The 111,769-nt window shown below is 70.9% G+C and carries 108 protein-coding genes, 3 tRNA genes and 2 pseudogenes (1 of these 113 cut by a window edge); 46 read left to right on the forward strand and 67 right to left on the reverse strand.

Annotated features, from left to right (window positions below; genetic code table 11):
* Nucleotides 1-5 precede the first annotated feature (5 nt).
* Both I2501_RS30295 and I2501_RS30300 read left to right on the forward strand, forming a co-directional pair.
* Nucleotides 6-79: transfer RNA gene (locus I2501_RS30295), tRNA-Lys, on the forward strand.
* A 244-nt stretch (nt 80-323) separates the two neighbouring features.
* The gene (locus tag I2501_RS30300) at nt 324-1,190 is read left to right on the forward strand and encodes a putative protein N(5)-glutamine methyltransferase (protein ID WP_196197507.1); all 867 of its coding nucleotides are present in this window, start codon (nt 324-326) and stop codon (nt 1,188-1,190) included.
* Nucleotides 1,191-1,347: 157 nt separating this feature from the next.
* Here the strand turns inward: I2501_RS30300 and I2501_RS30305 are convergent, their stop codons facing one another.
* Nucleotides 1,348-2,595, reverse strand: coding sequence for an MFS transporter (locus I2501_RS30305; protein WP_196197508.1), 1,248 nt, complete (start codon nt 2,593-2,595; stop codon nt 1,348-1,350).
* 414 nt (nt 2,596-3,009) lie between these two features.
* Between I2501_RS30305 and I2501_RS30310 the strand changes: the two genes are divergently transcribed.
* The 6 genes from I2501_RS30310 (at nt 3,010) to I2501_RS30335 (ending at nt 10,919) form a co-directional block, all read left to right on the forward strand.
* Nucleotides 3,010-3,804, forward strand: a complete 795-nt coding sequence (locus I2501_RS30310) for a VOC family protein (RefSeq protein ID WP_196197509.1) — start codon at nt 3,010-3,012, stop codon at nt 3,802-3,804.
* 44 nt (nt 3,805-3,848) lie between these two features.
* Nucleotides 3,849-4,274, forward strand: coding sequence for an OsmC family protein (locus tag I2501_RS30315; protein WP_196197510.1), 426 nt, complete (start codon nt 3,849-3,851; stop codon nt 4,272-4,274).
* A 280-nt stretch (nt 4,275-4,554) separates the two neighbouring features.
* Nucleotides 4,555-6,417, forward strand: coding sequence for a putative bifunctional diguanylate cyclase/phosphodiesterase (locus I2501_RS30320; RefSeq protein ID WP_196197511.1), 1,863 nt, complete (start codon nt 4,555-4,557; stop codon nt 6,415-6,417).
* Nucleotides 6,418-6,514: 97 nt separating this feature from the next.
* Nucleotides 6,515-7,906: a glycoside hydrolase family 26 protein gene (locus tag I2501_RS30325; protein WP_236047554.1), complete on the forward strand. Its 1,392-nt coding sequence runs from the start codon at nt 6,515-6,517 to the stop codon at nt 7,904-7,906.
* Between the two features lie 436 nt (nt 7,907-8,342).
* Complete coding sequence (locus I2501_RS30330; RefSeq protein WP_196197512.1) at nt 8,343-10,079, forward strand: cholesterol oxidase substrate-binding domain-containing protein; 1,737 nt, start codon at nt 8,343-8,345, stop codon at nt 10,077-10,079.
* A gap of 48 nt (nt 10,080-10,127) precedes the next feature.
* Nucleotides 10,128-10,919: a crotonase/enoyl-CoA hydratase family protein gene (locus I2501_RS30335; protein WP_328806753.1), complete on the forward strand. Its 792-nt coding sequence runs from the start codon at nt 10,128-10,130 to the stop codon at nt 10,917-10,919.
* A 51-nt stretch (nt 10,920-10,970) separates the two neighbouring features.
* Here I2501_RS30335 and I2501_RS30340 read toward each other — a convergent pair whose 3' ends face one another.
* From I2501_RS30340 to I2501_RS30350, 3 genes are all read right to left on the reverse strand, one after another.
* A complete protein-coding gene (locus I2501_RS30340) occupies nt 10,971-11,474 on the reverse strand; it encodes a GNAT family N-acetyltransferase (protein ID WP_196197513.1) in 504 nt (167 codons plus the stop codon).
* Nucleotides 11,475-11,532: 58 nt separating this feature from the next.
* Nucleotides 11,533-12,156 (reverse strand): FMN reductase, encoded by a 624-nt coding sequence (locus I2501_RS30345; protein WP_196197514.1) that lies wholly within the window; start codon nt 12,154-12,156, stop codon nt 11,533-11,535.
* Nucleotides 12,157-12,229: 73 nt separating this feature from the next.
* Nucleotides 12,230-13,369, reverse strand: a complete 1,140-nt coding sequence (locus I2501_RS30350) for an LLM class flavin-dependent oxidoreductase (protein WP_196197664.1) — start codon at nt 13,367-13,369, stop codon at nt 12,230-12,232.
* A 192-nt stretch (nt 13,370-13,561) separates the two neighbouring features.
* On the opposite strand from I2501_RS30350, the gene I2501_RS30355 reads away from it, so the two are divergent.
* Entirely contained in the window at nt 13,562-14,125 is a 564-nt protein-coding gene (locus I2501_RS30355) for a macro domain-containing protein (RefSeq protein ID WP_196197665.1), read from the forward strand.
* A gap of 81 nt (nt 14,126-14,206) precedes the next feature.
* Here I2501_RS30355 and I2501_RS39810 read toward each other — a convergent pair whose 3' ends face one another.
* Together I2501_RS39810 and I2501_RS39815 are read right to left on the reverse strand one after the other, a co-directional pair.
* A complete protein-coding gene (locus I2501_RS39810; protein ID WP_236047572.1) occupies nt 14,207-14,536 on the reverse strand; it encodes a DUF6508 domain-containing protein in 330 nt (109 codons plus the stop codon).
* A gap of 174 nt (nt 14,537-14,710) precedes the next feature.
* Nucleotides 14,711-15,130 (reverse strand): annotated as a pseudogene (locus I2501_RS39815) (HD domain-containing protein); the annotation flags it as partial.
* Between the two features lie 278 nt (nt 15,131-15,408).
* Between I2501_RS39815 and I2501_RS30365 the strand changes: the two are divergent.
* Nucleotides 15,409-16,521 (forward strand): MBL fold metallo-hydrolase, encoded by a 1,113-nt coding sequence (locus I2501_RS30365; RefSeq protein WP_196197515.1) that lies wholly within the window; start codon nt 15,409-15,411, stop codon nt 16,519-16,521.
* An 87-nt stretch (nt 16,522-16,608) separates the two neighbouring features.
* Here the strand turns inward: I2501_RS30365 and I2501_RS30370 are convergent, their stop codons facing one another.
* On the reverse strand, nt 16,609-17,667 hold the full coding sequence (locus tag I2501_RS30370) for an ADP-ribosylglycohydrolase family protein (protein WP_215910152.1): 1,059 nt from the start codon (nt 17,665-17,667) through the stop codon (nt 16,609-16,611).
* On the reverse strand, nt 17,664-18,701 hold the full coding sequence (locus tag I2501_RS30375) for an ArsR/SmtB family transcription factor (protein WP_196197516.1): 1,038 nt from the start codon (nt 18,699-18,701) through the stop codon (nt 17,664-17,666). Before I2501_RS30375 ends, I2501_RS30370 begins: the two co-directional genes overlap by 4 nt.
* Before the next feature lie 78 nt (nt 18,702-18,779).
* Here I2501_RS30375 and I2501_RS30380 point away from each other — a divergent pair, with 78 nt between their 5' ends.
* A complete protein-coding gene (locus I2501_RS30380; RefSeq protein ID WP_196197517.1) occupies nt 18,780-20,066 on the forward strand; it encodes an MFS transporter in 1,287 nt (428 codons plus the stop codon).
* A 24-nt stretch (nt 20,067-20,090) separates the two neighbouring features.
* Here the strand turns inward: I2501_RS30380 and I2501_RS30385 are convergent, their stop codons facing one another.
* The 3 genes from I2501_RS30385 to I2501_RS30395 form a co-directional block, all read right to left on the reverse strand.
* Nucleotides 20,091-21,803, reverse strand: coding sequence for an LCP family protein (locus I2501_RS30385; protein ID WP_328806754.1), 1,713 nt, complete (start codon nt 21,801-21,803; stop codon nt 20,091-20,093).
* Nucleotides 21,804-22,057: 254 nt separating this feature from the next.
* The gene (locus I2501_RS30390; protein WP_215910153.1) at nt 22,058-22,825 is read right to left on the reverse strand and encodes an LmeA family phospholipid-binding protein; all 768 of its coding nucleotides are present in this window, start codon (nt 22,823-22,825) and stop codon (nt 22,058-22,060) included.
* 86 nt (nt 22,826-22,911) lie between these two features.
* Nucleotides 22,912-23,772 carry a hypothetical protein gene (locus tag I2501_RS30395; RefSeq protein WP_196197518.1) on the reverse strand — a complete coding sequence of 287 codons (861 nt, stop codon included), beginning with the start codon at nt 23,770-23,772 and terminating at the stop codon, nt 22,912-22,914.
* Nucleotides 23,773-23,892: 120 nt separating this feature from the next.
* Between I2501_RS30395 and I2501_RS30400 the strand changes: the two genes are divergently transcribed.
* Nucleotides 23,893-24,363, forward strand: coding sequence for an Lrp/AsnC family transcriptional regulator (locus tag I2501_RS30400; protein WP_215910154.1), 471 nt, complete (start codon nt 23,893-23,895; stop codon nt 24,361-24,363).
* 34 nt (nt 24,364-24,397) lie between these two features.
* Here I2501_RS30400 and I2501_RS30405 read toward each other — a convergent pair whose 3' ends face one another.
* The gene (locus tag I2501_RS30405; RefSeq protein WP_196197520.1) at nt 24,398-24,916 is read right to left on the reverse strand and encodes a pyridoxamine 5'-phosphate oxidase family protein; all 519 of its coding nucleotides are present in this window, start codon (nt 24,914-24,916) and stop codon (nt 24,398-24,400) included.
* 335 nt (nt 24,917-25,251) lie between these two features.
* Here I2501_RS30405 and I2501_RS40790 point away from each other — a divergent pair, with 335 nt between their 5' ends.
* The gene (locus I2501_RS40790) at nt 25,252-27,030 is read left to right on the forward strand and encodes a hypothetical protein (RefSeq protein WP_196197521.1); all 1,779 of its coding nucleotides are present in this window, start codon (nt 25,252-25,254) and stop codon (nt 27,028-27,030) included.
* Between the two features lie 63 nt (nt 27,031-27,093).
* On the opposite strand, the gene I2501_RS30415 is transcribed toward I2501_RS40790, so the two are convergent.
* From I2501_RS30415 to I2501_RS30455, 9 genes are all read right to left on the reverse strand, one after another.
* Nucleotides 27,094-28,047, reverse strand: coding sequence for a hypothetical protein (locus I2501_RS30415; protein WP_196197522.1), 954 nt, complete (start codon nt 28,045-28,047; stop codon nt 27,094-27,096).
* A complete protein-coding gene (locus I2501_RS30420) occupies nt 28,044-28,478 on the reverse strand; it encodes a hypothetical protein (RefSeq protein ID WP_196197523.1) in 435 nt (144 codons plus the stop codon). Before I2501_RS30420 ends, I2501_RS30415 begins: the two co-directional genes overlap by 4 nt.
* The gene (locus tag I2501_RS30425; RefSeq protein WP_196197524.1) at nt 28,471-29,502 is read right to left on the reverse strand and encodes a hypothetical protein; all 1,032 of its coding nucleotides are present in this window, start codon (nt 29,500-29,502) and stop codon (nt 28,471-28,473) included. Before I2501_RS30425 ends, I2501_RS30420 begins: the two co-directional genes overlap by 8 nt.
* A gap of 449 nt (nt 29,503-29,951) precedes the next feature.
* Entirely contained in the window at nt 29,952-30,605 is a 654-nt protein-coding gene (locus I2501_RS30430) for a WXG100-like domain-containing protein (protein WP_196197525.1), read from the reverse strand.
* A gap of 123 nt (nt 30,606-30,728) precedes the next feature.
* Nucleotides 30,729-31,547: a YceI family protein gene (locus I2501_RS30435; protein ID WP_196197670.1), complete on the reverse strand. Its 819-nt coding sequence runs from the start codon at nt 31,545-31,547 to the stop codon at nt 30,729-30,731.
* Between the two features lie 135 nt (nt 31,548-31,682).
* Entirely contained in the window at nt 31,683-34,280 is a 2,598-nt protein-coding gene (locus I2501_RS30440) for an MFS transporter (RefSeq protein WP_196197526.1), read from the reverse strand.
* A gap of 146 nt (nt 34,281-34,426) precedes the next feature.
* A complete protein-coding gene (locus I2501_RS30445) occupies nt 34,427-34,900 on the reverse strand; it encodes a MarR family winged helix-turn-helix transcriptional regulator (protein ID WP_196197527.1) in 474 nt (157 codons plus the stop codon).
* Nucleotides 34,901-35,139: 239 nt separating this feature from the next.
* On the reverse strand, nt 35,140-36,018 hold the full coding sequence (locus tag I2501_RS30450) for an alpha/beta fold hydrolase (protein WP_196197528.1): 879 nt from the start codon (nt 36,016-36,018) through the stop codon (nt 35,140-35,142).
* A gap of 158 nt (nt 36,019-36,176) precedes the next feature.
* Nucleotides 36,177-36,842, reverse strand: coding sequence for a DUF4097 family beta strand repeat-containing protein (locus tag I2501_RS30455; protein ID WP_196197529.1), 666 nt, complete (start codon nt 36,840-36,842; stop codon nt 36,177-36,179).
* A gap of 244 nt (nt 36,843-37,086) precedes the next feature.
* Between I2501_RS30455 and I2501_RS30460 the strand changes: the two genes are divergently transcribed.
* Together I2501_RS30460 and I2501_RS30465 are read left to right on the forward strand one after the other, a co-directional pair.
* The gene (locus I2501_RS30460; RefSeq protein ID WP_196197530.1) at nt 37,087-37,818 is read left to right on the forward strand and encodes a GbsR/MarR family transcriptional regulator; all 732 of its coding nucleotides are present in this window, start codon (nt 37,087-37,089) and stop codon (nt 37,816-37,818) included.
* A gap of 256 nt (nt 37,819-38,074) precedes the next feature.
* The gene (locus tag I2501_RS30465) at nt 38,075-39,658 is read left to right on the forward strand and encodes a translation initiation factor 2 (RefSeq protein WP_196197531.1); all 1,584 of its coding nucleotides are present in this window, start codon (nt 38,075-38,077) and stop codon (nt 39,656-39,658) included.
* A gap of 19 nt (nt 39,659-39,677) precedes the next feature.
* Here I2501_RS30465 and I2501_RS30470 read toward each other — a convergent pair whose 3' ends face one another.
* Nucleotides 39,678-41,780 carry a hypothetical protein gene (locus I2501_RS30470; protein WP_196197532.1) on the reverse strand — a complete coding sequence of 701 codons (2,103 nt, stop codon included), beginning with the start codon at nt 41,778-41,780 and terminating at the stop codon, nt 39,678-39,680.
* A 264-nt stretch (nt 41,781-42,044) separates the two neighbouring features.
* Here I2501_RS30470 and I2501_RS30475 point away from each other — a divergent pair, with 264 nt between their 5' ends.
* Nucleotides 42,045-43,253, forward strand: coding sequence for a geranylgeranyl reductase family protein (locus I2501_RS30475; protein WP_196197533.1), 1,209 nt, complete (start codon nt 42,045-42,047; stop codon nt 43,251-43,253).
* Between the two features lie 163 nt (nt 43,254-43,416).
* On the opposite strand, the gene I2501_RS30480 is transcribed toward I2501_RS30475, so the two are convergent.
* Nucleotides 43,417-43,830: a hypothetical protein gene (locus I2501_RS30480; RefSeq protein WP_196197534.1), complete on the reverse strand. Its 414-nt coding sequence runs from the start codon at nt 43,828-43,830 to the stop codon at nt 43,417-43,419.
* A gap of 61 nt (nt 43,831-43,891) precedes the next feature.
* The gene (locus I2501_RS30485; RefSeq protein WP_196197535.1) at nt 43,892-44,230 is read right to left on the reverse strand and encodes a hypothetical protein; all 339 of its coding nucleotides are present in this window, start codon (nt 44,228-44,230) and stop codon (nt 43,892-43,894) included.
* Between I2501_RS30485 and I2501_RS30490 the strand changes: the two are divergent.
* Nucleotides 44,219-45,130 (forward strand): annotated as a pseudogene (locus I2501_RS30490) (ADP-ribosylglycohydrolase family protein); the annotation flags it as partial. The gene I2501_RS30485 and the pseudogene I2501_RS30490 overlap by 12 nt on opposite strands.
* The gene (locus I2501_RS39825; protein ID WP_236047577.1) at nt 45,128-45,541 is read left to right on the forward strand and encodes a CPCC family cysteine-rich protein; all 414 of its coding nucleotides are present in this window, start codon (nt 45,128-45,130) and stop codon (nt 45,539-45,541) included. The pseudogene I2501_RS30490 and the gene I2501_RS39825, both read left to right, overlap by 3 nt.
* Nucleotides 45,542-45,567: 26 nt before the next feature.
* On the opposite strand, the gene I2501_RS30495 is transcribed toward I2501_RS39825, so the two are convergent.
* Both I2501_RS30495 and I2501_RS30500 read right to left on the reverse strand, forming a co-directional pair.
* Nucleotides 45,568-46,203 carry a hypothetical protein gene (locus I2501_RS30495; protein ID WP_196197537.1) on the reverse strand — a complete coding sequence of 212 codons (636 nt, stop codon included), beginning with the start codon at nt 46,201-46,203 and terminating at the stop codon, nt 45,568-45,570.
* Nucleotides 46,204-46,236: 33 nt separating this feature from the next.
* Nucleotides 46,237-46,995, reverse strand: a complete 759-nt coding sequence (locus I2501_RS30500; RefSeq protein WP_196197538.1) for a DUF6928 family protein — start codon at nt 46,993-46,995, stop codon at nt 46,237-46,239.
* A gap of 154 nt (nt 46,996-47,149) precedes the next feature.
* Here I2501_RS30500 and I2501_RS30505 point away from each other — a divergent pair, with 154 nt between their 5' ends.
* Both I2501_RS30505 and I2501_RS30510 read left to right on the forward strand, forming a co-directional pair.
* Nucleotides 47,150-47,683 carry a hypothetical protein gene (locus I2501_RS30505; protein WP_196197539.1) on the forward strand — a complete coding sequence of 178 codons (534 nt, stop codon included), beginning with the start codon at nt 47,150-47,152 and terminating at the stop codon, nt 47,681-47,683.
* 92 nt (nt 47,684-47,775) lie between these two features.
* Entirely contained in the window at nt 47,776-48,270 is a 495-nt protein-coding gene (locus I2501_RS30510) for a hypothetical protein (RefSeq protein ID WP_196197540.1), read from the forward strand.
* A gap of 49 nt (nt 48,271-48,319) precedes the next feature.
* On the opposite strand, the gene I2501_RS30515 is transcribed toward I2501_RS30510, so the two are convergent.
* Nucleotides 48,320-48,805, reverse strand: coding sequence for a DUF4265 domain-containing protein (locus I2501_RS30515; RefSeq protein WP_196197541.1), 486 nt, complete (start codon nt 48,803-48,805; stop codon nt 48,320-48,322).
* 242 nt (nt 48,806-49,047) lie between these two features.
* Nucleotides 49,048-49,584: a hypothetical protein gene (locus I2501_RS30520; protein WP_196197542.1), complete on the reverse strand. Its 537-nt coding sequence runs from the start codon at nt 49,582-49,584 to the stop codon at nt 49,048-49,050.
* Between the two features lie 99 nt (nt 49,585-49,683).
* Between I2501_RS30520 and I2501_RS30525 the strand changes: the two genes are divergently transcribed.
* The 6 genes from I2501_RS30525 to I2501_RS40980 all read left to right on the forward strand — a co-directional run bounded on the left by I2501_RS30525 (nt 49,684) and on the right by I2501_RS40980 (nt 54,018).
* Nucleotides 49,684-50,547, forward strand: coding sequence for a YwqG family protein (locus I2501_RS30525; RefSeq protein ID WP_328806755.1), 864 nt, complete (start codon nt 49,684-49,686; stop codon nt 50,545-50,547).
* A 313-nt stretch (nt 50,548-50,860) separates the two neighbouring features.
* Nucleotides 50,861-51,415, forward strand: coding sequence for a hypothetical protein (locus I2501_RS30530; RefSeq protein ID WP_215910173.1), 555 nt, complete (start codon nt 50,861-50,863; stop codon nt 51,413-51,415).
* A gap of 40 nt (nt 51,416-51,455) precedes the next feature.
* On the forward strand, nt 51,456-52,646 hold the full coding sequence (locus tag I2501_RS30535) for a nucleotidyl transferase AbiEii/AbiGii toxin family protein (protein WP_328806756.1): 1,191 nt from the start codon (nt 51,456-51,458) through the stop codon (nt 52,644-52,646).
* 101 nt (nt 52,647-52,747) lie between these two features.
* Nucleotides 52,748-53,236 carry a tyrosine-type recombinase/integrase gene (locus I2501_RS30540; protein ID WP_196197545.1) on the forward strand — a complete coding sequence of 163 codons (489 nt, stop codon included), beginning with the start codon at nt 52,748-52,750 and terminating at the stop codon, nt 53,234-53,236.
* Nucleotides 53,237-53,250: 14 nt separating this feature from the next.
* Nucleotides 53,251-53,478: a site-specific integrase gene (locus I2501_RS30545; protein ID WP_196197546.1), complete on the forward strand. Its 228-nt coding sequence runs from the start codon at nt 53,251-53,253 to the stop codon at nt 53,476-53,478.
* 135 nt (nt 53,479-53,613) lie between these two features.
* Complete coding sequence (locus I2501_RS40980; protein ID WP_408022802.1) at nt 53,614-54,018, forward strand: tyrosine-type recombinase/integrase; 405 nt, start codon at nt 53,614-53,616, stop codon at nt 54,016-54,018.
* Nucleotides 54,019-54,166: 148 nt separating this feature from the next.
* On the opposite strand, the gene I2501_RS30555 is transcribed toward I2501_RS40980, so the two are convergent.
* Nucleotides 54,167-54,243, reverse strand: a tRNA-Lys gene (locus I2501_RS30555).
* A gap of 100 nt (nt 54,244-54,343) precedes the next feature.
* Nucleotides 54,344-55,057, reverse strand: a complete 714-nt coding sequence (locus tag I2501_RS30560) for a GOLPH3/VPS74 family protein (protein ID WP_196197547.1) — start codon at nt 55,055-55,057, stop codon at nt 54,344-54,346.
* Between the two features lie 203 nt (nt 55,058-55,260).
* On the opposite strand from I2501_RS30560, the gene I2501_RS30565 reads away from it, so the two are divergent.
* The 3 genes from I2501_RS30565 (at nt 55,261) to I2501_RS30575 (ending at nt 58,743) form a co-directional block, all read left to right on the forward strand.
* Nucleotides 55,261-56,358: an LLM class flavin-dependent oxidoreductase gene (locus I2501_RS30565; RefSeq protein ID WP_196197548.1), complete on the forward strand. Its 1,098-nt coding sequence runs from the start codon at nt 55,261-55,263 to the stop codon at nt 56,356-56,358.
* 14 nt (nt 56,359-56,372) lie between these two features.
* Nucleotides 56,373-57,239: a 1-aminocyclopropane-1-carboxylate deaminase/D-cysteine desulfhydrase gene (locus I2501_RS30570; protein ID WP_236047559.1), complete on the forward strand. Its 867-nt coding sequence runs from the start codon at nt 56,373-56,375 to the stop codon at nt 57,237-57,239.
* Nucleotides 57,240-57,525: 286 nt separating this feature from the next.
* Nucleotides 57,526-58,743 (forward strand): chitinase, encoded by a 1,218-nt coding sequence (locus I2501_RS30575; protein ID WP_236047585.1) that lies wholly within the window; start codon nt 57,526-57,528, stop codon nt 58,741-58,743.
* A 74-nt stretch (nt 58,744-58,817) separates the two neighbouring features.
* On the opposite strand, the gene I2501_RS30580 is transcribed toward I2501_RS30575, so the two are convergent.
* A complete protein-coding gene (locus tag I2501_RS30580; RefSeq protein WP_196197551.1) occupies nt 58,818-59,609 on the reverse strand; it encodes an SDR family NAD(P)-dependent oxidoreductase in 792 nt (263 codons plus the stop codon).
* Between the two features lie 112 nt (nt 59,610-59,721).
* Here I2501_RS30580 and I2501_RS30585 point away from each other — a divergent pair, with 112 nt between their 5' ends.
* Complete coding sequence (locus tag I2501_RS30585) at nt 59,722-60,420, forward strand: TetR family transcriptional regulator (RefSeq protein WP_196197552.1); 699 nt, start codon at nt 59,722-59,724, stop codon at nt 60,418-60,420.
* Nucleotides 60,421-60,558: 138 nt separating this feature from the next.
* On the opposite strand, the gene I2501_RS30590 is transcribed toward I2501_RS30585, so the two are convergent.
* Together I2501_RS30590 and I2501_RS30595 are read right to left on the reverse strand one after the other, a co-directional pair.
* Nucleotides 60,559-60,780, reverse strand: a complete 222-nt coding sequence (locus I2501_RS30590) for an acyl-CoA carboxylase subunit epsilon (RefSeq protein ID WP_196197553.1) — start codon at nt 60,778-60,780, stop codon at nt 60,559-60,561.
* A gap of 47 nt (nt 60,781-60,827) precedes the next feature.
* Nucleotides 60,828-62,411: an acyl-CoA carboxylase subunit beta gene (locus I2501_RS30595; RefSeq protein WP_196197554.1), complete on the reverse strand. Its 1,584-nt coding sequence runs from the start codon at nt 62,409-62,411 to the stop codon at nt 60,828-60,830.
* 254 nt (nt 62,412-62,665) lie between these two features.
* On the opposite strand from I2501_RS30595, the gene I2501_RS30600 reads away from it, so the two are divergent.
* Nucleotides 62,666-63,325, forward strand: coding sequence for a hypothetical protein (locus I2501_RS30600; protein ID WP_196197555.1), 660 nt, complete (start codon nt 62,666-62,668; stop codon nt 63,323-63,325).
* On the opposite strand, the gene I2501_RS30605 is transcribed toward I2501_RS30600, so the two are convergent.
* Nucleotides 63,288-65,036 (reverse strand): ABC-F family ATP-binding cassette domain-containing protein, encoded by a 1,749-nt coding sequence (locus I2501_RS30605; RefSeq protein WP_236047562.1) that lies wholly within the window; start codon nt 65,034-65,036, stop codon nt 63,288-63,290. The two genes, I2501_RS30600 and I2501_RS30605, sit on opposite strands and share 38 nt — an antisense overlap.
* Before the next feature lie 426 nt (nt 65,037-65,462).
* On the opposite strand from I2501_RS30605, the gene I2501_RS30610 reads away from it, so the two are divergent.
* Complete coding sequence (locus tag I2501_RS30610; protein WP_196197556.1) at nt 65,463-66,098, forward strand: thiol:disulfide interchange protein DsbA/DsbL; 636 nt, start codon at nt 65,463-65,465, stop codon at nt 66,096-66,098.
* Between the two features lie 47 nt (nt 66,099-66,145).
* On the opposite strand, the gene I2501_RS30615 is transcribed toward I2501_RS30610, so the two are convergent.
* Nucleotides 66,146-67,510, reverse strand: coding sequence for a hypothetical protein (locus tag I2501_RS30615; RefSeq protein WP_196197557.1), 1,365 nt, complete (start codon nt 67,508-67,510; stop codon nt 66,146-66,148).
* Nucleotides 67,511-67,816: 306 nt separating this feature from the next.
* Between I2501_RS30615 and I2501_RS30620 the strand changes: the two genes are divergently transcribed.
* Nucleotides 67,817-68,455, forward strand: coding sequence for a DedA family protein (locus tag I2501_RS30620; protein ID WP_196197558.1), 639 nt, complete (start codon nt 67,817-67,819; stop codon nt 68,453-68,455).
* 237 nt (nt 68,456-68,692) lie between these two features.
* Here I2501_RS30620 and I2501_RS30625 read toward each other — a convergent pair whose 3' ends face one another.
* Genes I2501_RS30625 through I2501_RS30650 form a run of 6 tightly spaced genes read right to left on the reverse strand, consistent with a single transcriptional unit; the run spans nt 68,693 to nt 74,282 of the window.
* Nucleotides 68,693-69,577, reverse strand: coding sequence for an alpha/beta fold hydrolase (locus tag I2501_RS30625; RefSeq protein ID WP_196197559.1), 885 nt, complete (start codon nt 69,575-69,577; stop codon nt 68,693-68,695).
* Nucleotides 69,574-70,638 (reverse strand): branched-chain amino acid ABC transporter permease, encoded by a 1,065-nt coding sequence (locus I2501_RS30630; RefSeq protein ID WP_196197560.1) that lies wholly within the window; start codon nt 70,636-70,638, stop codon nt 69,574-69,576. The genes I2501_RS30625 and I2501_RS30630 overlap by 4 nt, the downstream gene beginning before the upstream one ends.
* Entirely contained in the window at nt 70,635-71,498 is an 864-nt protein-coding gene (locus I2501_RS30635; protein WP_196197561.1) for a branched-chain amino acid ABC transporter permease, read from the reverse strand. The genes I2501_RS30630 and I2501_RS30635 overlap by 4 nt, the downstream gene beginning before the upstream one ends.
* Nucleotides 71,471-72,256, reverse strand: a complete 786-nt coding sequence (locus I2501_RS30640) for an ABC transporter ATP-binding protein (protein WP_328806758.1) — start codon at nt 72,254-72,256, stop codon at nt 71,471-71,473. The genes I2501_RS30635 and I2501_RS30640 overlap by 28 nt, the downstream gene beginning before the upstream one ends.
* Nucleotides 72,253-73,041, reverse strand: coding sequence for an ABC transporter ATP-binding protein (locus tag I2501_RS30645; protein ID WP_328806759.1), 789 nt, complete (start codon nt 73,039-73,041; stop codon nt 72,253-72,255). The genes I2501_RS30640 and I2501_RS30645 overlap by 4 nt, the downstream gene beginning before the upstream one ends.
* A gap of 5 nt (nt 73,042-73,046) precedes the next feature.
* Entirely contained in the window at nt 73,047-74,282 is a 1,236-nt protein-coding gene (locus tag I2501_RS30650) for a substrate-binding domain-containing protein (RefSeq protein ID WP_196197562.1), read from the reverse strand.
* A 231-nt stretch (nt 74,283-74,513) separates the two neighbouring features.
* On the opposite strand from I2501_RS30650, the gene I2501_RS30655 reads away from it, so the two are divergent.
* On the forward strand, nt 74,514-75,275 hold the full coding sequence (locus I2501_RS30655; protein WP_196197675.1) for a CoA transferase subunit A: 762 nt from the start codon (nt 74,514-74,516) through the stop codon (nt 75,273-75,275).
* Between the two features lie 4 nt (nt 75,276-75,279).
* On the forward strand, nt 75,280-75,936 hold the full coding sequence (locus tag I2501_RS30660) for a 3-oxoacid CoA-transferase subunit B (RefSeq protein ID WP_196197563.1): 657 nt from the start codon (nt 75,280-75,282) through the stop codon (nt 75,934-75,936).
* Nucleotides 75,937-76,001: 65 nt separating this feature from the next.
* Here I2501_RS30660 and ung read toward each other — a convergent pair whose 3' ends face one another.
* The 10 genes from ung to I2501_RS30710 all read right to left on the reverse strand — a co-directional run bounded on the left by ung (nt 76,002) and on the right by I2501_RS30710 (nt 84,893).
* On the reverse strand, nt 76,002-76,706 hold the full coding sequence (gene ung, locus I2501_RS30665; RefSeq protein ID WP_196197564.1) for a uracil-DNA glycosylase: 705 nt from the start codon (nt 76,704-76,706) through the stop codon (nt 76,002-76,004).
* Nucleotides 76,707-76,724: 18 nt separating this feature from the next.
* Nucleotides 76,725-77,423 (reverse strand): TetR/AcrR family transcriptional regulator, encoded by a 699-nt coding sequence (locus I2501_RS30670; protein WP_328806761.1) that lies wholly within the window; start codon nt 77,421-77,423, stop codon nt 76,725-76,727.
* Nucleotides 77,424-77,543: 120 nt separating this feature from the next.
* The gene (locus I2501_RS30675; protein WP_196197566.1) at nt 77,544-78,215 is read right to left on the reverse strand and encodes a class F sortase; all 672 of its coding nucleotides are present in this window, start codon (nt 78,213-78,215) and stop codon (nt 77,544-77,546) included.
* 181 nt (nt 78,216-78,396) lie between these two features.
* On the reverse strand, nt 78,397-79,074 hold the full coding sequence (locus I2501_RS30680) for a hypothetical protein (RefSeq protein ID WP_196197567.1): 678 nt from the start codon (nt 79,072-79,074) through the stop codon (nt 78,397-78,399).
* Between the two features lie 123 nt (nt 79,075-79,197).
* Nucleotides 79,198-79,938 (reverse strand): HAD-IIA family hydrolase, encoded by a 741-nt coding sequence (locus tag I2501_RS30685; RefSeq protein ID WP_236047592.1) that lies wholly within the window; start codon nt 79,936-79,938, stop codon nt 79,198-79,200.
* Nucleotides 79,939-80,162: 224 nt separating this feature from the next.
* Nucleotides 80,163-80,879, reverse strand: a complete 717-nt coding sequence (locus I2501_RS30690) for a phosphonatase-like hydrolase (RefSeq protein ID WP_196197569.1) — start codon at nt 80,877-80,879, stop codon at nt 80,163-80,165.
* Nucleotides 80,880-80,885: 6 nt separating this feature from the next.
* On the reverse strand, nt 80,886-82,007 hold the full coding sequence (locus I2501_RS30695) for a TIGR03364 family FAD-dependent oxidoreductase (RefSeq protein WP_196197570.1): 1,122 nt from the start codon (nt 82,005-82,007) through the stop codon (nt 80,886-80,888).
* Nucleotides 82,008-82,166: 159 nt separating this feature from the next.
* Entirely contained in the window at nt 82,167-82,949 is a 783-nt protein-coding gene (locus tag I2501_RS30700) for a GntR family transcriptional regulator (protein WP_328806762.1), read from the reverse strand.
* Nucleotides 82,946-83,782, reverse strand: coding sequence for a class E sortase (locus I2501_RS30705; RefSeq protein WP_196197571.1), 837 nt, complete (start codon nt 83,780-83,782; stop codon nt 82,946-82,948). Before I2501_RS30705 ends, I2501_RS30700 begins: the two co-directional genes overlap by 4 nt.
* Nucleotides 83,783-83,849: 67 nt before the next feature.
* A complete protein-coding gene (locus I2501_RS30710; protein WP_196197572.1) occupies nt 83,850-84,893 on the reverse strand; it encodes an adenosine deaminase in 1,044 nt (347 codons plus the stop codon).
* A gap of 160 nt (nt 84,894-85,053) precedes the next feature.
* Here I2501_RS30710 and I2501_RS30715 point away from each other — a divergent pair, with 160 nt between their 5' ends.
* Genes I2501_RS30715 through I2501_RS30730 form a run of 4 tightly spaced genes read left to right on the forward strand, consistent with a single transcriptional unit; the run spans nt 85,054 to nt 88,021 of the window.
* Complete coding sequence (locus I2501_RS30715) at nt 85,054-85,410, forward strand: hypothetical protein (protein ID WP_196197573.1); 357 nt, start codon at nt 85,054-85,056, stop codon at nt 85,408-85,410.
* Nucleotides 85,407-86,666: a putative T7SS-secreted protein gene (locus I2501_RS30720; RefSeq protein ID WP_196197574.1), complete on the forward strand. Its 1,260-nt coding sequence runs from the start codon at nt 85,407-85,409 to the stop codon at nt 86,664-86,666. The genes I2501_RS30715 and I2501_RS30720 overlap by 4 nt, the downstream gene beginning before the upstream one ends.
* Nucleotides 86,663-87,349 carry a hypothetical protein gene (locus tag I2501_RS30725; protein WP_196197575.1) on the forward strand — a complete coding sequence of 229 codons (687 nt, stop codon included), beginning with the start codon at nt 86,663-86,665 and terminating at the stop codon, nt 87,347-87,349. The genes I2501_RS30720 and I2501_RS30725 overlap by 4 nt, the downstream gene beginning before the upstream one ends.
* A 15-nt stretch (nt 87,350-87,364) precedes the next feature.
* A complete protein-coding gene (locus I2501_RS30730; protein WP_196197576.1) occupies nt 87,365-88,021 on the forward strand; it encodes a Clp protease/crotonase-like domain-containing protein in 657 nt (218 codons plus the stop codon).
* Between the two features lie 19 nt (nt 88,022-88,040).
* Here the strand turns inward: I2501_RS30730 and I2501_RS30735 are convergent, their stop codons facing one another.
* Nucleotides 88,041-89,354: a DUF445 domain-containing protein gene (locus I2501_RS30735; protein WP_196197577.1), complete on the reverse strand. Its 1,314-nt coding sequence runs from the start codon at nt 89,352-89,354 to the stop codon at nt 88,041-88,043.
* 71 nt (nt 89,355-89,425) lie between these two features.
* Here I2501_RS30735 and I2501_RS30740 point away from each other — a divergent pair, with 71 nt between their 5' ends.
* Nucleotides 89,426-90,595: an aminotransferase class V-fold PLP-dependent enzyme gene (locus tag I2501_RS30740; protein ID WP_196197578.1), complete on the forward strand. Its 1,170-nt coding sequence runs from the start codon at nt 89,426-89,428 to the stop codon at nt 90,593-90,595.
* A gap of 71 nt (nt 90,596-90,666) precedes the next feature.
* On the opposite strand, the gene I2501_RS30745 is transcribed toward I2501_RS30740, so the two are convergent.
* The 4 genes from I2501_RS30745 to I2501_RS30760 form a co-directional block, all read right to left on the reverse strand.
* On the reverse strand, nt 90,667-91,728 hold the full coding sequence (locus I2501_RS30745) for an LppU/SCO3897 family protein (RefSeq protein ID WP_196197579.1): 1,062 nt from the start codon (nt 91,726-91,728) through the stop codon (nt 90,667-90,669).
* Between the two features lie 218 nt (nt 91,729-91,946).
* A complete protein-coding gene (locus I2501_RS30750) occupies nt 91,947-92,933 on the reverse strand; it encodes an ABC transporter ATP-binding protein (protein WP_328806763.1) in 987 nt (328 codons plus the stop codon).
* 36 nt (nt 92,934-92,969) lie between these two features.
* Nucleotides 92,970-93,821 carry an ABC transporter permease gene (locus I2501_RS30755; protein WP_236047598.1) on the reverse strand — a complete coding sequence of 284 codons (852 nt, stop codon included), beginning with the start codon at nt 93,819-93,821 and terminating at the stop codon, nt 92,970-92,972.
* A gap of 1 nt (nt 93,822) precedes the next feature.
* Nucleotides 93,823-94,632 (reverse strand): ABC transporter permease, encoded by an 810-nt coding sequence (locus tag I2501_RS30760; protein WP_196197580.1) that lies wholly within the window; start codon nt 94,630-94,632, stop codon nt 93,823-93,825.
* A 576-nt stretch (nt 94,633-95,208) separates the two neighbouring features.
* Here I2501_RS30760 and I2501_RS30765 point away from each other — a divergent pair.
* Entirely contained in the window at nt 95,209-97,575 is a 2,367-nt protein-coding gene (locus tag I2501_RS30765; protein ID WP_196197581.1) for a transglycosylase domain-containing protein, read from the forward strand.
* A gap of 169 nt (nt 97,576-97,744) precedes the next feature.
* Here I2501_RS30765 and I2501_RS30770 read toward each other — a convergent pair whose 3' ends face one another.
* From I2501_RS30770 to I2501_RS30790, 5 genes are all read right to left on the reverse strand, one after another.
* Nucleotides 97,745-98,206, reverse strand: a complete 462-nt coding sequence (locus I2501_RS30770) for a GNAT family N-acetyltransferase (RefSeq protein ID WP_196197582.1) — start codon at nt 98,204-98,206, stop codon at nt 97,745-97,747.
* 70 nt (nt 98,207-98,276) lie between these two features.
* Nucleotides 98,277-99,680, reverse strand: coding sequence for a dihydrolipoyl dehydrogenase (gene lpdA / locus I2501_RS30775; RefSeq protein ID WP_196197583.1), 1,404 nt, complete (start codon nt 99,678-99,680; stop codon nt 98,277-98,279).
* 141 nt (nt 99,681-99,821) lie between these two features.
* Nucleotides 99,822-100,124 carry a hypothetical protein gene (locus I2501_RS30780; RefSeq protein ID WP_196197584.1) on the reverse strand — a complete coding sequence of 101 codons (303 nt, stop codon included), beginning with the start codon at nt 100,122-100,124 and terminating at the stop codon, nt 99,822-99,824.
* Nucleotides 100,125-100,181: 57 nt separating this feature from the next.
* A complete protein-coding gene (locus I2501_RS30785) occupies nt 100,182-100,550 on the reverse strand; it encodes a GroES family chaperonin (RefSeq protein ID WP_196197585.1) in 369 nt (122 codons plus the stop codon).
* Between the two features lie 77 nt (nt 100,551-100,627).
* Nucleotides 100,628-100,969: a DUF3618 domain-containing protein gene (locus I2501_RS30790; protein ID WP_196197586.1), complete on the reverse strand. Its 342-nt coding sequence runs from the start codon at nt 100,967-100,969 to the stop codon at nt 100,628-100,630.
* Nucleotides 100,970-101,162: 193 nt separating this feature from the next.
* On the opposite strand from I2501_RS30790, the gene bcp reads away from it, so the two are divergent.
* On the forward strand, nt 101,163-101,630 hold the full coding sequence (bcp, locus tag I2501_RS30795; protein ID WP_196197587.1) for a thioredoxin-dependent thiol peroxidase: 468 nt from the start codon (nt 101,163-101,165) through the stop codon (nt 101,628-101,630).
* Nucleotides 101,631-101,707: 77 nt separating this feature from the next.
* On the opposite strand, the gene I2501_RS30800 is transcribed toward bcp, so the two are convergent.
* Both I2501_RS30800 and I2501_RS30805 read right to left on the reverse strand, forming a co-directional pair.
* Nucleotides 101,708-104,050 (reverse strand): glycosyl hydrolase family 18 protein, encoded by a 2,343-nt coding sequence (locus I2501_RS30800; protein ID WP_196197588.1) that lies wholly within the window; start codon nt 104,048-104,050, stop codon nt 101,708-101,710.
* Nucleotides 104,051-104,204: 154 nt separating this feature from the next.
* Nucleotides 104,205-105,695 carry a carbohydrate binding domain-containing protein gene (locus tag I2501_RS30805; RefSeq protein WP_236047564.1) on the reverse strand — a complete coding sequence of 497 codons (1,491 nt, stop codon included), beginning with the start codon at nt 105,693-105,695 and terminating at the stop codon, nt 104,205-104,207.
* Nucleotides 105,696-106,077: 382 nt separating this feature from the next.
* Here I2501_RS30805 and I2501_RS30810 point away from each other — a divergent pair, with 382 nt between their 5' ends.
* Together I2501_RS30810 and I2501_RS30815 are read left to right on the forward strand one after the other, a co-directional pair.
* The gene (locus I2501_RS30810; RefSeq protein WP_196197590.1) at nt 106,078-106,749 is read left to right on the forward strand and encodes an HNH endonuclease signature motif containing protein; all 672 of its coding nucleotides are present in this window, start codon (nt 106,078-106,080) and stop codon (nt 106,747-106,749) included.
* Between the two features lie 17 nt (nt 106,750-106,766).
* Nucleotides 106,767-106,851: transfer RNA gene (locus I2501_RS30815), tRNA-Leu, on the forward strand.
* 58 nt (nt 106,852-106,909) lie between these two features.
* Here I2501_RS30815 and rdgB read toward each other — a convergent pair.
* The 3 genes from rdgB to I2501_RS30830 all read right to left on the reverse strand — a co-directional run bounded on the left by rdgB (nt 106,910) and on the right by I2501_RS30830 (nt 108,703).
* Nucleotides 106,910-107,524: an RdgB/HAM1 family non-canonical purine NTP pyrophosphatase gene (rdgB, locus tag I2501_RS30820; RefSeq protein ID WP_196197591.1), complete on the reverse strand. Its 615-nt coding sequence runs from the start codon at nt 107,522-107,524 to the stop codon at nt 106,910-106,912.
* A 4-nt stretch (nt 107,525-107,528) separates the two neighbouring features.
* Nucleotides 107,529-108,254 carry a ribonuclease PH gene (rph, locus tag I2501_RS30825; protein ID WP_196197592.1) on the reverse strand — a complete coding sequence of 242 codons (726 nt, stop codon included), beginning with the start codon at nt 108,252-108,254 and terminating at the stop codon, nt 107,529-107,531.
* Between the two features lie 215 nt (nt 108,255-108,469).
* Nucleotides 108,470-108,703, reverse strand: coding sequence for a glucose PTS transporter subunit EIIB (locus I2501_RS30830; protein WP_196197593.1), 234 nt, complete (start codon nt 108,701-108,703; stop codon nt 108,470-108,472).
* A gap of 277 nt (nt 108,704-108,980) precedes the next feature.
* On the opposite strand from I2501_RS30830, the gene I2501_RS30835 reads away from it, so the two are divergent.
* Nucleotides 108,981-110,222 carry a PTS transporter subunit EIIC gene (locus I2501_RS30835; RefSeq protein WP_236047566.1) on the forward strand — a complete coding sequence of 414 codons (1,242 nt, stop codon included), beginning with the start codon at nt 108,981-108,983 and terminating at the stop codon, nt 110,220-110,222.
* 136 nt (nt 110,223-110,358) lie between these two features.
* The gene (locus I2501_RS30840) at nt 110,359-111,624 is read left to right on the forward strand and encodes a PTS transporter subunit EIIC (RefSeq protein ID WP_196197594.1); all 1,266 of its coding nucleotides are present in this window, start codon (nt 110,359-110,361) and stop codon (nt 111,622-111,624) included.
* A 47-nt stretch (nt 111,625-111,671) separates the two neighbouring features.
* Here the strand turns inward: I2501_RS30840 and I2501_RS30845 are convergent, their stop codons facing one another.
* A protein-coding gene (locus I2501_RS30845) for an MBL fold metallo-hydrolase (protein WP_196197595.1) crosses the window boundary here: on the reverse strand, nt 111,672-111,769 show its 3' end. It continues 649 nt past the right edge of the window; the window shows 98 of its 747 coding nt (coding positions 650-747); its start codon lies beyond the right edge, outside the window — the gene reads right to left on this strand; its stop codon occupies nt 111,672-111,674.

Raw genomic sequence — 111,769 nt, forward strand, 5'->3', positions numbered from 1 at the left:
AGCAGGCGCCGCTAGCTCAGTTGGTTAGAGCAGCTGACTCTTAATCAGCGGGTCCGGGGTTCGAGTCCCTGGCGGCGCACAGACAGCGAAGGGCCTCCTTGTCACAGCAAGGAGGCCCTTCGGCGTTCGCTGCGATAAGGTCGACGACGCAGGACGTAGACCGCCGTGACCGGCGCCGACCGAGGAGGTGAGACCCATCAACGCTCGTGCCGCGTGGATGCTCCCCTCGAACGGCCGCCGCTGACGAGTCCACCGAGGACCGTCACCGGGCCGGACCGAACTGGGGAGACCCGTTCAGCCTCCCGAAAGGCCCGTTGGACCAGATGTCTCCGACTCCTCCCCCTGCTTCATCGTCTTCACCCTCGTCACCCGCCTCACCCTCCCGTTCCTCCCGCGACGCCGTCGTGGCCCGGCTGCGCGCCGCCGGATGCGTCTTCGCCGAGGACGAGGCCGACCTGCTGCTCGCCGAGGCCGGCAGCCCGGCGGAACTCGACGCCATGACCACCCGCCGCGTGGACGGCCTGCCGCTGGAGCACGTGCTCGGCTGGGCCGAGTTCTGCGGTCTGCGCATTCACGTCGATCACGGCGTCTTCGTCCCCCGCCCGCGCACGGAGTTCCTGGTCCAGCAGGCGCTGCTGACCGGGGCCGCCTCCCGCGAGGATCCGCGGGAGCTGGTCGTGGTGGACCTGTGCTGCGGCTCGGGGGCGCTCGGCGCCGCCGTGTCCGCCGGGTTGCGTGCCTCGGGCCGCTCGGTCTCCCTGCACGCGGCCGACATCGACCCGGCCGCGGTCGACTGCGCCCACCGCAACCTCGCGCCCTACGGCGGCCACGCCTACGTCGGCGACCTCTTCGATGCCCTGCCGACGGCCTTGCACGGCCGGATCGACGTGCTGCTGGCCAACGTCCCGTACGTCCCGACGGAGGACGTCGCCCTGCTGCCGGCCGAAGCGCGGGAGTACGAGGCGCTGGTCGCGCTGGACGGCGGCACGGACGGCCTTGCCGTGATGCGCCGCGCCGTCGCCGGGGCCGCCCGATGGCTGGCCCCGGGGGGCGTCGTGCTCGTCGAGACCAGCGAACGGCAGGAGGGCGCGGCCGTCGCGGCGTTCGAGGCCGCCGGGCTGGTCACCCGGGCGGTCACGTCCGAGGAGTACTGGGCGACGGTCGTGATCGGCGAGCGTACGGCGGGGTAGGCCTCGCCGGAACGGGCGTGGGGGGGGGGGGGGGGGGGGGGGGGGGCCCCGCCCCCCCCCCCCCCCGGCCCCCGGGGGGGGGGGCGGGGCCGGGCCCGGCCGGGCCGGCCCGGCCCCCCCGCGCCGCCCGACGTTCTTTCCGTGGTCCTGTCCGTGCTCAGGCGCGGACCGGCTCCGGCCGCTGGGAGCCGGTGACCTGGCGCGAGGCGGCAGGGGCCGCCGGGGTCAGCATGTTGCGCAGTCCGAGCAGCGCGATCAGGCCCAGCCCCGCTCCGACGGCCGGGACCAGGAAGCCCGCGTGAGCACCGTGGGAGTCGATCAGCCGACCCGCCGCAGTCGAGCCGAGAGCCAGGCCGAGGCCGATCGCGCCGGTCAGCCAGGTGAACGCCTCGGTCTTGGCGCCCGTGTCGACGAGGGTCTCGACCAGCGTGTAGGCGGAGATCAGCGTCGGCGCGATGGCCAGGCCGCAGCAGAAGGCTGCCACGCCCAGCGCGAACAGGTTGGGCATCGCCCACAGCGTCGAGCAGCCGACGACCAGCGCGGTGTAGGTCGCCAGCAGGCGGAACTTCGGCGAGCGCTTCCAATGGACCGCGCCGAACGCCGTACCGGCGATCACGCTGCCACCGGCGAAGAGTCCGTAGACGAGGCCACTCAGTCCGGCCTGACCCGCCGCCTCACTGGCAGCGGTGACGGACACCTGCATCGCGCCGAAGACCGTGCCGACGCCCAGCAGGGCGACGACCAGCAGCCGGACACCCGGCTTGGCCAGCGCGGATCCGCCGGTCCGCCCGGCCGTCAGACGAACGGGCGGGGCAGTGCGGCGCTGCGCGGCGAAGGCGAGTCCGCCGACCACCGTGAGGACCACCTCGGCGACCAGTCCGGCGGCCGGGGCCACCGTGGTGCAGAGCGTGGTCGCCAGGACCGGGCCGAGCACGAAGGTCAGCTCGTCCGTCACGGACTCGAACGCGAACGCCGAGGACAGCGCCTCGGGACTCCCGTCCAGGGCGTGCAGCCAACGAGCACGGACCATGGCGCCGATCTGCGGCAGCGACGCCCCGGCCAGACCGGCCGCCAGGAACAGGCTCCAGATCGGCGCACCGGCCAGGGCCAGCACGACCAGGGTCACGACCGAGCCCGCGTGCACGGTCAGGCAGGGCAGCAGCACCACGGCCTGCCCGCGACGGTCGGACAGCCGCCCGGTCAGCGGAGCACCGACGACCTGGGTGATCGAGGCGACGGCCGCGACCGCGCCGGCCGTGGTGTAGGAGTGGGTGGTGTCGAAGACGAGGAGTACGGTGCCCAGCCCGAGCATCGCGTAGGGCATGCGCGCGACGAAAGCGGGGAGCAGGAAGGTCCAGGCGCCGGGGGTGCGCAGCAGCGCACCGTAGCCGAACGAGCGGGCCATCGGGGAGGCTCTCTCTGCTGCCTGGTAGCGCAGGGAGCTGTGGGTGTGCCCCGCGCGCCGAGGGTCGTCCTCTGTGCGTCGACCGGGGTAGATACCGCAGGTCCGGCCGTGTGGGCACGGCCTGCAGCCGCCGAGCGGTCTAGCCGACTCTGCATCAGGCAGATGTAGCTGGTCTCGGTAGATCTACGGACATCTTATCCGCTGGGCACCGGCGTCCGGGCTGTCCCGGACGTGAGTCCGCCCACCATTCGTCCGTCCATCAACTCCCCTCAACCCCGGTTCACCCCTCGTTCATTCCGGTCACCGTACGGACGCAAGCGGTTGCGGTGCGCACGGTGCGGGGCAATCGTGGCTCTCGACCCGACCCACGCGGGCACTCCCCCGACCCGTGTCACTCAGCCCCCGGAGGGCCAGATGCCCGACCGCAGCTCCTACCCCGACGGCGCGCCCTGCTGGGCCGACCTGAACGCCCCCGACCTGGAGTCCGCGCGCCGCTTCTACGGCGCCGCCCTCGGCTGGGAGTTCCAGGACAAAGGGCCCGAGTACGGCCACTACACGATGTGCCTCTGGAAGGGGAAGCCGGTCGCCGCACTGATGCCGCCTCCCCCGAGCGCGGATTCCCTGGCCCCGGCCTGGAACGTCTACCTCAGCACCGGCGACATCGAGCGGACCATCGCCGCCGTCGAGTCCGGTGGCGGGAAGATCGCCATGGGGCCGCACGACATCCCGGACGCGGGACGGCTGGCGTTCGCCTTCGACCCGCAGGGCGCCTCCTTCGGGCTGTGGCAACCGGGCGTCCACGCGGGCGCCCGCCTCTACGGCGAGCCGGGCGCGATGGCGTGGAACGAGCTCTACACCACCGCCGGCGGCGCCGCGGACGCCTTCTACGCCGGTCTCTTCCCCTATCGGCAGCGCCAGATCGGCGACGAGGTCAACTTCGACTACACCACCTGGACCCCGGAGGGCGCTGACCGCGAGGTCTGCGGTCGCCTGCGCGTCACCGATCCGGCGCACGACCTGGCCGCCGGTGGCGGCTCGCCGTTCTGGTCGGTCTACTTCGCCGTCGCCGACGTGGACGAGACGGCCAAGCAGGTGGCGGCGCTGGGCGGCTCCGTCCTGCAGAGCCCGTTCGACTCCCCGTACGGTCGGCTCTCTGTGGTGAAGGACCCCTCAGGGGCGGCCTTCACCGTTATCACCCTGGCGTTCTGAACCGAGTGACGACAAGTCACTCCTCGTCCTCTTGGAGGCCCGACGTGGCAACCACCCGCATCGCACGCACCAACTGGCAGGGCAGCCTGCTCGACGGCAAGGGCGTCGTCGCCATGGAGTCGTCCGGCATCGGCGAGTTCCCGGTGACCTGGGCCTCGCGGGCCGAGCAGCCCAACGGCAGGACCAGCCCCGAGGAGCTGATCGCCGCCGCGCACAGCAGCTGCTTCTCGATGGCGCTCTCGCACGGCCTGGCGGGTGCCGGCACGCCGCCCACCGCGCTGGAGACCACCGCCGAGGTGACCTTCCAGCCGGGGACCGGCATCACCGGCATCCACCTCACCGTAGTGGGCACCGTTCCCGGCCTGGACGAACCCGGTTTCGTCAAGGCCGCGGAGGACGCCAAGGCCAACTGCCCGGTCAGTCAGGCGCTGACCGGAACGACGATCACGCTGAGCGCCTCTCTGGCGTAAGGTACCGCCGCCGCGCGGTCCGTCCAGCGATTCCGGACCCTTGTCACGGAAACGAGTGAAAGGGGGCGCACGCTGCATGCGCGCGACCCCCACGACGGAGTGAATCAGCCCCGGAATGCTTGGCAGGACTCCGGGGCTCGCACCTAGGATCCTTACCGTGCGTAGCGGCCCTCCCGGTCCCCCCGGCTCCTCCGAGGACATCGACGTCCTCGGCACTCTCCACGAGCCAGGAGCGAGGACGGTCACGGCCGACGCCGAAGCAGTGAATTCAGTGAGCTCAATGAATGCCAATGCCACAGTGAATGCAGTGACTACAGCAGACCGGCGCAGCCTTGAGGACGCACTGCTGGCCAGCGAGAACCGGTTCCGGGCCGCGTTCATCGACGCCGGCATCGGCATGGCGCTGATCGACCGCAGCGACCTGATCATCGAGGCGAATCCGGCGCTGGCCGAGATGCTGGGACGCACCGTCCCGGAGTTGATGCGGCTGCACATCCACGCGCTGATCGACATCGAGGAGAGCTCCCGGCAGGTCTACCGCGAGCTGGTCCGTGGCCAGCGGGACCGGATCCGCCTGGAGAAGCGCCTGAAACACCGTCAGGGACACGCGGTGTGGACCAACATCACCATCTCCCTGATCCGCGACTCCAACGGTGAGCCGCTCTACACGCTGGCGATGGTGGAGGACGTCTCCGAGGCGAGGCGACTCGGCGACCGACTCCACTACCAGGCCATGCACGATCCGCTCACCCAGCTGCCGAACCGCTCCCTCTTCTTCGAGCGGCTGGCCGGCGCCTTTGCCGAGGCGGACCAGCGGATCGGCCTGTGCTACCTGGACCTGGACGGCTTCCAGGCGGTCAACGACACGCTCGGCCACCACATCGGGGACGAGCTGCTGGTCGCGGTGGCCCGTCGGCTGGAGCAGCGGTTCACGGCGCGGGGTCACCTGGTGGCTCGGATGGGCGGCGACGAGTTCGCAGTGCTGGTGCCGCGCAGCGCGGGTGCGGAGGAGCTGACCGCGCTGGCGGCCGAGGTCGTGGAGGTGGTCGGCGCCCCCTACGACCTGAGCGGTCAGCGGGTCGCCGCCACGGCGAGCGTCGGCGTGGTCGAACGGCCCGTGCCCGGCACCACGCCGACCGAGCTGGTCCGCGACGCGGACGCGACACTGTACTGGGCGAAGACGGACGGGCGGTCCCGCTGGGCGCTCTACGACCCGGAGCGGATCGCGTACCAGATGACGCGTCAGGTGCTCGCCACGACCATGCGGCCGGCGCTGGAGCGGGGCGAGTTCCTGCTCGAGTACCAACCGCTGGTCGACCTGAACTGCGGTCGGCTGCGCGGGGTGGAGGCGCTGGTCCGCTGGCGGCATCCGGACTTCGGCCGGCTCGCGCCGGATCGTTTCATCCAGATCGCCGAGGAGACGGGAGCGATCGTCCCGCTGGGCCACTGGGTGCTGGAGACCGCCTGCGCCCAGGCGCGCAGTTGGCTGGATCGTTTCCCCGAGGCGCAGCTCTTCGTCAGCGTCAACCTGGCAGCACGTCAGTTCTCCGACTCGGACATGGTTGCGGATGTGGCCGAGGTCCTCGGTGCGACCAAGCTGCCCGCGCGGCTGCTCCAGTTGGAGCTGACCGAGAGCGCGGTGCTGGGGCCGGTCGGCCGACCGGTCGAGGCGCTGCACGCGCTGTCCGCGATGGGGGTGCGGATCGCCATCGACGACTTCGGTACGGGCTACTCGAACCTGTCCTACCTGAGTCGGCTGCCGGTCCATGTCCTCAAGCTGGACGGCTCGTTCGTCGAGGGCTTCCGGGAGCCGCGCGAGAGCCGCGCGAACGGCGAGCACGGCGAACGCGGCGAGCACGGCGAGCACGGCGAGCAGCGTCCGAGCGGCATGAACAGCGTGCAGGGCATGAACGGCTCGGTCGCGCGGGGCGCGGCGGACGAGAAGATCGTCGCCGCCCTGGTCCGGCTCTCGCACGTGCTCGGGCTGACCGTCACCGCCGAGGGCGTCGAGAGCGCGACCCAGGCCGACCGGCTCCGGGCGACGGGCTGCGACACCGCCCAGGGCTGGCACTTCGGCCGGGCCGTGCCCGCGACGGAGATCGACCACCTGCTGGGCGCGCTCCGCCGCACCACCGCTCGCTGAGTCACGCCACACCGGAAGTCCCCCGAAGGGGTGAGGAGTGTCCACCCTGCCGCGTGCCCCACATCCTGACGGTTCATCAGTCCATACTCTCGGCCGTATGCCACAGCGTCGCCTGCTCACAGTCCTGGCTCTCGCCATGGGCGCGCTGCTGCTCGTCTTCGCCGCAGGGGCCGACCTGCTCACACCCGGGAACCCGGCGCGGTTCGGCGCGGCCCAGGCGCAGAGCGGTGACGCCCTGGTCGCGGACGGGCAGCCGTGGCAGGACAACACCGTGCTGCCGGCGCACACGGTGCCGTTCGGGGCGTTCCTCGGGTCGGACTTCGCCGACTCGGCGCAGAGCCGGATGTCGGTCTGGCTGCACAACGCGGACCTGCAGGTCGGCCACACCTACCTCCCCGGCGAGAACTGGTCGGACATCGAGGGGAGCCCGGGCCTGCTGGCGCCCTGGGCGCAGTGGCGGCTCTCCCGTCGTGACCGGATCTTCGTGCTGGCCGTGCCGATGCAGGCGCAGAACGAGGACAACCTGAGCGACGACGACGTCGCGTCCCTCCTGCAGCAGGCGGCGACCGGCGCGAACGACGGCCACTTCCTGACGCTGGCCCGACGACTGGTCGCGCTGGGCATCCCGGATACGGTGATCACGCTGGGCTGGGAGATGAACGGAATCACCTACACCAGCCGCTGCGGTCCGGACCCGACGGACTGGAAGACCTACTGGCGGCGCATCGTCCACGTCATGCGCAGCGTCCCCGGTCAGAAGTTCCGGTTCGACTTCACCGCGAACCGGGGTCCGGACGACCACCCGTGGACGGACTGCTACCCGGGCGACGACGTCACGGACGTCATCGGCATGGACAACTACGACCAGGGTCCGGGCGAGACCTTCGCCGACTACGTGACGGAGCAGTACGGGCTGCTGGACCAGGTGCGCTTCGCCTCCGCCCACCACAAGCCGGTCTCCTACCCCGAGTGGGGCATGTTCCGCCACGGCGACGACCCGACGTTCATGCGGGACATGATCGACTGGATGGAGACCCATGACACGCTCTATCAGACGATCACCGACTACTGCCCGCACGGTGTACTGAACTGCGACCAGAACCCCCAGTCGAGCTCGGTCTACCAGCAGATGATGTCCGATCAGCCGCCGCCGCTCCCCGGCCCGTCGCCGACGCCGTCGCCCTCTCCCTCGCCGACGCGGAGCACCGGACCGAGCCCGACGCCGACCGCGCAGCCGTCGCCGGTTCCGACGCCGACCGCCGCAGCGAGCGCCACGCCGACGGTGGCACCCGATCAATCTCCGACGGCGACGCCCACCACGGGTCCGACCACGCCGCCCGCGGTCCCGCTCCCGAGCCCGACCTGCCACCGCCGACGGGACTCCGGCCCCTGCCCGGGCCCGGCCGGGCAGCCGGTCCCGTCCCCGGCTCCGTCGAGCCCGGCACCGCTCCCGGGCAGCACGCGCGTCAAGCTGCCGGGCCGCTCCTGAGCAGCAGGCTCAGGCCGGCACGCAGCTGAACGCACCGTTCCGCGCACGGGCGGGGGCAAGGGCTCGACGGTCCCGGCCCCATCGGTCTCGGCGTCGGCATTGACTTCTGTGGCGCGCGGTCCGACCCTCTCCCTCACCCGGACAGCACCCGGGCCACCGGTACGACTGTCATCCCGCCGAGCCCGCACCGCCGGCGAGGACCCCTGCGCGGGACCGCACCGCCCGACGCGTCTTCATCACCCTTCACCGCCGCGCGTCGGCATTCGGCCGGACGGCCGCGACCTCTCGTCGCCCCTGCCCGGACGCTGCGAAGCCGCGCACGGCCGCGCTCCCCACCCACCGGGCGACGTGCGAGCGACCGACCGGCACCCCCGCGCACGGAACGGCGGAGGCGCTGCGCTCGCACGCCGCTCGCTGAGCCGACCGGAGGACAGTCATGGATCAGCACGACCGCGCACGCCTGTCGAGACGCGCCTTCCTCGGTGCGACGGCGGCCGGCGCCGCGCTCGGGGTAGTCCAGTGGACGCCCGCCTTCAGGGTCTCCCCGGCCGAGGCGGCGACCTCGGCACCACCGAACTTCCCCGGCACCATCTCCGTCTACCAGCAGGCGTTCAGCAACTGGTCCGGCGAGATCAAACTCAGCCCCACCTGGACCTGCGCCCCGAGCAGCCCGAACGACGTGGTCACCCTCGCCAACTGGGCCCACGCCAACGGCTGGAAGCTGCGTCCGAAGGGCATGGGCCACGGCTGGTCACCGTTCCTGGAGCCGAGCGGGGCCTCGGGCAACATCCTGCTGGTCGACACGACCGTCAACCTCACGGCCGTCACGGTCAACTCCGGCTCCCCCGCCTCGGTCACCGCGCAGGCCGGGATCACCATGCTCAACCTGCTGACGTCGCTGGAGAACGCGGGCTACGGCCTCACCAACACCCCTGCGCCCGGCGACCTCACCCTGGGCGGTGTCCTGGCCATCGACGGCCATGGCACCTCCGTCGCCGCGAGCGGGGAATCGCTGCTCCCGGGTCACACCTACGGTTCCGTCAGCAACCTGGTGACCTCGCTGACCGCAGTGGTCTGGGACTCCGGAAGCAGCTCCTACGTGCTGAAGACCTTCCAGCGCAGCGACCCCGACATCGGCGCCTTCCTGGTCAACCTGGGCCGCGCCTTCGTCACCGAGGCCACCCTGCGCGTTGGGGCCAACCAGCGGCTGCGCTGCCAGAGCACCTACACGACCCAGGTCACCGACCTGTTCGCGCCGCCCGGCTCGGCCGGGTCCAGTTCGTTCGCGTCGCTGGTGAACCAGTACGGGCGGGTGGAGACGATCTGGTTCCCGTTCACCACCGTGCCCTGGCTCAAGGTGTGGACCGTCTCGCCCAGCAAGCCGTGGATATCGTCGCAGGTCAACAGCCCCTTCAACTACTCCTTCTCGGACTCGATCACCACGCAGGAGTCCGGCTACGTCGCGGACATCCTCGGCGGGGACGTCGGGATCACGCCGACCTTCGAGAACCTGGAGATGAGCATCGTCGGCTCCGGGCTGATCACCACCGGCACCTGGGACATCTGGGGCTGGGCCAAGAACCTCCAGCTCTACGTGCGCCCGACCACGCTCCAGGTGACCGCCAACGGCTACGCCATCCTCTGCGCCCGCAGCGACATCCAGCGCGTGGTCAGCGACTTCTACACGTACCTGCAGGGGCAGTTGACGAGCTATCAGAACGCGGGCCAGTTCCCCATGAACGGTCCGTGGGAGGTCCGCGTCACCGGCCTGGACAACCCCTCCGACTGCGGCGTTCCCGGCGCGGTCCAGCCGCTGCTCAGCGCTGTCCGGCCGCGTCCCGACCAGCCGCAGTGGGACACCGCGGTCTGGATGGACCTGCTGACGGTCCCCGGCACGCAGCAGTCCGAGCAGTTCTACCGCCAGACCGAGCAGTGGGCGCTGTCCCACTACACCGGCAGCTACGCGGCGGTGCGGGCGGAGTGGTCCAAGGGCTGGGCCTACTCGGGCACGGCGGCGTGGGCGGATCCGACGGTGCTCGGCAGCACCATCCCCGACTCGTTCCGCACCGGCCAACCCACGAACGCGAACTGGGACACCGCGCTGGCCACGCTGGACAAGTACGACCCCGGCCGCATCTACTCCAACGCGTTCACGGATACCCTGCTGCCCTGACCTTGTCCTCGTGCTCTTCTTGGCACGGCAGTAGTGGTGGTGGCCCAGGTGACCGACGTTCCCGCAGCACCCACGTCGTCCGCAGCGTCCGCAGCGCCCGCGGTGCGGATCGAGCGAGACGGGCCGGTGTGGACGGTGGTCCTCTCCCGACCCGGACGCCGCAACGCCGTCGACGGACCCACGGCGAACGCGCTGTTCCGCGCGTTCGCCGAGTTCGACGCGGACGAGACGGCGTCGGTGGCCGTGCTGTGGGGCGAAGGCGGCACGTTCTGCGCCGGGGCCGACCTCAAGGAGGCCGACGGCCCGAACGGCAACGTGCTCACCACCGAAGGCCCGGGGCCGATGGGCCCGAGCCGGATGCGCCTGTCGAAGCCCGTCATCGCCGCCGTCGCGGGCCACGCGGTGGCGGGCGGGCTGGAGTTGGCGATCTGGTGCGACCTGCGCGTCGCGGCGGAGGACGCCGTCTTCGGCGTCTTCTGCCGCCGCTGGGGTGTTCCGCTGATCGACGGCGGAACGGTCCGCCTGCCGCGCCTGATCGGCGCGGGCCGCGCCATGGACCTGATCCTGACGGGTCGTGAGGTCCTTGCCCCCGAGGCGCTGGCCATCGGTCTCGCCGACCGCGTCGTCCCCCTCGGGGCCGAACGCGCGGAGGCGGAGGCGCTCGCACGCCGGATCGCGGGCTTCCCGCAGACCTGCATGCGCGAGGACCGCCTCTCGGCGCGGGAGGCGGAGGGCCTGACGGAGGAGGCGGCCCTGGCGAACGAGTTCCAGCACGGCCTCGCCACGCTCAAGGCCGAGGGCCTCGCGGGCGCGAAGAAGTTCCGCGCGCGCGAGCGGTGAGGCCTTCCACGCCGGCGTGGTGCTGACCGCCTGCGGCCGGGCCCCAAGGGGTCAGGCTGCTCCGCGCAACGGCTTCGCCAGGACCCGCTCGTGCCCGCTGCCGTCGGGCAGGGCCTCGCCAAGCTCGCCCGTGTCGGTGAAGCCGTGGCGGGCGTAGAGGGCGGTGGCGTTGGTGTTGTCCGGGCGGACGGAGAGGAGCAGGGTTCGGGCGCCGCGCGCGACCGCCCAGCGGGCGATCGCGTCGATCAGGCCGTCGGCGACGCCGTGGCCGCGTGCGGCGGGACTGACCCACATCGAGATCAACTCGGCGGCCGTGGTGTCGCCCTCCACCGGGACGCCGCTGCTCATCCCGACCGGGCGGCCGTCGAGGACCGCGACCAGGTCGCGCGCGCCCGGGATGGACAGGCGACCGCGCCAGCGCTCTTCCCGGTCGCCGTCTCCCTGCCACTCGGCCAGCGTCGAGCCGAAGGCGTAGGGCGCCTCGGCCAGGGCCGCCAGGCGGAGTTCGCGCCAGAGCGGCCAGTCGTCCGAGGTGAGGGTGCGTAGTTCGAGCATGCTCCGACCTTGCCGTCCGGACCTGCGAACGGCAACCGGTTTCCGCTGCAGCGGGACCTTACGCGGGCCGCAGCGCGGCGAGTTGCTCCGCGAAGGGCACGACGTCCGCGAACGGGTCGGTGCGCCGTGCGGTCGCCGGGCTGCCGCGCAGCACGGACGCCAACTCGTCGGCGGCGCGGTCGATCCGCTGCCGCAGACCGTTCTCGTCCGCGCTGCCCCAGTCCTCCGAGGCGGCGAAGACCGCGGTCGGCTGCACCACCGCGCGCAGGTAGGCGAAGAGGGGGCGCACGGCGTGGTCGAGCGCCAGCGAGTGGCGCGCGGTGCCGCCGGTCGCGCCGATCAGGGTGGGCTTGCCCGCCAGCGCGCCCTGCTCCAGCACGTCGAAGAAGGACTTGAACAGGCCGCTGTAGGAGGCGGAGAAGATCGGCGTGACCGCGATCAGCGCGTCCGCGTCGGTGACGCTGTCGATCGCGTGGCGCAGTGCCTCACCCGGAAAGCCGGTCACCAGGTTGTCGGCGATCGGGTGGGCGAGCTCGCGGAGTTCGACGAGGTCGACCACGACCTCGCGTCCGTCCGCGGCCAGCCGGCTGCGGACGGCCTCCGTCAGGCGGTCGGCCAGCAGCCGGGTCGAGGACGGCTGGCTCAGCCCGGCCGAGACGACGGTCAGCTTGATGGGGTCCATCAGCGGTGTGCTCCTTCCATTTCCTTCGTTCTTCGCGCTCTGCCGCTGTTCACACGTCGTGTGGCGGGCGGTGTCAGCGTGCGGCCGTCTCCGGCTGCGGCTCCCCCTGCACGGCCTGCGCGGCCTGCTCGGTCTGCTGCGCCTGCGCCGCCGCGCGCAGCGAGGCGTGGGTCGGAGCGGACGGGACCCCGGCCGGGCGGCGCTTGGCGAACTCCTCGCGCAGCACCGGGACGACCTCCTCGCCGAGCAGGTCGATCTGCTCCAGCACGGTCTTGAGCGGCAGACCGGCGTGGTCGACCAGGAACAACTGGCGCTGGTAGTCGCCCGCGTAGTCACGGAAGGCGAGGGTCTTCTCGATGACCTGCTCCGGCGAGCCGACGGTCAGCGGGGTCTCACGGGTGAAGTCCTCCAGGGACGGGCCGTGCCCGTAGACCGGCGCGTTGTCGAAGTAGGGACGGAACTCGCGCACCGCGTCCTGGGAGTTGCGGCGCATGAAGATCTGTCCGCCCAGGCCGACGATGGCCTGCTCCGGCGTGCCGTGGCCGTAGTGGGCGTAGCGCTCCCGGTAGAGCTCCACCATCCGCTGCGTGTGCTCCTTGGGCCAGAAGATGTTGTTGTGGAAGAACCCGTCGCCGTAGAACGCGGCCTGCTCGGCGATCTCGGGCGAGCGGATCGAACCGTGCCAGACGAAGGGCGCGACGCCGTCGAGCGGACGCGGGGTCGAGGTGAAGGACTGCAGCGGGGTGCGGAACCGGCCCTCCCAGTCCACCGCCTCCTCGCGCCAGAGCTGGTGCAGCAGCGCGTAGTTCTCGATCGCGAGCTGGATGCCCTGGCGGATGTCCTTGCCGAACCACGGGTAGACCGGGCCGGTGTTGCCGCGGCCCATCATCACGTCGACCCGACCGTTGGCGATGTGCTGGAGCATCGCGAAGTCCTCGGCGATCTTCACCGGGTCGTTGGTGGTGATCAGCGTGGTCGAGGTGGAGAGGATGATCCGCTCGGTGCGCGCCGCGATCCAGCCCAGCATGGTCGTCGGCGAGGACGGGACGAACGGCGGGTTGTGGTGCTCACCGGTCGCGAACACGTCCAGGCCGACCTCCTCGGCCTTCTCGGCGATGGCGAGCATCGCCTTGATCCGCTCGTTCTCGCTGGGGGTACGCCCGGTGGTCGGGTCCGGAGTCACGTCACCGACGCTGAAGATGCCGAACTGCATGCCGGCGTCGGGCGTGGTGCCCGCGGCGGGGTTCACGGGGGTGACGGGGCTGGTCGCGGGCGTCGTCATGGGGCTCACCTGTCTCCTCGAACCATTTCGTTGAATATTCAACCATGCCTGTCAACCGCTCGCCTTGCCGGGGCATTCCCGCGTGGCTTGTCAGTGGTGGGGGCTAACGTCGCGTGCATGGTGATGGGGGCACTGCACGTGGTGCGCGGTGACGCGACGGCGCCGCAGGGCAAGGGGCCAAAGGTGATCGCTCACGTCTGCAACGACATGGGCGGCTGGGGCAAGGGGTTCGTGGTCGCGCTCTCGAAGCGCTGGCCCGAGCCGGAGGCGGCCTACCGGCGCTGGCATCGCGAACGGGCCGAGAACGGCTTCGGCCTCGGCGCGGTGCAGCTCGTCCGGGTCGGGCCGGGAGCGGACCGGGCGGGTGGGCCGGGGTGGGAGCGGGGACAAGAAGGTGAGCAGAGCAGGGGCGGCCGTCCGGGCGCCGCGCCGGGGCTCTGGGTGGCGAACATGATCGGCCAGCACGGCACGCGTACGGGTGGCCGCGGAGTTCCGCCGGTGCGGTACGAGGCGATCGGAGCCGCGCTGTCGGCGCTGGCCCCGCTCGTGCTGGAGCGGGGCGCGTCTGTCCACATGCCGCGGATCGGCTGCGGGCTCGCGGGCGGGCGCTGGGAGCGGGTCGAGCCGCTGGTCAGGGACGCGCTGGTGGGCCGGGGTGTGTCGGTCACGGTCTACGACTGCGGCTGACCGGCCGAGGCACGCGCACGCGGTGGCACGAGGGCACGGGCGGGCAGCCGAGGTCGTCGGATCACGACCGATTCGGTCGCGTCACAGCCGAGGGCCGTTGCCCCCGACCTCGGTGCCCGGCTCAGCCTCGGCGGGCACAGGGGACACGTCGGACAGGGCGCGGACGACCGCGAAGAGCCGGGCGCTCTTCCAGGCGGTGCCGATCGACCCCTCGCAGAACCGCTCGCCGCGCACGACGGCCGTCGCGGCGCGGACGGCGTCGCCCGGTGTGTAGGTGCCGTCCGGGGCGAGTACGGGCTCGGCGAAGGATGTCCAGGCGTAGGCAGGGGTGACCGCGCCCACCGCCGTCAGGGCTTGGGTGAGGGCGTGGACCCGGGGTCCGTAGGTGGCGTGGCCTTCGTGCCACTCCATGTCTCCGGGTTCCACGGCCCAGCCTGCGGTGAACCGGGCGAGCTCGTGCCAGGCCTGGCGCGCCCGCGCGGACTCGCGGTCGAGTCCGGCCAGCAGGGTCGCGTCGTCCGGGTCGCCGTCCGCTCCGGTGCCCGGGGCGGGACGCTTGTCGGTGTCGTTGTGGGTGTCGGGGTGGATCAGACGGCGGGTCAGGTCGTACTTGGCCGTCAGCCGGGCCCGCAGGGCCGCGTCGGGGAGCAGTGCCAGCCGGTCCGGTGCCGAGTTGGAGGAGAGGTCCGCGTCCTTGACCGTGACTGCGCCCGGGGTGGCCAGGATGCGCGCCGCGTAGTCCTGGAGCGGCTCACCGGTGCGCTTGGTCAGCGCGACCACGATGTCCTTGGTCCGCTGCGGGAGCGCCGCGGAGGCCAGCCAGTTGAGCGTGAGCACGTCGTCCTCGATGGCGTCGTGCAGCCAACCGGCCGCCACCTGTGCGTCGTCGCCGCCGTAGGACGCGGTGCGGCTGGCGACCGCCTCCAGGTGCTCGACGTAGGGGCGGCCCGCCTTGTCCACCTGCTGGGCGTGCGCGTCCCGGGCGATCGCCTCCACCTCGGCCAGGGAGAGCCACGGCCCCGCCGCGCCCGCCTCACTCGCTTCGCTCGCCTCTCGCGGCTGGCGCGGCTCGCGCGGCTTGTCGGTCACGTGGGTCTCCCTCGTTCGTCGTCTTCGGACCGGTCCCGGACGCCGGTGCCGGGGCCGCCACCAGGAGCCGTGCCACATGTCCATCATGCGCGGGCGATCCCGCTCTGTCGCCAGGCCGCCCCGGGTCGACACGCCGTCCAGGGAAATGGACGAACTTCGCGCCCGGTGGTCATTCCATCGCACAATCTGCGTCCATGAGCTCTTCCGTCCCGCTCGCGCCTGCCCATCCCCTGCCCCCGCACGACTCCTCCACCTCTGCCGCACGACTGTTCCGCGTGGCCGACGGCGTCCACGTCTGGCGGCCCACGCCGGGCCACGGCTGGGGACTGGCCAACTGCGGTCTGGTGACCGGCTCCTCGGCCGGTACCGCCTCCGCCGCCTGGATCGACTCCCCTTACGACCGCACGCTGGCCGACGAGTTCCGCGACCGGTGCGCACCGCTGCTCCCCGCGGGCGCCGAGCTGGAGTGGCTCTTCGTGACCCACGGCAACGGCGACCACCTGTGGGGCTGGGAGGCGGTCCCGCAGGCGCGGATCGTCTACACCCGGGAAACGGCCGGGCACATCGCCCACGAGCCGGACCCCTGCGACCTGCACGGCCTGGTCCACCACGGTGACCGGGAGACGCTCGTCGGCTGGTACCTGCACCGCCACTTCGGCCGATACCTGTGGCCGCGGACGACGTTGCCCACACCGGCGTTGACATTCAGCGGCGTGCTGGAGGCGGCGGTCGGCGACACGCCGGTCCGGATGATCCAGATCCCGTCGGCGCACACCCGTGGCGACGCGATCGCGTACCTGCCCCGCCAGCAGGTCTGCTTCGCGGGCGACGTCCTCTTCACTTCGAGCGAGGACGAGCCCGGGGACCATCCGGTGCACTGGGCCGGACCGTTGGAGAACGTCATCACCGGCTGCGACGAAGTGCTGGCCACCGGTGCGACCGTCATCGTGCCAGGTCACGGCCCGGTGGTGGACCGCGCCGGGGTCCACCACCACCGGGACTACCTCTGCTGGCTGCGGGACGGCGTCCTCCGGCTGCACGGGCTCGGGATCCCCGCGCCCGAGGCCGCACGACGGCTGATCGGGGAGAACCGCGATCCCGCGCTGCACCTGCCGGAGCGCCTGGCGATCACGGTCGCGATGCAGTACCGGCATCTCGATGGCGCACCCGAAGTGCCGATGCTGGAGCAGGTGCGCGGGCTGGCTCAACTCGCCTGGGAGTTGGAACATCCCGACTCGCCGTTCCCCGGCCCGCGCACGCATGCGTCCGACGCCGCCCCGTCGTCCGGCCTGGCCGAGGTCGGCTGACGGAGCGGCGATCGGAACGCCCGTCGGTCCGGAACAGCGGACGATCAGAACGAGGGAGCGGTAGAGCGCCAGAGCGCCAGTTGGCGGTCAGGCGAGGCGCAGCGCGCCGAGCAGGTCGGCGCTGCGGAGGAGGGTGGGAACGCCCTCCACCCCGGCGGCCCAGTCCTGCGGCAGCGCAGAGAGCCCGTAGGCCGCGCCGAGCAGGTTGCCGCAGACCGCGCCGGTCGAGTCGCTGTCCCCGGAGTGCGTGACGGACAGCGTCAGCGCCCGGCGCGGATCGGCCGGGGCGGCGAGCAGGCAGTGGACCGCGATGGCCAGGCACTCCTCCGCGATCCAGCCGAGGCCGACGCGCTCGACGGTCTCGAAGTCGGCATTGCCCTCGGCCGCCCACCGGACGGCTCGCTCCAGCGCCTCGACGGTCTCCGTGCCCGCGCCGAGCGGCGCGGACGCCGCCTGCTTGATGGTCTCGGCCACTGCGGCGGACGGCTCCTCGCCACTCACCAGCCGGTCGACCAGCGCCGCGAACGCCCCGGCCGCGACGTAGCCGGTGGGGTGGCCGTGGGTGAGCTGCGCCGCCTCTGCGGAGAGCCGGAACGCCTCCTCCGGCCCCACCCCGACCAGCCCGAACGGTGCCGAACGCATCACCGTGCCACAGCCCTTGGAGTTCGAGTTGACCACTCCGACCCGCCCGAGCTCCACCACCTCCGGCAGCTCCGGATGGTCCCGCAGGCCGGACATACAGGCGTTGCCCGGGGCCCGCGAGGCGTAGAGCCAGGGCTCGCCGAGGAGGCCGGCCGTCTGCTCGCCCTCCGGTCCGGGCAACCGCTGGGTACGCAGCCACCGCTGGTAGGCGGCGTGCGCGGCGGCGCGGACCTCGCTGAGTCGGCCGCCGGTCCACAGCAGCGCCTCCGCCGTGAAGAGGGTCATCTGGGTGTCGTCGGTGACCTCGGCGAGCCGGTCGCCTCCGGTGCTGCGGGGCAGCTCGGTCACGCCGTCCTCGCCGTGGGCGGCCAGGATCGCCTCCAGGCGCTGGAACTCCACCGGCCAGCCGAGCGAGTCCCCGACCGCGCCGCCCACCAGACAGCCGCGAATCCGCTCGGACCTCGCCAGATAGGCGGCCATGGTGGTGTTCTGATCAGTCGTCATACATGATCCCCTGTCGGTTCCGTTCCCCGGCCGCCGCCCGACGGCGTCCCCTCCGCGAGCAGGTCGCCGAGCTCCGTGCGCCGGTAGACGACACGCCGGCCGACGCGTGTGCCGACCACCAGCTCTGCCTCGCGCAGCACGGCCAGGTGTCCGCCGATGGTACCGAGCGACTGGTCCAGCTGGGCGGCGAGTTCGCTGCTGGTCGCGGGGCGCTCCAACTCCCGCAGGATCGCCGCGCGTCCCGCGCCGATCAGGCGCGCGAGGGCGCCAACCGCCCGCCGGGACCCAGGAGTCGGATCCGCACCGACCACCGTCCCGCTGCCCCGCGCCGGATAGACCAGGGCGTACGGTGCGTCAGGTGCTTCACAGAGCCAGGTGCCCTGCGGCTGCACGACCGGGACGAAGAGCATTCCGTCCGGCCCGATGACCCGGTCGTGCCCCGGACGGTCGCTGAACCGGATCGCGTCGACGCCCACCCACGCGCTGCGCCTGCTCATCTGGTCCAGAGCGCTCGGCCACCCGTAGGCGGCGAGCAGCCCGGCCCGGTAGGTCACGTCACGCTCCAGCACCATGCGCTGTCTCGGCCAGTCGGCGGCGAGCTGCTCGGCCCACACCTCGCGGACGAAGGCTGCTGTCCGGGCCGCCCAGGAGTGCCCCGTCAGCCAGGACAGATCGTGGTCCTCCCAGCTGTGCGCCAGCGTGCGCTCCATGCTGGGGCGGACCTGGTCGTCGGGCACCTTGGCGACCTCCGCGAGCTCAGAGTCCAGCGTGGTGCCCATGCCGCCCATGGGGGGCAGGGTGACGTGGTCCGGGAGGTACTTGGTCGAGCTGACCAGCATCACCAGCCCCCGCGCGAACGGGTCGGCGTCGAGCCGGGCCCGGAACGCGGTGTGGTGACGCCCGTGCCAGTCGGCGAGCCAGGGGTGCACGCACGGGCGGCACAGCAGCATCATCGACGCCATCGCCTGCGCGAAGGGAGAGAGCGCGAAGCGGGAGCGGGACAGGGCCAGCGAATCCAGCCGTAGCAGCACCATCGACGTCTCCCTCTCCTCGTCCTTTCGTCTGGTGCCGAAAGAATAGGTCCTACCGTCGAGCGGTCACAGACTCGATCGGTGCTCCCACGTCTCCTCGTGCGCCGGTCAGGCTTTCGCTGGTTCTTCTCCGGTCAACTCGTCTCCCTTCTCGGCAGCTCGATGGCTCCGGTCGCCCTGGCCTTCGCCGTGCTGAACGCGTCCGGCCGCCCGGACGACCTCGGCATCGTGCTGGCCGCGCGCATGGTGCCGCTGCTCGCGTTCCTGCTGATCGGCGGCGCGACGGCCGACCGGCTGCCGCGTCGGACCGTGCTCGTCGCGGCCAACCTCGGCTCAGGGCTGACCCAGGGTGCGGTGGCGGTGCTGCTGCTCACCGGCAACTACTCCCTGCCCGCTGTCGCCACGCTGGAGTTCCTCAACGGCCTGCTCGCCGCGTTCACGACGCCGGCGCTGCGCGGACTGCTGCCGGAGCTGGTCGCCACCGAGGAGCTGCAGCAGGCCAACTCGCTGCTCTCGTCGGTCAAGAACGGCACCCGGGTGTTCGGGCCCAGCATCTCGGGACTGCTGGTGGTCGCCGTCGGCGGCGGACCGGCGATCGCCTGCGACGCGCTGAGCTACCTCGTCGCCGCCGTCTGCCTGACCCGGCTCCCGGCTGCCCCGAGGGACTCCTCCTCGCGTGCCGCACGCGGGACGCTCCGGCGCGATCTGCGCGAGGGGTGGACGGTGTTCCGTGGGACACCGTGGGTCTGGACGGTCACGACGGCGTTCTGCGTGACCAACCTGGTGCAGACCGGGACCTGGCAGATCCTCGGACCGCAGCTCACCAAGCAGCTGAGCTCCGAGGCGACCTGGGGGTTCCTGCTCAGCGCGCGTGCGCTCGGCATGCTGCTGATGAGCGCGCTGATGTACCGGCTGGTGCTGCGCCACCTGCTGCGTGCCGGCCAACTTGCCGCCGTATTCGCGGCGTTGCCGCTGCTCGCGATCGGCACGGGATTGCGGACGCCGTGGGTGATCGCGGCGGGGTTCGTCGGCGGCCTCGGCCTGTCGGTGACCCTGACCGCCTGGGACACCTCGTTGCAGGAGCACATCCCGGCGCGGGTTCTGTCCCGCGTCGCCTCCTACGACGACCTGCTCTCCTACATCGCCATCCCCATCGGCCAACTCGCGGTAGGCCCGCTGGCGCAGCGCTTCGGCGGCTTCCAGGTGATGACGGCCGCCGGGCTCTGCTACGTCGTCGTGGTGCTGCTGCCGCTCGCCTCACCGGTCGTCCGGGGCCTGCCGCACGCCATCGCCGGGGCGACCACCCCGCAGGGGGAGCAGACGCCGCACGACCAGCCCGTGGAGGACGAGCCGGAGGCCGCGCGGTGACGGCCACATTGTCGCCCGGTCACGTCAGTTGCTCGGCGGAGTCGAGCCGACCCAGCTGTAGATGTAGTGCGGCTGCCCCGGGGCGAACGACGTGTACGGCGCGGGGTTGACGTCCATGCAGTCGTTGGTGTCGCTCGCCGCGTTCTGCGTGACCGCCGAGGTCGGCAGCGCCCCGGCGGAGGGAAGCGGGTTCGCCGCAAGGTAGTTGGTGCCGCTGGTCCAGTCGCTCCCGATGACCAGCTTGAGGCCGGACGCGGAACCGGAGCCCGAGCCGGACGCCGTCAGCGCCTTCGCGGGCAGGCCGAGCGCGGAGGCGACCGCCTGGGCCTGCGCCTTCTCGCTGCTCGGGTAGGTGAGCGTGGTGGTCGACGACTGGCCCGAGTTCAGGTCCACCGTGGCCTGGGAGAAACCGTGGGCGACGAGGTAGTCGGTCATCATCCGGCCACGGCCGGTCTGCTGGCTGTCGTTCTGGACGGTCACCGCCACCGTCGCCTTGTCGACGGGCTGAGTCGGCGCGGCGGTGGGAGTGGGGGTGGGGGTCGGCTGCGCGCCGGTCGTCGACGGACCGTTCTTGTCCAGCGGGATGTCGTTGACGAGCATGTTGAAGATGGTGAACGCGTCCTGGGTGGGCACGAGATGCGCGGTGGGGTCCGCCGGGTCCTGCGCCCAGGGCATCGTCACGGTGGTGATCCGGTCGGTGGCCACCTTGTTGAGCTCCAGCGCCAGATCGGCCAGCGCGTTGACGCTGCCGAGGCCGGTGTCCACCGAAAGGGACTTGGTGGCGGCGACCGCCAACTTGTTGACCGTGAGCGGGTCGAGCAGGGTGTTCAGCGACTTCATGGAGCGCACCATGGAGTTGAGGTAGAGGTGCTGCGCCTTGGTCCGGCCGATGTCGGAGCCGTCGCCCCAGGCGTGCCGGGTGCGCAGCCATTCCAACGCCTGCTGCCCGGTGATGACGTGGGTACCCGCGCTCAGCTCCAGGTGCGAGCCGATGTCGTGCGTGCCGGTGGCGTCGGTGTAGACCTCGGAGTCGCGGACGTTCTCCTTGGTGCAGACCGAGACACCGCCGATGGCGTCCGCCATCTGCACCACACCCGAGAAGTCGATCATCATGTAGTGGTCGATGTGGATGTGGGTCAGGTCTTCCCAGGTGTCGACCGTGCAGCCGGGGCCGTAGTTGAGGCTGTCCGTGATGATGTCGCGGTGGGCGGGGTGCAGGACACCGCTGGAGTCCGTGCACGCGGAGATCTCCACGGAGGTGTCGCGCGGGATCGACAGCACGGACGCGTTGCTGCGGTCCGCGGACAGGTGGACGAGCATCTCCACGTCGGCGTGCGGCAGGCTGTTGTCGCAGGCGCCTCCGAGGGTGCAGTCCTGGGAGTTGTTCCGTCCGTCGGAGCCGATCAGCAGGATGTTCAACGGTGTGCGCCCGAACCGGTCCGGCTTCGGCGGCGCGGCATGGACCACGCCGCCGTTGTTCAGGGCGCCTTTCTTGATGTTGCTGTTGAGCTTCTGGACATAGAAGTACAGACCGCCCGCAGCCACCAGAATCAGGAACGCCAGCGTTCCGGAGGTCCACAGGAGTATTCGCTTCCAGCGGCGCCGCTTCGGCCCGTTCGTGCGGCGGGAGGTGCGGCGCGACGCCCGGTGCGAGTGTGCCGCAGCATGTCCGCCGGACTCCTCGACCCCCTGGCCATCACTCAACTCCCCGCCGGACGACGGCTTCTGCTGCACCACGTGGACTCCCCTTCACGCGGTCGGCACGGTCAGACGAAGACCGGGCGACGACACCCACGCGCAACCTGCTCGCGACTGTCGCGCGACAATACCCTCACAGGACCCTCACGCGGAACCTTCTTCGGCTCTGAAGGATCGCTGACAAACCATCCGTAGCCGGGTCGCCACAATGCGCCACCGAATTGCGGCTTCCGGGCCTCCGAGCAGCGCATTTATGGGCGCGGACACGTCATATTCGTGTGGGGTGTCACCACTCAGCCGGCGGACGGATAGGAGCCGAGCACGACCTGGTGGCCGATGACCGAGAGATCGACTCCGGTCGGCGTTGCGGTCGCGGCGCTGAAGCCGGCATTGACCGGCAGTTGGACTCCCCAGACGTAGGTGCCGGGGCCGGTGGTCTCCGTGCTGGTGTTGGAGCCCGAGCTGGATCCGCCGCTCGAGCCGACGCCGGGCACCGAGATGTCGATCTCCGCACCCTGCGCCAGCAGGCTTCCGACGGTGTCCACCTGCCGACCGCCCCAGGTGCCGGTCACCCGGAACCGCGCCTGCTGCCCGTCGGAGCCGGGCGCGGGACCGACGGTGAGCCCACCGCCGTTGCTCATCAGGCGGGTGATCACGCCCGAGAGGGCCTGGTAGGTGAGCGTCAGATCACCGGTGACCAGATCGACCTGGGCGCTCCGGGCGGCCAACGACGTCACCGTCACGCCGTGCAGGTCCAGGTCGAGCTTCTGCACGTCGAGGTAGTCGCCCTGGGCATTCGCCCGGGAGTTGAGGACCAGGTTCCCGGCCGACAACGTGACGTCGTCCAGTCGTCCGGACAACACCTGTGTCAGGAAGGGGAAACCGTTGATCGAGACGTTCAGGTAGCCGTCGGTCGTGTCGGCCCCGTACCCATACTTCTGCCGCGCCAGCGTGGCCGCCTCCTGGTTCGCGTAGTGCACCGCGACCCGGTCGGCCGTCACGCCCAGCACCGCCAGGACCACGACCACGATCGTCAGCACCTTGACCCAGCGCCGCCTCATCCTTGCCCCCCTGTCTGCGCGTTCGCCGTCGGCTCTTGATCCCCCGCCGACGACGGTCGGCCCGTCGGCCGAAGTTCGTGAGCACACTAGTGCGTGTGCGTCGCCTGCGACAGGGGTGACAGGTGTGAGCGCTCCACGGCAACCCGGTCACGGCTGGCGGCCATGACCGCCGTGACGGCCGCGACGGCGAGTTGCACGGCCAGGGCGAGGAGCACCGAGGCGAGCACGGCGGTGGCCGTCCCGAGCCTGGGCAGCAGCACGGAGAGCGCCACCCACCAGGCGAGTGCGGCGAACTGACTTGTCGTCACCGACCGGAGGAACTCCCGGGCCGCACCGCCGTCGACCGTGCGGTGCAGGTGGACCGTCTCGGTCGCGACAAGGAGCGGGAACGGCAGCAGGAGCCCGGTGAGTTGCGGTCCGACTGCGCCGACCGCACTCGTGGCTGCCAGCGCATAGACCGCCACCAGAGCCATCCGGCCGAGCAACCGCCCTGCGCGCTGCGGCGGTTGCGGCGGTTGCGGCGAATCGACGGGCCGCGCGAGCGCGTCCGCCCGCCGTGGCCACCACCGCAGTGCGGCGAACTGGCAGGTCAGCGCCAGCGCGACCGTCGAGGCGAGGCCGAGGTGCGCGTACTCCTGGGCCGCGCCGCTCAGCGCGAAGACGACGCAGGCCGCCGTCAGGCAACTCAGAGCTCCCGAGCGGGTCGCCATCCGGGCGTACGTCCAGGTCAGCAGGGTCGCACTCAACGCTCCGCCGACGGTCGCGGCGGCGGCTCCGGCGGCGAACGCCGCGCCGTGGTCCAGGGCGGCGAAGACGACGACGGGACCGGAGAGCAAGGGGAGGCCCGCCAGCAGTCCGCCCACCGCCGGGCCGAACCGGCGGGCGGCGAAGGAGACGACTGCGAGCAGGGCAGGGGTGAGCAAGGCGTGGGCGAGGAGGTTGATCACCCCTCGACCCTGCTCGCCCTTCGGCCGGGATTGGCGCGGACTTCTCACCCCGGAGTCGGACACCACCGTGGGATTCTTGGTGATATGCCGAATCAGCCGAGAAAACCGCAGAACGCCTCCGTGAGCCCGAACCGGCCGGTGGATCTCGACCGCCTCGACCGGGAGATCCTCGCCGTGCTGGCCCATGACGGCCGGGCGACGTACCAGGAGGTCTCGCAACAGGTCCGACTGTCGGCCAACGCGGTGGCCGACCGCATCCGCCGACTGCGCGCCCAGGGCGTGATCCGCGGCTACCGCGCCGACCTCGACCTGGCCCGCACGGGACGCACGCTGACCGCGCTGTCCGACGTCAACCTGCGGGACGGCGTCGAGCACCGCGGCTTCGAGGCGAGCTTGGAGCAACTGCCGCAGGTGGTCGGGGCCGTGCACGTCACTGGCGAGTACGACTACCAGCTGCGCATCCTGTGCACGGGCACGGAGGAGTTGGAGGCCGTGGTCGAGACACTCAAGCAGGACCACGGCGTGCGCGAGCTGCGCAGCCGCATCGTGCTGCGCGAGGTCGAGCTCGACCCGACGCGGGCGCTCGCCTGAGGCCCCGCTCCGCGCCGCTCCGGGAGCTCGGCGCTCAGAACCGCCAGCGGGTCGCGCCGTAGGGCTCGGTCACGGCGACGCCGAACACCGTGGCAATCCGCAACCGGTACAGGTGCCACGGCGGCGGGCCGGCGCTCGGGGCGTTGAAGGGTGCGGTGAAGGCGTCGCCGGTGACCTCGGCGGGCCAGCCCGCGGCCTGGTAGACGGTCGCGAGCCTGCCGAGCGTTCCCGCGTCGGTCACGCGCTCCGCCTCGCCCTCGACCACGAGGTCGATGCCGTCGAGCCTGGTCGAGAGCGTGCATGCGGGGTTTCCCGCGAGGTTGCGGGCCTTGCGCGCGTCGGGGCTGCTGGTGAAGTACAGGTCGCCGTCGAGCCAGGCCACCCCGACACCCGCCGCCGAGGGACGGCCGTCCGGGCGCACCGTGCCGAGGAAGGACGTGACGGCCGGGCTCGGGACGCTGCTGCTGAGCGCCTTGTCGGCCCGGCTCCACTCCAGCGGAGGGTTGCCGTAGCGGTCGAGGTTGGTCACCTCGACCGGGACCCTTCCGGTCATCGTCGATCACCCCTTCGGAACACGGCGATTTCGGGAGTCGCGGCGGCGACGGCCGTCCGGAGCCTTGGTCGTCCCGGGGCCGTGGCCGCCTCGTCTTCCAGCCTCCCACCGAACCGCCGACGGGGCTCCTCGACGCGTCGGGGCGATCCGGCACATGTGCCCTGCTATGCCGCCAAGGGTATGGACTAGCCTCAACTGGTCACCTGAGGAGCATGAACGATGACCGAACCTGGGCCGGAAAAGCACAGTCGTGACCACGTCGCCGAGCAGGGCCCGCATACTGCCGGCGAGTCGGCGCACTCCTTCGTGGTCGACGCACGCCTGGAGGGCGAGTTGTGACGCAGATTCAGGTCGAGCCGGACGTCAACACCTCGGACGACGAGGACAGTTCTGACAGTTCTGACATCCTGCTCAACTGGGCCGTCGGTCGCGATGTCGGCAGGGGCGTCGGCTCCGCTCCGGAGGGCCCTCGGCTGCTGCGCCTGATCGGCGGCCCCGGCAGTGGGAAGAGCAGGCTGCTCGCGATACTGCGCCACGGCTCCGACGCTCGGCCCGCCGGCCCGACCGCGCAGGTGCGGATCGACGCCACCGTCTCCGCCGCCGGACAGAGCGCAGCCACGGTGGCTTGGGAGTTGGGCCGCCAGCTCGGCTACGGCCCGCTGGATCCCCGGGAGTTGGTCGCGCGCGTCGCCGACGACCCGGACCCGGTCACGATCGTCGTCGCCGACCTCCACCGCGCCGGTGTCGGCCTCCCGGGAAACGCGGACGCGGCACCGGAACGGCTCGCCCCTGCTGCGGAGATCGCCGAGCAGGTCCTCGCTCCGCTGCTGCAACTCCCGCACGTCAGGATCGCTGCGGAGACAGGCACCATCGAGCTGCTCTCGAACGTCGTGGAGGCCGTCGCGGGCTCCCTCGACATCGACCTCGGGCCCGGCCCCGGTCCGGAGAAGGAAGCGCCGCTGTCCACGGACGAGGCGGACGCGCCGCCGCTCGGTCCCGGTAGCGACTGGGCCGCCGTGGGGCAGCACGAGCGCGACCGCGCGCTGGCCACGGCCGGCGTCAGAGACCGAAGTCGGCTGCTCACGGATCCCGGCTACCTGGTCCACGGCTCCCCCGTCGCGGTGACCGCCGCGCTGGCCGACCCGCAGACGCGTGCTCCCGGCCGCCTGCGTCGCGCCTGGGCGGCTGCCGCCCCGGCGCTCACCACCCCCGGCATCGACGCCGTCGAGCGCGCTGCGCTGCTACACGCCGCCGCGCTCGACGCGGACAAGGCGCTGGCCACCTACCTCCGCCCCCTCGCCGCCACCCACGCGTGGTGCGCCCGCTGGTGCCAACCCGTGGACGGCGCGGTCACCCTGACGGCCATGGCGGACCGGCTGGCCCTCGTCGACGCAGAGGGCCGGATCAGCTTCTTCGACGCCGACACGGGCGAGCAGGGCGACGTGATCGCCGCCGATCCGGACGTCCGGCCCGGATCGCTCACCGCCGCAGCCGACCGGCTGTTGATCGGCGCGGGCTCCGACGGCACCGTCCATATCCTCGGCCCCAACGCCCCGTCGCCCGCCGCCGTCGCGGTCGCCGCGCGCCACAACCTGAGGACGCTCGCGGACGAGGAGGCCCGTCCGCTCGCGCTCGACGGCGGCGCGGGCGTCCCGGTCACCGTGGCCTGCGCGGACGGCCGGGTGCACCTGTGGCCGCTCGACGGCGCGCCCATGCGCCCGACGACCTACCAGGCCCACGGCCTGCCGATCACCGGCGTGGCCGCGGTCGATCCGAAGGACGGCCCGCTGCTCGTGGCGACCGGCTCGCTCGACGGCACCGTCCGTCTGTGGGACGGGCATTCCGTGACGGTGATGCCGGTCCCGTCCACGCGCCGGGGCGTCGTCCCAACGGCATTGGCCGCCATAGACAGCGGTTCCGGCCCGGTCCTCGCCGCCGCCTGGTCCGACCAGCGGATCTGCCTGTGGCACCTGACGTCCGGCCGGGTGTCCGTCGTGCCCTGGCTGGGTCAGGTCAAGGCCCTCGCCTTCCACGTGGACGACGGCATCCCGACGCTCTCCGTCGCGACCCGGACCACCCTCACCGCGATCGCCCTGCGACCACTGCCCTGGTGATCTCTCCCGGCCCGGCCTGGTCACGTCTGAGCCGGTTGCCCGAGGGCTCTGGGCCAGGCGGGCTCAGCCGAACTGGGGCTGCACGCCGATGGTCCGGGTCTCCTCGGTCAGCTCACCGAGGTCGGCCTTCGGTGCGTGTGCCCTCCAGGCATGGCGACCGGCGGAGTCGAGCCCGAGGCGGGTCGCCTCCTCCGCGTTGCCGCTGGTGAGGACGAGCGTCGCCGTCTCCGGCCCGATCGCCAGCACCTCGAACGGTGCGTCGCGCCATGTGGTCAGCAGGCGGCGGTGGAAGACCCGGTCGCACTGGCCGTCCGTCAGCCGACGGGCCGTCACCGAGCCGTCGTCGGCCGTGCGGTAGGCGGTGAGCTCACCCGCGTCGGGCCCGAAGTCGGCGGGCCAGGTGTCGCCTTCGACGTCCACGCCCACGCCGCGCGCCACGCTGCCTGCCGGAGCCTGCGCGACGGGGCCCGGCGTCAGCCCGCGCTCCTGCGCGGCGGGATAGGAACGCCACCCCGAGTAGCGACCGGCGAAGGCCGCCAGGCCCTTCTCATGGTCCTCGCCGCCGTCCTCCGCGAGGTGCCAGATCTCCGCACCGCTCGGCACCTCGGCGAGCTCCATCCAGAACTCCGGCACGGCAGCGGGCGCGTACGCGGTGTACCCGGTCCCGAGGAACGGCGCGGGCAGCACCAGGGACGAACCCAGGCGTTCGGCGGCCTCGGCCGTCCGGCCGCCGAACGAGGCCCGGAACAGCCCCGGCCAGCCGGCCAGGAACCGGATCACGAACAGCCCGTCGCCCTCGGGGAAGTCGTCGCCGGCCTCGGCCAGGCCGTGGACCGCGCGCGCCTCGGCCCCGGAGTCGACCCTGGCCACGTCCACCATCCGCGAGCACAGCCCCCACATCCGGAAGGGCTCGAACAGGCCGGGCGCGACCCTGTTGCCGACGTACTGCTCCGCGAGTGCGCGGGTGATCGGCAACTGGACGACGGTCCGTGGGGTCAGGCCCGGGGTGCTGCTCATCGCTGGTGCTGTTCCTTCCATTCCGCCAGCAGGTCGGTGCGGTGCTCGGTCAGGTCGGTGACCTCGTCGAGGGGGAACGTCCCCAGGTAGGCGCTGGCTTCGATCCGTTGCAGGTGGTCGGCGACCCGGTCCAGCCGCCGTCCTGCGTACCAGCCGGTGATCCTCCCACCCGAGGAGCCCTCGGCGTCGAAGGCCTCCCCGCGCCAGCGGAAGGTCCACCGGGTGCGGTACCAGGCCTCCAACTGGCCGGGGTCGGCAAGAAAGACCCGGGTGGGGTCCTGCGGGTCCGGGCGGAGACCTGCGGGCATCGGGTCGTCCTCCTCGTCACGGACCAGCGCGACCTGGACGGAGGTGCTGTCGCCGAAAACGCGGTAGACGTCGCCCCGGTACACCGCGAAGTTCCCGGAGCGATGCCGCATTCTCTCAGCCATCCAGGCTGCTGTCCGGGCCGCCGCTCGGGCCGCTGCTCGGGCCGTCCGACCCTGCGTCGTCCGCTCTGACGCCGTCCACCCTCGTCCAGACTCCCCGGTTGTAGTAGCCCACCATGGTCTCGCGACCGTCCCGGGTCATCTTCCACATCTCCGCGCGGCTCGGAAGCGGCGTGCCACGCGGAAGCAGCCATTCGGGTACACCCGCCGCGGTGTACCCGGTGCCGGTGAACGGATCCTCCATCACCGACCCGCGTGCGCCGCGCCGCCCGGTCGCGATCCTGGCGACGGAGTCCGCCCGGTCCTGGAGCGAGGCGTCGGCCTCCGCGTCGCCGACCGCGCCGTAGCTGGGCTCGGCGCTGTCCCCCAACCCCTTGGGCGCGGGGAAGCGCAGCTGGTAGGCCTCCTCGGCGTCCTCAGCGACGGGCGTCCAGCCCTGGCCCCGGTCGTCCAGGGAGAGACCGTCCCGCAGTTGTGCGGGCGTGGCGAGATCGGCGATGTCGGTGCCCCGGGCGATGGAGTTCCCGAAGGTGGTCGGGTCGAAGTTGCCGCCGAACAGCTCGTGGTCGTTGGCCAGATATCCCTCGGCAACCTCCCGGTCCACCACCTTGGTGACGATCTGACCGTCCTGGATCCCGATCGCGTTGCGGACCTCGGCGACCTGCTGAAGCTGATCATCCGTCAGTTCATGAGTGGGGGTGAGCCGCAGCCCGTCGTATTCCTCGCGGCTGAGGCCGGTGCCGGACAGCGCCTGGTCGATCTCGTCGTCGAAGTTCGGCGAGTCGCGCAGCGCGGCGCTGCCGAACCGCGGCGTGGAGAGCTCCGCGGCAGCCGGTCCGCCGGGCGGTCCGGCGGTCGTTGCACCGGCCGGTCCGCCGGGCGGTCCGGCGGTCGTTGCACCGGCCGGTCCACCGGACGGTCCGGCGGGCGATCCGCCGCCGGACCAGCTACTGGATCCGACCTCCTGCCCAAGGGCCCGCCCGATCCTTGTGCCCTGGACCGTGGGCTCCGGGGTCGCCGTAGACATCGTGGAGCCCGGCGTGCCGGGCGTCCCGCCAGCCGGGACCGGCGCCGCATCCGGCGCTTCGGGCGTTGTGAGGGAAGTCGCGGTCGCTGTCGCAGGGACAGTCGCAGGACTCGCGGGGGCCTCAGGCGTCGTGGGAACCCCAGGCTGCCTCGGGATCGCGGAGGTCTCGGGGCTTCCGTAGCCTCCAAGGGGCCTCAGCGTCGGCTGCGAGTCGTCCGTGGGCATTCTGGACCGGAAGTCCTGAGCGGTCTGCGCCTCGTTCGCCGCATGGTCGGCGAGGTTCCTGGAGCCCTTGTCCGCCGCGTCGTCGACCACTTGGGCGTGTCGTTCGGCGATCTTCGGCAGCGCCTGGTGGACGTCGTCCCTCAGGGCGGCGAAGAGCGCCTTCTCCGCTCCGCCAGCTGCTCCAACCGCGCCACGGCCCACTTCCGCGCCCCCAGCCGGAGCCATCAGAACGCCAGCCCTTGCAGCCCGGCGCGCAGCGCGTCCGCGTGGCCGCGAAAGGTCTCCGCATGGCCGCGGAGCAGCTCCAGGTGCACCCCCGCCGACCCGTGGTCGATCGCGAAACCCTCGGCGCCGCTCCCCACACCGCCCCCGTCGCCGGAGGTCTGCGACCAGTCGAGGCCGGACATGGCCCGCTCGATACTCGCGAACAGCGGCTTGGCCGCCGCCTCGATGATCTCCTCGGTGACGTGGCCGACGATCTGCCGCTTGAGCGACTCGACCAGTCGTCGAGCCGCCTCGACCTCGAACGTGACCGCCAGCGCGGCGAGTTCGACGATAGCCGCGACCTTCTGCGCGACGATGACGTCCGCCCCGACGTCCAGCGCCTCGGCGAGGGCCTGGCAGCCCGCCACCAGTTCCTCGACGTGCCGGGCGGAGAGCTGCGCCCAGCCCGACTGCATCCGCTGGGTCGCCGCGCCCTGGTACGCCTGCGCGAAGTTCGCGAGCGCCGCCGTCGCGTCCTGGTGGCTCTGCTCCACGGCCTGGCCGAACGCGCGGACCATCGCCGCGAACTGACGTATGTCGTCCTCGTTCAGGTACGGCCAGGGAACGCCGATCGCGTCGAGGAACGTCTCGACCGGCCGCGGAAGGTCGTCCACCGCCAAGACAGTCCCCCGTGGTCGGTCGTCGCCGTCGCTGCCGCATCCTACCGACCGAGGGCGGGGGCGCTTCCTCCGCGCCTCCCGCCCTCCGCGAGCCGCCCACTCACCCTCAGCCTGCGATCACGCCGTCGGGAGGGACGTCCCCTGGACGGCCTGGATGTCGAGCTCGACGCGAAGCGTGGTGCCGATGGCCGCGATGCCGACCTGGACGACCTGGTTGTAGGTCATCGCGAAGTCCTCGCGGCGCAGTTCGGCCGTCGCCCGGAACGCCGCACGCGTGCCGCCCCACGGGTCCGGACCGGTACCCAGGTAGGTCAGGTCCAGGTCGACCGGCCGGGTCACCGCGTTCATCGTCAGCTCGCCGTGGACCGTCCAACGGTCCGCGCCCGCCGCAGAGACGCCACCGGTGCTGCGGTAGGTGATCTCCGGCTGGGCGTCCACGTTCAGGAAGTCCGCCGACCGCAGGTGGTCGTCCCGCATCTTGTTGCCCGTGTCGATCGACGCCGCACCGATCACGGCATGGACCCGCGACTCCTCGACCCGCTCGGCGATCTCGATCTGCCCGTGGAACTCACCGAAGTGCCCGTGGATGCTGGAGATCCCCAGATGCTGCGCCACCGCGCCGACCGAGGAATGCGCCGGATCGATCGTCCACGGCCCCGGCGGCGGCAACTCCACCCCGCCCTGCCGCGCCAGCACCAGGTTCCCCAGATCCGCCCGCCCCGAGGACGCAACGATCGCCGTCGACGCGGTCGGCTGATAGCCCACAGCCGTGACGATCGCGGTGTACACGCCCTGCGGCAGCGCCTGCGTCAGCACCACACCGTCGTCGTCCGCCGCCGCCCGCACGACCTGACGACCCGTCATGTCCGTCACGGTCAGCACCGCGTGCCGAACTGCCCAACCATCCTTCGTCCGCACCCGCGCACGAAGCCCCATGCTGCCCTCACCGATGTGAGTGGTCATTGCTACTCGCTACTCCCGATCGTTCTGTGACGGGTTCCGGCCAACGCCTGTTGCGGGTCGCGCCGCGTGCGTCGGCCGGAACCTGTTCGCCCGCCCTGTCGCTCGTCGTCACTCGTCGGAGTGGCCGAGCTCCACGTCGTGGCCGAGTGCGCCGCGTCCGTCCAGGGTCAGCGAGGACGCGACCGGCGGGTACCCGCTGGCGATCAGCGTGTAGTCGCCCGCGTCCAGGTCGGAGAAGGCGTAGTCGCCCTCCTCACCGGTGGTCGCGCTGCCCACGACGTTGCCGGCCATGTCGACCAGGGTGACCCGGGCGTCGACCAGCGGGCGGCGGGCGGCGCCGGCACGCACGGTGCCCTGCAGCTCCAGACCGGCGGCCAGCTCGATCTCGATCCGGGCCGGACCCGTCGTGCCGACCTCGACCGGCAACGCGGCCGGGCGGAACCCGGTGGCGTTGACGGCGACCGTGAACGTGCCCGCGCTCAGTGCCTCGAACGTGAACGCGCCGGTGGCGGCGGTCTTTCCGGTGGCCAGCACCTCGCCGCGGAGGTCGGTGACGACGACCATCGCCTCGGCGACGGGCCGCTGGTCGGCTGCCGCGCGCACCAGGCCGGTCAGACCGCTGGTGCCGGAGAGCGCGATGTCGTAGGTGAGCGGGTTGTCGCCGACGGCCACGGTGGACGCCTGCGGCCGGTAGCCCTCGGCGGCCGCGATCAGCACATAGCTGCCCGCGCCCGGCGCGGCGATCCGGTAAGCACCGTCAGCGGCGACCGTCGCACGGCCCAACTGCTGCCCCTGCAGCGAGATCAGGGTGACGGTGGCCGAGCCGACCGGTCGGCCGTCGCCGCCGCGCACGGAGCCGTGGATCGTGCTGCCGCTCATGGGAACCTCCTGCTCGACCGGGTCGAGTCCCGCCGACGTGAACGCTGCGGCCGGCTGCACGTCGGCAGCGGCGGCCAGGGAGACCAACTCCAGCTCGGAGGCGGTCTCTTCCTCCATACCCGCGACGGCCGCGGTTCCCGCCGAGGCGTCGTCCCCGGCTCCGACGCCCGCGCTCTGCTGCAGGGCGTTCGTCGTCTTCAGCGACACCTCCTTGATGAAGACGACCAGCAGGAAGGAGACGAAGGCGAACGGTGCGGCGTAGAGGAAGACGTCCCCGATGCCGTGCCCGTAGCTGAGCTCGGTGACCGAGCGGACCACCGGAGGCAGCTTGCTCAGGTCGGGGATCGCGGCGTTGCCGCCCGACGCGGCCGGCATCGGCAGGCCGAGCGCGGCGAAGGCGTCCTTGCTGTAGTGGGTGATGCGGACGGTGAGCGCGGCCCCGAGGGCCACGACGCCGAGCGCACCGCCGAGGGACCGGAAGAAGGTGACCAGCGAGCTGGCCGCGCCGAGGTCCTTGGGGGCGACCTGGTTCTGCACCGCGAGCACCAGGTTCTGCATCATCAGGCCGATGCCGATGCCCAGCAGCGCCATGTAGATGGCCACCTGCCAGTACGGGGTGTCGACCCGGAGCAGTCCGAGCGTGCCCGCGCCACCGGTCAGGAAGAGACCGCCGGCGACGAGGAACGCCTTCCAGCGTCCGGTGCGGGTGATGACCTGGCCGGACAGCATGGAGGCGACGAAGAGGCCGCCCACCAGCGGGATGGTCATCACGCCGGACATGGTCGGCGTCTTGCCCCGGCCGAGCTGGAAGTACTGGCTCAGGAAGACGGTGCCCGCGAACATCCCGACGCCGACGAAAAGGCTGGCGAACGAGGTCAGGGTGATCGTCTTGTTGCGGAACAGCCGCAGCGGGATGAGCGGCTCGCTCGCCTTGGACTCGACCAGCAGGAAGATCAGGCCGAGCACGACGGCCCCGGGGACCATCACGTAGGTCTGCCACGACAGCCACGCGTACTGGTCACCGGCCAGGGTGACCCAGACCATCAGCAGGCAGACCGCGGCGGTGACGAAGAAGGCGCCCAGCCAGTCGACCTTCACCTGACGCTTGACCACCGGCAGGTGGATGGTCTTCTGCAGCACGACCAGCGCGATCAGCGCGAACGGCACGACCACGTAGAAGCACCAGCGCCAGCCGAGCCAGCTGGTGTCGGTGATGACGCCGCCGATCAGCGGACCGCCGACGGTCGCGACGGCGAAGGTCGCCCCGAGGTAGCCGCTGTAACGGCCGCGCTCACGCGGCGAGATCATGGCGGCCATGATCACCTGGGAGAGCGCGGACAGACCGCCCGCGCCGATGCCCTGGACGACACGACAGGCGATCAGCATGCCGGGGTTCTGCGAGAAGCCGGCCACCACCGAGGCGATGATGTAGAGCACCAGGGCGATCTGGACCAGGAGCTTCTTGCTCACCAGGTCCGACATCTTGCCCCACAGCGGGGTGGTCGCGGTGACCGCGAGCAGCGCCGCCGTGACGATCCAGGTGTAGGCGCTCTGGCCGCCGCCGATGTCCGAGAGGATGGTCGGCAGTGCGGTCGAGACGATCGTCGAGGAGAGCACGGCGACGAACATGCCGAGCATCAGCCCGGACAGTGCCTCCATGATCTGCCGGTGCGACATGGGAGCCTGGTGATCCCCGGAGTGCCCGGAGTTTCCGGAGTTCCCGGTGTGGGAGCCGGGTCGAGAACCGGATTGAGACCCGCGCGCGGCATGGGATCCATGCTTCGGGGCGGCCTCCCCCCGCACGTCGGTCAGGGTGGTTGATGCCATCGTCTTCGTTCTCCAGTCCGCGTCAGCTGTGCGTGCGGCGCTTCAGGTCGCGCGCATCCAGCTCAACTGGCCTGCTGCGCAGGGTGGTTCATGGTCAAGGACAGGTGGTGGTAGCGGTTCGGGGGGTGGCGCCTGGGACGTGGCGTCTAGGAGGTGGCAGGGACCGGGGCCGGACGGGGACACGCTCTGGGTCGACCGTCGTCGAAGCTCTCGCGCAGTCGGGCCATCAGCGTGGCGAGTTGGGTCACCTCGTCGTCCGCCCAGTCGTGCAGGAAGTCCGCCAGCGCCTCGGCGATGAGGCTGGACGCCTCACCCAGCACCGCCTCTCCGGCGGGGGTGAGACTGAGCAGCCGCGACCTCTTGTCGTGCGGGTCGGGTCGACGCTCGATCCATCCCTGCTCCGCGAGGTACGCGACGTGGCGGCTGGTGACCGACATGTCGACGCCGAGCCGCTCGGACAACTCGCCCGTCCGCATCTGCCCGTACTGGGACAGCATGCGCAGGGTCGAGACCGACGCCGGAGCGCATTCCTGCGGCAGCGCGCGCCCGAGCCCTCGGCTCACCGCACCCAGTGCGCTCAGCGTTCGCACCAGGTCCTCGCAGCGCTCCCGTGTCGCCATTCAGCACCCTCCCACATTGGTTGCCTTAGGCAACCGTAGGCTATTTGGTTGCAACAGGCAAATGAATAGGTGCATCTACCACTGATCTGCGCAGGATCGCCACGATCGGGTCTTCAGGCGGGTGCGCCCGTGCCCACAGCGACAGCGCACAGCGGGCGGCGAGATCACCTCGCCGCCCGCTGCGTTCAATAAGACTTCGCCAGCCACGACCGTTCGGGACCTGCCCATCCCGTACCTGCCTACGAGCGCCGACCATGGTCGGGGGCGACGTCGGCGGCGACGTCGCGTACGGACTGGGCAATGGCGTGGAAGTCCTTCTTCAGGATCGCGCCGTGGTTGCTGGCGACCTTGGCGCCGATGGCGATGTTCGGGTTGCGGGTGGTCACCGCGTCGAGGCTGGCGCGGATCCGCTCCTGCTCGTCGCCCCGACTGCCGAAGGACGAGCCCGAAGCGACCACGTAGCGGGTCGGAACGGTGATCGCGTCGAGCACCGGGGCGAGTTCGCGTTCGCGGGAGATCCGGCCGAGCTCGATGTTGCTCTCGGCCTGCTGCGCCGCGCTCATGCGCGGGGTGAGGCCGGTGGGGCGCACCAGCGGGGCGAACCAGCCGATGCGCCGGAAGAGCTTGCGGATCCGCTCCTCCATCGCGTCGTCCAGCCAGTCGTAGGGGAACGCGCCGTCGACCAGGACCGCGCCCAACGCGCGGTCGGGGTTGCGGTGGGCCCAGTGCGCGGCGACGAACGCGCCGTAGGACCAGCCCACGACCACCGCCCGTTCCACGCCGCGTGCGGCGAGGACGGCGTCGACGTCGCGGACGGCGGCCTCGAAGGAGTAGTCGGCGGAGGTCTTCGACTTCCTGCCGCGGGCCCGCTCGTCGAAGGTGATGTGCCGCCAACCGGTGTCGCCCAGGTCGGCGATGACGTGCCGCCAGTAACCCTGGGTGGCGAACTGCCCGTTGAGGTAGACCACAGGGATCCCGGCGCCGCCGGTGTCGGTGACGGCCAGCGCCGTGTCGTCGACCGGCACCATCCCGGTCCACGGTGCGGTTGCCGACGTGGTCGGCGTGGTCGGCGTGGTCGACGTGGTCGACGCGCTCGAGGTCGTGCGGTTCTTCGTCATGTCGTCCCCTGGTGTGTGTTGTTCGGCTGACTGGCACGTGCTCTGTGCGACGTCGGGCGGCCGGCCGGGTCGGCGGCGGGAAGCCGTGGGCCCGGCCGGGCGGTCCGTGGTGGTGCTGGCAGTGCTGGTACTCGCAGTGCTGACGGTGCTGCCGCTGTTCAGAGGCTGCGGGCGGTGATGTTGCCGTGGCCGGTGGTGGCGCGGATGTCGAGTGCGGTGGTGCCGTCGTTCTTCAGTGCGTTGCTGACGCGGCCGTGGCCGGTGCCGGCGTCGAGGGAGGCGGAGACGCCGGGGGCGGCGCCGACGGTGACGTCGCCCATCTCGGTGCGGAGGACGACCGCGCCGCTGGTGGCCTCGGCGATGCGGATCGCGCCGCGGGAGGTGCTGATCTGGGCGGGGCCGGTCAGGCGGCCGATCTCGACGTCGCCGTCGACTGCGGTCAGGTGGACGCCGGCGGCTTCGTCGATCTTGATCTGCTGGTAGGCGCCGTCGAAGACGATGTCGCCCAGGCGGCCGACGCCGCGCAGCTCGCAGGCGGAGGTGTGGGCCTCCAGGTGGGATCCGGCGGGGAGTTGGACGGTGACCTCGACCGATCCGGAGGGGCCGAAGTACTGGTTCTTGCCCTCGGCGGTGCGGATCCGCAGGACGCCGTCGGTGTACTCGACGGTGGTCTGCTCGGCGGCCTTGACGTCGCGGCTCTTGTCGGGGTTGGCGGGGCGGACCTCGACGGTGGCGTCGGCGCGGTCGGCGGCGATGACCTGGATGCGCCCGGAGGCGACCTCGGCGACGACGGAGACCGGGGCGGTGGCGGCGAACTTCTGCATCGTTCTCTCCTGCGTTCGGGGCTTGCTGCCGTTGTTTCTGACATTGAGAACGCTACGTTGCGTTCAAGGAACTGGCAACAGTCTTGTTGCGCTCAATCAGCATCAACGCAGATAGGAGCAAAGATATCGTTGCAGTGAGTGTAAATCTAACGCAATGACAGAAATCTTGGTCGTTGCAATGAGAGAAGAGTGAACGCTATGCTGCCCGCAGGCATCCACGGAACAGCAGAGAGGCAGGCCCCGCATGTCGGGAGGCAGGCTCACCCAGCAGGACCGCCAGCAGATCGCGCTGGGCTTGGCCGACGACCTCCCCTACGCGGAGATCGCCCGACGCCTCGACCGCCCGACCTCGACGATCACCCGTGAGGTGGACCGGAACGGCGGCCCCACCGCCTACCGCGCCGAACTGGCCCACCACGCCACCGAACGCCGCGCCCGCCGTCGCAAGCCCGCCCCGCCCCGGGGCGCGGGAGCGCAGGCGCACGGGCGCGACAACGAGGCCGTGCGCGAGTACGAGGAGACCTTCACCACCCTGATGATGAGTCAGGGCCTCCCCAGGATGACGGCCCGGGTGCTGACTGCCCTGTTCATCGCCGAGGCCGGCAGTCTCAGCGCGTCCGAGCTCTCCCGGCATCTCGACGTCAGCCCGGCCTCCGTCTCCAAGGCGGTCTCCTTCCTCGAAGAGCAGGGCCTCGTCCGCCGGGAGCGCGACGAACGCCGCCGGGAGCGCTACTTCGTCGACGAGGACGTCTGGTACCAGTCGACAATCGCCAGCGCCCACGGCATCGCCCAGGTCGCCCGGACCGCCCGCCAGGGCGTCCCCGTCCTCGGCCGCGACTCCGCCGCCGCCCACCGCCTGGAGAACATCGCCCGCTTCAGCGACTTCATCAGCGAGAGCATCCTCCGCGCCGCCGAACAGGTCCGCGACATCCTCCACACCGCGCCCGCGACCGCACCCGACGAACCTGCCCAGTGATCCGGCAGAGGTACGATCCTGCAGTGCTGCTGCCGAATCCGACCCTCCCGCAGGCCCACTCCACCCGGCCTGTGACCAGCCAATTCCAAAGCTAGGATAGAGAATTGGCAGCGGGCAGCGGGCAGCGGGCAGCGGGCAGCGGGCAGCGGGCAGCAGGCGGGTCCTGTTCGCCGCGCGGTCGACGACGGCGCTGTACCGACTGCTCGACGTCGCCCCCGCCCTCGCCGGTGACCCCCGGCTGACCTGCCACTTCACCATGGTGCCCGGGTCCGAGTTCGGCGCCGACCTGCTCCGTACCGTAGAGGCCGCAGGTGGCAGGATCCTGCCCTGGGAGCAGGCTGTCGCGCTCCGCTATGACCTGATCGTGGCGGCAAGTCCCAAGGGCGCGCTTGCCAGGTTGCGCGGGCCCCGCCTCCTCCTCCCCCATGGAGCGGGCTTCAACAAGGCGCTACGCAACGAGGGCACCGCGTCCGAGCCGTCCGGCCTGGACGAAGTCCTCCTGACGGACGAGGACAGCCTCCCGTGGGCGTCCGTCCACGCCCTCGCCCACCCCGACCAGGTCGAACGCCTCCGTCGGAGCAGCGAGTCCGCCGCTGCCGTCGCCGTTGTCGTGGGCGACCCCACCCACGAGCGCATCCTCGAGTCTGCCGGCGGGCGCTCGGACTTCCGCGAAGCGCTGCGGACAGGCCCGCGCAAGCTCGTGGTGCTGACGTCCACCTGGGGCCCGTACTCGCTGCTCGCGCGGCGGCCGGACCTGGCCTGGAGGCTGTCCCAGGCTCTCCCCCAGGACGAGTACCAACTGGCGTTGGTGCTGCATCCCAACACCCACACCGCACTCGGACGGTTCGAGATCCGACGACAGTTGGCACCCGCGATCGAAGCGGGCCTCGTCATCGCCGCGCCGCACGCCGAGTGGGCATCCCTACTGGTCGCCTCCGACGCCGTCATATCCGATCACGGCTCAACTGCCCTCTACGCTGCGGCACTCGGACGACCGGTGCTGCGGGCACAGCCACTGGCGGACTTCTCCACGGAACTGCTTCCCGACAGCCCGATGGATCAACTCCTCGCCGCTGCACCTGAGCTGATTGATACTCACTGCATTCCCCAACTCCTCGCGGCACCAACCGACTTCCTGAAGTCACAGCAGCGGGCGGCAGAATCCGCGTTCGTGTCGGGCGTCGGCACACTGTCCCGGCTCCAGGCCCAGATCTACCGCCAGTTGCACCTCGACCCGCCGGAGTCGGCAGCGCGGGTCCCGCTGCTGCCCCGCCCGGCCGAGCCTCCCCCGCCGAGCGTGGCCTGGGCCGTGCGCACGACGCGTGTCGCCCCCGAGCACGGTCGCGACGAACGCGGCCTCGTCCGCGCCGACGTCCGCGTCGAACGGTTTCCCGCCGCCGGACTGCTGGAGGTCGATCACCTCGCCGTGGAGTTCGGCCGGTGCAGCGAGACGCAACTCCGGGGTGCCGGAGTGGTGTTCCGGCGTCGCCGCCCCGACGACGACGCCGGCGCCTCCAGTCGGCGCACCGCGGATACCTGGATGCGCTGGGCCCTGGCGGAGCTCCCGGCGTGCCGGACCGCGGCAGTCCTGCTGTCCAGAGAGCACATCGTCCTGCGACGGCGTGACACCGGTCCGCTGCTGGCGCGCGTACGGGCGGACGTCCGGGAGGGGCGGGTGAACTGGGTCGACCCGTCCGTGGTGTTGAGCGCCGTACACGCCTGGATACTGGGCGCACGACCCACGTTGTTGCCGGACCGCCTCCAATGCGAGGTAGGGGCGGGCCTGTTCACGGTGGACGTGACAAAGGCGGCAGCATCGGATCTCGACACCGTTGTCTGAACGGGCCGCCGCGCCGCCGTCACCTCTCGTCCACCGGGACCGTCCGGGTCTCGTCGGCGAGTTGACGCAGCCGTGCAGCCTCGCCCTGATCGCCGGTCCGCTCGGCGTGCAGCGCCCGCAGGTCCAGGATCGACGCCTGCTCGGACCGCGCGCCGCGCGCGGACGCGCTGCTCAGCGCCTCCTCCAAGAGGGCGGGGACCCGGTCGTACTCCCGGAGTTGCAGCAGTGCCCGGGCCAACTCGGACCCGGTGCGAGCCGTCATCCGGTCGCGCTGCAGCTCCCGTGCCATGTCGTAGGCGGTCTCGAAGCTCCGGACCGCGGCCGACCACTCGCCCGCACCCGCCTGGGCCTTGCCCGCCTGGTTGATCTGCAACATGGCGCCGTAGGCGTTGCCGATCTCCTCGTGCCGACGCTGCGCTTCGCGGAAGGCAAGCAGCGCAGGCTCCCAGGCCTTCTCCGCCAGGTGCAGCAGACCGCCGAACTCGATCACCGAGGCGGCCAACTTGCGCTCCCCCTCGGGATCGCCCAAGCGCGCTGCCAACTGTCGCGCCTGGGCCAGCAGTTCCCCGGCCTCGTCGAACTGCTCCAGCTCCCAACGAGCCCTGGCCAGTTGGCAGCCCATCCGGATCTCGGCAACCACGCTTCCGGAGCGTCGGGCCGCCTCAAGGCCGATCGTGAACGCCGCCACGGCGTCACTGTGGCTGCGGTAGTTGAGGAAGTGGGTCCACAGCGGCTCACAGAGCCCCCACGACGCGTCGTCCATGCCCAACTCGTGGGCCAACCCGACGCAGGCGTACAGCGCGGTGCGCTCGCGCTCCATCCAACGCAGCGCCTCCGCCTTCGTCGCCCAGGACTCGTCCGGGGCGTACGCCAGTGCCTGGTCCGGACACGCCGCGGCGAACGTCATCCGCGAACCGGCGGCCAGGAGGTCGGCACGGGCAGCCTGACGCAGGTACCACGCGACCACCCGCCGCGCCGCCGCCTCGCCGTACGCGTCCTGTTCCGTGAACCGGGCCGCGTGACCGCGTACGAGAACGTGGAGTTGGGTCCCGCGCGGCCCCGAGAGCAACAACCCTGCATTCACCAGCCCGTCCAAGGCGTCCTGCGCATCCGGGAGTCCGCTGCCGAGCAGGGCGGCGACGGAGCCGTCGGACAGGTGGGCACCCGGATGCAGCGGAAGCAGACGGTAGAGCCGGCGCGCTTCGTCCGGCAGCGCCGCGTAGGCCGCGTCCCAGACCTGGTCCACCACGTGCACACCCCTCTCGCGCAGCACCGCGGTCATCTCCCGGACAGCCCGGTCGAGTTCGCTCCGAGGATGGCTCCGCAGCCAGTAACCGGCCACCCGCACCGCGGCCGGGAGGCCGGCACACAGCCCGGCGAGCGCGCGCACCGGCCCGTCGGCCGAGGCGAGTCGCGGGTCCTGCGCCCCGGCCACCTCGACGAGCAGGGCCGTCGCGTGGTCCAGCCCGAGCGGATCGACCGGGATCTCGACCGGCGCCGTTCCCTCCCACTCGATCAGACGGTCCTGACCGCTGACGACAACCACACAGGACGAGGAGACGGGCAGCAGCGGAAGAACCTCGGCCGCGTTCCGGGCGTTGTCGATCACCAGCAGGAACTGCGCGTCCCGGGTCCTGCTGCGGTACTGGCGGAGCCGGGCCGCGGCCGTCAGCCCGACGTCCTCCCTCGGCACACCGAGGGAGCGGAGCAGGCCGGCCAGGGCCTCGCCGGCGTCCACCGCACCGTCCCGGCGGAGATCCCCGAGATCAAGGTGGAGCGCACCCTGCGGGAACCGGTCCACCATCGGGTCGGCGAGTGCGTCGGCCAGCTTGGAGGCGAGCGCCGTCGTCCCCACGCCCGCCATCCCGCGCAGTTGCAGGACCAGGGGCGCGCGTCGCTCCGTCGGCTCGGCCACGGCACGCAGCGCCAGGGCCAGCAGTTCCTCACGGTCCACCCAGTCCATAGGCGCCGGCGCGACCTCCCAGCGACGCTGCGGACGCTCGGGCTCGCGCCTGTCGCCGCCGCCGTTGTGGATGTGGATCTCGTTGATGGTCCCGGCCTGCACTGCGGTGTCCACGTGGGCGTTCCCGCCGACGGTGTTGCTGATCTCCCCCTGCGACATGTCTCAACAGTACTGTTCGGGGTGGGAGTTGACCTCGGGTCCGGGGCTGCTCCGCCACAACCGTCCCGGGCGCGCCGCTGCTGCCCCGGGGCCGGGGCCCGCCCCCATCACATCTGCACGTTTGACGTGGGTCCGGCCCCGGTCCGTGGGGAAGGACTAGCGACGGGCGCCAGCGCCCGGCACTGGACGCATCCTGCCGACGGCGTGCTGCCCTCGGCGTGCTGCGACCGACCGTCATCCTGATCCGGACGTGGGGAACGTGGCATGCAGATACAGCAGGAGGCGCAGGACGCGCAGGTGGTGGTCATCGGCGCGGGACCGGCGGGGTCGGCCACGGCGTTGCACCTGGCGCGCGCGGGAGTTGACGTCCTGCTTCTGGAGAAGGACGCCCTGCCGCGGGACAAGGTGTGCGGGGACGGTCTCACTCCCCGGGGCGTGCATCAACTCCTGCGCATGGGCGTCGACATCAGCGGAGAGGGCTGGCGGCGCTCGCACGGGGTGCGGGTGCACTGCGAAGGCCGGGAGATCGACGTCGACTGGCCCGCCACCGGCCGGTACCCCGACTTCTCGCTGACCCGGACCCGGCACGACTTCGACGAACTGCTCGCCCACCACGCGCAGTCGGCCGGGGTGCGCCTGCTCACCCGCACCAAGGTGACCGCCCCGCTGCGCGACGCGGCCGGACGCGTCGTCGGGGTGACCGCTGTCGGGCAGGACGGGGAGCCGGTCGAGCACCGTGCCGCGGTCGTGGTCGCAGCCGACGGTGCGCCGGCACGGACCGCGCTGGCCACCGGGTGGGCACGCAGCACCCGCACCCCGATGGCGACCGCCGCCCGCCGCTACTACCGCACGGACGCGTTCACCGACGACGGCTACCTGCACCTGTGGGCGGACCTGCGCTGCGCGGACGCCGACGCCTGGCTGCCCGGCTACGGCTGGCTCTTCCCGCTCGCCGACGGCCGCGTCAACCTCGGCCTCGGCGGACTCCCCCACCGCCGCCACGGCAACACCGACCTGCGCGCCACCTTCCGCGACTGGGTCGCCCGGCTCCCTGAGGGCTGGAAGCTCGACGAGGCCACGGCGGAGTCCCCGCTGCGCAGCGCGGCGCTGCCGATGGGCCTCAATCGGCGTCCCCAGTACCGCGACGGGATGCTGGTGGTCGGCGACAGCGCGGGCATGGTCAGCCCCTGGAGCGGCGAGGGCATCGGCGAGGCGATGGAGGCGGGCGAGATCGCGGCCCAAGCTGTCGCCCTGGCCCTGACCCGCCCGTCGGGCTCCCGCCGCGAGCAGGCCCTGCACCACTACCCGTCCGAGGTGACCCGCCGGTGGTCCCGGCACTACCAACTCGGCAACGCCCTCGCCGGGCAGGTCTTCGCCCGCTTCGGCTACCGCCCGCTCTTCAACCGCGCCGTGATGTCCAGCCCCGCCACAACTCGCCTGCTGGCGCGCATCTTCGGGCACCTGCGGGCGTGATGCGGACGGGGGGCGGTGCGGTGCAGGTGCGGGTGCGCGTTGCGACCTGCCGAGGAGCGGTCGCCCGTCCGGGCGGAGGGCCGGGGTCTGGGGACGTGCTGCGCCGAGAGGGGTGCGCTGCCGTCCTTGGCCTTTCTCGGCCCTCCGCCCGCGGACCGACGGGTCAGCCGCCGAGGATGCCGCCCTTGTGGAACTGGTCGACCTGGCCCTCGTTGCAGGAGTTCTTGTTACCGAAGGTGGCGCCGACACCGGTCGCGTTCGGAACCGCGCAGCGCAGGTCGACCATGACCAGCGGCGCGCCGTTGTTGTTGATGACGCCGTCCTGGGAACCGACGACGGTGTCACCGAAGTGGTTGCCGTAGGTGCCCTCGCCGCCGGAGGTGTCACCGCTCATGTGGTACGAGCTGATTGCCTGCGCGGCGGTCTCGTTGGTGTCGGCTCCCATGCACGTCGCTGCGGACGCGGGCCCGGCCACGGACACGACCGTGCCGACAGCGAGGGCGGTACCGGTCAGGACCTTCTTCATCATGATGATGCTCAATCCTCTGTTGCGGTGGATGGTGCGGGGGTTGGCCATGCAGGGGGTGTGCACGTCGTGCGGGTCGGGCGGGTTGGGCAGGCCAAGCGGATAGGGCGGGTCAGCCGCCCAGGATGCCACCGGTCGACAACTGGTCCACGCCGGACTCGCTGCACGAGGTGGCGGCGTTGCCCCAGTACCCCGCCACACCAGTCGCGTTGGCGACCACGCACCGCAGATCGGGGTCGACCAGCGGCGCACCGTTGTCGTTGACCGCACCGTTCTGCTGCGGCGCCAGGGTGTCGCCGAAGTGGTCGCCGTAGGTCCCGTCGGCGAGAGCGGGCGTTGCCAGGGCGCCCCACGCGGTCTGACGCGCGTTCCTTCGAGTCCGACCACGCGCTGAAAACCGGGTGGCAGACGCCGGTCCCGGATTGGCAGGATGCCCGCGATGGTCTTCCACTCGCGCTCCTTCGACAACCTTCCAACCGATCCCACCGCGACCGCGCGCGACGCCCTGAACGGCCTGGCCGTCGGCGACGCCTTCGGCGCCCAGTTCTTCGTCCCCGACAACCTCCCCGCGCTGCGCGACCGGCAACTGCCCGATGCGCCCTGGCCGTGGACCGACGACACCGAGATGGCCTGCTCCATCCACCAACTCGTCATGCTCCGGGGCGAGGTGGACCAGGATGAACTCGCGCACTCCTTCGCCGAACGCCACGATTTCGACCGCGGGTACGGTCCCGCGATGAACCGCATGCTGCGCCTAGTCCGGCAGGGCGGCAACTGGCGCGAACTCGCAGCCGGCCTCTTCGACGGCCAGGGCTCCTGGGGCAACGGGGCAGCGATGCGGGTCGCCCCTCTCGGCGCCCGTTACCCTGGCGACCCGGAACAAGCGGCCCGGCAGGCGGCCCTGTCCGCCGAGGTGACCCATACCCACCCCGAGGCCATCGCCGGAACCGTCGCAGTCGCCGTCGCCGCCGGCCGCGCCGCCCACGGCCGCACCGAACCCGTCACCGCCACGGACCTGTTCGCCACCGTTCTGGACCTCACCCCGCCCAGCCGCGTGCGCGACGGAATCGCCCAGGCGCACACGCTCCTTGACCAGCCCTACATCGAACTCGCCGCCCACCAGCTCGGCAACGGACGCCAGGTCAGCGCCGTCGACACGGTCCCCTTCACCCTCTGGTGCGCAGCCCGGCACTTGACCGACTACCAGTCCGCCCTGTGGGCCACCGCCTCGGCCGGCGGAGACGTCGACACCACCTGCGCGATCGTCGGCGGCATCGTCGCCTCCCGCGTCGGCACCGAAGGCATCCCCGCCCTGTGGCGCGACCGCACGGAGACCCTGCCCGCCTGGCTGCACGGCGAGGAGTCCTGGGACACCGTTCACACCACCACGGTTGCCAACCGGCACCCCTGCCCCTGCTGCGGCCACCTCGTCCACGACCAGCCGCGCGGCTCGTACCAGATCTGCCCGGTGTGCTTCTGGGAGGACGACCTGTCACAACTGCGCTGGCCGAGCAGGACCGGCGCCAACCGCGTCTCCCTGATCGAGGCACAGCGCAACGTGCAGCGCTTCGGGGCCTGCGACCAGCGCGACCTGCGCTTCACCCGCCGCCCGCTCGCCGACGAACCGCTCGACCCACTCTGGCGGCCGATCGATCCGCACCAGGACTCATTCGAGGATCCCGACGACCCCGCGCCCTGGCCCGACTACCAGCCGGATCTCTACTGGTATCGACCGTCGTTCTGGCGACGTCAGAACGATTGAACGGCGGGCCGTGCGGCCTGGTCAGGTCAGTACCAAAGCGTCATGCCGGCCGCGCCGAGACCGTGCCGGAGTGCATGGCGCAGGACCCGAAGGGGGCCGTCGACCAGATCGTTGAGGTCGTGCTCGGTTCCGTCCGTCATCCCGGCGAGCCAGTCCCGGATGCGCTCCTCGACAGCCCTGCGGCGTCCGGGTGCGAGGTCGAGGGCGGCCTCCATTCCTGGAAGAGTTGCACGGACGCCGGCCGCGTCGAGCAAGAAGTCACCGAAACAGCCGGGGAGTTGGAACACCGCCTCGGGGCCGAGGCCATAGTGGAGTGCTGCGACTGGGTCGCCTTTGCGAGTCGAGGCACAGAACAGGTCGACGCCCTCGTGCTGGGGGACGAGTCGCAGGAGTTCCTCCTTGACTGCCTCATACTGCTCGTCCGCGGAGCCCGTTGCGGCGAGTCCGTCCTGCAGGCGCAACGCCAACTCCGTGGGCACAGGCCCGTACGGTCCGGGATCGAAGAACGCCTCCAGGTTGCCCGACCCGCTCCACCATTCCAAGTCGCCGCTCGGCTCAGGATCACGGCGTCCGAAAGAATCAGCGCCTGGGAACTGCCCTAGCAGGCGGGCGACATCGCCGTCCGGCACGACTCCAACCACCCAGAATCCCGTGACGCTCACAACCGTCTCCCCTCCAATCTCCGCCCCACGTGATCACACACCGTCCTGGCCGTGTCCCGCGCCGAACTGAATGGTCGTGTGGCTGCGCAAGCGCATGGCAGCGACGCGCAGTTCGAGCTCCGCCCGGGCCCGGGCGGGATCGGGACCGCTCGGGTCGGTCACGCGGAAGCCGTTCAGCTGAACAGCGTCGGCATCCACGTCGTCCGGGAGAAGACGGCCTTCCAGCACGAATCCGGCGAACGCCCGCAGCGCTTCCTCGCCCAGTTCGAGGGGATGGAATGCAAGCGGATATGCCGTCTGGCCCTCTCTCCACCACGGATCGGGCTCGACCGGTCGTTCGCCCGTCCAGAACGGGGCCTCGAACTCGTAGGGAACGCCGATGTTCTCGACGATCCCGCCGTCCGGGGCCAGGCTGAGCGAGCGCACCAGCGCGCCACGCTCCCAGACGGCGAAGGTGAGAGTGTCCAAGACACTGTGCATCGCATGGAAGAACACCCGGTCCCCGCGCCCGGCCGCGAGCAGGTGCCGAGGCATCAGACTCGGCCTGTGCTCCATGAGCCGCCGGTCGCAGACGATCTCCACGCCGTCGAAACTCGCCGCGTAACAGGTTCCGTCTGGCGGATAGGTGCCGTCCCAGAGCGACTCCCCGGGCGCTGGTTCCACTGTGGACCCCGGGTGGACCCGCGCGACCAACGCGGCAGCGGCCGCCTCGTCCGATTCACGCGCCGCTACTCGAAGGCGGTCAGCGGCACGCCCCTCGGAGAAAACCAACATCGCCGACTTGGCACCCACGACGCTTCCCCCTCTTCCATCTGTAGAGACTCGCGGAGACTATCCGGACCGACCGACAGCCCCGCGACACAGCAACCGGCCGTGGCTGCACCGCGCACTCTCCCGGCGATGGAATTCGCGTGCGCCGGAGAACACTGCGCCCCATACTCGGCCGGTGGCCACGACACCGCGCCTCTCAACGCAGCACCGGTTCCGCGATCCGCGGCGAACCGCCTACGACTTCCTGTCAGACATCAGCGTGGTCTGTCCCCAATGCCAGCAGGACGCCAGGGTGCTCCCCGTCGTCGGCGACCCCGGGCCAGGGCATCGCCCGTTCTTCGCGCCGCGACGGCTGATCTGCCGTCACTGCAGCCTCGCGAAGGCGTACACGAGCCGCCGACTGGTCTTCCCTCACGGCACCGGGCACGGCATGACCGACCCGTACTTCGGGCTTCCGCTGCTGCTCCAGGCGGAGACCCGGCACGGCTGGCTATGGGCCTACAACCCGGCGCACCTCACGCTCATCCACGACTACGTCGCTGCTTCCCTGCGCGAACGGGCCCCCTGGTACGCCGCCGGCCAGAAGATGACTCTCCTTGCCCGCCTGCCCGCCTGGATCAAGCGCGCGAAGAACCGCACCGAGGTCCTGCACGCCATCGACCGGATCCGCGCTCAGCTCGTCGCGCCCCGAGGCGGTGACGCTCGTTGACTGTGCCGCCGGGACCGGAGACGTGAACTCCCTTCAGTAGATTCTCCCGGACGCGCGGGGGTGAGCCTCCTGCGGACACGGAAAGGAACGCCATGGGCGAACGCCTGGATGCCGAGTGGCTCCGCGTCTGGTGTGAGCAGACGGACTCGGCGCTCGCACAGCTGACCCAGTCCTTCCTGGCGCGGCACGGATTCGAGCCCGGCAGCAACGTGGTCGAGATCGCCACTGAGGAGAGCCACCGAGCAACCGACGCACTCGTGGAGCTGACACCCATTCCCTCGGACCTGACCACGATGTACTGGGTAATCGACGAGGTATCCCTGTCCGACGTCGAGAACGGATATTTCGTCCATCCGGCCTCGCTGGTCGCGGACCACGTCCGCGAGTACGGGCTCATCGAGATCGACGGGGAAGAGCCGGCGCTGGTCTTTGCCAGCGACGGCGGCGGCCGCCTGTTCGCGTTGTCCGGCTCGGGACGAATTTGGAGGTCGACCACCGCCTCGTGGTTCGGTCAGTTCGACCTCGCGGCAGCCAGCCTTCAAGAGTTCTTCGAAGGACTCTCCCGACAGATCGCCAGCCAGCTGTGACCGCTGGCCCACTCGACTCGCCTCGGGGGCGGCACATCGGCTCGCACCGTCATGCCCCGACGAACGGCGTCACATCGGCCCATTCCCAGTAGGCATGGCCGGCATCGACTGCGGCCTCCATGACGGCGAACAGGCGAGCGGACTCAGTGTTCGGCGGCACGTCGACGGCGACGAAGCGATCGCCGTTCCACTCGCTCAACAGTCCGGCGGCGCTCACCTCGGCCCTGATTGCCTCGGCCGCTTGCCGGAGCTGGGCGGGCGGCAGTCCGGGGATGAACAAGAGGCGCAGCGTGCGGTGCAAGGCAGCCTTGACGATCTCACTGACGTAGTCGTCCTCGTTGAGCACCACCGCGTCACCGAGGGCGAGTCCGTAGACGGAGAACGGTATGCAGGCGACCTCGTAGCTCCCGTCGTTGACCGCCTTGAGCCAGAGTTGCTCGACCTGTCCGTCCAACCCGAACGGAGCCAGGTCGGCACGGGCGATGTAGTTGGTCGCGGTGCGTCCAACCGGATCCTCGTGGACGATGAACTGCACGACGGTACTCCCCCGAGACGGCTCCGACAGCCTGCCATGATGCCGCAGCCGATCACGACTGCGTCTGGCGGGTGGCAGGCCGGAGGTGACAATGCGCCGGGGCTGCAGGCTGACGGCCTCACCCACCGTCGGCGGCCAAGCCTTGTCGGGCCCCGGCGAACAGTCGGCCATATTGGCACGCGGAGCAATCCCCGTGCCCGCTGCACTATTCAGGGGCCGCGCCCCGGTTGATCTTGCTCCGCCTACACGTTCTCGTTCGTGCCCTTCGTCGGCGGCCATGGACCGTCCAGGAGCGACCTGGCCTCCGTGATGATCCGCTCTGTGAACGTCTCGCGGGGCATCCCCCAGCTTTCGGTCCAGTCCTCGTACTCGCTGGTCCAGCCAATGAGGGGCTGCAGCACGTCCGGTCTGCCGAGCAGATCCCATCCCTCGTGCCAGATGAGAAGACCGCCACGGTATGCGTTCAAGCTGCCGCCGACGATGAGCCGAAGCCACCAGAAGCCGTGGCCAACGTCGAAGAGCACTCCCTCGCGGGGCCAGTCGAGGCGCCCCCGAAGATCCTCCGGGTCCCCGTTGCGCCAGTCCGGCCAGCCCGGCCCCGCAGGAAGACCGGCCTGGAGGAAGACCCGGTGATCATCCGCGAAGCGGAAACCGAATCGTTCCTCGACCGCGGCGATCTCCGCGTCGCTCAGGCCGAGATCGATGCGCACCGGCAGGCGGGATAGGAGAACTCCTGCCCGCTCATAGGTCATCGAGGCGGTCGATCGTGGGTCAGCCATGAGCGATGAGCATAGATGCCCGGCGGCTTCGCAGAACGATCAATATTGCGACGCTCCCAAGGTCGGTGGCTGTCGGTGCTGTCCGGCATCATCAGCGCCGTGACCACATCTCTTGAGTCGTATGAGGCTTTGGCCGCCGAACACCTGCCGCCCGACGCAGCCGCGCGTTGGACGGCGCTCCTGCGGCCGTGCGTCCGCCTGCGGAAGGCTTCGGGAACCGAACCGACAGCAGCGCAACTGGGCGGCAAGCCGCTGCTGCCCGCAGGCACGCCATGGCCGGAGTGGCCGGACCACGGCCCGCTGTCGTTCATCGCCTCCATCAACTGCGCTGCTCTGCCCCGGGACGGAGTGCATCCGGTCTTCCCCGCGGACGGCACCCTGCTGCTCTTCTATTTCGACGGTCAGATAGACGACGGGGACGCCATGGTCTGGGCAGCCGACCCCGAGACCTGGGCCGGCGCCCGCGTCCTCTACGTCCCCGCAGGCACGCAGAGCGCCACTGCCGCCACCCCGACCGGGCTGGATCCCTACCCGCGCGTCGACCTGACCGCGGCAGCCCGATGCAGCGTCCCGGACCCGTGGCATCCCCGGTCGCTGGCCGCCCTGACCAACGACGACGCACCACTGGATCCCCGCGAGATCCCGTCGCACATCAAGACGTTCATGGACGCCGTCTACAGCGGCAACAACAGCATCGGCCACCAGGTCGGGGGCCACGCCCACCCCGTGCAAGGCCCCGTCGAGTACGAGATCGCCCACGCCATGCTCGGATCGAAGACCCTGTGGACCGATCCGAGACTGGACGAGGAAGCACAACGGTGGCTCCTGCTCGCCCAGATCGACACCGACACGGACGCCAACATGACGTGGGGCGACTGCGGCACCCTCTACTGGCTCATCCGCCCAGAAGACCTCGCCGCCCGCCGATTCGAGGAAGCCAAGCTCACCTGGCAGTGCTGCTGACCGCGAATCCCTCGGGCGTGGGAATCGCCGCACGCCGGACCGGCGCCAGCTTCGTGCGGCGGGCGTCCCGCAGCGCGTGAGGAAGAACTCGCTTCTGGACGCGGGAGCGCGCTTGAGAGGATCCACCGCATGACCGCGACGTTCACGATGCAGGCGGAGCCTGCGTCATCCGCCTGCACGGGCGTGTTCGAGAGCCACGTGACGGTGGGCTGCACGGTGGAGCAGCTCCCACAGCTGGCAAAGTGGTCGCAGGCTGCGGGAGTCAAGATGACCTACATTGTGCTCGCTCGAGGGCGGGAGCAGTCCCGAGCCGATGCTCACTCTGACCGGGGAAGGGCCTCTGTCCGCGCAGTATGTGACGGCCTACCAACTGGTTGGTGATCTGCGCAATGCGGGGTTCGATCCCGTGCGGGTCAAGATCGAAGCCGCTCCGTGGGCGGACTGGATTCCGCAAGACCACGCGGAAGCTCACGAGCAGGGGACAGCACGGTATTTCGAGCATCACATCAAGTTGCTCCTTTCCCCAGAAGAGTCCCTGGAACGCCTGGCTGACCTGGTCTCGCCATATGGAGCCCATGTCTCGTGGAACGCACGCCGGACCGCGGCCAATGGCCGACAGGAGAGGTTCGTTACGCAGCGCTGCCACCGTCTCGGACTGCCTCAGGCCGCCGAGCAGCTTGCGGCCCTGCTCACGGTCCTGCGCGACGAAGGTCACGAGATCCTCTCGACCGAGCAGGAGTACTGGTCTACGACAGCAACACGGCCATCGACGACGGATGGATCACTACGGAGGTGCAGGCGTGACCAGCCCTTGGCAGAACTTCGGGTGGCGCAGCACGAACGTGCCGCAGGCTCCCCTGGACCCTGAAGAGCGAACCCGGCTGGACCTGCCGGAGACGCTTCGCCCCGTGGCGTCGCCTCGGGCCGAGCAGCGATCGGTCTTCGACCCGGCGCTCAAGCAACATGCGAACGCCTACCGCGCGGCCGACCCGAGCTTCGGCGACCCGCGTCTGGACATCGCCTGGAAGGCAGAACGCCGGAAGGCACGGGACCTCGTACTGAGCGCGATTGCGGAGACGCCCTGGGCGGACGGGCTCGTTCTCCGGGGCAGCGTCCTGCTGCGAGCCTGGTTCGGGGACGTGGCGCGCGAGCCGGGCGACCTCGACTTCGTCGTCAGCCCCACCGATCGTCGCATCGACGAGCCACGGACCGCCACCATGCTGGCCGGCATCACCCAGGCCGTGCAGGAAGCGGCAGACGCCAGCAGCGGCAGTGTGCGGTTCCAGGCCGCAGACGCCATCAGCGAGGACATCTGGACCTACGACCGGGTCCCCGGTCGCCGCCTGCTCCTGCCCTGGACCGTGCCTGGCGCCTCCGAACTGCCGGGTGGGGCGATCCAGCTCGACCTCGTCTTCAACGAGAACCTGCCCATCGCTCCCGAACTGCTCCACATCCCGCCATCGGGCGGCGACGGGACCGGGGCTCTGCTCCAGGCGGTGACACCAGAACTTTCACTGGCGTGGAAGCTCATGTGGCTGCTGACGGATACCCACCCCCAGGGCAAGGACCTGTACGACGCGGTTCTACTCGCCGAACACACAACCCTGCGCTACCAGATCCTGCGCGAGGTGTTCCTCGACGCCGAAGCAGGCGATGCCTCGCACCCGGTCGACTCGGACCGCATCGGCAACCTGGACCTGGGCGGGGAATGGCGCCACTTCGTCTCCGAGTACCCGGCCCTGCCGGCAGACGAGAACAATCTGGTCATCCGGCTGGTTGCCGCCACCGCACCCACATTCACCGCGGTCGAAACACCAGCAGACACCGCCTACGCCCGTCATGTCCGCTGGCTTCAGCCTCGGATCGAGCGCTACCGCCTTCTCCTGGCTGCCAAGGGCATGGGCGCCGTCCAGGAGCGGATGCAGAAGGACGGTCTCCACCTCCGGGCGGCCATCGTCATCACCTGTGACCTACTCGGCCGCGACGACCACGGCACCGAGCACGCCCGCGCCGTCGTCTTGGCCGACTCCGCATGGGCGCCTTGGGTCAGAATCGGCGAGCGCAATCCCGAGTGGCTCACCCAGCAGATGCACATCTGAGCGAGCCCGCCGATCGAGCACACAGCCCGGGTGGCGGCTGCCTCGCACCTGATCGGCAGGCATCATCCAGGTCAGGATGGGTGCTTGGGAAGGCGGCACGGGTGCGCGGTTCGGGTTCGGTGTACAAGGGGTGCGGCTGCCGGGACGCGGCCAGCGGTCACCAGCTCGGCCGCCACTGCCCCAAGCTCTGCCAGCGAGGGCACGGCAGTTGGTACTTCGCCGCGCCGCGCGGCTACGGCCGACCGCTGCGCCGAGGCGGCCATGCCACGCGCGACCAGGCGCGCGCCGCCCTGCAGAATCTGCGTCGCACCAGGCCGCTTACGGTCCGGGACTGGCTGGACCAGTGGCTCGCCGCCCGCGGCAAGCTGCGCGCCAACACCCGCAGGAACTACCGCTACCTCTTCGACCAGCACCTCATCCCCGCCCTCGGACATGTGCTGATCCGGGAGCTGGACCTGCCCAGCGTCCAGGCCACCTTTGACGCCATGTCCCGCGTTGGCTGCGGCACCGGTCCGCTCAGGCCTCCACCCTCACGCGGGCGCGCGCCGCACTGCGCACCGCGCTCAACGCGGCCGTCCGGCAGGGACTGATCACGTCCAACCCCGTGCGCGGCGTCGAGCTGCCCACTCCGCCCAAGCCGCACCCCGTCGTCTGGACACCCGCACGCATCAAGGAATGGCAGGCGACTGGGAAGCGCGCGCCCGTCGCAGTCTGGACCGCCGCGCAAACCGCGCACTTCCTGGCCAACATCCGCGGCGAACCGCTCTACCCCGCGTTCCATCTCGCGGCCCTGCGGGGTCTACGTCGAGGCGAGATCAGCGGACTGCGTTGAGAGGACCTCGACCTCGACGACGCAACCCTATCCGTCGTCCGGCAACTGCACCGACGTGACGGCCAGTTCGTCACCGGGCCGCCAAAGAGCAAGGCCAGCGCGCGCACCGTCGCGCTCGACGAGGACACCGTCGCCGTGCTGCGTGCCCACGCCGAACGCCACGGCCAGCGCGGATTCGTGTTCACCCGCGCCGACGGCCAGCCGCTCAGCCCGGAACGCCTCTCCTGCCTGATCCGGACCTTCAGTGATCAGGCCGGACTCCCGCCAGTCCGCTTCCACGACCTACGCCACGGCGCGGCGAGCCTCGCGCTCGCCGCCGGCACGGACCTCAAGGTCGTGCAGGACATGCTCGGCCACGCCAGCATCGTGCTGACCGCCTACACCTCTGTCCTGCCTGAAACCGCACGTCAGGCCCCTGCCGACACCGTCGCGCTCATCCACGAGGCCGGGCGCGTCGTCCCCGGCACACACCGACCACGGCGCCGCGAAAACCCACGGCCGCCAGAACCAGAACCGACAGAACTACGAGCAGCCGCGTAAAGACGCAGCTCAGAACACATAAAGCGGTGCTCCAGCGCCACGGGCCGCCCCACCAGGCCCCCATCTCAACCCCACCCCAGACCCGACAAAGTGAAAGGCGGCCCACCCACGAAGGGTGAACCGCCTTATCAGCCTTGCCATTTGAAGCTGGTGCGCCGCCAGGGACTCGAACCCCGGACCCGCTGATTAAGAGTCAGCTGCTCTAACCAACTGAGCTAGCGGCGCCGGTGTGCTTCGTTCGCGGTCTCCCGCGCCTCGGCACGACGGAAATACTACCTGACCAGCGGGGGTGCTCACGACCACGTTGGGGGGCGGGCGGGGGCAATCAGGAGTTGCTGCTTCTGGCCCGGCGGATGGAGCGGGAGACGGCGTCGGCGAGAGGGTCGGCGCGGGTGAGGTCGGTGAGGAGGTGGCGGGTGGGGCGGTCCAGGCGGCTGGGGGTGAGGCGGGAGGTGAGGCCGGCGGCGTGGGCGAGGGTGGTGAGGGAGAGGTCGCGCGGGGAGGCCGTGGTCGGAGATGCGAGCACGGCGGCGATGCGGGCGGTGCGAGCGGCGCGGGCGGAGGGGTCCGGGACGGTGTAGCGCGTGTGCGGCAGGATACCGAGCAGGCGGCTGGTTTCGCCGGTGAGGAGGCCGGCCGCGACCATCCTGCCCAGGACCGCGCGACTGACCCCATGCCCCGGGCTCCGGAGGCGGTTGAGGCAGACCGTGAGGCGCGGCTCCCCGGCCGGAATCCGCGCGAGCAGCTCTGGCGGAATGCCCGGCACAGCGTCGGAGAAGGAGACGGGGACGGCAACGGAGGCGGATGCCGACGCGGTCAGACGCGGGCCGAGGCGCAGACGCGCGCCGTCGATCGTCGCGACGCCCGCGAGCACCAGCTCGGCCAGCACTCCGCCCGCCAGGGCGAAGTCGAGGTACGGCGGTCGGCGCAGGCGACCGTCCGGGCCGGTGGCGCAGAGGATCAGCAGGTCCTCAGGGAGAGAGGAGCTCGACGTACCCGGGGTACCCGGGATACTCGGCGTACCCGACGTGTCCGGCATGGAGCGGTCTCCTGTCGCTGTGGGGCGGCCCGTACATGCGGCCCATACATGCGGCCCGTACGCAGCATCGCGGCGGTCCGTATGAGGAGTGTCACGCGCAGCGACCGGGAACAGCCACGGGCCACCCGAGGTTGCCCAGAGAGGGTGCCCGAAAGCGGGCCACCGAGAACGCCGCACGGATCACGGACCACAGGAGCCGCAGGATGAGCCAGAGCAGCGCAGGCACCGAAGCAGGCATCGACGCGGGTGCCGGCCAGGGGCCGGAGACGCCGCTGTCGATCCTCGACCTGGCCACCGTCGGCGACGGCTACACCCCGTCCCAGGCGCTGGCCGCGACCACCGTGCTCGCGCAGCGGGCCGAGGAGTGGGGTTACCACCGGTTCTGGGTCGCCGAGCATCACGGCATGCCCGGGGTGGCGAGCTCCTCCCCCGCCGTTCTGCTGGCGCACCTGGGCGCGCACACGAGCCGGATCCGGCTGGGGTCCGGCGGGGTGATGCTGCCGAACCACGCGCCGCTGGTCGTGGCCGAGCAGTTCGGGCTGCTGTACGCGCTCCACCCCGGTCGGGTCGACCTCGGGATCGGCCGCGCGCCCGGGACCGACACGGCCACCGCGCGGGCGCTGCGGCGTGGGGCGGGGATGGACACCGTCGACGAGTTCCCGCAGCAGCTCAGCGAGTTGATGCACTTCCTGGACGCGGACTTCCCCGCCGGGCACCCGTACGCGCGGCTGCGCGCCGTGCCGGGCGAGGCGAGTGCGCCGGGGAGTGGGCGTCCGCCCGTGTGGCTGCTCGGCTCGTCGGGGTTCAGCGCGCAGCTGGCCGGAAGGCTGGGGCTGCCGTTCGCGTTCGCGCACCACTTCAGCGGGCAGAACACGGTGCCCGCGCTCGACCTCTACCGGGAGTCGTTCCGCCCGTCCGAGGCCCTGTCGGAGCCGTACGCGCTGATCGGCGTCGGCGTCGTCGCCGCGGACGACGACGTGCAGGCCCGGCGGCTCGCCGGGTCGGGCGCGCTGGCGATGCTGCGGCTCCGCAGCGGACGGCCCGGGCTGGTGCCGACGCCGGAGGAGGCGGAGGCGTACCCGTACAGCGAGTTCGAGCGCGAGTTCGTCGACTCCTGGCTGGCCAACGTCGTCGTCGGAGCGCCGGACGAGGTCCGCGAGGGCCTTCAGGAGCTGCGCAAGCACACGGGTGCGGACGAGTTGATGGTCACCAGCAACATCCACGGCCACGACGCCCGTCATCGCTCGTACGAACTCGTGGCGCAGGCATGGGGGTTGGGCGGGGTCCCGGCCCAGGCGTGACTAAACCCCGGTCCATGAGCTCACCACTGCAGCAGATCGACGACCTGCGCGCCCGACGCGCGGGCGTCCGGCTGCTGTTGAAGCGGGACGACTTGCTCCATCCGCCGGTCTCGGGCACCAAGTGGCGCAAGTTGCGGCCGAATCTGGACCACGCCCGCGCCGACGGCCACGACACCCTGCTGACCTTCGGCGGCGCGTACTCCAACCACCTGCGCGCCACGGCCGCCGCCGGACGGGAGGCGGGGCTGCGCACCGTGGGCATCGTCCGCGGCGACGAGCTGCGTGACCGCGAGCTCAACGAGCTCAACCCGGTGCTGCGCGCGGCGGCGGACGACGGGATGGAGCTTGACTTCATCAGCCGCAGCGCCTGGCGCTCACGGATGGAGCCGGACTCCCTGCGGGAGTGGGAGCGACGCCACGGCCGGGCGCTGGTGGTGCCCGAGGGCGGCAGCAATGCGGCGGGCGTGCGCGGATGCGTGTCCCTCGGCGAGGAGTTGGCCACGGCCGACGTGCAGGTGGCGGCGTGCGCGGTCGGCACCGGCGGGATGCTGGCGGGTCTCGCGGCGGGCCTGTCGGACGGCCAACGCGCCGTCGGCTTCGCCGCGTTGACGCATGCCGACCTGGCGTCGGAGACGCTGGCGCTGCAGCGCGCCGCCTTCGGTGGCCGTCGCGGTGCGTGGCGCATCGACACCACGGCAGCTTTCGGCGGGTACGGCCGCCGCACTCCCGAACTCGACGCGTTCCGTGCCGAGTTCGCCGAGCGGCACAGTATCGCACTGGACCCGACCTACGAGGCGAAGGTGCTGTTCGCGGTGCTGGAACGGCTCGGCAGTGACGGGTTCCCGGCGGGCTCGACCGTCGCCGTCGTCATCGCGGGGTAGGGCCAAGCAAATCCGCACCGACGGGGCATAAGGCAGACTCAAGCGGGCCTTAATCTCCAGTGGTCTAGCCCAAGGTCTAGTCCAATCTATTGACGGATCATCAACACTTCACTCAACCTGGACCGGAGTGGTGGCGCTCCCCACAGCGCACGCACAGCGCCACTCGTCGGAGACAACCCCACTCCTCCTCCCCACAAGGAGCGTCCAGGTGTTCCACTTCACCCCCAATCGCGTGGTCGCGACGGTCGGCGCGGCCGTGCTCGCGGCGGGCGGGCTGCTCGCGTCGATGGGCGCCACCGCCCAGGCCAGCACCACCGGCACCGGCAACTCCAAGAGCGCTGCCAACACCGCCAACACCGCTGCTCTCAGCAGCAGTTGGTACGCCGCAGCCCCGTATCTGATGCCGCTCGACAACAACCCGCCCAACCCGACCGACGTGATGGCCGCGACCGGCCTCAAGGCCTTCCAACTGGCGTTCATCCTCGCCCCCAACGGCGGTGGCTGCACGCCGACTTGGGGCGGCACCGCGCCCGTCTCCAGCGACACCGCCGTGGCGTCGACGATCTCCGCGATCCGGGCCGCCGGCGGTGACGTCTCCGTCTCGATCGGCGGCTACGGCGGCACCAAGCTGGGCCAGACCTGCGCCACACCGGCCGCGACCGCCGCCGCATACCAGCAGGTCATCGACAAGTACGGCCTGCACGCCATGGACTTCGACCTCGAAGAGCCGGAGTACGAGAACGCCACCGCGGTCGCCAACGAGGTGGGCGCGGCGCAGATCCTGCAGCAGAACAACCCGGGCCTCTACGTCTCGATCACCATGCCGGGAACCACCTCCGGGACCGGCTGGTTCGGGCAGCAGGTGCTCAACCAGGCGAAGTCGGACGGCTTCACGCCCGCCAACTTCTCCATCATGCCGTTCGACGGCGGATTCAGCGGCGCGGCCAGCCAGATCTCGGCGTTGCAGCAGTTCAACACCCTGCTGATGAACACCTTCGGCTGGGACAGCGCCACGGCCTATGCCCACGAGGGCATCTCGATGATGAACGGCCGCAGCGACAGCGGCGAGTTCTTCTACCAGTCCGACTTCCAGACGGTGTTGAACTTCGCCGAGACCAACCACATGGCCCGGTACACCTTCTGGTCGATCAACCGCGACCGCGAGTGCACGCCGCCCGACAACAACGGCACCACGTCCGGCACGTGCAGCAGCGTGACGCAGAACGCCTGGGACTTCACCAAGTACGACGTCCAGTTCGCCGGGGCGACTCCGCCCACCGGCACGCCGACGCCGCTGCCGACCTCGACGGTCACCAGCTCCCCCAGTGCGAGCGCGTCGGCGTCCTCGGGCACCTGCACCGCCGCGCCGTGGAGCTCGACGACCGCATACAACGGCGGCGCGGTGGTGAGCTACAACGGCCACCAGTGGACCGCCAAGTGGTGGACGCAGAACGACACGCCGGGTGGCGCTGCCGGCGTCTGGACCGACAACGGTCCCTGCTGAAAACGCGCTGATGGGGCGGCCGACAAGGCCGCCCCATCAGCGCGTTCGTCGAGGCCCGCTCCGTCGACGTCCGCTCAGAAGTGCGTGCCGCCGTCGATGCGGATCTCGGTGCCGGTGATGAACGAACCGTCCACCGAGCCGAGCATCGCGACCACGCCGGCCACCGCCTCCGGACCCGCGAAGCCGCTGCCCAGCGCCGGGGCGAGCTTCATGAAGAGGGACATGTCCGCGTCCTCGGGCAGACCGGGGCCGACGTTCTCCTTGCTGGAGCCGGTGCCGTCGGTCATGCCGCTGGAGATGGAGCCGGGGGCGACGGCGACGAAGCGGACGCCCTGCTTGCTGTACTCCGAGGCGAGAGCGTGCGTCATCGACTGGATGCCGCCCTTGCTCGCCGCGTAGGCCGCCATGTACGGGTGCGCGAAGCTGGCCGAGGTCGAGCTGAAGTTGACCACGGCCGGGGCGTGGCCCTGGAGCAGCGCCGGGATCGCCTCGCGGATCATCAGGAAGGTCCCCGTCAGGTTAACCGCGATGATCTTGTTGAAGAAGTCCAGGCTGGTCTCGTGGGTGTGCGACGAGCGCAGGATGCCCGCGGCGTTGACCAGCACGTCCAGGCCGCCGAGCGCGGCGAGGGCGGCGGCGACGGCGTCGCGGACCGAGGCCTCGTCGGCGATGTTGACGGTCACGGTGTGGAGGCGTGCGTCCGTCCCGGCGGCGACGGCCTGCTCGCGGGTGGCGGCAAGACCGGCCTCGTTGACGTCGGCGGCGACGACGTGGCCACCCTCTGCGAGTACGCGCAGCACGGTGGCCTGGCCGATGCCGGAGCCACCGCCGGTGATCAGGACTCGACGACCCTCGTAGCGGTTCATGAGGTTGCTCCGTTCACAACTGAATGTCTTGACGTCGAGGTTTCCGACGTCACTAGACACCGTACGCCTCGATGGCACGTTTTGCCATGTATGCAGACCGTGCAGTCGTGACATGGCCAAACGTGGACGTCCTAAGGTGTGTCCCGTGACCAGTGCACCGCCTCCCCCGCCGCTCCCCCGCTCCCCCCAGCTCTCGCTGACCGAGCGCCGGAAGGCCGCGACGCAGCTCGACATCGCCCGCGCCGCGGCCGAGCTCTTCGCCGAGCGCGGGCCGGACGGAACCACCGCCGAGGAGATCGCCCAGCGGGCCGGGATCGCGCTGCGCACCTTCTACCGCTACTTCCGCAGCAAGGAGGACGCGGTGTCGCCGCTGCTCAGCGCGGGCGGCGCGCAGTGGCGGGGACTGCTGGCGGAGACCGTCGACCGGGCCCCCGGGCACTCGGGCAGCGATCTGCGCGACGCGCTGGTCACCGCGGCGCAGGCCTCGATGACCCCGGTCGACGCGGCGGGAGCCGAGGCGCTGGAGGGCACGCGCGGGCTGCTCCGCGCCGCCGCTGCGGACCCGGCGCTACGGGCGGTCTGGTACCGGGTCAACCAGGAGTCGGAGGAGCAGCTGGTCCCGGTCCTGGCGGCGCTGCCGAGCCTCGCCGAACGCAGCGCGCTCGACCTGCGGATGATCGCGGCCGGCGCGACGGACGCCATCCGCCTGTCGCTGGAGGCCTGGGCCGCGACCGACGCCGCCCCGGACGGCCCCGAAGGCCCGGTCGCCCTGGTGGACCGCTGCATGCGCACGCTGCTGCAGTGGCTCTGAGCTGCAGTGACTCTGAGCCGCAGTGACTCTGAGCCGCAGTGGCTCTGACGAGGAGTCAGTACCACCGCGCAGACATAACGCCGAGCGCCCGCACGTGGAGTACGTGCGGGCGCTCGGCGTTGGTGTTCTGGTATGCGCTCAGCGCCAGCTGACGGGGTTGCGGTAGCTGGTGACGCGCTCCAGGCGGCGCCAGCGGGCCTGCGGGTGGCGGTTGCCGTGGGCGAAGCGCGGCTGCGCCTCGATCTCGGCCTTGGCCGCGGCAACGGCGCGGGCCATCAGCACGGCGGTCAGCGCGGCCAGCTCGTCGTCCGCCAGTTCGCCCTTGACGATCTGGACCATCGGTGCGGTTGCGGCGGTCATCGGTACCTTCCTGAACGGATCAGAGTGTCAGCGGGATGGGGCTCGGCCTACTGCGGGGGGTTGCCGTGCTTGCGGGCGGGCAGGTCGGCGTGCTTGGTGCGGAGCATCTGCAGGGAGCGGATGAGCACCGCACGGGTGGCGGCGGGGTCGATGACGTCGTCGACCAGGCCGCGCTCGGCCGCGTAGTAGGGGTGCATCAGCTCGTCCTTGTAGTGCTGCACCATCTCGACGCGCTTGGACTCGGGGTCGTCGGCGGCGGCGATGTCGCGGCGGAAGATGACGTTGGCCGCACCCTCCGCGCCCATGACCGCGATCTCGTTGGTCGGCCACGCGAACGCCAGGTCGGCGCCCACCGAACGCGAGTCCATGACGATGTAGGCGCCGCCGTACGCCTTGCGCAGGATCAGCGAGATGCGCGGGACGGTGGCGTTGCAGTACGCGTACAGCAGCTTCGCGCCGTGGCGGATGATGCCGCCGTGCTCCTGGTCCACGCCGGGCAGGAAGCCGGGCACGTCCAGCAGCGTCACGATCGGGATGTTGAACGCGTCGCACAGCTGGACGAAGCGCGCGGCCTTCTCGCTGGCGTGGATGTCGAGGACACCGGCGAGCGACTGCGGCTGGTTGGCGACGATGCCGACGACCTGGCCGTCCATCCGGGTCAGCGCGCAGATCACGTTGGTGGCCCAGCGCTCGTGGATCTCCATGAACTGGCCCTCGTCGGCCAGCTCCTCGATCACCTTGCGCATGTCGTACGGGCGGTTGCCGTCCGCGGGGACCAGGTCCAGCAGCGACTCGCAGCGGCGGTCGGCCGGGTCCTCGGTCATCTCGACCGGCGGGGTCTCCCGGTTGTTCTGCGGCAGCAGCGACAGCAGGAAGCGGACCTCCTCCAGGCACGTGCGCTCGTCGTCGTAGGCGAAGTGCGCGACGCCGGAGATCTCGGCGTGCACGTCCGCGCCGCCGAGCCCGTTCTGCGAGATCTGCTCGCCGGTGACGGCCTTGACCACGTCCGGGCCGGTGATGAACATCTGCGAGGTCTCACGGACCATGAAGACGAAGTCCGTCAGCGCCGGCGAGTACGCCGCGCCGCCCGCGCACGGGCCGAGCATCACGGAGATCTGCGGGATCACACCGGACGCCCGCGTGTTGCGCTGGAAGATGCCGCCGTAGCCGGCGAGCGCGGTGACGCCCTCCTGGATACGGGCGCCCGCACCGTCGTTGAGCGAGACCAGCGGCGCACCCGCCGCGATGGCCATGTCCATGATCTTGTGGATCTTCTGGGCGTGGGCCTCGCCCAGCGCGCCGCCGAAGATCCGGAAGTCGTGCGCGTAGACGAACACCGTGCGGCCGTGGACCGTGCCCCACCCGGTGATCACACCGTCGGTGTAGGGCTTCTTCTTCTCCAGGCCGAACCCGGACGCCCGGTGCCGACGCAGCGGCTCCACCTCGTTGAACGAGCCCTCGTCCAGCAGCAGCTCGATCCGCTCACGGGCGGTCAGCTTGCCCTTCGCGTGCTGTGCCTCGGTCGCCGCCTCACTCGGACCCGCCAGCACCTGCTCGCGAATCGCGTGCAGCTCGGCGACGCGGCTCTCCGCGTCGCTCAGGCCGACGGGGGCTTCACGCAGGACGGTCATGAAGAACTCTCCAAGGTGTGTGTGGAACGGCCCGCCGCTGTAGAGGCGAACCAGCTCACCTCTACGACCCTACGAGGACGACCCAGCCAACAAGGGGTGCGACTCTGTACAAGACCTGAGCCCGGTTCCTGGTGAGGGTGTACAGGAGTGCACAGCGGCCACCTGCGTAGCAGCGAGGATCAGCGGGACAAGAGATCCCATGAAGGGGTCAAGAATTCATCCGTTCCTCACAAAGGACCCCTAGGGTGCCGCGCATGACGACTCCCGGCCCCACCCCACCCAACGGCCCCAGCGGCCCCAGCGGCATCTCCGGTATCGGCGGCGTCTCGTCCGCCGAGGTTGCCGAGGCTCCCACGGCGACGGCGACTCCGGTCGTCTCTGTGGCGGTCGCCGAGAAGAAGAGCTGGTCACCCCGGCCCAACGAGGTGCGCAGCCCCGAGCAGAAGGAGATGGACGAGCTCACCGACGAGGAGCTGGAGGCGCTGACCGAGGAGACCATCTCCAAGGGCGTCCTCGGCGGGGCGAGCGCGGTCGTCGCCGCCGCGCTCGGACTGGTGTCGATCAGCGGGACCTGGCTGGGCACACTGCTCCAGCAGCGCCAGCAGCTGATCGGCAACATCGCCTCCTCCAGCAAGGCCGCCGCCGACCAGATCAAGGCCGGGTACACCGACCCGTGGCACCTGCTGGCCGCGTGGAACGGCGCGTTCGCGCTGGTGGCCGTGCTGGTCGGCGGCTTCACCGTGTTCGGCGGTCGCTTCCTCTCCTCGAGGGAGCTGCCGAGCTGGGTGCGTGCGGTGGCGTGGGCCGGTGTCGCCCTCGGCGTCATCGGCCTGTTCATCTCCGCCGCGATCTACTTCGACTTCTTCACCGCCGCGATCAAGCCTCCGGCGAGCTCGACGTCGCCGACGGGCTGACGTCGGCGCACGCCGTCGGTCCCATCGGGTCGATCCGTTCCATCCGTTCCATCCGCACCTCCCGGTCGATCCCGATCTCGTCGAGGAACCGCTGGTCGTGGCTGACCACGATCAGCGCACCCCGGTAGCCGGCGAGCGCGGTGGTGAGTTGACGGACCCCGGCCAGGTCCAGGTTGTTGGTCGGCTCGTCCAGCAGGAGCACCTGCGGGGCGGGCTCGGCCAGCATCAGGGCGGCCAGGGTCGCCCGGAAGCGCTCGCCGCCGGAGAGCGTGCCGACCGGCTGGTCGGCACGCGCTCCACGGAAGAGGAACCGGGCCAGCCGGGCCCGCAGCGCGTTCTCGGTCGCCTGCGGCGCGAACCGGGCCGCGTTGGCCACCACGCTCAGCTCCTCGTCCAACAGGTCGAGGCGCTGCGGCAGATACCGCACCGGCACCGGCCGGTGCACCTCGCCCGCCAGCGGTGCGAGCTCGCCGACGACGGTGCGCAGCAGCGTGGTCTTGCCGCTGCCGTTCGGGCCGACCAGCGCGACCCGCTCGGGGCCGCGCAGCTCCAGACCGATCCGCGCGCCGTCCGGGCCGCCCCCGTCCTCACCCTCACGCTCACCCTCACGCTCGCGCTCGGCGATGCCCCCGGGGGCCGCGCCGTGTTGGAGCAGGACGTCCATCAGCGTCAGCACGGTCCGGCCCGCCGGGACCTCGGTCGCGGGCAGGTCGACGCGGATCTCGTCGTCGTCCCGCACGGCGAGCTCGGCCGCGGACAGGCGTTCGCGGGCGGCCTCGACCTTGCCCTCGTGCTCCGTGCGGAGCCTGCCCGCCGACACCTGGGCGGTGCGCTTGCGGACCCGCATGACCGCCCTGGGCTCACGCTTGATCTCGAACATCTTGTCGCCGAAGCGCTTGCGGCGGGCCAGTTTCACCTGGGTGTCCGCCAGTTCGCGGCGCTGTCGGCGCAGGTCCGCCTCGGCGACGCGGACGTCGCGTTCGGCCGCCTCCTGGGCCACCGCCAACGCCTCCTCGTACTCGGAGTAGTTGCCGCCGAACCAGGTGACCTCGTGGTCGCGCAGTTCGGCGACCCGATCGACCAGGTCCAGCAGCGTCCGGTCGTGGCTGACCAGGACCAGCGTGCCGCGGAACTCGGTGACGGAGCGGTAGAGCCGTTCCCTGGCAACGGAGTCCAGGTTGTTGGTCGGCTCGTCGAGCAGCAGCACGTCCGGCCGCCGCAGCAACTGCCCGGCCAGGCCGAGCAGGACGCCCTCGCCTCCGGAGAGCTCGCCGATCCGGCGGTCCAGGCCGAGGTGGCCGAGGCCGAGCCGGTCCAGCTCGGCCACGGCCCGCTCCTCGACGTCCCAGTCGTCGCCGATGACGGCGTAGTTCTCGTCGCTGACCTCGCCGCGTTCGATCGCGTGGAGGGCGGCGCGCTTGTCGGCGATGCCGAGCGCGACGTCCACCGGCAGCTCGGCGGCGAGCGGGAGTTGCTGCGGCAGGTAGCCGAGGGTGCCCTCGACCCGGATGCGTCCGGCCTCCGGCGTGAGCTCCCCGGCGATCAACCGGAGCAGAGTGGACTTGCCGCTGCCGTTACGGCCGATCAGGCCGGTGCAGCCCGCGCCGACGACGAAGTCGAGGCCGGCCAGGACAGGCACGCCGTCGGGCCAGGTGTAGTCGAGGCCGGTGCAGACGACGGCGGGCATGGGCAGGTTGTCGGTGCGATGCATAGGGCGACTCCCGGTGTCGTGGTGGTGGATTCCAGCGGCACGGAGGGAGACTCAGGCGACCCGACGGGGTTCAGGGAACGGCGCTCGCGTGGCACAGAGGTGTGCTGACGACGCGGCGCGCGAGGGAACGGCGCAGGCACTGCTGCTGCGCGCGGGCATGCAAAAGCCGCCCGGGCGAGAAGGCATGGCTGGCTGAGGTCGGGTACATGGTCTCCCAACTCAGCAAAGCAACGGCCTACTCCTTCGGGCGGCAACAACGACGTGTTCCACGGTACGGCGGAGTCCTGGACCGCGCAAAGGGTTTTTACGCGAGTGGTGCCCGACGCCGCCGCCTCGCCCAAGCGGGTGGCCCCGTTCGAGCGAATGCGCCGCTGCTGTCGTCGTGTCAGCCCGGGTGCCGGCGAACGGGTTTGTCATCGTGCGGGCATGCGCGTCCTTCTCCGCTTCGCCCTCGTCGCCGCCGCCTGCACCGCGCTGCTGGGCGCCGCCGCCCCCGCCACGCCCGACGCACCGCGTGAGGGCGCCGACTTCGTCCGCCTCGCCCACCCGGTGCGGACCGCGCCCCGCGAGGTCGTCGAGGTGTTCTGGTACAACTGCTCGCACTCCTACCAGTTGGAGCAGCCGCTGGACGACTGGGCCGCGCAGCAGAACCCGCCGGTGGTGATCAAGCGCATCCCGGCCGCGTGGCCGGACAAGCCGGCGATGATGGCCTACGCCCGGCTCTACTACACGCTGGCCAAGCTGGGCGTCGCCGACCAGGATGCGCTGCAGGTCTTCCACGCCGTCCGCGACGAGCAGACGGACCTGACCCAGGAGCCCGCCGTGCTGGACTGGGCCCAGAGCCAGGGCCTGGACCCGAACGCCGTCAAGCAGGCCTACGAGTCGCAGGACGTCTGGGACGAGACGCAGGCCGCCCCCGCACTGCGCGACCGGTACCAGACCGACGAGATGCCCAGCGTGATCGTCGGCGGGACGTACCGGACCTCGCCGTTCATCGTGCCGGAGGGCGTGGACGGGGTGGTCCCGGTCGTCGACTGGCTCTACCAGCACGCCGGGAACTGACCGGCCCGCGACCGGCCCCGCGACCGGCGTGAGCGGAGCCGCCGCGGTCAGGCGAACTCGCGCAGCCGGGGCCTGACGCCCGTCAGCACCAGCAGCAGCGCCAGTCCGAGCAGCACGGCGGAGGTGGCGGCCCAGCCGCTCAGGTCGCTGTCGGCGGCCTCGGTGTGGGAGGCGAAGGCCGCGGCATGGGTCGCGGCCAGGTCGTCCAGGTGGACCGAGAAGTCGTAGTAGGCGAAGCCGACGTCCTCGCGACCCACCCCGGTGAGCTGGATGGCCGCCTGGTTGACGTCGCCGCCGTCGGCGACCGCGCGCAGGCTGGTGTCGGTCGCCAGATAGGCCGAGAACCGCTGCTGGACAACGGCCACGGCGGCGCTGTCGGCGCTGCTGTCGGCGGCCAGCAGCGTCCGGACCTGCGTCGCGTCGGACTGGAACTGGGCGGCCAGCGCGTCGCGGTAGCCGGGGTCGACGACCCAGCGGCTCTCGCGCGACTCCGCGTCCACGGCGACCACGGCGGCCTGGGCGAGCCGCGCGTAGGGCGTGTAGCCCTGGTTCACCGCCGCGTCGACCTCGCTCGCCGTGCCCAGCAGCGCCGAGGCCGAGCCGAGCACGAGCGCCAGCACGCAGGCGGTCGCGACGACCAGCGGCAGGTTGAGGACGCGCCGGTAGCGGCGGGCCAGGTCCCGCTGCCACCAGAGCAGGGCGAGCAGCGCCAGCAGGCCGAGCGCGACCAGCAGCCAGGCGGAGACGAGGGCGGCGGTGTGGGCCGCGTCCCGGTCGGCGTCCACCTGCGCGTCGGCGGTGGCCATCACGGCACGGACCTGCGGCAGCAGGCTGCTCTGGAGCAGCGCGTCGGCCTGGGCGTAGTTGTCGAGCGCCACGGGAGACGGCTGGCCCACGATGGGGTCGGCCTGGGTGCCGACCGCGTACTCCTCGGTGCCGGTCCACTGGTCGTAGAGGGAGAGCTGGTCGAGCAGCGGCTGCACCTTGTCCGCCCCGGCGGAGACGGCCAGCGCGGACAACTGCTGCGACGCGTCGGTCTGGTCGGTCTGGGCGGTCAGCGCCGCCAGCACGCCGTCGTCGACCAGCTCCGGGGTGGCCCCCGGCGCGGGCGGCACGGCCGAGTAGCCGACGACCAGCGACTTGGCCCGCTGCGCGTCGAGGTCGGACAGCGCCCGGTACAACTGCCCCGCCGCGACGGCACGCGGCTCGGAGACGTCGGTCAGCTGCCGCGTCCGCGCGGCGGTGTCGGCGAGGCCGAGCAGCGCGGCGGTCAGCAGGGCGGCGGTGAGCAACAGCGCGACGCCGGCCTGGGTCCGCAGCCGCGCCACGGGACCGGCGAGGCCGCGACGTATGGAGTCACGGCCCACAGGGCGTCTGGCAGGGAGAGAGGCCGACGAGAGAGTGGCTGTCACGGTGACGACGGTAGAAAGTCGAGCCTGCGCCCAACTGACATGCAGTCAGCCGTTCGGTGAACTCGGTGTCACGAAGCGATAGCGGAGTGTCGATAAGCGATTTCTTTCCGTGTCGCCCAACCCACTCTTCGTGTTCACAGCGTTTACCCAGGTAAGAACGGAGTGAGCAGGGTTACCAAGAGTCGGTTTCCGGTGTGATCATGTGAGCCGCTAGCGTTGGTCAGCGGTCTGGCTTCTCAGCCATCTGGGGGCACCGGCAGACCAGCAGGCGGAAACACGACAGAGCAGGACAAGGGAGCTGGCAGCGTGAGCAGTGTGCTGGGCTTCTTCGCGTCCTGGTGGTTCCTGATCGCCGCGCTGCTGGCCGTCTTCGCTGACGCGTTCATTCCCTTCGTGCCGAGCGCCACGATCGTGGTCGCCGCCGCCCTGGAATCCGGCGAGAACCATCTGCCGCTGCCGTTCGTCGGCGGCGGTGTCGCCGCCGCGTCCTTCGCGGCCGACCTGGTCCTGCTCAACATCGCCCGCCGTGGCGCGGGACGCGCGCGCCGCTGGATCGCGCGCCGCGCGGGCACGGCGGACGCCGCGGCGTCCGTGCTGCAGGCGCTGGAGCAGAAGCCCGGACGCACCGTCGTCGTCGCCCGCTTCGTGCCCGGCGGCCGCAGCGTGCTGGACCTGGCGGTCGGCACCGCGGAGCGGCCTCCGGCCCGGTTCGTGCAGTGGTCCGCGGCCTCGGCGGCGATCTGGGCGACCTACATCATCTGCATGGGCTGGCTGAACGAGGACGCGTTCCGCACGGCGTGGCTGAGCGTGGCCGTCTCCTTCCTGGCGACCACCACGGTCAGCGCGTTCGTCGCCCGCCACGTCGCCCGCCACCGCGCTCGCGCGCGCGCCGCGGGGGTCGCGGCCGCGGCCGAGGAAGACCCCGCCCTCGCCGAGGCGGCGTAGCCGCCCCTTCTGCGGCCGGGGACCATGCACTACCTGGGGGCGCGGGGCTCTGCTGATATGCGGCTCCGCCGCGTGAGCGCGACCTGTCACTGACGCTCCCGCAGGTAGGTGCACTCCGCTCAGGGGCGCGGGGAACTGCGCGACAAGCCACCCACGCACGTGGTTCACCGAACGAGCAGGGCCATCCGCACAGGGTGGTTGATCGCGCCGTTCCCCGCGCCCCTGAGGTGGTGCAACTCACTCCGCGAGCAAAAGCTCTGCTATCCGCCCCACAGGGCCCGCTCCGGTCAGGAGCGTGTAGTGGTTGGTGTCCGGCACGACCTCGGCCGGCACGCGGGTGGTGTCCAGACCCGCCGCGGCCAAGCGCGGAGCGTCCAGCAGGGCCTGGGGCTCGTCGAAGAGCCCGCGTTCGGCGAGGAGGAGGCGGGTCGGCATGGTCAGCCCGTGGACCGACGCCAGAACCTCAGCGTCGAAGACCCCCAAGCCGTCCGTGCGGATCGCGTCCAGGACGCAGGAGGACCGGAACGTCGGCGCCTCGCCGACCAGATCCCGCTGCAGGTAGGAATCGATCTCCGGCGACCACGCCGCCCGCAGCGCAGGGTGGGGCTGCCAGAAGGCGCGGTACGCGTCCCTGCTCTCGAAGGTCATGGAGAGCCGCTCCATCGCGGGCCCCAGGACCGCGGTGAGCAGCTCGTCGCCCGCCAGCCCCGCCGGAGGCGGGAAGCCGACGCCGCCGTCGACCAGCAGGACGCTGCGGAACAGCTTCGGGTACCGCGCAGCGGCCAGCGCAGCGACGAACGCGCCCATGGAGTGGCCCGTCAGCGTCACCGGTCCCCCACCCGCGAGGGACTCGACGACCGCGGCGACGTCCGCCGCGTGCGCGCCGAGGCCCCACGAGCCGCCGACACCCGCGCTCGCCGCGCGGCCGCGCAGATCCGGGGCGAGCAGGGTGACGCGCCCGGCCAGCGCGCGAGCGACCGCACCCCAGGCCAGGCCGTTGGCGGTGATGCCGTGCAGGGCCACCACCACGGGCGCGTCGGGGACCGCCGCAGGCCAGCGCAGCACCGTCAACTCGCCGCCCTCGACCGGGACGGCGACCTCCTCGAACTCCGGGACCGTCATGCCTTCGACCTCCTCAACCTCACCCGGGCGGGCAGCCCGGCAACGCCGCCCGGCAGGGCGTAGACCACGACCACGAACAACACCCCCAGCAGGAACAGCGGTTGAGACAGCGGCACCCGCAGCACCGACGGCAGCCCGGCGACCGCCCCCGACCCCGCCAGCCCGGTGAGCCGTTGCTGAGCCCAGGTGTACACCACCCCACCGACAAGTGGACCCCAGCGCGTTCCGGATCCTCCGAGCACCACCATGACCAGCAGCGACAGCGTGAAGTCCGACGTGGTCGTCTGCGGCGTCGCACCGCCCGTCAGCAGCAGGTAGACCACGCCGCCGAGCGCGGCCAGCGTGCCCGCGAGGACGAAGGCGACCAGCTTGAACCCGTAAGGGCGCAGGCCCAGCACCTCCACCCGGCGTTCGTTCTCCTTGATGCCCTCCCAGACCCGGCCGAGCGGCGAGCGCACCGCCCACCAGACCGCGCCCAGCGTCAGCACCAGGTAGGCCAGGGCCAGCCAGTAGAGGTTGGCCGTGTGCTGGATGCCGACCAGCCACGACGGCAGACCGGTCGCGGCCAGGCCCTCCTCGCCGCCGGTGAGGCCGCCCGGGTCGCGCTCCACCAGGATCGATCCGGCCTGGGCGAAGGCCAGGGTGACCATGGCGAAACCGATACCGCCGACCCGCAGGCTGACCGCGCCGAGCAGCGCGGAGAGCACCACCCCGGCCACCACGCCGAGGATGACGGCGAGCCAGAAGTTCATCCCCGCATGGACCAGCAGCAGGTCGGTCACGTACGTGCCGGACGCGAAGTAGAGGGCGTGCCCGAAGGAGAGCAGGCCGGTGCGGCCGAGCAACAGGTCGTAGCCGGTCGCCAGGGCACCGAACACCAGGCAGAGGGCCAGCAGTTGGAGGCTGCCGGGGCTGCCGATCGGCCCGTCGAGCAGGCCCGGCAGCGGCAGCGCGCTGTAGGGGGCGACGACGAGCAGCAGCAGGACCAGCGCGGGCGCCCAGCGGCGCAGGCCGATGCGGGCAAGTCCGGAGCGCCGCAGTCCGGCGGTGAGTACGGTCATGCCAGCCTCCCGGTCAGGCCGCTCGGGCGCACCAGCAGCAGCGCGGCGAGCATGACGACCACGGACAGGTCGCCCAGACCCGCGGTCGTGTAGTAGTTGGCGAACTGCTGGACCAGCCCGACCACGACGCAGGCGAGCGCCGCGCCGCTGACCGAGCCCATGCCGCCCATCACCACGACCACGAAGCCGAAGATCAGCAGCGAGGCGCCCTGGGTCGGGTCGACGGAGCCGTAGTAGAGCCCGGCGAGTCCGCCCGCCAGCGCGGCGGCCGCGCCGCCGAGCGCGAAGACCAGCGTGAACGCGCGGCGGACGTCGATGCCGAGCGCGGTGACCATGGCCTGGTCCTCCACTCCCGCACGGACGACCAGGCCGAATCGAGTCCGGCCGAGGAAGAGCTTGAGCGCGAGCAGCACCAGCAGCGCCGCCGCGACCAGCACCAGCCGGTTGACCGGCACCCGCGCGCCGAGCAGCCCGAACGTCCCGGCCAGCGCGGACGGCACGGGGAACGTGTGCGCGTCCGGCGTCCAGATCGCGGAGAGCAGCGCCGGGACGGCGAGCCCGACGCCGACCGTGGCCAGAACCTGCTCCCTGGGCCGCCGGTAGAGCGGCCGGATCAGGCCGAGCTCCAGGGCGACGGCGGCCAGCGTGCCGACGGCCGTGCCGAAGAGCAGCGCCAGTGGGAAGCCCCAACCGTCGTTCGCCGCCCACCAGGTGGCGTAGGCGCCGATGGAGAGCAACGCGCCGTGGGCGAAGTTGAGCACGTCCATCAGTCCGAAGATCAGCGACAGGCCGGAGGCGACCAGGAAGTAGAGCGCGCCGAGACCGAGCCCGGTCATGGCGAGCAGGACGACGGTGGCCATCTGCGGCCTCCTTCCTCGGTGGCTCCGGTGGTCCGCACGGGTGGGGAATCTCCCCCGCGACGGCCGACACCGAGGAGCGCGCGGGACGCCTCGGCGTCGGCCAGCAGGTCGGCGGCGGGACCGGCGTGGGCGGTGCGGCCGTCGGCGAGCACCACGCAGTGGCCGGCCAACCGCCTTACCAGCGCCAGGTTCTGCTCGACCAGCAGCACCGGAACGGCCTGCGCGGCGCGCTCCAGCGCGACGGCGACTTCGGTGACGATGCGCGGCGCGAGGCCCTTGGTGGGCTCGTCCGCGATGATCAGCCGGTTGCTGCGGTTGAGCAGGACGCGACCGATGGCGACCATCTGCTGCTGTCCGCCGGAGAGCGTGCCGGCGGCCTGCCTGGCGCGCTCCTTGAGCTCCGGGAAGAGCTCGTGGACCAGGTCGTACGCCGGGTCGGGGTCGCGCTCGGCGAGCCGGAGGTTCTCGGCGACGGTGAGCGCGGCGAAGATGCCGCGGTCCTCGGGGACGTAGCCGATGCCGCGCCGCACCAGCTGATGCGTCGACAGCCCGACGGTCTCCGCGTCCTCGAAGCGCACGGAGCCGGTGCGCGGGACCAGACCGAGGATGCCGCGCACGGTCGTGGTCTTGCCCGCGCCGTTGCGGCCGAGCAGTGCGGTGACACCGGAGGCCGCCACGTCCAGGTCCACGCCGTGGAGGATGTGGCGTCCGCCGATGACGACCTTGAGTTGACGCACCGTCAGCAGCTCTCGGGTCACAGCTCCTCCCCCAGGTAGGCCGACTGCACGGTCGCGTCCGCCATCACGGCGTCGGGCTCGTCCAGGGCGAGGAGGGTGCCGTGGTGCATCACGGCGACGCGGTCGGCCAGGCCGAGCAGGACGTCCATATGGTGTTCGACCATCAGCACGGTGCGGCCCTCGTCGCGGTGCAGCGAGCGGATCAGCTCCGTCAGCGCGGGGACCTCCTCGGCGCTGACGCCGGCCATCGGCTCGTCGAGCAGCATCAGCCGCGGATCGCCGACCAGCAGCACGGCCAGCTCCAACTTCCGCTTCTCGCCGTGCGAGAGGGATCCGGCGAGCGCGTCGGCGCGGGCGGAAAGACCGGTCCGCTCCAGGGTCGCGCGGACCTCGGCGTCGAAGCCGCGGGCCTTGCGCCAGAGCGCGAAGGAGCCACCGCGCGCGGCCTGGGCGGCCAGCCGCACGTGGTCGGCGACGGTCATGCCGGGCCAGAGACTGGACGTCTGGAAGCTGCGGCCCAGCCCGCGACGGGCGCGGGCGTGGGCGGGCAGCCGGGTGACATCCGTGCCGTCCAGCGCGATCCGGCCGCGCGAGACCGGGTTCAGCCCGCTGATCAGGTTGAACAGCGAGGTCTTGCCCGCCCCGTTGGGGCCGATGAAGGCGAGGAACTCGCCCTCGCGGACCGCCAGCGAGACGTCGTCCAGGATCACCGCGCCGCCGACGCTCCACCCGACCTCGGTGAGTGCGAGCACCGGCGACGCCGTCGGCGCGGTCGGCGCGGTCGGTCCTGTCGATGCGAGCGCCACTGCGCTCAGCCCGCCATGGTCTTGGCCGGGGGCGCGACCTGGCCGGCCGGCAGCGTGGCCAGCAGCTTGGGCTGAGCCGACGCACCGGTGCCGGTGAGCGTGGCCTGGAACATCGGCTGCAACAGCGCGTGGTCGGAGGCGCGGACCTGCTCCTGCCCCTTGGGCCCGGCGAAGGACCAGCCCTCCAGGGCGCTGACCATGGCGTTGGTGTCGGTGGTGCTGGCCTGGATCGCGTGGACGATCATCAGCGCGGCGGTGAAGCCGTCCGGCGAGAAGAGGTCGGGCGTGCCGCCCTCCGCCTTGATGCCGTTGATCATCGCCGTCTCGACCGGGTTGCCGCCACCCGCGCCGGGGAAGTAGTGGGCCAGGAAGTCGACCTTCGTCCCGGACGCCCCGAAGATCGGGTACGAGGCATCCCCCGCCAGGCCGGTGACGACCTTGGTCGAGCCCAGCACACCCTGCTGGTCGAGCGCCGTCCACAGCGCGGGCGCGGTCGATCCGGCCCAGGCGACGTAGACCAGGTCGGCCTTGGCGGTCTTCACCTGCTGCGCGAACGGCGTCAGGTCGGTTGCGCTCGGCGGGGCCAGCACGGACGAGACATGGGCGCCCTTGGGGCCCAGAACCGCCTGCACCGCCTGGACGTTGTCCTGCCCGAACGCGTCGTCCTGGGCCAGGACCAGGATCTTCTTGCCGCTCGGGTCACCGACGAAGGAGCCCGCGGCGGCGATGTCCTGATAGCTCTCCCGGCCGGAGCGGAAGGTGTACTTGTTGACGCCGGTCAGCGCGTCGGTCGCGGCGGGGCCCGCGATGTAGAGGACCTGGTTCTGCGCGGCCAACGGCGCGAGTTGCAGGCCGATGCCCGAGTCGACGGTTCCGGCAAGGATCTTGTAGCCCTTGCCGATCAGGTCCTTGGCGTCGGCAACGGCGGTCGCTGGGTCGCCGGTGTCGTCCTCCTCGGTGACCTGGATCTGATGGCCGTTCACCTTGTCGGTGTTGTGGGTCGCGTAGGCGAGACCGGCCTTGAAGCCCTGCTCGTACTGCTGGCCGTAGGCCGCGAGCAGACCGGTCTTGGAGTAGAGCAGGCCGACCTTGACCGGCGTGCCCGCGCCGCCCGACGACTGCGCGGTCCCCGCCGTCCCGGCGGAGGCGCAGCCCGCGAGCAGCGAGGTGGCGGCGGCAGCGGCGACCAGCGCGGCGGCGAGGGTGGTTCTGGATCTCCTGGATCCGTTGCTGCTGGACATGGCGGCGGCTCCTGGGCTCGATACGGGCTTCGGGTGGCATCGGTGGATGCCGGAACCGTAGGAGCGCGGCGTGGCACGGGACATGTGACCGGACACCGCATCGCGGGCCCGAAGCATGTGGCCGACCGACATGGCAGCTCCACGGCCGCGCTGGCGAAGGTGAGATCACCGGATCGCCGGGTCGGCGATTCCCGAGGACGACGGACAGGAGCAGGGCAGCCCATGGCAGGCATGGACAAAGTGGTCGGATCGGCGGCGGAGGCCGTCGCGGACATCTCGGAGGGGGCCTCGCTGGCGGTCGGCGGCTTCGGCCTCTGCGGCATCCCGTCGACGCTGATCGCCGCGCTGGTCGCGGCCGGGACCGGCGGCCTGCGGGTCACCTCCAACAACTGCGGCGTCGACGACTGGGGCCTCGGCCTGCTGCTGCGCGCGGGCCGGATCGCCCGGATGACGTCCAGCTATGTCGGCGAGAACAAGGAGTTCGCCCGGCAGTACCTCAGCGGGGAGTTGGAGGTCGAGCTGGTCCCGCAGGGCACGCTCGCCGAACGCCTGCGCGCGGGCGGCGCGGGCATCCCCGCGTTCTACACGCCCGCCGGCGCGGGCACCCAGGTCGAGGAGGGCGGACTCCCCTGGCGCTACGCCCCGGACGGCAGCGTGCTGGTCGCCTCACCGCCCAAGGAGGTACGCGAGTTCGCCGGTCGGCCCCACCTGTTGGAGGAGGCGATCACCGCCGACTTCGCCCTGGTCAGGGCGGCGGTGGCGGACCGGCACGGGAACCTGGTCTTCCACGCGGCGGCCCGGAACTTCAACCCGCTGGCGGCAACGGCCGGACGGACCACCATCGTGGAGGCCGAACGCATCGTCGAACCCGGCGAGTTGGCCCCGGACGCGGTGCATCTGCCGGGCATCCACGTCGACCGGGTGGTCCCGGCCGACCCGGCGGACAAGCGCATCGAACGCCGGACCGTCCTGTCTGCGACGAGGGAGAACTGACGCGATGACCTCCACCCTCCCTCCGGTCACCGGCCTCACCCGGGACCAGCTCGCCGCCCGCGCGGCGGCGGAGCTCCGCGACGGCCAGTACGTCAACCTGGGCATCGGCCTGCCCACCCTCGTGCCGGGCCATCTGCCCCCGGACGTCCAGGTGGTGCTGCACTCGGAGAACGGCATCCTCGGCACCGGCCCCTACCCGCGCGCGGGCGACGAGCACCCGGACCTGATCAACGCGGGCAAGGAGACCGTCACCGTCCTGGACGGCGCGGCGTACTTCGACTCGGCGTCCTCGTTCGGGATGGTCCGAGCCGGCCGCGTGGACGTGACGATCCTGGGCGCGATGCAGGTCTCTGCCGAGGGCGACCTGGCCAACTGGATGATCCCCGGCAAGATGGTCAAGGGCATGGGCGGCGCGATGGACCTCGTCCACGGCGCGCGCCGGGTGGTCGTGGTGATGGAACACACCGCGAAGGACGGCTCGCCGAAGTTGCTCACGCGGTGCACGCTGCCGCTGACGGGCCGTCGGGTGGTGCACCGCGTCATCACCGACCTGGCTGTCTTCGACGTCAAAAACGACGGCTTGCACCTGGTCGAAACAGCCCCCGGCGTCACCGAGTCGGACGTGCGCGCCCGCACGGCAGCGCCGTTCCGTGTGCAATAAGGCCGGTTGCACTTCCAGGGGCGCGAGGAACTGCGCTCGCACAGTTCCCGCCCCAGGCAGTGCAACTACTCGCTGAGCTGCCAAGTGATCGGCGCCGAGCCGAAATCGGCCAGCGCCTTGTCGATCTGCGAGAACGGCTTGCTGCCGAGGAAGTAGCGCGCGGACAGCGGCGAGGGGTGGCCGCTCTGGACGACCACGTGGCGGGTGGTGTCGATCAGCGGGAGCTTCTTCTTGGCGTAGCCGCCCCACAGCACGAAGACCACCGGCTCCTGGCGGGCGTTGACCGCCTTGATGACCGCGTCGGTGAACTTCTCCCAGCCCTTGCCCGCGTGCGAGCCCGCCTCGTGGGCGCGGACCGTCAGGACCGCGTTGAGCAGCAGCACGCCCTGGTCGGCCCACTCCTGGAGGTTGCCGTGAGCGGGCGCGGTGACGTCGATGTCGCTGGCCAGCTCCTTGTAGATGTTCCGCAGCGACGGCGGGACCTTGACGCCGCGTCGGACCGAGAAGCACATGCCGTGCGCCTGGTTGTCGTCGTGGTACGGGTCCTGGCCCAGCAGCAGGACCTTCACCTTGTCGAGCGGGGTGGACTCCAGCGCCGCGAAGACCTCGCCGCGCGGCGGGAAGACCTGACCGGCGGCGCGCTCGGCCGCGACGAACTGTGCCAGCTCCTGGAAGTACGGCTGCTCGACCTCGCTCTGCAGCGCCGCCCGCCACGACTCGGGCAGCACGAACTCACCGGCTTCGGTGGGGGTGACGGCGGGGTGGGACATGCGGGCCTCCAGGACTGGCTAGTTCGTCCCGGACACGCTATCGCCCGCGACTGACAACCGGCCCAACTCCACTGCCAGGCCGTCCAGGACGACCTCGAGCCCGTGCCCGAAGCCCTCCTCGACGTCGCGGTCGTCGTCCGCGTCGTGGACGAACCGCGCGAGCAGCGGATGCTTCCCCTCGGCCAGGACCCGGACCAGGTAGGGGCCGGCGGAACGGCGGTAGTCGTCCTCGGTCTGCCCGGTGCGGCGGATCGTCTCCACCTCGGCGATCTCGCTCATCACAAAGCCGCGCACGAAGGCCATGACCGTCCAGCCGAAGCCCGCCATCGCGTCGATGCCGAGCCCGAGGCCGTCCATCGCGCCCAGCATCCGCTCGGTGTTGTCCAACATGTTGGGGCCGAGCGGCGGACGACTGGCGGTGATGGCCAGCACCCAGGGGTGGCGCAGCAGCATCGCGCGGTAGCCGACGGCGATCGCCCGCAGCCTGGCCCGCCAGTCGCCGGCCGGAGCGGGACCCGCGTCGGTACCCCCCGCAACCACGACCCGCTCACCCATGACCTGGTCGATCATGAGGTCGAGGAGGTCGTCCTTGGTCTCGACGTAGCGGTAGAGCGACATCGTGCCCACGCCCAGCTCCGAGGCGATTCTGCGCATCGACACCGCCTCCACCCCCTCCGCGTCGGCGAGCGCGATCGCCGCATCGACGATGGTCGTCACGCTCAGGGACGGCTGCGGCCCCCGCCCGGCGCTACGCGGCCGGGCCCACACAGGGGTACGGGCTTCCGCCAAGGCGGCCTCCTCCACACACTGGATGCGTACATTGTACGCACCCAGCCCTCAGCGTGAGCCGCTGAGATGCGCGAAGAGCACCACGTTGCCGGTGTACTCATGGCGCGCCCGGTCGAAACCGCCGCCGCAGGTGATCACCCGCAACTGCGCACCGGGGCCCGGGCCGTAGACCTGGGCGGCCGGGAAGGCGGGCTTGGGGTAGGCCCGGACCTGGTCCACGGTGAAGACGGCCGTCCGGCCGTCCACGCGGTTGACGTCCACCTCCGCGCCGGGGCGCACGGCCGACAGGTTCCAGAAGACGGCCGGGCCGGTGGTGGTGTCGACATGACCGACGATCACCGACGTGCCCCGCTCCCCCGGCGCGGCCGAGTCCCGCAGCCAACCGGCCATGTGCGGCAGCGAGAAGGGCGGCAGTTCGGCCGCGCCCTTGCCGTCCATCCCCAGTCCGAGCAGGGGCGCGCTGAGCCGGACCGAGGGGATGGCGAGGGTCAGCGGCGTCGAGCGCGGCAGCATGGCGACGGCGGGCCGTAGCGAGGAGGCATGCGCCGGGCGCGCGACCTGCGCGGACGCGCTCCCCGGCCGGACCGCGTCGGACGCGGGCTGACGGCCCTGCGCCGCGGCGACGACCGCCGCGCCCTGCCGGACCGCCTGGCTCCGCACATGCGCCCCGACCCCGAGTGCGGCCCCCGCCAACGCGACGGCCAGCAACCCGACGGACACCCCGCCCAGCGGACGCCGCAACGGCCGCCACGCGGGACGCGACGCGGCCCCGGACGCGCCTCCAGAACCGGATCCGGCCCCGGAGCCAGGCGAGCTCGGCGGACGGGGTGGACCGGGCGGACGGGGCGGGCGCGCCTGGCGACGACCCTTCGCCGTTCGCCCGGAACGGCGCTTGCTGGGTTCAGGCATCCGCACTCGTCACCCTTCGTCGAAGCACCACGACGCTGTACACGGCCCCGGCCGTCAGCAGGATCCCGACCGCGCCGTCCCCGAACGTCCCCAGACCTGTCCCCGAAGCGGACCCGGCGACGTCTGCGGAGGTGGTGGAGGAGGACCAGGACGCGGCCGAGGACGTCCTCGGCATGTCCCGCAGCCTGCTCTTCGCCGACGCGCCCCAGCCGCCGCCCGTCGCGGGCGCGCCGAGCCGAGCGACCGCCACCTGCCCGGCGGCGACCGGGCGTCCGGAGCAGACCTCGTGCACCAGGTAGGTGCCGGGCGCGGCATCGGGCGCGATCCTGGCCTCCGCGTAGAGCCCGCCGTCGGCGGCGAGCGCGAGCCCGACGGGTGCGGCGAAGGCCGGTGAGCTGACCTGGCCGGTGGCGACCCCGCCGCAGTCGGCGAAGGTCCGCAGATCGACGGTCCCGCCGGGCCGTGTCTCCGCGGGGTCGACGGTCAGCGTCTGCAGCACGGTGGGAGGCGCGATCCGCAGCGTGCCGCCGGGCGCGACGCTCTCCCCGACGGTGACCAGGGCCGTCCCGCCGGCGTCACCACCCCCGGGCTCCCCCGCGACCGCGGCGTGTGCCGCGACCGGCAACAGCAGCGCGGCACACGCGAACGCGGTCCGCAGGATGGCTGCCATCGGGGGTTCCTTTCGGCCCGTCAGATATTCACTGACTGACCGTTAGAAATATGACGATCGCCCGACTGTTCAAACATCCCGACACCCGTTCGGGCCCTCGGGTCCGGATCAGATCAGACCGGATCAGATCAGGTCGATGAGCTCCGAGACGGACTTCACCACCCGCGACGGGCGGTAAGGGAACCGCTCCACCTCGTCCAGCGAGGTCAGCCCGCTCAGGACGAGGAAGGTCTTCAGCCCCGCCTCCATGCCCGACTTGATGTCGGTGTCCATCCGGTCGCCGATCATGGCCGTCGACTCGGAGTGGGCGTTCAGTGCGTTCAGCGCCTCACGCATCATCAGCGGGTTGGGCTTGCCCACGAAGTACGGCTCCACGCCCGTCGCCTTGGTGATCAGCGCTGCGACGGAGCCGGTGGCCGGCAGCACGCCCTCGGTCGAGGGGCCGGTCTCGTCCGGGTTGGTGCAGATGAACCGCGCGCCCGCGTTGATCAGGCGGATCGCCTTGGTCAGCGCCTCGAAGCTGTAGGTGCGGGTCTCGCCGAGGACGACGTAGTCCGGGTTGGAGTCGGTGAGCACGTAGCCGACCTGGTGCAGCGCGGTGGTGAGGCCCGCCTCGCCGATGACGTACGCGGTGCCACCGGGGCGCTGGCCCGCCAGGAACTTCGCGGTGGCCAGGGCGGAGGTCCAGATGCACTCCTCCGGGACGTCCAGGCCCATGCCGGCGAGGCGGGCGTGCAGGTCGCGCGGGGTGTAGATGGAGTTGTTGGTCAGCACCAGGAACGGCTTGCCGGACTCCCGCAGACGACGGATGAAGTCGTCCGCTCCGGGGATGATCGTTCCCTCGTGGACCAGAACGCCGTCCATGTCGGTCAGCCACGACTCGATCGGCTTGCGCTCGACGGGGTTCGCCTCGGCGGCGGAGTTGCTCTGAGCCACGACCGTTTCTCCACTCATGTGATCGCTGATCCGGTGAATGCGTAGTCTGCCCCGACCGCCACCCAGCCTAGTCCGCGCAGCAGCACGTCCGCGCACCGTCCCAGCAGGCAGGACAGTACGCGGACGTGGAGGCGCGATTTCGCGGCGGAGCGTCAGAGCACCAGCGCGGGCAGGTCGGCGACGCTGTTCAGCACCACGGTCGCGCCGTCGGCGCGCAGCCGCTCCGCCAGGTGGGCGCCGGTGAGGACGCCCGCCACCACGCTCGCGCCGGAGCGCACGCCGCACTGCATGTCGTAGCCGGTGTCGCCGATGACGGCCATCTCCGCGACGCTGTCGGCGGCGGCGGTGCGCAGGAACGCGGCCAAGGCCAGGTCCGGGTAGGGGCGGCCGCGGCCGGCGTCGGCCGGGCAGAGGGCCAGGTCGACCAGGTTCTCCCAGCCCAGGGCGGCGATGATGGCCTGCTGCGTCGGGCCGGAGAAGCCGGTGGTCAGCACGACGGCGACGCCGGCGGCGCGGAGCTGCTTGATGGCGTCCTCGGCACCGGGGATCGCCACGACGTGGCCCTCGCCGACCATCCGCTCGTAGGCGGCCTCGAAGGCGACGTTGGCGCGCTGCGCCAGCTCCTCCTCGCCGAAGAGGCGACGGAAGACAGTGATCTTGCTCTCGCCCATAGTGGCGCGGACGTCGGCGAGCATCGCGTCGTGGCGCTCGCTGCCCGGCTCGACGCCGAGCTCGCTCGCCGCCGCCTCGAAGGCCAACTCGACCAGGCCGCCGTCGTGGACGGTGGTCCCGGCCATGTCCAGGACGACCAGCTTCACCTTGGTCGGGGTCGTGTCAGTGGTGACGGTCGTGTCAGTCGTCTCGGTCATGGTCCGTCAGAGTCCCATCTCGTTCACAGTGTCCTCGCCGATCGCGGGCGAGCAGGTCATGCCACGGCCACCGGGGCCGGTCACCAGCCAGACGCCCTCGCGGACGCGCTCGCGGTGCACCACGCGGGTGGTGTCCACGCACTGCGCGTACACGCCCGCCCAGCGGCGGCGGATCCGCGGCAGCGGGCGGCCGAGCAGGTCCTCGACGACGCCCTGGAGGTAGGCGTAGGGGTCCTCGTCGACGTCGAAGCCGAAGGGCTGGTCGTACTCGTGGGTGTCGCCGATGGTCAGCGAGCCGTCGCGGCGCTGGACCATCAGCAGCTGCATCCGGTGCTCGGCGGCGATCGGGTCCTGGGCCTGAGCGGCGTTCAGCTCGGTCAGGGCCGGGCCCTGGTAGGCGGGGTAGTAGCGGAAGGAGTCGCCGTCGGCGACCGAGGTGGTGAGCACCTCGTCCAGCGGGTCGGTCTGCATCATCTGCAGCCGGACCCGGCGCACCGGAAGCTCCGGGGCCAACTCGCGGACCATGCCGCCGAGCCAGGCGCCGGTGCAGAGCACCACGGCGTCGCCGGTGTGCAGCTCGCCGCGGTCGTCACGGACGGCGTTCTCGCCGACGACCTCGCGGACCTCGCGCCCACCGAGGAAGGTGTAGCGGCCGGTGGCGCGCAGGTGGTCCTGGAGGGCGAGCTGGGTGACGCGCGGCTCGACCTGGGCGTCGGTGGACGACCACAGCGCGCCGAGCAGCTTGCCGCCGAGGGCCGGGTTGAGGGCCCGGGTGGCGTCCGCGTCGAGCAGCTCCCAGCCGCGGAGGGCGGCGTCGGGACGGGCCACGACCTCCTCCGCGACGGCCAGTTCGGCGTCGGTGCGGACGACCGTCAGCGAGCCGGAGGCGCGGAAGCCCACGTCGGGCACCTCCGCGGCTATGGACTCCCACAGCTCCCGGGCACGCAGCGCGGTGTCCAGTTCCGCGCCGACGGACCGACCGCTCACCCAGACCAGGCCGAAGTTGCGCACGGACGCGCCGCGCGACTGCTCCTCCCGCTCGAGATGGACGACCTCATGACCGCGCTGGATCGCATGCCAGGCATGCATCGTTCCCAGCGCTCCTGCTCCCACAACGATGACCTTCACGTCGTCGACCTTCGATCTCCCCGGTTGCGCGACGGGACCTTCCCGGTGAATCCAGCATGAACAGGAACGGCACGTTTGGACTAGACCCGTTATCTTCTCGTGACCGTTCCCGCCTGTTCTTCTCCTCACACAACCGGAGAGCGGGGGCCTCAGCGCGGCTCAGCGCTCGGCCTTGAGCTCCGTCCAGAAGCTGAAGCGGTCGCCTCGGTAGAGCGTGCGGACCCGCTCGAACGGGCGGCCGTCCGGGTCCCAACTACGGCGGTGCAGCAGCAACATGGGCAGCGCCGGAGGCGTGCCGATCAGCAGCGCCTCGCGCGGGGTGGCCAGCACCGTCTCGATCCGCTCCTCACCCCCGCCGGAGAACAGACCGCCCGCCTCCTGCGCGTAGGCGTAGAAGGAGCCGTTCGGGTCGAAGTCCTGGTCCATCCGCGGCAGCAGCGCCGTCGGGGCGTAGGTCGACTCCAGGCCGACCCGCTCGTCGTCGACCAGCAGCACGCGCTCCAGATGCCAGACGAAGTCGCCGCGCTCGACGCCGAGTTCACGCGCCGCCTCGGCGTCGGCGGCGAACCGCTCCAGGCCGATCAGAGCACGTCCCGGCACGTGGCCGCGGCGGCGGACGCCCTCGGTGTAGCTGCCGAGCGAGAGCGGCTGCTCGATCTTGGGACCGGCGACGACGGTGCCGCGCCCCTGGCGGCGGACCCGGCCCTCCAGCAGCAGCTCGCGCAGGGCGAGCCGGAGCGTCTCGCGGGCCACGCCGTAGCGCTCGGCCAGCTCGCGCTCGGCGGGCAGCGTCGCTCCCTCACCCAACTCGGTCAGCAGATCCGACAGTTGGGCCTTGGCGAGGTAGTACTTGGGCATCCGACCGTGCTCCGGGATGCCGGCGCGGACGGGCGCGCCCGGGGAGTGCGGCAGGCGCGGGGCCTGCGAGGGTGGTGGGCTCACCCTCCCACGGTAGCCGGACGGGGTTGCTGCCCGACGAGATGGCCCCAGAGCACCATCCGGTAGAGCGAGGTGAACGCCGGGGTGCAGGTGGTCAGCGTGATGTAGTGGCCGGGCGTGCGGTAGCCGTACTGCGCGGAGGGGTGCACCGAGCTGTACGGCTCGGGCAGGATCACCGTGCCGTCGGACGCCTCGGTCTGCGGCAGGACCGAGTCGATCCGGTAGACGTAGTCCCAGCCCTGGACCTCGACGATGACGACGTCGCCCACGTGCACCTGGTCCAGGTAGCGGAACGGCTGCCCGTGGGTGTTGCGGTGCCCGGCCACCGCGAAGTTGCCGGGCTGGCCGGGCATGGCCGTGCCCGGGTAGTGGCCGATGTAGCCGTGGTTGAGCACCGCGTACTTGTCGACGCCCTCGGCGACCGGGAAGACCAGGCCGAGCACCGGGATCCGGATCACCGCGAAGGCGGGCAGGTCGCGGACCATGCTGTTGATGCCGTACCCGCTGCTGACCCAGCCGCCCGAGCCCGACCCGCCGGTCGCACCTCCCGCCAGGGCGGCCCCGCCGCGGGGCGAGGCGGAGGCAGTGCCGGACGGGCTCGGCGAGGCGGACCCGGACGCGACCCCGGACGGCGCCGCCGAGGCCTGGGCGTTGGCCTCCGCGTCCCACTGCTGCTCCAGCTGGGCGACCGTCTGCGCGGCGTTGGCGTCGGCGGTGTGGTTGGTCCACCACAGCTCGTAGGTGGCCAGCAGCACCAGCACCAGCCCGAAGGTGACGGCCAGTTCGCCGAAGAGGATGAGACCGCGGCGCAGTCCCCACAACCACCGCGGTCCCATGCGCACCCCCTCGAGCGAACCCTTGGTGCGTTTCCCGTGCCCCGTGCTTTCCTGACGGTGCGTCAGGCTACGCCTGGGCGCGCCAGGCCGCCAGATGCGTGTCGATGTCGTCCAGCAGTCGGGCCTTGCCGGCCTCGTCCTGGAACGAGGAGCGCACCGCCTGCCGGGCCAGCTCCGCGACCCCGGCCTCGTCCAGTCCGAGCAGGTCGGCGACCACCTCGTACTCGCGGTTGAGGTCGGTGCCGAACATCGGCGGGTCGTCGCTGTTGACGGTGACGACCAGCCCCGCGTCGACCATCTGCCGGATCGGGTGGTCCTCCATCCGCTCGACCACGCGGGTGGCGATGTTGGACGTCGGGCAGACCTCCAGCGGGATCCGGTGCTCGCCCAGGTAGTCGATGAGGGCCGGGTCCTTGACGGACTGCGTCCCGTGGCCGATGCGCTCCGCGCCCAGGTGGCGCAGGGCGTCCCAGACCGTCTCCGGTCCGGTGCTCTCGCCCGCGTGGGGGACGCTGTGCAGACCGGCCGCGCGGGCCCGGTCGAAGAACGGCTGGAACTGCGGCCGCGGCACGCCGATCTCCGGCCCGCCCAGCCCGAAGCTGACCAGCCCGTCCGGGCGCAGCCCGAGCGCCAGCTTCTCGGTCACCTCGGCGGACTCCAGCCCGGCCTCGCCGGGGATGTCGAAGCACCAGCGCAGCACGATCCCGAGATCGCGCTCGGCCGCGTGTCTGGCGTCCTCGATGGCCTCCATGAACGCCTCGCCCGGGATGCCGCGCTTGACGGAGCTGTAGGGAGTGACCGTCAGCTCGGCGTAGCGGATGTTCTGCCGGACCATGTCCTCGGCCACGCCGTAGGTCAGCGCCCGCACGTCCTCCGCGTCGCGGATCAGGTCCACCACGGAGAGGTAGACCTCGATGAAGTGCGCGAAGTCGGTGAACTCGAAGTACTCGGCCAGCGCCGCCGGGTCCGCGGGCACGTCGGTGCGCCCCTCGTACCGCGCGGCCAGCCCGGCCACGACATGCGGGGACGCCGAGCCGACATGGTGCACATGCAGCTCCGCCTTGGGCAGACCGGCGACGAACGCCCGCATCGACATGCTGCTTCCTTCCATTTCATGACTCATCCGCACCGGGCGGACAGACCGGTCACAGCCTCTCACGGGGTGGGATAGCGTGGCGGCGACACTGAAACGCTCCGGGCGCGGCCCGGATCGGGGGAACAGGGGAACAGTGGCGAACTTCTATCGGGTGGATCTCGACACCCTGGGGCGGATGACCTCCGCACTGCAGCAGGCCGGGGACCAGATGGACGCCGCGCTGCGCATGATGACCGGCGGCGCGGACGGCGACCAGATCGGCACGGACGAACTCAACCGGGCCACACAGGACTTCCAGAGCACCTGGCAGTACGGGCTGGGCCAGCTCAAGCAGAGCCTCAAGGACACCGACGACGGCCTCAAGCAGGCGAAGTCGGGCTACCAGCAGATGGAGGACGCGCTCAGCCAGGCGCTGAACCAGGTCAGCTCCCAGGAGGTGCAGCCGCTGGGCGCGCAGATCGACCAGCTGGCGCCCAACACCGGCGTCATGCAGCCGGGCGCGACTCCCGCCGCGGGGGGTGGTGCAAAGTGAGCGGCGTCCTCGTGGCGATGCACCAGGAATACCCGCACCTCGGCTTCAACCCGGTCCCCGGCGTCCCCGCCGACGTCGCGTCCGTCACGGCGGCGCTGACGCAGGCCACGTCGTCGCTCAAGGAGTCCGGCGCGCTGCTCGGCCAGGTCGAGCAGGCGGGCAGCGAACTGTGGCAGGGCCAGGCGGCCGACGCGTTCCGCGGGCACGTGGACAGCGAACTGACGAAGCGTCTGCAGACCGCCCAGACCTCCCTGGAGGCCGCGGTCACCGTCCTGACCGACTGGCACGGCGACCTGGTCGGCTTCAAGGACACCGCCGCCCAGCTCGACGCCGAGGCGGCGTCGGCGCAGGCGAAGGTGCAGCAGGCCAACGCCGAACTGAAGCAGGCCGAGGCCAACCCGAACCTCTCCCTGGTGGGCCGTGAGTACGCCAACCGGCAGATGCTGGAAGAGGCCCAGGCCGAGTACGACGCGGCCCAGCAGGCCCTGTCGCAGGCGACCTCGTCGGTCAACAACGCCGAGGAAGAGCTGCAGTCGATCCTCAAGCGCGCGCAGGAACTCTCCTCCGAGCACCAGGCGTTGTGCCACCGCTACGCCCAGCAGCTGGAACACGCGGCCCACGACCTGGCCCCGCACAAGCCGGGCATGTTCAGCCAGATGTGGAACGGCTTCACCAGCGGCCTGAGCGCGGTGGGCCACTGGGTCTCGTCCCACCTGGACCTGATCCACACGATCCTGTCCGACATCTCGGCGGTCGCCGGCCTGATCGCCCTCTGCACGCCCCCGCCGATCGACGTGGTGGCCGGTGCCATCGCCCTGACTGCTGGCGCGGGCGCGCTGGCGACGGACCTGGCGAACCCGAAGACCCGCGACGCGATCGGGGGACTGCTGACCGGGCACTTCACCAAGCAGAACCTCGAAGCAGGGCTGAGCGTGGCCACCGACGTGATCAGCGTCATCCCGGGAATCGGGGCGGCAGCCCGGATCACCAAGGGTGCGAAGGGACTGGAGGAGGGAGTCAAGCTCTCGTCGAAGTTCTCCGACATCGCCCATGACGCGATTCAGACCGCGAGCTTCACCGGCAAGCAGATGGCGAAGAACCCACTGGTGCAGAAGGTCGCCGCAAAGGTGACCACTGACAGCGCCGAACTCTTCGCGACGAAGGTGAACCAGGGCAAGAAGGCCGTCACCGAGATCTACAAGACCATCACGGGCTCGGGCGACTCTTCGAACAACAGCCAGGGAGCCACCGCGTGAGCCGCATCGACGCACTGCTGGGCGGCTCCCGCCCGGTCTCGGACGAGTCCCGGCAGATCTGGGTCAACCTTCCGGAGGGTTACACAGCCCTGCCGCTGACAGACGTAAGCGGCACCCTGGAGCGTGCGGCGGCAATTGTCGCCGAGTTCGCTCCGGAACCACTACGGGAGCTCGTGGCGCCTACAGCGGACCTGTTGGAGTTCCTGCTGCTCGAACTGAGCGAACGAGGAGCCAGCTACTGCGGGTTGGGGCAGCACATCTCCCCCGTGGACGGCACCCTGGTCAGTTCGACACTTGTCGTCTCGCTTCACTCCACCAACGCGAGCGGTGACCCGAAGCAGTTGCTCGGCGAGATGGCGAAGCGCGTCGACCCTGCGTCGTTGGAGGACGGCGACGCGGAGTTGGTCGACCTCCTCGGCAACCCGGTGCTCTTCCTCGAAGGAGTCCGCCGGCTGCCGATGCCCGAGAACGACGACCCTTCAGCGACCTCGCCCCTGTTCACGATGGAGGCGCTGGTCCCGTCCCCGGACGGGGACCTTCTCGCAGCGATCGAGTTCGCCACGCCTTTCCTCGACCAGGGCCCCCAATTCCGGGTGATGCTCGCCCAGTTCGCGGCTTCGGTCAGCTTCGAGGCACCACCCCCCGAGCCCGACACCAGCAGCATCCTGTCAGCGCTCGGCTAGATCTGGAGTTCTTGCATGCAGCAGTTCGTCTCGCCCAACACCCTCGACAACCCTGCGGTGCGCGCCGAGCTCGAAAAGCGCAAGACGTCGAAGCTGAAGGAGAAGCGCCGTTACGCGGAGGCCTACGAACTGCTGCTGCAGCACTGCCCCTGGCGGGAGTTCGGGTACCGGGTGGGTCGCTGGGACCGAGTCCCGACGATGGACTTCTGCGGGCTCCGACTCGTCGAGTGGGAGAAGACGGATGTGATGCAGCTGATCGACCTCGGCTCCGGGCGGGCGATCAGCGAGATGTATCTCGATCCTCAGCCGCTCCCCTTCGGGAGCAACGCGAAGCTGCCTCGGCCCTCCGGACGGGTCTGGCTGGCCGGGAGCCCGTTCTCCAAGGCGGTGTTGAGCCTGCACGGATCCGAGATCGGCCTCTGGCAGGCCACGGCACCGCACCTGCTGGTCGAGGACCCCGAGGAGCTGGCCCGCCATCTGCTCTCCGGCCAGGAGCGGCTGCCGCGCGAGCCCTACCAGCAGGTGGACCGTTACGGGCGGTCCACCTGGCTCGCGGACCGCCCCGAGAAGCCGCGTAAGAAGGACGGGTTCACCTGGCGGTTCCGGGACATCGACCGGACGGACATGCACAACATGCGCCAAGGCGGCAAGTGGCGCTGGGTGGGCCACTGACGGCTCATCAGGTCAGCCCTCACACCAGCACCGACACCGTGTGGATCAGCAGCCCCGCGATCGCGCCGACCACCGTGCCGTTGATGCGGATGAACTGCAGGTCGCGTCCCACGTTCGCCTCGATCTTGCGGGAGGCGTCGTTGGCGTCCCAGCCCGCGACCGTCTCGGAGATCAGCGAGGTGATCTCGCCGCGGTAGGTGTCGACGACGTACTCCGCCGCGTCCTCCAGCCAGCGGTCGACCTTGGCCTGCAGCCGCTCGTCGGCCGCCAGGCGCGCGCCGAAGCTGCGGATGCCGTTGCGCATGCGCACCCGGAGTTGGCTGTTCTCGTCCTCCGCCGCCTCCAGGACCATGCCGCGGACCGCGCTCCACGCCGACGCGATCAGGTCCTGGACCTCGGGGCGGGCCAGCAGGTCCGCCTTGGCGCGCTCGATCCGGCCGATGGTCTCCGGGTCGTCGCGCAGCTCCTCCGCGAAGTCGGAGAGGAAGCTGTCGACCGCGCCGCGCGCCGCATGGCCGGGGTCGTCGCGGACCTCGGTGGCGAAGCGCAGCAGCTCCTTGTAGACGCGGACACCGATCTGGTTGTCGATGAACTTGGGCGTCCAGCCCGGGGCCTCCTCGGAGATGGTCCGGACGACCTGCTCGCGGTGCTCGACCAGCCAGTCGTGGGCGCGGATCACGCACAGGTCGACCACCCCGCGGTGTCCGCCCTCCTCCACGATGCGCGCCAGCATCCTCCCGAGCGGCTGGGCGATCGGCTGGGCGGTGGCGCGGCGGGTGACCGCCTCGCCGACGACCGCCTGGACGTCCTCGTCCCGCAGCACCGCCAGCGCGCCCCGCAGCGCGGCCGAGGCCTCCCGGGTGACCTTCTCCGCGCTGCCGGGCGCGGACAGCCACTGCCCCACCCGCCTGCCGACGCCGAGCGCCGCGAGCCTGCCCCGGACCACCTCGACGGAGAGGAAGTTCTCCCCCACGAAGGTGCCGAGACTGACCCCGAAGGCGTCCTTCTTGGTCGGGATGATCGCGGTGTGCGGGATCGGCAGGCCGAGCGGATGCTTGAACAGCGCCGTCACGGCGAACCAGTCCGCCAGCGCGCCGACCATGCCCGCCTCGGCGGCGGCCTGGACGTAGCCGACCCACGAACCGGCCCCGGAACGCAGCGCCCAGGTGGTCACGATGTAGATCACCGTCGCCACCACCAGGAACCCCGTGGCGATGGTCTTCATCCGCCGAACGCCACGCCGTTTCACCTCGTCGGAGGCGGTGTAGCGCACCGCGCCCGCCCCGCCTGGCATACGGTCGGCTTGCGCGTCGGACGCGTCTTTCGGCTTCATCGGGAGCGTATCCACCCAGCAAGTGTCACCCGCCCGCCAGCAAAACGGTCGAACCGCCGGAGAGATCCACGATGTCGTCCAGCAGTTCCGTCACGCCGCCTCCCGGCGCCGCCCCCTCGACCGCCGGGCTCTCCGGCTACGGCGAGCATTTCGCGGAGCCGACCGGCTATCTCGACTTCGGCCGCTTCGGGCCGCCCTCCCGGGACGTGCTGGACACGACGCAGCGGCTGATGGAACAGAGCGCCCACGCCGGCTCGGACACCGTGGACGAGCTGATGCGGCAGGAGCTGCGCGCCCGTCAGGCGGCGGCGCGGCTGCTGGGCGGCGTCGACGTGGACGCGGTGGCGCTGCTGCCGAACGCGAGCACCGGCCTGTTCCACGCCGCGTTCGGGCTGCCGCACGGCACCGTTCTGGTCCCCGCCCGGGAGTTCCCGTCCAACGCCTACCCGTGGCTGCGTGCGGCTCGCCTGGGGCGGGTCCAGCCCGTCTCGCTGGAGCCGGACGGCTTCGGCCGGATCACGCCGGAGCTGGTCCGGCAGGCGCTGACGCCCGAGACGGTGGCCGTCTCGCTCTCCGCGGTGGACTACCGCACCGGCTACCGCGCCGACCTGGCCGGCATCCGCGAGGTGATCGGCCCGGACCGGCTGCTGATCGTCGACGCGATGCAGGGCATGGGTGTGGTCGACCTGCCCTGGTCAGCGGCGGACCTGCTGGTGACCGGCGGTCAGAAGTGGCTGCGCGCGGGCTGGGCGACGGGCTTCCTCTACGCCTCCGACCGCGCCCTGGAACGGCTCGAACCGACGCTGACCGGCTGGACGGGCGTGGTCGACGCGGGGGTCTTCGACAGCCAGGAGCACGCGGTCGCCCCGGGCGCCGGACGCTTCTCGCTCACCAACCTCAGCCCGATCACAGCGGGCGCGCTGGCCGCCGCGCTGGAGCTGGTCGAGCAGGCGGGCGTGGGCCGGATCCAGGCCCACATCGCCCAGCGCACGGCCGAGCTGATCGACACCGTCCGCAGCGCGGGCGGCGTCGTCCTCTCCCCCGAGGCGGAGCAGGAACGCGCGGGCATCGTCGCCTTCGCCATGCCGCGCACCCAGGCCCCGCTCGTCGGTGAGCACCTGGCCAAGCACGGCGTGGTGGTCACCACGCGCCCCGACCAACTCCGGTTCTCCGCGCACGCGTCCACGACCCTGGCCACCGTCGACCTGGTCCACCGGGCGCTCACGTCGTTGCCGGTCTGAGGCGGGCGCGGCAGAAACGCCGGTGGGGCGCCGCACGCGATCGTGCGACGCCCCACCGAGGTGATGAACTGTCAGGAGTAGTTCTTCAGGCAGAGAACGAAGTTGGCGCCGTACGACGTGTAGTTCTCCGTCGAGTCCGACGGGCACTGGGTCGTGTCCGTCGTGTTGTTGAGACGCTTCTCGACCTGGTAGAGGCCCGAGGCGCAGGGGACGATCGCCATGTCCGGGTTGGTGTTGGTCCCGTTGTTCTTGAGGCAGTCGCCGACCTGGGCGGCTCCGGCCGGGTCCGTGCCCGTGCCCGTCGACGGATCGGCGGTCGGGCTGTCCGTCGGACTGTCCGTCGGGTTGTCCGAGGCGGACACCGTCGGGGTGGTCACCGGCGGGGTGTAGGTGGTGTCGCTGTTGTTGCTGGCCGCCGCCGCGATCAGGAGGATCAGCAGCAGCAGGAACGACACGACCGGGACCAGGAAGCCCAGCGCCTGCGGGCGCTGCATCAGGGGCTTGCCGGGGTTCATCGGCGGGCCCGGCGGGTTGGGCGCGGGCTCGGGCAGGGCCTTGAGCTTGTTGTGGATCAGGAGGTTCCTGATCAAGGTGATCGGCGTGATGATCGACGAGCCGTAGCCCCACCAGCCCTGCACCAGCGTCTGACCGGACATGTCGCGGATCGCCGCCGTGCCACAGGTCTTGCAGAACGGGCCGGGCAGGCGCCGGAAGAACATGACCACGATCATGCCGCGATGGGCACGCACCGTGGCGTCGATCGCCGGGTAGCCACCGCAGAAGCGGCAGGTCAGTCCGTTCGGCGCCGGCGCGGCGGCGGCCCAGTCACCGGCCATCGGCTGCGCGCCGTACATCCCGCCGGGGTCCACTCCCGGCTGCGCGCCCGGCTGCGGGTAGCCGTACGCGGGCGGGGCCGGGGGCATCGGCGCTCCGCCCTGCTGCGGGAAGGGCGGCGCCTGCGGCGGCGCGGCCTGCTGCGCGTAGGGGTTGGCCTGCGCCGGGACCTGCTCCCCGTACGGGTTGGGCTGACCGTACGGATTCGGCTGCGCGTACTGGCCGGGCGGTGCGGACTGGTACGGGCCGGGCTGCCCGTACGGGTTGCCCGGGCCGGGCGGTTGCGGCGGAGTGGCCACGGAACTTTCCCCCATCGAACGGTCGATATCCGCGGGTCGCGATATCAGCTGACTCTCAAACATGCGGACTTTATCCGGTTCTTAGTGCCGCCGCAGGCCCCGCCCACCCGCTGGGGCCGAGTGCACAACATCTTCACTGCGCAGAAGGTTAGTTGTCGTGAAAACAAGGGTGGGCCTGTCGTCCGACCGGCCCACCCTCGCCGTCACCTCAGCCCGGGTCAGCCCGCGACCGGCTCCGCCGCCCCCTCTTCCTCGCCCGCGTACATCCGGGCGATCACGTCCTCGATCTCCGGCTCACGCACCGACAGGTCGCGCAGCTCGTAACGGCCGGCCAGGTCCGCGACCAGCGGAGCGGCGCTCGCCGCGGCCGGGAAGGCGAGCCACTGCCGGGCGCCCTCGACGCGCAGCACCCGCGTCCCCGGAAGCTCGATCGGCGGGACCTCGCGGTCGAGGTCGACGACGAGCGTGCGCTCGCTGCGGCCCTGGTCGTGGAGGCCGTCGAGGTCGCCGTCGTAGACGACCCGCCCGTGGTCGATCACCATCACGCGCGAGCACAACTGCTCGATGTCGGTGAGGTCGTGGGTGGTCAGCAGCACGGTCGTGCCCTGCTCCGCGTTGACCTGGGCCAGGAACTCGCGGACCCGGCGCTTGCTCACCACGTCCAGGCCGATGGTCGGTTCGTCGAGATAGAGCACCTCGGGCTGGTGCAGCAGAGCCGCCGCGATGTCGCCGCGCATCCGCTGGCCGAGCGAGAGCTGGCGCACGGGCACGTCCAACAGGTCGCCCAGCTCCAGCAGTTCGACGCAGCGGTCGAGGTTGCGCCGGTAGTCGGCGTCCGGGATCCGGTAGATGCGCCGGGCCAGTTCGTACGAGTCGCGCAGCGGCAGGTCCCACCACAGCGTGGTGCGCTGACCGAAGACGACGCCCATCCGCTGGGCCAGGCGCACGCGTTCGCGCATCGGGTCGGCGCCCGCGACCCGCAGCCGGCCGCTGCTGGGCAGCAGGATGCCGGTGAGCATCTTGATGGTGGTCGACTTCCCGGCGCCGTTCGGCCCGATGTATCCGACCATCTCACCGCGCCGGACCTGAAAGTCCAGCCCGGTCACCGCGTCCACCCGCACCTTGGTACGCCGGAACCGGCCCGCGCGACGGCGCAGGGTGAAGCTCTTGGTCACTCCCTCGACCTCGATCAGTACGTCGTTCACGAGAATTCCCTTCCAAGAGCGGCAACTGACGTTGAATCAACTTCCGGTGCTGCGGTAGGCGCGGACTCCCGCGCGCCACAGCAGCCCGGCGGCGACGGCGCTGAGCAGCGCGGCGATCGGCGAGGCGAAGCGGAACCACCCGGGCAGCCCCAACGGGTCGGGCCGGTCGAGCAGGTAGAGCGAGGGCAGCCAGTTGACGAAGGCCAACGGGACGCCGAAGACGGTGCCGCGGACCAGGTCCTTGGCGAAGACGGTCGGCGGGTACTGAAGCATCGTCATGCCGCCGTAGGTGAACGAGCTCTGGACCTCCGACGCGTCGGCCATGACGAACTGGAACGCCGCGCCGCCGACGAAGACCGAGCCGAAGATCACCGTTCCGCAGACCACCAGCGAGGCGAAGACCAGCACCTTGGCCGGGCTCCAGGCCAGGTCGAGGTGGACCAGCGACCAGGTGAGGACCGTGCCCGCCTGCGCGATCCGGCCGAGCCGCCGCAACGCGAACCGGTCCGCGGCCTGCTGTGCCAGCGCCGGGACAGGCCGGACCAGCGTGGTGTCCATGGAACCGTCGCGCACCCGCTCGCCGAGCGTGTCCATGCTGCCGACCAGCATGTCGGCCAGGCCAAGCGTCAGCCCGGAGGTGCCGTAGAGGAACGCGACCTGGGGCAGCGTCCAGCCGCCCAGTGCGCTGGTGTGCAGGAAGATCACGGCGATGACGACGAAGTCCATGCCGGACGCGGCCATGTTGCCGACCGTGGTCATCCAGAACGAGGCGGGGTACGCCAGGGCCGCACGCGTCCACATCGCGATGATCCAGCCGTAGCTGCGCACCGCGTGCCGGAGCTCGGTGGCGAACCCCGACGCCGGGCCCGATGTCCCGCCTGACGTCAGGTCAGCCACCCTGGACCACCACCTTCCGCACGGCGCGGGCCTGCACCACTCGCCCGACTCCGAGGAGCACGACGGCCCAGGCCGCCTGGACGCCGAGCGCCGCCAACGTCCCGACGGCGTCGTAGCGCTGGAGGAAGACGTCCGCGGGGACCTGGAAGAGCGAGACGAAGGGCAGCGCGCGGGCCAGCTCCTCCAGCGGCGCCGGGAAGAGGGTGATCGGCAGGAAGAAGCCGCCGAAGAAGTTGCAGGTCAGGTAGTAGATCATCTGTACTCCACGACCGTCGAGCAGCCAGAAGGCGGTCAGCGCGACCAGGAACCGCAACGCGTAACTGACCAGCAGCGCAAGGACGATGGAGACGGCGAAGGCCGCCCAGGTGGCGACCGTCGGCCCGAGGCCGCCCTGCGGCAGCCGCAGGTCGAAGCAGAGGCCGCCGACCAGCATCGGCACCACGCCGTTGGCGAGCAGTTGGTAGCCGCCCCGGCCCAGGTCGACCGCCAGCCACCAGGCCTGCTGGTCGACCGGGCGGAACAGGTCCACCGCGATGTCGCCCTTGGTGATCCGGGTCTGCAGGTCGTCCAGCACGCCCATGCCGCCCATGCAGAGGAAGGCGAACAGGGCCTGGCCCAGCCAGACGTAGGTGAGCGCCGCCGACAGGTCGTAGCCGCCGAGGTGGGGGCGGACCTGCCAGAGGGCGAGGTAGGTGTAGGCGAGGATGAAGCCGAAGACGGTGTTGGTGGTCACGCGCGCCCAGGTGGCGGCGCGGTAGGTGGAGTAGCGCCGGAAACCGCGTGCGCAGACTGCGGCGTACATCACACTCCTCTCTCAGCGGTTGAACTCAGCGGTCGGACGTCGGTCGGACCTCGGTCAGTGGCGTTCGGTGGCGTTCGGCCTGGTGGGCGCCGTGGACTGTCGCGTGCATGCCCGTCAAAAGTCGACATGTCGGCAGCTATGGCGAGAGGTGGTCGCATTCGCGCGGGAACGCCGAAATGGCCCCGTTCGCCGGCACCCGGGGGGTGCCACGAAGGGGCTCTCGCCAACGCTCTTCGGTTGTGGGTTCTCCTGTGGAACAACCGGACCACAGCAAGGGTTCGGCGGACGGTCCGACGAGCAGACTGTCCTCGAACCCACTGTGACCCAGCTCTCACAGCGTAGCCGAGGCGCACGCAGGACTGTCACAGGCCCGCCACAAAACGCCCTTCGGCGCGATCTTTGTTCGCCACCGCACGATCGATCCGGCAGAGTAGACGAGAATGCCACGATTCGGGCGTTTAATGATCAAGCGGGCGAGGCAGCGCAAGCGGCCTCGCCCCTGAGGTTCTGCAGGACAGCAGGTCCGGGCAGGTCGAAGGCGAAGCGCAGTACGGCATGGGCAGGAGCGACAGAGGCATGGACCGCAGAGACGATCCGGACAGCCTCGCCAACCCCATGGACCGCGCCACGCTGGAGGCTGAGGACCGGGCCGAAGGAGGCGGCATGGGCGCCAGCGGGCGCGATCGACGGCGGGCGAAGAAGGCGGCCCGCAGGGCGCGACGCAGGGCCATGCCCTGGTACCGCCGGGCGATCCCGACCTGGCGCATGTCCGCGGTGGGCCTGCTCTGCCTGGTCGGCCTCGGCGTCGCCGCCTTCGTCGGCATCTACCTGCGGGTCGAGCCGCCGAACGCCAACGCCGCCGCCGTGGCGCAGGCCAACGTCTACTACTACTCCGACGGCAAGACGGAGATCGGGCAGACCGGCGACATGAACCGGATCATCGTCCCGCTCGACCAGATCTCGCCGGAGATGCAGCACGCGGCCGTCTCCGCGGAGGACCGCACCTTCTACACCAACCAGGGCGTCAGCCCCACCGGCATGCTCCGCGCCGCCTGGGACACCCTGAACGGCCGTGGCGTGCAGGGCGGTTCGACCATCACCCAGCAGTACGTGAAGAACTACTACCTGAACCAGCAGCAGACCCTCAGCCGCAAGGTCAAGGAGTTCTTCATCTCGCTCAAGGTCGACCAGACCGAGAGCAAGGGCGACATCCTCGCGGGCTACCTCAACACCTCCTACTTCGGCCGCAACGCGTACGGCATCCAGGCCGCCGCGCAGGCCTACTACGGCATCAACGCCTCGCAGTTGAACGCCGAGCAGAGCGCCTACCTGGCCGCCCTGCTGCAGGCGCCCAGCGCGTACGACGTGACCACCGCGACCCCGGCCGGCAAGCAGGCCGCGACGGACCGCTGGAACTACGTCCTCGACGGCATGGCCAAGCTCGGCTATCTGACGCCGCAGCAACGCGCCCAGGCCACGTTCCCCAAGGTCAAGCCGGTCGCCCCGGTCAAGGGCCTGTCGGGCCAGGCGGGTTACCTGATCGACGCCGCGGACAACTACCTGGTCAGCAACAACGTCGTCACCAGGGACCAGCTGGCGCAGGGCGGTTGGAAGGTCGTCACCACCTTCGACAAGAACGACCAGAAGAACCTGGTCAGTTCGGTCCGGACCGAGCTCAGCAACGCGCTGCCGAACACCTCGAAGGCCAAGGACGTCCGCGCGGCGTCCGCCTCGGTCGACCCCGGCACCGGCAAGATCGTCGCGCTCTACGGCGGCCCGGACTACGCGTCCCAGCCGTACAACGACGCGCTGCGCACCGACATCCAGGTCGGCTCCACGTTCAAGGCCTTCGACCTGGCCGCCGCGCTGCAGAACAACGCGGTCACCCAGTCCGGCCAGCCGATCACCCCGTACACCCTCTACGACGGCACCAGCGGCCGTCAGCTCCAGGGCCTGCCGCCGAACATTCCGGCCTGGGCCCCACCGAACGAGGACAACGTCAACTACGGCGAGATCTCCGTCCAGAACGCCATGGACAACTCGGTCAACTCGGTCTTCGCGCAGCTGTCGGTGGACGCTGGCCTGAGCCAGGTCCGCCAGGCCGCGATCGCCGCCGGTCTGCCCGCGGACACCCCGTCGATGAGCGCGGACACGGCGACGCTGTCGATCGGCGTCGCGTCCCCCAACGCGGTCCAGATGGCGGGCGCGTATGCGACCTTCGCCAACCACGGCATGCAGATCACCCCGTGGGCGGTGCAGTCGATCTCCAACGCCAACCTGGGTGAGAACCCGAGCCTGCCGAGCCACACCGCGAAGCAGGCGTTCAGCCGCAATGTCGCCGACACGGTCACCCAGGTCCTCGAGGGCGTCATCCAGAACGGCACCGGCGCGAAGGCCCAGGCCCTGGGCCGCGACGCGGCGGGCAAGACGGGCACCACCGACAGCAACCTGTCCGCCTGGTTCGTCGGCTACACCCCGCAACTGTCCACGGCCGTCGGCCTGTTCGCCCAGCACGGTGCGAGCACGCGCGAGTCGCTGGGCTCCGCCGCCGGCCTCAGCCGCGTCAACGGCGGCAGCTTCCCGACGGCGATCTGGACCGACTACATGACGGCGGCCCTGGCCGACCAGCCGGACCAGCCGTTCGACCTCCAGACCGGCAACTGGCTGACCGCGCCGACGCAGCAGCCGACCACGGCGCCGACCCCGACGTCCCCGGCCACCCCGTCCCCGACGATCACCCCGTCCCCGGGCAACACCGGCGCCACTCCCACCACCGGCGGCACGACCGGCGGCGGCACCACCCCGCCGACCACCCCGGCCTCCCCGCCCTACACCCCGCCGACCACCAACCCCTCCACCCCCTCAACCCCCTCGGGCCCCCCGCTCCCCAACCCGAGCGGCAGCGCAGGCGGCGGCCACGCCCAGGCGCCGCTGGTGCCTTAAGGACTTCGTCGCAGGGAAGTTGCAACACCTCAGGGGCGCGGGGAACTGCGCGAGGAACCACTGACATGCGGATGGCCCTGTGAGGTCGGGGCTCTCCCGCGCAGGGTGGCTTGTCGCGCAGTTCCTCGCGCCCCCTGGGGAGTTGCAACGTCCCCTCTTCAGCAGATGGTCACCCCAGCGCCCGCTCGAAGAGCACAAGGCTCGTGCCCGCCCCGTTGTACCCGTCCACCGGCCCCGCGGCCGTGAAGCCCAGTGCCTTGTGGAACGCGATCGACCCCTCGTTCCGCGGCGAGGTGACCGCGCGGACCACGCTGCGGCCCGCCTGCGTCGCGTACGCGAAGAACTCGCGGTAGAAGCCGCTCGCCAGACCGGTGCCCCGCTGGGACGGGTCAACGCCGACGAAGTGGATGTACGCCTCCTCCGGAAGGGAGGGCGAGAGGAACGCGACGAAGAACCCGGCCAGCCGGGCGTCGTCCGCGCCCTCCGCCACGCGGCTCGTGGCGTGGAAGTGGTCCAGGTAGAGCCGGGGCAGGGTGGCCGTGATCGGGCGACCCCACCACTCGTCCGCCACCGCGACGATCCGGTCGTAGTCCGCGGGTACCGCCTGACGCACAAAAACATCTGAGGGCATGGAGCCATCGTGCTCCATGCCCTCAGCGCGATCAACGACAATCGGTCGTCGGCAGCCTACTGACGCCGCGTCAGAAGTTGATCATGTGCCCGGCCAGGCCGTGGATGGCCTCCTTGACCGCCTCGCCCAGCGTCGGGTGCGCATGCACGTTGCGGGCGACCTCGTTGACCGTCAGGTCCCACTGCTGGGCCAGCGTCAGCTCCGGCAGGAGCTCGGTGACGTCGGGGCCGATCAGGTGCGCGCCGAGCAACTCGCCGTACTTGGCGTCGGCGATGATCTTGACGAAGCCGCCCGGGTCGCCGATGCCGTGCGCCTTGCCGTTGGCCGTGAACGGGAACTTGGCGACCTTGACGTCGAAGCCCTTCTCGCGCGCCTGCGCCTCGGTCCAGCCGAAGCTGGCGATCTGCGGCTGGCAGTAGGTGGCGCGCGGGACCATCACGTAGTCCAACGACATGGTCTCCGCGTCGCCGATGGTCTCGGCCGCGATGACGCCCATGGACTCGGCGGCGTGTGCCAGCATCAGCTTGGCCGTGACGTCACCGATGGCGAAGATGTGCGGAACGTTGGTGCGGCAGTACTCGTCGACGTCGATCGCGCCGCGCTCGGTCAGCGCCACGCCGGTGTTCTCCAGGCCGTAGCCGGTGACGCGCGGGGCGAAGCCGATGGCCTGGAGGACCTTGTCGGCCTCCAGCACCTTCTGCGAGCCGTCCTTGGTGGTGACCGTGACGCGGACCTTCTCGCCGCTGTCGTCGATCGAGTCGACCCGGGTCGAGGTCAGCACGTCGATGCCGAGCTTGCGGTAGCGCTTGGCCAGCTCCGCCGAGACGTCCGCGTCCTCCAGCGGGACCATCCGGTCCAGGAACTCGACGATGGTGACCTTGACGCCGTAGTTGTGCAGCACGTACGCGAACTCGACGCCGATCGCGCCGGCGCCCGCGATGATGATGCTCTCCGGCAGCGAGTCGCTGAGGATCTGCTCCTCGTAGGTGACCACGCGCGGGCTCAGCGAGGTGCCCGGCAGCAGCTTGGTGGTCGCGCCCGCGGCGATGATGCAGTGGTCGAAAGTGACCGTCTCGGTGCCGCCGTCGCTCAGGGCGACCTGCAGGGTGTTGGCGCCGACGAAGGTGCCGCGGCCCTGGAACTGCTTGATCTTGTTCTTCTTCATCAGGAAGTGGACGCCCTTGACCCGGCCGTCCGCGACCTGGCGGCTGCGCTCGAACGCCGCCTTGTAGTCGAAGCTGACCTTCCCCTCGACCCGGATGCCGAAGGTGTCCGCCTCCTGGGTGAACAGGTGGGCAAGCTCCGCGTTGCGCAGCAGCGCCTTGGAGGGGATGCAGCCCACGTTCAGGCAGACCCCGCCCCAGTACTTCTCCTCCACGATCGCCGTGGTCAGGCCCAGCTGCGCCGACCGGATCGCGGCCACGTAACCGCCGGGGCCAGCCCCCAGCACCACCACATCAAAGTGCTCGCTCATGCCCCGGACTCTACGCCGTTCGCGGGGCCCCCACCTGGGCTGTGATCAGAGATACAGACCCGTGTTGCCGTCCGTGTCCCCTCCGCTTCTCCGGCAGGACCGAGCTCGCCGGAGAAGCGGAGGGGAGCGTGTCGAACCGGGTCAGTCCTCGATCTCGATGCCCTGGCCGGACCCGTTGGACGAGGTCACACCCTCGATGGTGCCGGCCGCCACGTTGGAGCACAGGACGATGGAGCCGCCGGAGTACCTGACGTACCCCTCCGTGCACGCGCCCCAGTTCCCGTTGCCGTAGTAGAGCCAGCCCTCGTAGGTGACACCGACCTGGCCCGACCACAGGTTGAAGTCGTGGCAGGTGGTCGCGCTCGGCTTGGTGAACTCCGAGCCGCCGAAGAACTCGGGGAGACCGTGCCTGTTGGTTCCCGACGTGCCCGTCGTGCCGTTCACCTCGTCCCATGACGAACTGACGGGACGGCGGACCTCAGCTGACGGGACCGGAGCGGACTACAGATAGAGCCCCGTGCTGCTGCCGTCCGCCTCGCTCACCCGCTCGGACGCCACCGCGTGGATGTCGCGCTCGCGCAGCAGCACGTAGAGCGTGCCGCGCACCTCGACCTCGGCGCGGTCCTCCGGGTCGTAGAGGACCCGGTCGCCGGGCTCGATGCTGCGCACGTTCTGGCCCACGGCGACCGCCTCCGCCCAGGCGCATCGCTTGGAGAGCTCTGCGGTCGCCGGGATCAGGATGCCGCCGGTGGAGCGACGATCCCCCTCCGGGCCCTCGGTGCGCACCAGGACCCGGTCGTGCAGCATCCGGATCGGCAGCTTCTCGCCGAAGGAGGAGTCGTGCTTCTTGCTCACAGTCCCGTCCGCCATCTCATCCACGTTCACTCGGAACGTCCGCGTTCACGCAGAAACCGTACAGGCAGCCGGAGGCTCCCTCTTCCGACGGACTACTTCCTCCGGCGCAGCAGGACCAGGCCCACCACGACCGCGGCGCCGACCGCGGCCACCGGCACCACACGCTCCTTGCGGAGCTGGCCCTTCTCGTCCACGAACTGCGCCTTCACCTGCTCGACGCCGCGGTTGACGGCGACGAAGGCCTGGCCGACGGTGCGGTCCACGGTCGCCTTGGCCTGCTCCCTCGCCTGACCGATCAGCGTCGAGGGATGCACCGCGACGGCCAGCTCGTCGAGCGTCGCCGCCAGCTGGGTGCGGGTGCGGACGATGTCCGCCTCGATCTGGGCAGCGCTGCGCCTGTCCCGGCTCTCGTCCCTGGTGCTGACCTCGCCCACGAGGACACCTCTCTCGCTCGCCTACCCGACTGTTACTCCTAGCGGACAGTCTGTCAGGTCGCACCGCCTCGCGCGCAGCGGCACCCCGCTCCGGCTCAGGTCGCGCCGGGTCCGGACCTGTCCCGACCGGTCCGGACCGCTCCGAGCCTGTCCCGACCGGTCCGCGTCGGTGGCAGGCGGTACCGTCGGCAGCATGAGTGCCCGACTTCAGCCTGGCGACACCGCCCCCGCCTTCACCCTGCCCGACGCCGACGGCAAGCCCGTCTCCCTGGCGGACCACCTCGGCCGCAAGGTCATCGTCTACTTCTACCCGGCCGCACTGACACCTGGCTGCACCAAGCAGGCGTGCGACTTCACCGACAACCTGGACGTGCTGGCCGAGGCCGGGTACGACGTCATCGGCGTCTCCCCCGACAAGCCCGAGAAGCTGGCCAAGTTCCGCGAGAAGGAGCACCTCAAGGTCACCCTGGTGGCCGACCCCGAGAAGGAGGTGCTCCAGGCGTACGGGGCCTTCGGCGAGAAGACCATGTACGGCAAGACGGTGACCGGCGTGATCCGCTCCACCTTCGTCGTCGACGAGCAGGGCAAGATCGAGCACGCCTTCTACAACGTCCGGGCGACCGGCCACGTCGCCAAGCTGATCAAGGACCTCAAGGTCTGATCCGTCCCGCGCACGTACACGCGGAAGCCCCCGCCGGGCGTAGCGCAGCGGGGGCTTCGTGCGGTCAGGACTGCCGGTTACTGCATGGACCCGGTCATCGCGTGGATCAGCGAGCCGGAGGAGTCGTCGCCCTCGAACGAGAAGGCGAAGATGCCGCCCAGACCGTTCGCGGTGGCGTAGGCGCCGCGCGCGGCGATCGCCTGCGGGGTGTCGCCGGTGTAGAAGTCACCGTTGCTGTAGATCCACGAGCTCTGGGTGGTCGGGTCCCAGTGCACCGTGGACCCCGTCGTCAGACCCTGGGCCGCCAGCTCCTTCCAGTCGGCGATGCCCGCCTGCTGGGTGTAGGTCTGCACGGGGCTGGCCCCGGTCGCCGTCTGGTACAGGCCGTAGTTGCTGCCCGCCGGGACACCGCTCCACCCACGGAAGTAGAACGGGACGCCGAGCACCAGCTTGGACGCCGGGAACCCGCCCGTGATGCCGTAGGCCGAGTCTCCGGTGGTGTACGCCTTGATCGTCTCGTCGATGTTGTACTTCTCCGTGCCCGGGGCGACCGGGGTGCTCGGGTCGTTCGGGGTGTCGTGCAGCGGGTCCTGGAAATTCGTCGGACCCGTGGACTCCCAGGCGCCGTGCATGTCGTAGGTCATGATGTCGCCGTAGTCCAGGTACTTCGAGATCGCGGCGGGCTGGATCAGCGCGATCTTGTCCTGGCCGGACGGCAGCGCCGCCGTCAGCAGGTAGTGCTTGCCCACCTGCGCGCCGTACGCGTCCAGCTCGCTGCGGAACTCGCCGAGCAGCGCGGTGTAGTTGGCGGTGTCCGCGGCCGAGTAGTGGTTGCCCGTGTGGCCGTTGGCCGACGCCGGGTACTCCCAGTCGATGTCGATCCCGTCGAACAGACCCGCCGCCGAGCCCGCACCGCCGGACGCGTCACCGGCGACGCCGGTCGGCAGGTTGCCCTTGATGAACATGTCGATGCAGGACGAGACGAACTTCTTGCGCGACGCGTCCGTGGCGGCCACGTCGGAGAAGTACTTGGAGTACGTCCAGCCACCGATGGAGAGGACGATCCGCAGGTTCGGGTACTTCGCCTTGAGCTCGCGCAGCTGGTTGAAGTTGCCCTTGATCGGCTGCGACCAGGCGTCGGACGAGCCGTCCACCGAGATGTCGCTGGTGTACGACTTCTGGTAGTCGGCGAACGCGTCGCCCGCGCCGTCACCGGCGTTGGGGTCCGACTCGTTGGTCGAGTCCGAGGCCTTGACCGTCTCGAAGCAGGTCAGGTTGGTCGGATCGATGTTCTCGAACGCGTACGTCATCACCTTGAGGCCGGAGGCCGCGCCCGAGGTGTCCACGTTCTTCGGGTAGTACGCGTTGCCGTAGATCGACCACTGGTCGAAGTACGCGGACTTCATCGCGCCCGTCGGCAGCGCACCCGTGGTCGCCGAGACCGGCGCGGACTGCGCCGAGGCGTGGCCGTCCTTGTCGTAGCCCTGGACGGTGAAGCTGTAGGCGGTGTTCGGCTGCAGCGAACTGACGGTGACCGAGGTGCCCATCGAGGTCGCGACCAGGTTGGCCCCGTTGTAGACGTAGTACGCCGGGGCGTCGCCGGTCTGCGAGTTGTCGGTGGAGGCACTCCAGGAGAGCGTCACTGCGTTGCTCGTGACCTTGGCCGTGATCCCCGTCGGGGCGGTGACCAGGCCGTCGCCACCGGGCGCGCCAGTGCCGCCGGTGGACGTCGGCGACGCGGACGGGCTGGCGCTCGCGGACGACGACGGCGAGGAGGTCGGGGAGGACGACGGCGACGCGGACGCGCTGGCCGAAGCCGAGGACGACGGCGAGGCCGACGCCGAAGCGCTGGCGGACGGGCTGGAGGTCCCGCCGCCGGAACCACCAGGGCCGGTCAGCGTGAGGTCGTCGGCGTAGAACGTCCCCTCGCCGTACCAGCCGTGCGTGAAGACCTGCACCGACGTGGTGGTCGCCCCGGTGGTGAACGAGGTCGACAGCTGGCCGTAACCGGCGTTGGCCGGCGTCCAGGTGCTGGCGTTGACGCCGGTGCCGGTCGCGCCGAGGTACACGTAGTCGCCCTGCACGAAGCCGGACAGCGTGTAGGTCGTGTTCGGCTGCACCGCGACGTTCTGCGTGCACTGGGCGTCGTCACCGGCCGAGGCAGCGCCCGCCAGCGCGTAACTGCCGGTGTGGACCGGGGTGGTGACCACCGAGTCGAGCGCGGAACAGGTCCAGCCGCTCAGATTGCCGGCCTCGAAGTCGCCGTTCGTCAGAAGATTGCTGGAGGCGGCGCTGGCGCCGGTCAGACCGGCGGCCACCGCAAGGGATCCGGCGACGAGCGCCGTCACCGTCGCCAGGGCGGTGCCGCGTTTCGTCCTCCGCTCCGGGGACGTCGGAACGGGCAGGGAACGCTGGTGCATGGAACTGCTCCGTGGGTTGTGGGGGGTGAAGTGTGCGCCTTACGAGGTGGCGCGGAGTTGTGCGAGGTGTTGCAGAGTGGTGCGCGTGACCACCCGCGCCGGGGTGTGGGGCCTCCCGGCACGGGTGGGGTTGAGGACGGCCGAACGAACGCGGTCAGCCGTTGAACTGGGTGATGATCTTCGTGAAGTCGTACGGGTTCTGCGTCACGCTGGAACACGCGCCGTCGGCCCAGTTGTGCACGACACTCGGGTCGCAGGCACGGTCGCGGTTGATGTCCCAGTAGGAGAACGCCGCAGCGTGGTTGGCCTGCACGTAGCCGAGCAGGTCGGTGAAGGTCTGCTGGGTGTACAGCTCACTGGGCTGGTCGGTGTGACCGTTCATCAGCTGCACCGACAGGTGCGCCCAGGCGGTCTGCGCGTTCCAGCCGTAGAGGGTCTCCAACTGGGCGGCGGTGTCCGAGGCGACGGTCTCGGCGGCAGCGGTCTGGGTGCCGCTGTTGAGCCCGAAGTCGAAGTCCATCAGGTTGACCCGGTCGATCCGCGCACCGTCGTTGATGGCCTGCTGGATCTCGTCCTTGCCGGTGTCGGGCAGACCCACGGTGGTGGCCGGAATCGTCAGCGACACGATCAGGTTGGGATCCTGGGCCTCCAACTGCTTGATGGCGCCCCAACGCACGGCCATGTTGGAGTCCAGCGCGGTGTTCTCCCAGTCCAGGTCGATCCGGGTGAGGCCGTACTTGGTGATCACCGACTGGTACGCGGCGGCGAGCGCGGACGCGCTGCCACAACTGGAGCCCAGCTCCGTGCCGTTGTAGCCACCGAAGGAGACCGCCACGTCACCGCCCGCGGCCCGGACCGCGTTGACGTCGGCGAGCACGGCCGTGTCGGACGAGACGGGAGCCGACGCGTTGCCGCCCCACGCGGGCGTGCAGCCGCCGGAGTCGAGGACGAAGGCCAGATTGAACTGGTTCTCCGAGGAGTTGGCGAGGATGTCGGAGATCGCCTGCGGCGAGTTGTCCAACGGCATGAAGTAGACGGGGTGGTGGAAGCCCGTGTCCACGGGCGGCGGTGTCGTCGCCGTGCTGCTCGGGGAGGCGGACGCGGACGCGCTGGCGGACGCACTGGCACTCGGGCTCGCCGAGGCGCTGGCGCTGGCGCTTGCTGACGTGCTCGGGGACGGGCTGCCCGTCCCGCCACCGCTCGGCGTCGGCCCGACCAGCGACAGCGCGTCCGCGCCGAACGTCCCCTCGCCGTACCAGCCGTGGACCCACACCGTCACGGAGGTGGTGGACGCACCGGTGGTGAAGGTGGTCGACAGCGTCTGCCAACTCGGAGCGGACGCAGTCCAGTTGCTGGTGTCGGTGGTCCCGGTGCCGGTGTCGCCGAGGTAGACGTAGTTGCCCTCGACCTCACCGGAGAGGGTGTACGTGGAGTTCGGCAGCACGGAGACCATCTGCGCACACTGCGCGTCGTCCTGCCCGGCCGGTGTACCCGACAGCGCGTAGGACCCCTGCGCGACAGGGCTGGTGACCACCTTGTCGTTCGCCGAGCAGGACCATCCGGTCAGATCCCCGGACTCGAACCCGCCGTTCACCAACAACTGCCCGGTAGCCGCAGCCTGGGCCGATCCCCCGGCCAGCGCCAAGCCGCCAACTGCCAGCAGCCCGGCGGTACATGTTGCAAGCAGTGCCTTCACTCGGGTGGGACGTCTGTCTTCCATATCTGCTGCCTCCACGAGGGACGTCGTCTCGGGTCAACGGCTGCGCACGCAGATAAATTGGCCTGGACCAACAGTCAGCGTCAAGACCCTGTTTGGCAACGTGTCACTTAAGAGCGCTTAAGGTTCACCAAACAGGCAGCTCAGTGCCATGGTGGCCAAAACTGGCCTAGTCCTATTGGTCTCGACCACATGACTGTCAAACGCGGAGACATGCTGTGACCCAGGTCACTTGCGCGCACCCGTGACGCGCACGTTCGGCCCTCGTTCTTCCGTATGAGATCGGGATCCGAAGCCATGGGGGTGGGCCATGTCGACGCGAGTTCTCTACACGCGCGAGTACCTGTCGGCGGTCGCTGCGGAAGGCGGCCAACTCGACGACATGCTGCGGCGCATGGGCAAGGAGCCCTGCCGATACACCCGGCGCTATCTGCGAAAGCGGCTCATCTCCTACGGCCTTCCCGTCCCGGTCCCGCCCGCCCCAGTGCACACGCCCGAGCTTCTGGCCGAAGCCGTCGCCGCATCTCACAGCTTCGCCGGGGTGGTGCGCCACCTGCACATGCGTCAGGCTGGCGGCACGCAAGCGCATGTCGCCAGGCGGATCAGGGCCTTCGGCATCGACACGAGCCACTTCACCGGCCAGGCGCACAACAAGGGCAAGAGGTGCCCCAGGCTGACCCCTGCCGAGGTTCTCGTTGTACGCCCCTGGAACGCCAAGCGAGTGCCGGGCTCGCGGCTGCGGCAAGCGCTGCGCGAGCTGGGCCGTCCCGACGTCTGCGCCGGCTGCGGCACCGGCCCCCTGTGGTGCGGCAAGGACCTCACCCTGGAGGTCGACCACATCAACGGCGACTGGGCCGACAACCGGCCGGACAACCTCCGCATCCTCTGCCCGAACTGCCACGCCACCACGGACACGTACTGCGGTCGCAACAAGCGAAAGCGCAGTCGGGCGAGCGGCCGGGACAGGACAGTCGGGGAGTAGGTACCATCCTTCTTACTGCGGCCGTGGAGAAATTGGTCAGACTCGCGGGCTTTAGATGCCCGTGCGCGAAAGCGCGTGAGGGTTCGAGTCCCTCCGGCCGCACAGGGAACGAAGGCCCCGCCTCCTCAGGAGGCGGGGCCTTCGTGTCGTTCAGCGCCGGTCAGCCCAGGAGCTCCCGAACCACCGGAGCCAGCGCCCGGAACGCCTCGCCGCGGTGGCTGATCGCGTTCTTCTGGTCCGGTGTCAACTCCGCGCAGGTGACCGTGTATCCGTCCGGCTGGAGGATCGGGTCGTAGCCGAAGCCGTACTCCCCCGCCGGCGCGAAGCGCAGCGTGCCGCGGAGGCGGCCCATGACCACGCGCTCCTCGCCGTTCGGCAGGGCGAGGGCCGCCGCGCAGGCGAAGTGGGCGGCGCGGTGGGGGGTGTCGATGTCGGAGAGCTGGGCGAGCAGCAGCTCCAGGTTGGCGGTGTCGTCGCCGTGCTTGCCCGCCCAGCGGGCGGAGAAGATGCCGGGCGCGCCGCCGAGGACGTCGACGCAGAGGCCGGAGTCGTCCGCGACTGCGGGCAGTCCGGTGGCGCGCGCCAGAGCGTGCGCCTTGAGCAGGGCGTTCTCCGCGAAGGTCACGCCCGTCTCGGGGACGTCCGGCACCTCCGGGTACGCGTCCGCGCCGACCAGGTCGACGTCGAGGCCGGCTGCGCCGAGGATGGCGCGCAGTTCGACGACCTTGTGGGCGTTGCGTGTGGCCAGGACCAGGCGCTGCCGTTCTGCCGCCATCGGTTCAGCCCTCCAGTGCCTTGCGCTGGATCGCGTCCAGCTCCGAGCAGGCCAGCTGGCCGAGGTCGAGCAGCTGGTTGAGCAGGTCGCGGTCGAAGGGCGCACCCTCGGCCGTCCCCTGGACCTCGACGAAGCGGCTGTCGCCGGTGCAGACGATGTTCATGTCGGTCTCGGCGCGGACGTCCTCCTCGTAGCAGAGGTCGGTCAGCGGCTTGCCGTCGACGATGCCGACGCTGACGGCGGAGACCGCGCCGACGATCGGTTCGGCCTTGGCGCGGGTGATCTTCTTGGCCTGGGCCCAGCGCACGGCGTCGACGAGTGCGACGTAGGCGCCGGTGATCGCGGCGGTCCGGGTGCCGCCGTCGGCCTGGAGGACGTCGCAGTCCAGGGCGATGGTGTTCTCCGACAGTGCGCGCAGGTCGATCACGCCGCGCAGCGAACGGCCGATCAGGCGGCTGATCTCGTGGGTCCGGCCGCCGATCTTGCCGCGCACGGACTCGCGGTCGCTGCGGGTGTTGGTGGAGCGGGGCAGCATCGCGTATTCGGCGGTGACCCAGCCTTCGCCGCTGCCGCGTCGCCAGCGCGGGACGCCTTCGGTGACGCTGGCGGTGCAGAGCACCTTGGTGTCGCCGAAGGAGACGAGGACAGAACCCTCGGCGTGCTTGCTCCATCCGCGTTCGATGGTGATGGGACGGAGCTGTTCGGGGCTGCGGCCGTCGATGCGAGTCATGTCCCCGACCCTACCGAAACGACGCGGAACGGACCCGCCCGGACGGCGGTCGGAACGGTTGTCGGAAGACCGGCCCGAGCTGCGGGTACGCCGACGGCCCGCGCAGGCGGGGCGCGGGCCGTCGGTGGTGGACTGACGGGGCGTTCCGCCGCCCGTCAAGCCCTCGGGCCATCAGTCCGTAAGTCAGTCCATAAGTCAGTCCGTGACGCGGTGCGTCACATCATGTCCTCGATGTCCGCGGCGATCGGGTCGGCGTCGGTGCCGATGACGACCTGGATCGCGGTGCCCATCTTGACCACGCCGTGGGCGCCGGCGGCCTTCAGCGCGGCCTCGTCGACCAGGGAGGCGTCGTGGACCTCGGTGCGCAGGCGGGTGATGCAGCCCTCGACCTCTTCGATGTTGTCGATGCCGCCCAGTCCCGCGACGATCTTCTCAGCCTTGCTGGCCATGGGTTCTCCTGTTCTAGGCCGGGACATCCAGTTTTAAGGCAGGTGTCCCGTGATGTCACGTTAACTCACTAATGGCCCAACTTCGCGAGCGAAGATCGCCAAGCACCCCGAGGATGTCCACTACGGGGACGCCTCACATCCAACTGGTCTACACCACTTGCGCACGCGGACCAAACGCGGACGGTCCGTCAGCGGCGAGCAACAGTCGCGAACAACAGTCGTGAACAACAGAGGGGGACCCGACTCGGCCCACGACGACGAGGGAGAAGAGTCGAGCATGAGCACGGCGCAGGCCACCGCAGGGCCGTCCGCCTTCCAGAGCTTCTACAGCGGCATGCAGAAGATGGGACGCAGCCTCCAGCTGCCCGTCGCCGTGCTGCCCGCCGCCGGGATCCTGAACCGGTTGGGCCAGGACGACGTCTTCGGCAAGACCGGTCTGGGCTGGGACAACGTCGCCAAGGTCTTCGCCGCCGCCGGTGGCGCCCTGCTCAACGCCTACATCGGCCTGCCTCTGCTCTTCTGCATCGGCGTCGCGATCGGCATGGCCAAGAAGGCGGACGGCTCGACCGCGCTCGCCGCCGTCGCCGGGTTCCTCGTCTACCGGTGGGTTCTCGACGCCTTCCCGGCCAAGGACGCGCTCGGCCATCCGCAGTTCCCTGGGCAGAACCCGGGCGTGCTGGGCGGCATCCTGGTCGGCCTGATCGCGGCGCGGCTGTGGCAGCGGTTCCACCGCACCAAGCTGGTCGACTGGCTGGGCTTCTTCAACGGTCGCCGTCTCGTGCCGATCCTGATGTCCGGGGTCGGCACGCTGCTCGGCGTCGTCTTCGTCAGCCTCTGGCCGCCGATCGGCTCCGGCCTCAACAGCTTCAGCAACTGGCTGACGCATCTGGGCTGGCTGGGCTCGGGGCTCTTCGGCTTCACCAACCGGCTGCTGCTGCCGATCGGCATGCACCAGCTGCTCAACACCTACGTCTGGTTCCAGTACGGGACGTGGCGCTATCAGGGCCAGACCTACCAGGGCGACATCCCGCGCTTCCTGCACCACGACCCGAGCGCAGGCATCTTCATGACCGGCTTCTTCCCGATCATGATGTTCGCCCTCCCTGCCGCCGCCCTGGCGATGGCGCACTGCGCCAAGCCGAGCCGGCGCAAGGAGGTGATGGGCATGATGATCTCGGTCGGCCTGACCTCCCTCGTCACCGGCGTCACCGAGCCGATCGAGTTCTCCTTCTGCTACATCGCACCGGCGCTCTACGTCCTGCACGCGCTGCTGACCGGCTGCTCGATGGCGATCACCTGGGCGCTCGGCGTCCACGACGGCTTCAGCTTCTCCGCGGGCCTGATCGACTACCTGATCAACTTCAATCTGGCCACCAAACCACTGATCATCCTGCCTGTGGGCGCGGTGTTCGGGGTGGTCTACTACGCCGTCTTCCGCTTCGCAATCACCAGGTTCGATCTCAAGACCCCCGGCCGCGAGGACGACGCCGACGAGCTCGAGGAAGCGAACACCAAGTAGCGGATCGGCACATTCCGGAACATCACAACTCCGAAACGGAGGATTCCGAGGCCGGGTGAAACCGTGTTAAGAATGGTCTACACCACTGAGCCTACGCCTCTGTGGTGTAGACCATTCTTGTCACAAAGGGAACACCATGAGCGCAACCACCGACGCAGGCACGGTGGCCCCCGCAAAGAAGCGGGGCTCGGGCCTCTTCGCAGGCCTCCAGAAGGTCGGACGCAGCCTCCAGCTGCCCGTCGCCGTGCTGCCCGCCGCCGGTCTGCTGATGAGTATCGGCAACCTGATCGGCGCCTACGGCCACGGAGCCTTCTGGACCAAGACCTCGGCCGTGTTCTCCGGAGCCGGTGGCGGCATCCTGGACGCCAAGATCGGCCTGCCCCTGCTCTTCTGCATCGGCGTGGCGATCGGCTTCGCCAAGAAGGCGGACGGCTCGACCGCGCTCGCCGCGGTGGCCGGGTTCCTCGTCTACCACAGCACCCTTGCCGCCTTCCCCGCCTCGGGCACGGTCACGGCGGCGAACCCGACCGGAACGCCGCAGAACCCGGGTGTCCTCGGCGGCATCCTCATCGGCCTGGTGACGGCCGTCGTGTGGCAGCGCTACCACCGCACCAGGCTGGTGGACTGGCTCGGCTTCTTCAACGGCCGCCGCCTGGTGCCGATCCTCATGGCCTTCATCGGCACGGCGTTCGGCATCGTCTTCGGCCTCGCCTGGCAGCCGGTCGGCGACGCGCTCAACAGCTTCAGCACCTGGCTGATCGGCCTCGGTGCGCTGGGCGCCGGTATCTTCGGCGTCGCCAACCGCCTGCTCGTGCCGATCGGCATGCACCAGTTCGTGAACACCTTCGTCTGGTTCCAGGCGGGCTCGTACACTCACGGCGGCACGACCTACCAGGGCGACCTGACCCGCTTCTTCCACGGCGACCCGACGGCCGGTCAGTTCATGGGCGGGTTCTTCCCGATCATGATGTTCGGCCTTCCGGCGGCCGCCCTCGCGATCGCGCACACCGCTCGGCCCGAGCGCCGCAAGGCCGTGATGGGCATGATGATCTCGGTCGCGCTGACGTCCTTCGTCACCGGCGTCACGGAGCCGATCGAGTTCGCCTTCATGTTCCTGGCCCCGGCGCTGTACGTGATCCACGCGCTGCTCACCGGGCTGTCCATGGCGGTCACCTGGGCGCTCGGAGTCCACGCGGGCTTCAACTTCTCCGGGGGCCTGATCGACTACGTGGCGAACTACCACATGGACCAGAAGCCGTGGCTGATCATCCCGATCGGCCTCTGCTTCGCGGTGGTCTACTACGTGGTCTTCCGCGTCGCCATCGTGAAGTTCAACATCAAGACCCCCGGGCGGGAGACCGACGAGGAGCTGGCCGAGCTGGAGGACCTCACCAAGGCCTGAAGGCCCTGAAGGCCCTCACGGCCTGAGGCGCCGTCAGCAGTGCCCCGTCAGAACGTGTACACCGCGCCCGGTCGAGCCAGCTCGACCGGGCCGCTGTACTCCACGGCCGCGTCCGAGGCGTTGCGCTGCGGGTCCGTCCACACCG

This window comes from Streptacidiphilus fuscans (assembly GCF_015690355.1).
In the GTDB taxonomy this organism is placed as follows: Bacteria; Actinomycetota; Actinomycetes; order Streptomycetales; family Streptomycetaceae; genus Streptacidiphilus; species Streptacidiphilus fuscans.

What these genes read in the sequence shown, in the direction of transcription:
- I2501_RS30610 (WP_196197556.1), top strand. Translation starts at nt 65,463, where the DNA reads ATGCGCGTCCTTCTCCGCTTCGCCCTCGTCGCCGCCGCCTGCACCGCG.
- I2501_RS30440 (WP_196197526.1), bottom strand. Translation starts at nt 34,280, where the DNA reads ATGGCATCAACCACCCTGACCGACGTGCGGGGGGAGGCCGCCCCGAAG.
- I2501_RS30655 (WP_196197675.1), top strand. Translation starts at nt 74,514, where the DNA reads ATGGACAAAGTGGTCGGATCGGCGGCGGAGGCCGTCGCGGACATCTCG.
- I2501_RS30470 (WP_196197532.1), bottom strand. Translation starts at nt 41,780, where the DNA reads ATGTCGCAGGGGGAGATCAGCAACACCGTCGGCGGGAACGCCCACGTG.
- I2501_RS30735 (WP_196197577.1), bottom strand. Translation starts at nt 89,354, where the DNA reads ATGAAGCCGAAAGACGCGTCCGACGCGCAAGCCGACCGTATGCCAGGC.
- I2501_RS30520 (WP_196197542.1), bottom strand. Translation starts at nt 49,584, where the DNA reads ATGGCTGACCCACGATCGACCGCCTCGATGACCTATGAGCGGGCAGGA.
- I2501_RS30345 (WP_196197514.1), bottom strand. Translation starts at nt 12,156, where the DNA reads ATGGACCCCATCAAGCTGACCGTCGTCTCGGCCGGGCTGAGCCAGCCG.
- I2501_RS39810 (WP_236047572.1), bottom strand. Translation starts at nt 14,536, where the DNA reads ATGGAGTGGCACGAAGGCCACGCCACCTACGGACCCCGGGTCCACGCC.
- I2501_RS30420 (WP_196197523.1), bottom strand. Translation starts at nt 28,478, where the DNA reads ATGGCTGAGAGAATGCGGCATCGCTCCGGGAACTTCGCGGTGTACCGG.
- rph (WP_196197592.1), bottom strand. Translation starts at nt 108,254, where the DNA reads ATGACTCGCATCGACGGCCGCAGCCCCGAACAGCTCCGTCCCATCACC.
- bcp (WP_196197587.1), top strand. Translation starts at nt 101,163, where the DNA reads ATGAGTGCCCGACTTCAGCCTGGCGACACCGCCCCCGCCTTCACCCTG.
- I2501_RS30455 (WP_196197529.1), bottom strand. Translation starts at nt 36,842, where the DNA reads ATGCAGAAGTTCGCCGCCACCGCCCCGGTCTCCGTCGTCGCCGAGGTC.
- I2501_RS30510 (WP_196197540.1), top strand. Translation starts at nt 47,776, where the DNA reads ATGGGCGAACGCCTGGATGCCGAGTGGCTCCGCGTCTGGTGTGAGCAG.
- I2501_RS30450 (WP_196197528.1), bottom strand. Translation starts at nt 36,018, where the DNA reads ATGACGAAGAACCGCACGACCTCGAGCGCGTCGACCACGTCGACCACG.
- I2501_RS30560 (WP_196197547.1), bottom strand. Translation starts at nt 55,057, where the DNA reads ATGCCGGACACGTCGGGTACGCCGAGTATCCCGGGTACCCCGGGTACG.
- I2501_RS30785 (WP_196197585.1), bottom strand. Translation starts at nt 100,550, where the DNA reads ATGGCGGACGGGACTGTGAGCAAGAAGCACGACTCCTCCTTCGGCGAG.
- I2501_RS30705 (WP_196197571.1), bottom strand. Translation starts at nt 83,782, where the DNA reads ATGGGACCGCGGTGGTTGTGGGGACTGCGCCGCGGTCTCATCCTCTTC.
- I2501_RS30350 (WP_196197664.1), bottom strand. Translation starts at nt 13,369, where the DNA reads ATGCAGTTCGGCATCTTCAGCGTCGGTGACGTGACTCCGGACCCGACC.
- I2501_RS30680 (WP_196197567.1), bottom strand. Translation starts at nt 79,074, where the DNA reads ATGGCAGCCATCCTGCGGACCGCGTTCGCGTGTGCCGCGCTGCTGTTG.
- I2501_RS30565 (WP_196197548.1), top strand. Translation starts at nt 55,261, where the DNA reads ATGAGCCAGAGCAGCGCAGGCACCGAAGCAGGCATCGACGCGGGTGCC.
- I2501_RS30765 (WP_196197581.1), top strand. Translation starts at nt 95,209, where the DNA reads ATGGACCGCAGAGACGATCCGGACAGCCTCGCCAACCCCATGGACCGC.
- I2501_RS30835 (WP_236047566.1), top strand. Translation starts at nt 108,981, where the DNA reads ATGAGCACGGCGCAGGCCACCGCAGGGCCGTCCGCCTTCCAGAGCTTC.
- I2501_RS30605 (WP_236047562.1), bottom strand. Translation starts at nt 65,036, where the DNA reads ATGCATCGCACCGACAACCTGCCCATGCCCGCCGTCGTCTGCACCGGC.
- I2501_RS30305 (WP_196197508.1), bottom strand. Translation starts at nt 2,595, where the DNA reads ATGGCCCGCTCGTTCGGCTACGGTGCGCTGCTGCGCACCCCCGGCGCC.
- I2501_RS30625 (WP_196197559.1), bottom strand. Translation starts at nt 69,577, where the DNA reads ATGACGGTCCCGGAGTTCGAGGAGGTCGCCGTCCCGGTCGAGGGCGGC.
- I2501_RS30310 (WP_196197509.1), top strand. Translation starts at nt 3,010, where the DNA reads ATGCCCGACCGCAGCTCCTACCCCGACGGCGCGCCCTGCTGGGCCGAC.
- I2501_RS30630 (WP_196197560.1), bottom strand. Translation starts at nt 70,638, where the DNA reads ATGACCGTACTCACCGCCGGACTGCGGCGCTCCGGACTTGCCCGCATC.
- I2501_RS30715 (WP_196197573.1), top strand. Translation starts at nt 85,054, where the DNA reads ATGACCTCCGCACTGCAGCAGGCCGGGGACCAGATGGACGCCGCGCTG.
- I2501_RS30810 (WP_196197590.1), top strand. Translation starts at nt 106,078, where the DNA reads ATGTCGACGCGAGTTCTCTACACGCGCGAGTACCTGTCGGCGGTCGCT.
- I2501_RS30740 (WP_196197578.1), top strand. Translation starts at nt 89,426, where the DNA reads ATGTCGTCCAGCAGTTCCGTCACGCCGCCTCCCGGCGCCGCCCCCTCG.
- I2501_RS30730 (WP_196197576.1), top strand. Translation starts at nt 87,365, where the DNA reads ATGCAGCAGTTCGTCTCGCCCAACACCCTCGACAACCCTGCGGTGCGC.
- I2501_RS30770 (WP_196197582.1), bottom strand. Translation starts at nt 98,206, where the DNA reads ATGCCCTCAGATGTTTTTGTGCGTCAGGCGGTACCCGCGGACTACGAC.
- I2501_RS30435 (WP_196197670.1), bottom strand. Translation starts at nt 31,547, where the DNA reads ATGGGGCTTCGTGCGCGGGTGCGGACGAAGGATGGTTGGGCAGTTCGG.
- I2501_RS30590 (WP_196197553.1), bottom strand. Translation starts at nt 60,780, where the DNA reads ATGACCGCCGCAACCGCACCGATGGTCCAGATCGTCAAGGGCGAACTG.
- I2501_RS30650 (WP_196197562.1), bottom strand. Translation starts at nt 74,282, where the DNA reads ATGTCCAGCAGCAACGGATCCAGGAGATCCAGAACCACCCTCGCCGCC.
- I2501_RS30300 (WP_196197507.1), top strand. Translation starts at nt 324, where the DNA reads ATGTCTCCGACTCCTCCCCCTGCTTCATCGTCTTCACCCTCGTCACCC.
- I2501_RS30405 (WP_196197520.1), bottom strand. Translation starts at nt 24,916, where the DNA reads ATGACCGGAAGGGTCCCGGTCGAGGTGACCAACCTCGACCGCTACGGC.
- I2501_RS30415 (WP_196197522.1), bottom strand. Translation starts at nt 28,047, where the DNA reads ATGAGCAGCACCCCGGGCCTGACCCCACGGACCGTCGTCCAGTTGCCG.
- I2501_RS30660 (WP_196197563.1), top strand. Translation starts at nt 75,280, where the DNA reads ATGACCTCCACCCTCCCTCCGGTCACCGGCCTCACCCGGGACCAGCTC.
- I2501_RS30320 (WP_196197511.1), top strand. Translation starts at nt 4,555, where the DNA reads ATGAATGCCAATGCCACAGTGAATGCAGTGACTACAGCAGACCGGCGC.
- lpdA (WP_196197583.1), bottom strand. Translation starts at nt 99,680, where the DNA reads ATGAGCGAGCACTTTGATGTGGTGGTGCTGGGGGCTGGCCCCGGCGGT.
- I2501_RS30595 (WP_196197554.1), bottom strand. Translation starts at nt 62,411, where the DNA reads ATGACCGTCCTGCGTGAAGCCCCCGTCGGCCTGAGCGACGCGGAGAGC.
- I2501_RS30710 (WP_196197572.1), bottom strand. Translation starts at nt 84,893, where the DNA reads ATGGAAGGAAGCAGCATGTCGATGCGGGCGTTCGTCGCCGGTCTGCCC.
- I2501_RS30570 (WP_236047559.1), top strand. Translation starts at nt 56,373, where the DNA reads ATGAGCTCACCACTGCAGCAGATCGACGACCTGCGCGCCCGACGCGCG.
- I2501_RS30425 (WP_196197524.1), bottom strand. Translation starts at nt 29,502, where the DNA reads ATGTCTACGGCGACCCCGGAGCCCACGGTCCAGGGCACAAGGATCGGG.
- I2501_RS30840 (WP_196197594.1), top strand. Translation starts at nt 110,359, where the DNA reads ATGAGCGCAACCACCGACGCAGGCACGGTGGCCCCCGCAAAGAAGCGG.
- ung (WP_196197564.1), bottom strand. Translation starts at nt 76,706, where the DNA reads ATGTCCCACCCCGCCGTCACCCCCACCGAAGCCGGTGAGTTCGTGCTG.
- I2501_RS30760 (WP_196197580.1), bottom strand. Translation starts at nt 94,632, where the DNA reads ATGTACGCCGCAGTCTGCGCACGCGGTTTCCGGCGCTACTCCACCTAC.
- I2501_RS30390 (WP_215910153.1), bottom strand. Translation starts at nt 22,825, where the DNA reads ATGAGGCGGCGCTGGGTCAAGGTGCTGACGATCGTGGTCGTGGTCCTG.
- rdgB (WP_196197591.1), bottom strand. Translation starts at nt 107,524, where the DNA reads ATGGCGGCAGAACGGCAGCGCCTGGTCCTGGCCACACGCAACGCCCAC.
- I2501_RS30575 (WP_236047585.1), top strand. Translation starts at nt 57,526, where the DNA reads ATGGGCGCCACCGCCCAGGCCAGCACCACCGGCACCGGCAACTCCAAG.
- I2501_RS30445 (WP_196197527.1), bottom strand. Translation starts at nt 34,900, where the DNA reads ATGGCGACACGGGAGCGCTGCGAGGACCTGGTGCGAACGCTGAGCGCA.
- I2501_RS30330 (WP_196197512.1), top strand. Translation starts at nt 8,343, where the DNA reads ATGGATCAGCACGACCGCGCACGCCTGTCGAGACGCGCCTTCCTCGGT.
- I2501_RS30800 (WP_196197588.1), bottom strand. Translation starts at nt 104,050, where the DNA reads ATGCACCAGCGTTCCCTGCCCGTTCCGACGTCCCCGGAGCGGAGGACG.
- I2501_RS30365 (WP_196197515.1), top strand. Translation starts at nt 15,409, where the DNA reads ATGAGCTCTTCCGTCCCGCTCGCGCCTGCCCATCCCCTGCCCCCGCAC.
- I2501_RS30370 (WP_215910152.1), bottom strand. Translation starts at nt 17,667, where the DNA reads ATGACGACTGATCAGAACACCACCATGGCCGCCTATCTGGCGAGGTCC.
- I2501_RS30375 (WP_196197516.1), bottom strand. Translation starts at nt 18,701, where the DNA reads ATGGTGCTGCTACGGCTGGATTCGCTGGCCCTGTCCCGCTCCCGCTTC.
- I2501_RS30530 (WP_215910173.1), top strand. Translation starts at nt 50,861, where the DNA reads ATGCTCACTCTGACCGGGGAAGGGCCTCTGTCCGCGCAGTATGTGACG.
- I2501_RS30475 (WP_196197533.1), top strand. Translation starts at nt 42,045, where the DNA reads ATGCAGATACAGCAGGAGGCGCAGGACGCGCAGGTGGTGGTCATCGGC.
- I2501_RS30325 (WP_236047554.1), top strand. Translation starts at nt 6,515, where the DNA reads ATGCCACAGCGTCGCCTGCTCACAGTCCTGGCTCTCGCCATGGGCGCG.
- I2501_RS30465 (WP_196197531.1), top strand. Translation starts at nt 38,075, where the DNA reads ATGGTGCCCGGGTCCGAGTTCGGCGCCGACCTGCTCCGTACCGTAGAG.
- I2501_RS30460 (WP_196197530.1), top strand. Translation starts at nt 37,087, where the DNA reads ATGTCGGGAGGCAGGCTCACCCAGCAGGACCGCCAGCAGATCGCGCTG.
- I2501_RS30580 (WP_196197551.1), bottom strand. Translation starts at nt 59,609, where the DNA reads ATGAACCGCTACGAGGGTCGTCGAGTCCTGATCACCGGCGGTGGCTCC.
- I2501_RS30600 (WP_196197555.1), top strand. Translation starts at nt 62,666, where the DNA reads ATGACGACTCCCGGCCCCACCCCACCCAACGGCCCCAGCGGCCCCAGC.
- I2501_RS30355 (WP_196197665.1), top strand. Translation starts at nt 13,562, where the DNA reads ATGGGGGCACTGCACGTGGTGCGCGGTGACGCGACGGCGCCGCAGGGC.
- I2501_RS30635 (WP_196197561.1), bottom strand. Translation starts at nt 71,498, where the DNA reads ATGGCCACCGTCGTCCTGCTCGCCATGACCGGGCTCGGTCTCGGCGCG.
- I2501_RS30480 (WP_196197534.1), bottom strand. Translation starts at nt 43,830, where the DNA reads ATGGCCAACCCCCGCACCATCCACCGCAACAGAGGATTGAGCATCATC.
- I2501_RS30690 (WP_196197569.1), bottom strand. Translation starts at nt 80,879, where the DNA reads ATGACCGAGACGACTGACACGACCGTCACCACTGACACGACCCCGACC.
- I2501_RS30585 (WP_196197552.1), top strand. Translation starts at nt 59,722, where the DNA reads ATGGCCAAACGTGGACGTCCTAAGGTGTGTCCCGTGACCAGTGCACCG.
- I2501_RS30340 (WP_196197513.1), bottom strand. Translation starts at nt 11,474, where the DNA reads ATGCTCGAACTACGCACCCTCACCTCGGACGACTGGCCGCTCTGGCGC.
- I2501_RS30830 (WP_196197593.1), bottom strand. Translation starts at nt 108,703, where the DNA reads ATGGCCAGCAAGGCTGAGAAGATCGTCGCGGGACTGGGCGGCATCGAC.
- I2501_RS30685 (WP_236047592.1), bottom strand. Translation starts at nt 79,938, where the DNA reads ATGGACGGCGTTCTGGTCCACGAGGGAACGATCATCCCCGGAGCGGAC.